This is a genomic window from Polyangium sp. 15x6, from assembly GCF_029960785.1.
In the GTDB taxonomy this organism is placed as follows: domain Bacteria; phylum Myxococcota_A; class Polyangia; order Polyangiales; family Polyangiaceae; genus Polyangium.
This window is the reverse complement of the sequence record NZ_JASBQE010000032.1, coordinates 1-115,343: the sequence shown is the minus strand read 5'-3', so window position 1 is coordinate 115,343 and position 115,343 is coordinate 1. Positions and strand designations below refer to the sequence as shown.

General features: G+C 68.9%; 91 protein-coding genes (1 of these 91 running past the window's edge). 53 read left to right on the top strand and 38 right to left on the bottom strand.

Translation table 11 applies throughout. From position 1 onward, the window contains the following. The 8 genes from QHF83_RS23980 to QHF83_RS23945 all read left to right on the top strand — a co-directional run. Positions 1 to 285, top strand: the 3' portion of a protein-coding gene (locus QHF83_RS23980) for a hypothetical protein (protein ID WP_153817484.1). Its footprint begins 33 nt before the window's first position; only the last 285 of its 318 coding nucleotides appear in the window; the start codon falls outside the window, past its left edge; it ends in the stop codon at positions 283 to 285. Between the two features lie 37 nt (positions 286 to 322). Then, entirely contained in the window at positions 323 to 1,384 is a 1,062-nt protein-coding gene (locus QHF83_RS23975; protein ID WP_282420243.1) for an NAD-dependent epimerase/dehydratase family protein, read from the top strand. Between the two features lie 20 nt (positions 1,385 to 1,404). Then, positions 1,405 to 2,283 (top strand): YicC/YloC family endoribonuclease, encoded by an 879-nt coding sequence (locus tag QHF83_RS23970; RefSeq protein WP_282420242.1) that lies wholly within the window; start codon positions 1,405 to 1,407, stop codon positions 2,281 to 2,283. A 47-nt stretch (positions 2,284 to 2,330) separates the two neighbouring features. After that, entirely contained in the window at positions 2,331 to 2,960 is a 630-nt protein-coding gene (gene gmk / locus QHF83_RS23965; protein ID WP_282420241.1) for a guanylate kinase, read from the top strand. Then, on the top strand, positions 2,957 to 3,835 hold the full coding sequence (mtnP, locus tag QHF83_RS23960; protein WP_282420240.1) for an S-methyl-5'-thioadenosine phosphorylase: 879 nt from the start codon (positions 2,957 to 2,959) through the stop codon (positions 3,833 to 3,835). Before gmk ends, mtnP begins: the two co-directional genes overlap by 4 nt. An 11-nt stretch (positions 3,836 to 3,846) precedes the next feature. Beyond that, positions 3,847 to 4,773, top strand: a complete 927-nt coding sequence (locus QHF83_RS23955; RefSeq protein WP_282420239.1) for a PfkB family carbohydrate kinase — start codon at positions 3,847 to 3,849, stop codon at positions 4,771 to 4,773. 78 nt (positions 4,774 to 4,851) lie between these two features. After that, positions 4,852 to 5,829 carry a hypothetical protein gene (locus QHF83_RS23950; protein ID WP_282420238.1) on the top strand — a complete coding sequence of 326 codons (978 nt, stop codon included), beginning with the start codon at positions 4,852 to 4,854 and terminating at the stop codon, positions 5,827 to 5,829. 129 nt (positions 5,830 to 5,958) lie between these two features. Then, positions 5,959 to 10,137 carry a hypothetical protein gene (locus QHF83_RS23945; protein ID WP_282420237.1) on the top strand — a complete coding sequence of 1,393 codons (4,179 nt, stop codon included), beginning with the start codon at positions 5,959 to 5,961 and terminating at the stop codon, positions 10,135 to 10,137. 52 nt (positions 10,138 to 10,189) lie between these two features. Here QHF83_RS23945 and QHF83_RS23940 read toward each other — a convergent pair whose 3' ends face one another. From QHF83_RS23940 to QHF83_RS23930, 3 genes are all read right to left on the bottom strand, one after another. Next, on the bottom strand, positions 10,190 to 10,450 hold the full coding sequence (locus QHF83_RS23940; protein WP_282420236.1) for a hypothetical protein: 261 nt from the start codon (positions 10,448 to 10,450) through the stop codon (positions 10,190 to 10,192). 189 nt (positions 10,451 to 10,639) lie between these two features. Beyond that, positions 10,640 to 11,821 carry a hypothetical protein gene (locus QHF83_RS23935; RefSeq protein ID WP_282420235.1) on the bottom strand — a complete coding sequence of 394 codons (1,182 nt, stop codon included), beginning with the start codon at positions 11,819 to 11,821 and terminating at the stop codon, positions 10,640 to 10,642. Positions 11,822 to 11,922: 101 nt separating this feature from the next. Beyond that, positions 11,923 to 13,464, bottom strand: a complete 1,542-nt coding sequence (locus QHF83_RS23930; protein WP_282420234.1) for a hypothetical protein — start codon at positions 13,462 to 13,464, stop codon at positions 11,923 to 11,925. 231 nt (positions 13,465 to 13,695) lie between these two features. Here QHF83_RS23930 and QHF83_RS23925 point away from each other — a divergent pair, with 231 nt between their 5' ends. From QHF83_RS23925 to QHF83_RS23890, 8 genes are all read left to right on the top strand, one after another. Then, the gene (locus QHF83_RS23925) at positions 13,696 to 15,552 is read left to right on the top strand and encodes a L,D-transpeptidase (RefSeq protein WP_282420249.1); all 1,857 of its coding nucleotides are present in this window, start codon (positions 13,696 to 13,698) and stop codon (positions 15,550 to 15,552) included. Positions 15,553 to 15,744: 192 nt separating this feature from the next. After that, positions 15,745 to 16,761 (top strand): tetratricopeptide repeat protein, encoded by a 1,017-nt coding sequence (locus QHF83_RS23920; RefSeq protein WP_282420233.1) that lies wholly within the window; start codon positions 15,745 to 15,747, stop codon positions 16,759 to 16,761. A 19-nt stretch (positions 16,762 to 16,780) separates the two neighbouring features. Then, positions 16,781 to 17,272 carry a hypothetical protein gene (locus QHF83_RS23915; protein ID WP_282420232.1) on the top strand — a complete coding sequence of 164 codons (492 nt, stop codon included), beginning with the start codon at positions 16,781 to 16,783 and terminating at the stop codon, positions 17,270 to 17,272. Between the two features lie 18 nt (positions 17,273 to 17,290). After that, entirely contained in the window at positions 17,291 to 19,543 is a 2,253-nt protein-coding gene (locus QHF83_RS23910) for a DEAD/DEAH box helicase (RefSeq protein ID WP_282420231.1), read from the top strand. 119 nt (positions 19,544 to 19,662) lie between these two features. Then, entirely contained in the window at positions 19,663 to 20,340 is a 678-nt protein-coding gene (locus QHF83_RS23905) for a tetratricopeptide repeat protein (RefSeq protein ID WP_348980464.1), read from the top strand. A 60-nt stretch (positions 20,341 to 20,400) separates the two neighbouring features. After that, positions 20,401 to 21,885 carry a TolC family protein gene (locus QHF83_RS23900; RefSeq protein ID WP_282420229.1) on the top strand — a complete coding sequence of 495 codons (1,485 nt, stop codon included), beginning with the start codon at positions 20,401 to 20,403 and terminating at the stop codon, positions 21,883 to 21,885. 142 nt (positions 21,886 to 22,027) lie between these two features. After that, entirely contained in the window at positions 22,028 to 22,948 is a 921-nt protein-coding gene (locus QHF83_RS23895) for a hypothetical protein (RefSeq protein WP_282420228.1), read from the top strand. Positions 22,949 to 23,029: 81 nt separating this feature from the next. Further along, on the top strand, positions 23,030 to 24,589 hold the full coding sequence (locus tag QHF83_RS23890) for a 3,4-dehydroadipyl-CoA semialdehyde dehydrogenase (protein ID WP_282420227.1): 1,560 nt from the start codon (positions 23,030 to 23,032) through the stop codon (positions 24,587 to 24,589). 30 nt (positions 24,590 to 24,619) lie between these two features. Here QHF83_RS23890 and QHF83_RS23885 read toward each other — a convergent pair whose 3' ends face one another. Next, positions 24,620 to 25,135 (bottom strand): CAP domain-containing protein, encoded by a 516-nt coding sequence (locus QHF83_RS23885; protein ID WP_282420226.1) that lies wholly within the window; start codon positions 25,133 to 25,135, stop codon positions 24,620 to 24,622. Between the two features lie 92 nt (positions 25,136 to 25,227). Here QHF83_RS23885 and QHF83_RS23880 point away from each other — a divergent pair, with 92 nt between their 5' ends. The 7 genes from QHF83_RS23880 to QHF83_RS23850 all read left to right on the top strand — a co-directional run bounded on the left by QHF83_RS23880 (position 25,228) and on the right by QHF83_RS23850 (position 34,865). Further along, the gene (locus tag QHF83_RS23880; protein WP_282420225.1) at positions 25,228 to 26,697 is read left to right on the top strand and encodes a protein kinase; all 1,470 of its coding nucleotides are present in this window, start codon (positions 25,228 to 25,230) and stop codon (positions 26,695 to 26,697) included. 28 nt (positions 26,698 to 26,725) lie between these two features. After that, positions 26,726 to 27,316 (top strand): malonic semialdehyde reductase, encoded by a 591-nt coding sequence (locus QHF83_RS23875; protein ID WP_282420224.1) that lies wholly within the window; start codon positions 26,726 to 26,728, stop codon positions 27,314 to 27,316. 372 nt (positions 27,317 to 27,688) lie between these two features. Then, positions 27,689 to 29,182: a circularly permuted type 2 ATP-grasp protein gene (locus QHF83_RS23870; protein WP_282420223.1), complete on the top strand. Its 1,494-nt coding sequence runs from the start codon at positions 27,689 to 27,691 to the stop codon at positions 29,180 to 29,182. Then, entirely contained in the window at positions 29,179 to 30,195 is a 1,017-nt protein-coding gene (locus QHF83_RS23865; RefSeq protein WP_282420222.1) for an alpha-E domain-containing protein, read from the top strand. The genes QHF83_RS23870 and QHF83_RS23865 overlap by 4 nt, the downstream gene beginning before the upstream one ends. Positions 30,196 to 30,245: 50 nt before the next feature. Beyond that, positions 30,246 to 31,562, top strand: a complete 1,317-nt coding sequence (locus QHF83_RS23860; protein ID WP_282420221.1) for a hypothetical protein — start codon at positions 30,246 to 30,248, stop codon at positions 31,560 to 31,562. Further along, positions 31,559 to 33,106, top strand: coding sequence for a tetratricopeptide repeat protein (locus tag QHF83_RS23855; RefSeq protein ID WP_282420220.1), 1,548 nt, complete (start codon positions 31,559 to 31,561; stop codon positions 33,104 to 33,106). Before QHF83_RS23860 ends, QHF83_RS23855 begins: the two co-directional genes overlap by 4 nt. A gap of 37 nt (positions 33,107 to 33,143) precedes the next feature. Next, the gene (locus QHF83_RS23850) at positions 33,144 to 34,865 is read left to right on the top strand and encodes a class II glutamine amidotransferase (protein WP_282420219.1); all 1,722 of its coding nucleotides are present in this window, start codon (positions 33,144 to 33,146) and stop codon (positions 34,863 to 34,865) included. Positions 34,866 to 35,000: 135 nt separating this feature from the next. On the opposite strand, the gene QHF83_RS23845 is transcribed toward QHF83_RS23850, so the two are convergent. The 4 genes from QHF83_RS23845 to trpS all read right to left on the bottom strand — a co-directional run bounded on the left by QHF83_RS23845 (position 35,001) and on the right by trpS (position 39,728). Further along, entirely contained in the window at positions 35,001 to 36,776 is a 1,776-nt protein-coding gene (locus tag QHF83_RS23845) for a PAS domain-containing sensor histidine kinase (RefSeq protein WP_282420218.1), read from the bottom strand. A 194-nt stretch (positions 36,777 to 36,970) separates the two neighbouring features. Next, positions 36,971 to 37,528 (bottom strand): LOG family protein, encoded by a 558-nt coding sequence (locus tag QHF83_RS23840; RefSeq protein ID WP_282420217.1) that lies wholly within the window; start codon positions 37,526 to 37,528, stop codon positions 36,971 to 36,973. 606 nt (positions 37,529 to 38,134) lie between these two features. After that, positions 38,135 to 38,674 carry a GrpB family protein gene (locus QHF83_RS23835; protein WP_282420216.1) on the bottom strand — a complete coding sequence of 180 codons (540 nt, stop codon included), beginning with the start codon at positions 38,672 to 38,674 and terminating at the stop codon, positions 38,135 to 38,137. A 19-nt stretch (positions 38,675 to 38,693) separates the two neighbouring features. Beyond that, complete coding sequence (trpS, locus tag QHF83_RS23830) at positions 38,694 to 39,728, bottom strand: tryptophan--tRNA ligase (RefSeq protein ID WP_282420215.1); 1,035 nt, start codon at positions 39,726 to 39,728, stop codon at positions 38,694 to 38,696. Positions 39,729 to 39,843: 115 nt separating this feature from the next. Here trpS and QHF83_RS53500 point away from each other — a divergent pair, with 115 nt between their 5' ends. Genes QHF83_RS53500 through QHF83_RS23820 form a run of 3 tightly spaced genes read left to right on the top strand, consistent with a single transcriptional unit; the run spans position 39,844 to position 42,057 of the window. Continuing rightward, complete coding sequence (locus tag QHF83_RS53500) at positions 39,844 to 40,614, top strand: RNA-binding domain-containing protein (protein WP_348980462.1); 771 nt, start codon at positions 39,844 to 39,846, stop codon at positions 40,612 to 40,614. Positions 40,615 to 40,624: 10 nt separating this feature from the next. Beyond that, a complete protein-coding gene (locus QHF83_RS23825; RefSeq protein WP_282420214.1) occupies positions 40,625 to 41,053 on the top strand; it encodes an ATP-binding protein in 429 nt (142 codons plus the stop codon). After that, positions 41,050 to 42,057, top strand: coding sequence for a ParA family protein (locus QHF83_RS23820; RefSeq protein ID WP_282420213.1), 1,008 nt, complete (start codon positions 41,050 to 41,052; stop codon positions 42,055 to 42,057). Before QHF83_RS23825 ends, QHF83_RS23820 begins: the two co-directional genes overlap by 4 nt. 53 nt (positions 42,058 to 42,110) lie before the next feature. Here the strand turns inward: QHF83_RS23820 and QHF83_RS23815 are convergent, their stop codons facing one another. Together QHF83_RS23815 and QHF83_RS23810 are read right to left on the bottom strand one after the other, a co-directional pair. Further along, the gene (locus QHF83_RS23815) at positions 42,111 to 45,356 is read right to left on the bottom strand and encodes an FG-GAP-like repeat-containing protein (protein ID WP_282420212.1); all 3,246 of its coding nucleotides are present in this window, start codon (positions 45,354 to 45,356) and stop codon (positions 42,111 to 42,113) included. Between the two features lie 78 nt (positions 45,357 to 45,434). Continuing rightward, positions 45,435 to 47,726, bottom strand: coding sequence for a glycoside hydrolase domain-containing protein (locus QHF83_RS23810; protein WP_282420211.1), 2,292 nt, complete (start codon positions 47,724 to 47,726; stop codon positions 45,435 to 45,437). A gap of 141 nt (positions 47,727 to 47,867) precedes the next feature. Here QHF83_RS23810 and QHF83_RS23805 point away from each other — a divergent pair, with 141 nt between their 5' ends. Both QHF83_RS23805 and QHF83_RS23800 read left to right on the top strand, forming a co-directional pair. Beyond that, the gene (locus tag QHF83_RS23805) at positions 47,868 to 49,577 is read left to right on the top strand and encodes a hypothetical protein (RefSeq protein WP_282420210.1); all 1,710 of its coding nucleotides are present in this window, start codon (positions 47,868 to 47,870) and stop codon (positions 49,575 to 49,577) included. 48 nt (positions 49,578 to 49,625) lie between these two features. Next, positions 49,626 to 51,173: a hypothetical protein gene (locus QHF83_RS23800; RefSeq protein WP_282420209.1), complete on the top strand. Its 1,548-nt coding sequence runs from the start codon at positions 49,626 to 49,628 to the stop codon at positions 51,171 to 51,173. Positions 51,174 to 51,541: 368 nt separating this feature from the next. On the opposite strand, the gene QHF83_RS23795 is transcribed toward QHF83_RS23800, so the two are convergent. Both QHF83_RS23795 and QHF83_RS23790 read right to left on the bottom strand, forming a co-directional pair. After that, on the bottom strand, positions 51,542 to 54,217 hold the full coding sequence (locus tag QHF83_RS23795) for a transglycosylase SLT domain-containing protein (RefSeq protein WP_282420208.1): 2,676 nt from the start codon (positions 54,215 to 54,217) through the stop codon (positions 51,542 to 51,544). Between the two features lie 83 nt (positions 54,218 to 54,300). Continuing rightward, a complete protein-coding gene (locus QHF83_RS23790) occupies positions 54,301 to 55,032 on the bottom strand; it encodes a cell envelope integrity protein TolA (protein ID WP_282420207.1) in 732 nt (243 codons plus the stop codon). Between the two features lie 304 nt (positions 55,033 to 55,336). On the opposite strand from QHF83_RS23790, the gene QHF83_RS23785 reads away from it, so the two are divergent. The 3 genes from QHF83_RS23785 (at position 55,337) to QHF83_RS23775 (ending at position 56,658) form a co-directional block, all read left to right on the top strand. Next, on the top strand, positions 55,337 to 55,468 hold the full coding sequence (locus QHF83_RS23785) for a hypothetical protein (RefSeq protein ID WP_282420206.1): 132 nt from the start codon (positions 55,337 to 55,339) through the stop codon (positions 55,466 to 55,468). A 68-nt stretch (positions 55,469 to 55,536) separates the two neighbouring features. Then, on the top strand, positions 55,537 to 55,866 hold the full coding sequence (locus tag QHF83_RS23780; protein WP_282420205.1) for a four helix bundle protein: 330 nt from the start codon (positions 55,537 to 55,539) through the stop codon (positions 55,864 to 55,866). 252 nt (positions 55,867 to 56,118) lie between these two features. Next, a complete protein-coding gene (locus tag QHF83_RS23775; RefSeq protein ID WP_282420204.1) occupies positions 56,119 to 56,658 on the top strand; it encodes an RNA polymerase sigma factor in 540 nt (179 codons plus the stop codon). Between the two features lie 30 nt (positions 56,659 to 56,688). Here the strand turns inward: QHF83_RS23775 and QHF83_RS23770 are convergent, their stop codons facing one another. From QHF83_RS23770 to QHF83_RS23755, 4 genes are all read right to left on the bottom strand, one after another. Beyond that, a complete protein-coding gene (locus QHF83_RS23770; RefSeq protein WP_282420203.1) occupies positions 56,689 to 57,840 on the bottom strand; it encodes a hypothetical protein in 1,152 nt (383 codons plus the stop codon). Further along, positions 57,837 to 59,564: a hypothetical protein gene (locus QHF83_RS23765; RefSeq protein WP_282420248.1), complete on the bottom strand. Its 1,728-nt coding sequence runs from the start codon at positions 59,562 to 59,564 to the stop codon at positions 57,837 to 57,839. Before QHF83_RS23765 ends, QHF83_RS23770 begins: the two co-directional genes overlap by 4 nt. A gap of 49 nt (positions 59,565 to 59,613) precedes the next feature. Beyond that, positions 59,614 to 61,458 (bottom strand): hypothetical protein, encoded by a 1,845-nt coding sequence (locus QHF83_RS23760; protein ID WP_282420202.1) that lies wholly within the window; start codon positions 61,456 to 61,458, stop codon positions 59,614 to 59,616. A 453-nt stretch (positions 61,459 to 61,911) separates the two neighbouring features. Beyond that, positions 61,912 to 62,592, bottom strand: coding sequence for a hemolysin III family protein (locus QHF83_RS23755; protein WP_282420201.1), 681 nt, complete (start codon positions 62,590 to 62,592; stop codon positions 61,912 to 61,914). Between the two features lie 220 nt (positions 62,593 to 62,812). Between QHF83_RS23755 and QHF83_RS23750 the strand changes: the two genes are divergently transcribed. Next, positions 62,813 to 63,649: a GNAT family N-acetyltransferase gene (locus QHF83_RS23750; RefSeq protein ID WP_282420200.1), complete on the top strand. Its 837-nt coding sequence runs from the start codon at positions 62,813 to 62,815 to the stop codon at positions 63,647 to 63,649. Positions 63,650 to 63,749: 100 nt separating this feature from the next. Here QHF83_RS23750 and QHF83_RS23745 read toward each other — a convergent pair whose 3' ends face one another. The 3 genes from QHF83_RS23745 to QHF83_RS23735 all read right to left on the bottom strand — a co-directional run bounded on the left by QHF83_RS23745 (position 63,750) and on the right by QHF83_RS23735 (position 66,218). Next, positions 63,750 to 64,622 (bottom strand): MYXO-CTERM sorting domain-containing protein, encoded by an 873-nt coding sequence (locus tag QHF83_RS23745; protein ID WP_282420199.1) that lies wholly within the window; start codon positions 64,620 to 64,622, stop codon positions 63,750 to 63,752. An 86-nt stretch (positions 64,623 to 64,708) separates the two neighbouring features. Further along, a complete protein-coding gene (locus QHF83_RS23740) occupies positions 64,709 to 65,971 on the bottom strand; it encodes a hypothetical protein (protein WP_282420198.1) in 1,263 nt (420 codons plus the stop codon). A gap of 58 nt (positions 65,972 to 66,029) precedes the next feature. After that, positions 66,030 to 66,218, bottom strand: a complete 189-nt coding sequence (locus QHF83_RS23735; protein ID WP_282420197.1) for a hypothetical protein — start codon at positions 66,216 to 66,218, stop codon at positions 66,030 to 66,032. A gap of 234 nt (positions 66,219 to 66,452) precedes the next feature. Here QHF83_RS23735 and QHF83_RS23730 point away from each other — a divergent pair, with 234 nt between their 5' ends. Beyond that, the gene (locus QHF83_RS23730; protein WP_282420196.1) at positions 66,453 to 66,983 is read left to right on the top strand and encodes a hypothetical protein; all 531 of its coding nucleotides are present in this window, start codon (positions 66,453 to 66,455) and stop codon (positions 66,981 to 66,983) included. A gap of 4 nt (positions 66,984 to 66,987) precedes the next feature. Here the strand turns inward: QHF83_RS23730 and QHF83_RS23725 are convergent, their stop codons facing one another. Continuing rightward, on the bottom strand, positions 66,988 to 67,371 hold the full coding sequence (locus QHF83_RS23725; RefSeq protein WP_282420195.1) for a hypothetical protein: 384 nt from the start codon (positions 67,369 to 67,371) through the stop codon (positions 66,988 to 66,990). A gap of 99 nt (positions 67,372 to 67,470) precedes the next feature. Between QHF83_RS23725 and QHF83_RS23720 the strand changes: the two genes are divergently transcribed. From QHF83_RS23720 to folD, 4 genes are all read left to right on the top strand, one after another. Then, positions 67,471 to 67,956 carry a hypothetical protein gene (locus QHF83_RS23720; protein WP_282420194.1) on the top strand — a complete coding sequence of 162 codons (486 nt, stop codon included), beginning with the start codon at positions 67,471 to 67,473 and terminating at the stop codon, positions 67,954 to 67,956. Between the two features lie 70 nt (positions 67,957 to 68,026). Continuing rightward, positions 68,027 to 68,908, top strand: coding sequence for a hypothetical protein (locus QHF83_RS23715; RefSeq protein ID WP_282420193.1), 882 nt, complete (start codon positions 68,027 to 68,029; stop codon positions 68,906 to 68,908). A gap of 81 nt (positions 68,909 to 68,989) precedes the next feature. After that, complete coding sequence (gene trxA, locus QHF83_RS23710; RefSeq protein ID WP_282420192.1) at positions 68,990 to 69,445, top strand: thioredoxin; 456 nt, start codon at positions 68,990 to 68,992, stop codon at positions 69,443 to 69,445. Between the two features lie 27 nt (positions 69,446 to 69,472). Next, entirely contained in the window at positions 69,473 to 70,339 is an 867-nt protein-coding gene (gene folD, locus QHF83_RS23705) for a bifunctional methylenetetrahydrofolate dehydrogenase/methenyltetrahydrofolate cyclohydrolase FolD (protein WP_282420191.1), read from the top strand. A 368-nt stretch (positions 70,340 to 70,707) separates the two neighbouring features. On the opposite strand, the gene QHF83_RS23700 is transcribed toward folD, so the two are convergent. The 5 genes from QHF83_RS23700 to lspA (QHF83_RS23680) all read right to left on the bottom strand — a co-directional run bounded on the left by QHF83_RS23700 (position 70,708) and on the right by lspA (QHF83_RS23680) (position 74,814). Beyond that, positions 70,708 to 71,388 (bottom strand): XRE family transcriptional regulator, encoded by a 681-nt coding sequence (locus tag QHF83_RS23700; protein ID WP_282420190.1) that lies wholly within the window; start codon positions 71,386 to 71,388, stop codon positions 70,708 to 70,710. A gap of 48 nt (positions 71,389 to 71,436) precedes the next feature. After that, positions 71,437 to 72,267, bottom strand: a complete 831-nt coding sequence (locus tag QHF83_RS23695) for a hypothetical protein (protein WP_282420189.1) — start codon at positions 72,265 to 72,267, stop codon at positions 71,437 to 71,439. A gap of 73 nt (positions 72,268 to 72,340) precedes the next feature. Continuing rightward, positions 72,341 to 73,369, bottom strand: coding sequence for a prolipoprotein diacylglyceryl transferase (locus QHF83_RS23690; protein ID WP_282420188.1), 1,029 nt, complete (start codon positions 73,367 to 73,369; stop codon positions 72,341 to 72,343). A 7-nt stretch (positions 73,370 to 73,376) separates the two neighbouring features. Beyond that, positions 73,377 to 74,066, bottom strand: a complete 690-nt coding sequence (gene lspA / locus QHF83_RS23685) for a signal peptidase II (RefSeq protein WP_282420187.1) — start codon at positions 74,064 to 74,066, stop codon at positions 73,377 to 73,379. A 97-nt stretch (positions 74,067 to 74,163) separates the two neighbouring features. Next, positions 74,164 to 74,814: a signal peptidase II gene (gene lspA / locus QHF83_RS23680; RefSeq protein WP_282420186.1), complete on the bottom strand. Its 651-nt coding sequence runs from the start codon at positions 74,812 to 74,814 to the stop codon at positions 74,164 to 74,166. 111 nt (positions 74,815 to 74,925) lie between these two features. On the opposite strand from lspA (QHF83_RS23680), the gene QHF83_RS23675 reads away from it, so the two are divergent. Continuing rightward, positions 74,926 to 77,265, top strand: a complete 2,340-nt coding sequence (locus QHF83_RS23675; RefSeq protein ID WP_348980463.1) for a DEAD/DEAH box helicase — start codon at positions 74,926 to 74,928, stop codon at positions 77,263 to 77,265. 1 nt (position 77,266) lies between these two features. On the opposite strand, the gene QHF83_RS23670 is transcribed toward QHF83_RS23675, so the two are convergent. Continuing rightward, a complete protein-coding gene (locus QHF83_RS23670; protein ID WP_282420184.1) occupies positions 77,267 to 77,779 on the bottom strand; it encodes a hypothetical protein in 513 nt (170 codons plus the stop codon). Between the two features lie 19 nt (positions 77,780 to 77,798). Further along, positions 77,799 to 79,208: a sulfatase gene (locus QHF83_RS23665; RefSeq protein ID WP_282420183.1), complete on the bottom strand. Its 1,410-nt coding sequence runs from the start codon at positions 79,206 to 79,208 to the stop codon at positions 77,799 to 77,801. Between the two features lie 217 nt (positions 79,209 to 79,425). Between QHF83_RS23665 and QHF83_RS23660 the strand changes: the two genes are divergently transcribed. Beyond that, positions 79,426 to 81,444: a DUF4139 domain-containing protein gene (locus QHF83_RS23660; RefSeq protein ID WP_282420182.1), complete on the top strand. Its 2,019-nt coding sequence runs from the start codon at positions 79,426 to 79,428 to the stop codon at positions 81,442 to 81,444. A gap of 352 nt (positions 81,445 to 81,796) precedes the next feature. Here QHF83_RS23660 and QHF83_RS23655 read toward each other — a convergent pair whose 3' ends face one another. Beyond that, complete coding sequence (locus tag QHF83_RS23655) at positions 81,797 to 83,623, bottom strand: aconitase family protein (RefSeq protein ID WP_282420181.1); 1,827 nt, start codon at positions 83,621 to 83,623, stop codon at positions 81,797 to 81,799. A gap of 370 nt (positions 83,624 to 83,993) precedes the next feature. Here QHF83_RS23655 and QHF83_RS23650 point away from each other — a divergent pair, with 370 nt between their 5' ends. The 6 genes from QHF83_RS23650 to meaB all read left to right on the top strand — a co-directional run bounded on the left by QHF83_RS23650 (position 83,994) and on the right by meaB (position 91,691). Further along, the gene (locus tag QHF83_RS23650) at positions 83,994 to 84,350 is read left to right on the top strand and encodes a hypothetical protein (protein ID WP_136934686.1); all 357 of its coding nucleotides are present in this window, start codon (positions 83,994 to 83,996) and stop codon (positions 84,348 to 84,350) included. Then, entirely contained in the window at positions 84,347 to 84,808 is a 462-nt protein-coding gene (aroQ, locus tag QHF83_RS23645) for a type II 3-dehydroquinate dehydratase (protein ID WP_282420180.1), read from the top strand. Before QHF83_RS23650 ends, aroQ begins: the two co-directional genes overlap by 4 nt. Positions 84,809 to 84,935: 127 nt before the next feature. After that, positions 84,936 to 85,394 carry an acetyl-CoA carboxylase biotin carboxyl carrier protein gene (accB, locus tag QHF83_RS23640; RefSeq protein ID WP_282420179.1) on the top strand — a complete coding sequence of 153 codons (459 nt, stop codon included), beginning with the start codon at positions 84,936 to 84,938 and terminating at the stop codon, positions 85,392 to 85,394. A 31-nt stretch (positions 85,395 to 85,425) separates the two neighbouring features. Then, on the top strand, positions 85,426 to 86,763 hold the full coding sequence (gene accC / locus QHF83_RS23635; RefSeq protein WP_282420178.1) for an acetyl-CoA carboxylase biotin carboxylase subunit: 1,338 nt from the start codon (positions 85,426 to 85,428) through the stop codon (positions 86,761 to 86,763). Positions 86,764 to 86,881: 118 nt separating this feature from the next. Beyond that, positions 86,882 to 90,661, top strand: coding sequence for an FAD-dependent oxidoreductase (locus tag QHF83_RS23630; protein WP_282420177.1), 3,780 nt, complete (start codon positions 86,882 to 86,884; stop codon positions 90,659 to 90,661). A 13-nt stretch (positions 90,662 to 90,674) separates the two neighbouring features. After that, entirely contained in the window at positions 90,675 to 91,691 is a 1,017-nt protein-coding gene (meaB, locus tag QHF83_RS23625) for a methylmalonyl Co-A mutase-associated GTPase MeaB (RefSeq protein WP_282420176.1), read from the top strand. Here meaB and nth read toward each other — a convergent pair. The 3 genes from nth to QHF83_RS23610 all read right to left on the bottom strand — a co-directional run bounded on the left by nth (position 91,688) and on the right by QHF83_RS23610 (position 100,071). After that, positions 91,688 to 92,548 (bottom strand): endonuclease III, encoded by an 861-nt coding sequence (nth, locus tag QHF83_RS23620; protein WP_282420175.1) that lies wholly within the window; start codon positions 92,546 to 92,548, stop codon positions 91,688 to 91,690. The two genes, meaB and nth, sit on opposite strands and share 4 nt — an antisense overlap. 105 nt (positions 92,549 to 92,653) lie before the next feature. After that, the gene (locus QHF83_RS23615) at positions 92,654 to 94,408 is read right to left on the bottom strand and encodes a Fic family protein (protein ID WP_282420174.1); all 1,755 of its coding nucleotides are present in this window, start codon (positions 94,406 to 94,408) and stop codon (positions 92,654 to 92,656) included. Positions 94,409 to 94,734: 326 nt separating this feature from the next. Beyond that, positions 94,735 to 100,071: a serine/threonine-protein kinase gene (locus QHF83_RS23610; protein ID WP_282420173.1), complete on the bottom strand. Its 5,337-nt coding sequence runs from the start codon at positions 100,069 to 100,071 to the stop codon at positions 94,735 to 94,737. Positions 100,072 to 100,278: 207 nt separating this feature from the next. Here QHF83_RS23610 and QHF83_RS23605 point away from each other — a divergent pair, with 207 nt between their 5' ends. From QHF83_RS23605 to QHF83_RS23595, 3 genes are read left to right on the top strand one after another with little or no spacing between them, the layout of a single operon-like run. Then, a complete protein-coding gene (locus QHF83_RS23605) occupies positions 100,279 to 100,578 on the top strand; it encodes a septum formation initiator family protein (RefSeq protein ID WP_272423016.1) in 300 nt (99 codons plus the stop codon). A 40-nt stretch (positions 100,579 to 100,618) separates the two neighbouring features. After that, positions 100,619 to 102,277 carry a hypothetical protein gene (locus QHF83_RS23600; protein WP_282420172.1) on the top strand — a complete coding sequence of 553 codons (1,659 nt, stop codon included), beginning with the start codon at positions 100,619 to 100,621 and terminating at the stop codon, positions 102,275 to 102,277. A gap of 19 nt (positions 102,278 to 102,296) precedes the next feature. Beyond that, positions 102,297 to 103,979, top strand: a complete 1,683-nt coding sequence (locus tag QHF83_RS23595; RefSeq protein WP_282420171.1) for a methylmalonyl-CoA mutase family protein — start codon at positions 102,297 to 102,299, stop codon at positions 103,977 to 103,979. A 132-nt stretch (positions 103,980 to 104,111) separates the two neighbouring features. On the opposite strand, the gene QHF83_RS23590 is transcribed toward QHF83_RS23595, so the two are convergent. Genes QHF83_RS23590 through QHF83_RS23570 form a run of 5 tightly spaced genes read right to left on the bottom strand, consistent with a single transcriptional unit; the run spans position 104,112 to position 108,995 of the window. After that, positions 104,112 to 105,479 (bottom strand): sigma 54-interacting transcriptional regulator, encoded by a 1,368-nt coding sequence (locus tag QHF83_RS23590; RefSeq protein WP_282420170.1) that lies wholly within the window; start codon positions 105,477 to 105,479, stop codon positions 104,112 to 104,114. Positions 105,480 to 105,519: 40 nt separating this feature from the next. After that, complete coding sequence (locus tag QHF83_RS23585; RefSeq protein ID WP_282420169.1) at positions 105,520 to 106,869, bottom strand: serine/threonine-protein kinase; 1,350 nt, start codon at positions 106,867 to 106,869, stop codon at positions 105,520 to 105,522. Positions 106,870 to 106,921: 52 nt separating this feature from the next. After that, positions 106,922 to 107,932, bottom strand: a complete 1,011-nt coding sequence (locus QHF83_RS23580) for a hypothetical protein (RefSeq protein ID WP_282420168.1) — start codon at positions 107,930 to 107,932, stop codon at positions 106,922 to 106,924. Next, the gene (locus QHF83_RS23575) at positions 107,929 to 108,324 is read right to left on the bottom strand and encodes a hypothetical protein (protein ID WP_282420167.1); all 396 of its coding nucleotides are present in this window, start codon (positions 108,322 to 108,324) and stop codon (positions 107,929 to 107,931) included. The genes QHF83_RS23580 and QHF83_RS23575 overlap by 4 nt, the downstream gene beginning before the upstream one ends. After that, the gene (locus QHF83_RS23570; protein ID WP_282420166.1) at positions 108,321 to 108,995 is read right to left on the bottom strand and encodes a hypothetical protein; all 675 of its coding nucleotides are present in this window, start codon (positions 108,993 to 108,995) and stop codon (positions 108,321 to 108,323) included. The genes QHF83_RS23575 and QHF83_RS23570 overlap by 4 nt, the downstream gene beginning before the upstream one ends. 233 nt (positions 108,996 to 109,228) lie before the next feature. On the opposite strand from QHF83_RS23570, the gene QHF83_RS23565 reads away from it, so the two are divergent. After that, a complete protein-coding gene (locus QHF83_RS23565; RefSeq protein ID WP_282420165.1) occupies positions 109,229 to 109,675 on the top strand; it encodes a hypothetical protein in 447 nt (148 codons plus the stop codon). Between the two features lie 10 nt (positions 109,676 to 109,685). Here the strand turns inward: QHF83_RS23565 and mutY are convergent, their stop codons facing one another. Next, the gene (gene mutY, locus QHF83_RS23560) at positions 109,686 to 110,822 is read right to left on the bottom strand and encodes an A/G-specific adenine glycosylase (protein WP_282420164.1); all 1,137 of its coding nucleotides are present in this window, start codon (positions 110,820 to 110,822) and stop codon (positions 109,686 to 109,688) included. After that, positions 110,819 to 112,120 carry an aminopeptidase P N-terminal domain-containing protein gene (locus QHF83_RS23555; RefSeq protein WP_282420163.1) on the bottom strand — a complete coding sequence of 434 codons (1,302 nt, stop codon included), beginning with the start codon at positions 112,118 to 112,120 and terminating at the stop codon, positions 110,819 to 110,821. The genes mutY and QHF83_RS23555 overlap by 4 nt, the downstream gene beginning before the upstream one ends. A 180-nt stretch (positions 112,121 to 112,300) precedes the next feature. On the opposite strand from QHF83_RS23555, the gene QHF83_RS23550 reads away from it, so the two are divergent. The 4 genes from QHF83_RS23550 to QHF83_RS23535 all read left to right on the top strand — a co-directional run bounded on the left by QHF83_RS23550 (position 112,301) and on the right by QHF83_RS23535 (position 115,210). Continuing rightward, a complete protein-coding gene (locus QHF83_RS23550) occupies positions 112,301 to 112,843 on the top strand; it encodes a hypothetical protein (protein ID WP_282420162.1) in 543 nt (180 codons plus the stop codon). 33 nt (positions 112,844 to 112,876) lie between these two features. Further along, positions 112,877 to 113,437, top strand: a complete 561-nt coding sequence (locus tag QHF83_RS23545) for a hypothetical protein (protein ID WP_282420161.1) — start codon at positions 112,877 to 112,879, stop codon at positions 113,435 to 113,437. Continuing rightward, on the top strand, positions 113,434 to 113,922 hold the full coding sequence (locus tag QHF83_RS23540) for a hypothetical protein (RefSeq protein WP_282420160.1): 489 nt from the start codon (positions 113,434 to 113,436) through the stop codon (positions 113,920 to 113,922). The genes QHF83_RS23545 and QHF83_RS23540 overlap by 4 nt, the downstream gene beginning before the upstream one ends. A 61-nt stretch (positions 113,923 to 113,983) precedes the next feature. Continuing rightward, entirely contained in the window at positions 113,984 to 115,210 is a 1,227-nt protein-coding gene (locus QHF83_RS23535; protein WP_282420159.1) for a phosphodiester glycosidase family protein, read from the top strand. The last annotated feature ends 133 nt before the right edge of the window (positions 115,211 to 115,343 follow it).

The window sequence follows — 115,343 nt, the reverse complement described above, 5'->3', positions numbered from 1 at the left end:
CACTTCTGCCACAAGTGCAAGAACGAGCTCGTCTTCGAGGTGAAGCTCCAGCGCGCCGACACGTGCCCACACTGCGGCGTCGACATGCACTGCTGCAAGAACTGCGAGTACTGGGATCCGTCCGCGCACAACCAGTGCAAGGAGCGGATCGCCGAGTACATCCCCGACCGGGAAAAGGCGAACTTCTGCACGTTCTTCACGTTCAAGAACGGCGTCCCGGAAGATACGTCCGCGCAGATCGCCAAGTCGAAGGCCCGCCTCGACGATCTGTTCAAGAAGAAGTAAGTCGCGAGCGCCTGCGCGTTCGAGCATCGAAACGGGCATGTCCACGCCTCGTTACCTGGTCACCGGCGGCGCCGGTTTCATCGGCAGCAACATCGTCGCGGCGCTCGTCGCCGCGGGCGAACGCGTACGCGTCCTCGACAACCTCGCCACGGGGATGTGGGAGAACCTCGACGGGATCTCCCCTTCCTCCGCGGTCGAGCGCATCGAGGGCGACATCCGCGACCCCGAGGCCGTCGCCAAGGCCGCCGCGGGCGTCGAGGTCGTCTTTCACGAAGCCGCGCTCGGGTCCGTGCCGCGCAGCGTCGAAGACCCGGTCACGAGCGACGCCGTCAACGTCGGCGGCACCGTCACCGTGCTCGACGTGTCGCGCCGCGTCGGCGTGCGTCGCGTCGTGTTCGCCGCGTCGTCCTCGGCGTATGGCGAGACGCCCGTCCTGCCGAAGCGCGAGGACATGCCGCCGATGCCGCTCTCGCCGTACGCCGCGACGAAGCTCGCGTGCGAGAGTTATTGCCGCGTCTTCTCCTCGATCCACGGCCTGGAGACGATGTGCCTGCGGTACTTCAACGTCTTCGGTCCGCACCAGACGCCCGAGGGGCCGTACGCAGCGGCGATCCCGCGCTTCGTCGACGCCGCGCTCGCGGGGAGGCCGATCCGGATCTTCGGCGACGGCGAACAGACGCGCGACTTCTGCTTCGTCGACAACGCGGTGCGGGCGAACTTGCTCGCCGCTGCGTCGCCGCGGAAGCTCGCGGGCGAGGTCGTCAACATCGCGGGCGGACGGCGCGTGTCCTTGAACGCGCTCTGCGTCGAGATCGGCCGCGTCCTCGGGCGGACGCTCGCGGTCGAGCACGGCCCGGCCCGCCCGGGTGACGTGCGGCATTCGCTCGCGGACGTGAGCCTCGCGGGGGAAATTCTGGGGTACGAACCTTCCGTGCGGTGGGAGGACGGCATCGCCCCGACGATCGCGTACCTGGAGGCGCTCCGGGCGCAGGGGCCGGCCGAAGCCGCCCGGCGGGCGGCCGAGCGACGCGTGCAAAGTCCGCGGGAGAGCGCAATTTTTGCGGGTGCGACAACCAACGTTGTTGCACTCTTTCGGTGAGCGACGTATCCGGCAGAGCCATGCGGAGCATGACGGGGTTCGGGATCGGCGAGGTGACCCTCGGAGAGGGCCGCGTGCTCGCCGAGATCCGTTCCGTCAACCAGCGGTTCCTCGACGTTCGAACGCGGCTGCCGCGGGAGCTCGCCGAGATCGCGCTCTTCGCGGAGCAGGTGGTGCGCGAGCGGCTGCGTCGCGGACGTGTCGAGCTCGTCGTGCGCACGGAGGGTCCGGTGCTGACGGCGGCGACGCTCGACGTGGCGCGCGCGCGCTCGGCGTTCCGCCAGCTCCTCGCGCTGCGGGACGAACTCGCGCCGGGCGCGGAGCTGCCGCTCGCGTTGCTCTCGGCCGTGCCGGATCTGTTCATCCCGCCGGCGGGGCCGGAGCTCGCCGCGGTGCGCGACGCGGTCAGGCGCGCGATCGAGGCTGCGATCTCGGGGATGGACGCGATGTGCCGCGCGGAGGGCGAGGCGCTGCACGCAGATCTGTCGGGGCGGTGCCAGGCTCTCCGGCGCCTCATCGAGGCGATCGCTTTGCAGGCGGACGGTTTGCGCGAAGCGGCGCAGCGGCGGCTGCACGAGCGGCTCGAACGGCTGCTCGCGAGCGCGGAGCTCACGGTGGATCGGGGCAGGCTCGAGCTCGAGCTCGCGATCCTCGTGGACAAGAGTGATTTCACCGAGGAGCTCACGCGCCTGCGGAGCCACCTCGATCAGCTCGAAGGCGTGCTCGCGTCGAGCGGGGGCGAGCCCGTGGGGAGGCGGCTCGACTTCCTTCTGCAGGAAATGGTACGCGAGGCCAACACGCTCGGCGCGAAGGCCCAGGACGCCTCGGTCAGCCAGCTCGTCGTCGGCATCAAGGTCGAGCTCGAGCGGCTCCGCGAGCAGGTGCAGAACGTCGAGTGACGCGGACGCGTCCGAAGGCCCAGAACCCCAGCACGAGACCGACACGAATGGTGAGCGACTTCCTCCTCCTCATCGTCTCCTCCCCTTCCGGGGCGGGCAAGACGACGCTCTGCAACCGGCTGCGCGCGGAGTTCCCGGACCTGCGCTTCTCGGTCTCGCACACGACGCGCAAGCCTCGCCCGAACGAAGCGGACGGGCGCGAGTACCACTTCATCGACAAGGACTCGTTCGATCGGATGATCGGCGAGCACGCGTTCGCGGAGTGGGCGCCGGTGCACGGCAACTACTACGGCACGAGCGTCGCCGAGATCGAGATCGCGAAGCGCGAGGCGCGCGGCGTGTTGTTCGACATCGACTACCAGGGCGCGCGGCAGATCAAGGCACGCATGCCCGAGGCCGCCTCCGTGTTCATCCTGCCGCCCTCGCTCACCGAGCTCGAGCGCAGGCTGCGCGGCCGCGGGACCGAGGACGAGCCGACCACGCTGCGCCGCCTCCAGGCCGCGAAGAGCGAGATCGAGCATTACGGATTCTTCGACTACGTGATCGTGAACGACGATCTCGATCGGGCGTACGATCAGCTCCGTTCGGTGGTGTTCGCCGAGCGTTGTCGTCGCGGCCGGCACGCGTTGCTCTGCGAGCGGATGCTCGCCGAGGGGAAGGTCGGAGCTTCCACATGAGCCACGTCCTCGGGGTGATCGGCGGCAGCGGTGTGTACGCGCTCGAGGATCTCGACGACGTCGAGGAGGTCGACGTCGAGACGCCGTACGGCCCGCCGAGCGACGTCGTGTTCCGCGGTCGCGATCGCGACTCGGGGACGACGCTCCTGTTCTTGCCGCGCCACGGCCGAGGGCATCGCCTCTCGCCGACGGAGATCAACTACCGGGCGAACGTGTGCGCGCTGAAGAAGCTCGGCGCCACGCACCTCGTCAGCGTGAGCGCGGTGGGATCGATGCGCGAGGACATCGCGCCCGGGGATCTCGTGATCGTCGATCAGTTCATCGACCTCACGAAGCGCCGCACGAGCACGTTCTTCGAAGGTGGCGTCGTGGGGCACGTGGCCTTCGCCGATCCGGTCTGCCCGCATCTCTCCACGGCGCTTGCTGCGGCGGCCATGCGGCAGGTCGACGGCACGCAGAAGAGGGTCCACAAGGGCGGCACGTACGTGTGCATGGAGGGGCCGCAGTTCTCGACACGCGCGGAAAGCAATCTCTATCGGAGCTGGGGCGTGCACGTGATCGGCATGACGGCGATGCCCGAGGCGAAGCTCGCGCGCGAGGCGGAGCTTCCTTATGCGCTGCTCGCGATGTCCACGGACTACGACTGCTGGCACGCGACCGAGGAGTCGGTGACGGTCGAGGCCGTGATCGCGGTGCTTCGGGAGAACGTGGTGTACGCGCGGCGCACGCTCCGTGATCTCAGCCGCGGCATGCCTGATCCCAAGACGAGCCCGGCGCACGGCGCGCTCGCGAACGCGATCATGACCCGACGTGATCTCGTACCCGAGCAGACGCGGGCGCGGCTGTCGTGGCTTTTGCCGGATCTCTCGTGCTAGAAGGGGCCGCCGTGAGCACGTCCTCTCCGATTCTCATCGTTGGATCCATGGCCTTCGACGATCTCGACCTGCCCTCGGGCAAGGCGCGCGACGTCGTGGGCGGCTCGGCCACGTACGCGGCCATGACCGCGTCGGTCTTCGCGCCGGTGCGTGTCGTCGCCGTCGTCGGGGACGATTTTCCGGAGCACGTGCTCATCGCCATGCAGGCACGCGGCATCGACACGCGCGGCATCGAGCGGGCGAATGGCAAAACGTTCCGCTGGGCGGGCCGGTACGATCAGGATCTCGTCCACCGCACCACGCTCGACACGCAGCTCAACGTCTTCGCCGATTTCCGCCCGCGCCTGCCCGAGGCCTACCGCGACACGCCGTTCCTCCTGCTCGGCAACATTCATCCGGGGCTTCAGCTCGACGTGCTCGAGCAGGTGCGCGCCCCTCGCCTCGTCGTGGCCGACACGATGAACTTCTGGATCACGGGCGAGCCCACGCTGCTCGCGTCGATGCTGAAGCGCATCGACGTGCTCATCGTGAACGACGAGGAGGCGCGGCAGCTCTCGGGCATCCACAACATCCGGCGCGCGGCGCGTGACATCCTCGCGCGCGGCCCGAAGCGCCTCGTCATCAAGCGCGGCGAGCACGGCGCGCTGCTCTTCGACGAGGAGGGCGTGTTCGCGGCCCATGGCTTCCCGCTCGAGGACGAAGTGGATCCGACGGGCGCGGGCGACTCGTTCGCGGGCGGCTTCCTCGGCTACCTCGCGACGCAGTCCGACATCACGCCGCTCGCGCTGCGGCGCGCAATGGTGCACGCGACGGCGACGGCGTCGTTTTGCGTCGAGGCGGTAGGTACGGGCAAGGTCGGCGTGCTCGTGCGCGACGACGTCACCGCGCGCGTCACCGAGATCCAGAAGCTCTACGAGTTCGGCGCCAGCACGATGTGATCTCCCCGCTCCGCCCCGCGCGGAGCGGGCGCCGTCCGTGATAGTCTTCGCGCTCCTTTTTGCGTGGAGGAAACACGGATGCGCTTTTCGAACGTGGCCGCGTCGCTCGCGGCCTTCGGGCTTTTGTCTCTCGGGGTCTTCGGCAGCGGCTGCGGCGGTGAGGATACGCCGCCGTCCCAGCCGCCTCCTTCGGGCGCGAACTGCGCTCTCACGGCCGAGTGCGTCACGACCGATCCCACGTGTATCGCGCTCGTCGACAACGCGGGTCAGACGGAGTTCGGCCTGCGCATGTCGCAGATCATCATCAGCAAGCCCGCGACGCTCGCGGCCGCGAGCTTCATCGGCAAGACCGTCGCGAGCGGCGTCGCGCTGAAAGACTTGAAGTGCAACCTGGACGGCTCGGGCACGTTCTCGTGGTTGCTCCACTTCGACACGACGACGAACACCGTCTGCACGGGCGGCGCGAAGCCCGTCGCGAGCCCCGCGGACGGTTATACGTTCGTGAACGAAATGGTCGGCGGCTTCAACATCACGCCGATCAAGTTCACGAGTGATCTGTCCCAGGGCTCGTTCGAGGTCATGGAGGGTCAGGACATCATCGTCCCCGTGTACACGGCCGAGGGAGGTGAGCCCATCCTCTTGCCGCTCAAGAAGGCGCGGATCCTGGATGGGAAGCTCTCGTCCAACAACAACTGCGTGGGCAGCTACAACGCCGAGGGCCTCGATCCGCTGAACCTCTGCAAGCCGTACCCCGAAGAGAATCAGTTCACGTTCAACAACGCGGGCAAGATCGAGGGGTACATCACGCTCGAGGACGCGGATGCCGTCGAGGTCGATCTCGCGAAGAAGTCGCTCTGCGCGCTCCTGACGGGCAAGGACGACGGCGCCACGCCGATCGCGAAGTGCGCGCGCGATGCGAACGGAAAAATCGATTACAAGGGCGACTGGTGCGACGCCACGAACGCGGCTGCGGACGGGACGTGCGCGGACGCGGTGCAGCTCGGCGCGGAGTTCGCGGCGAGCGCGGTGAAGATCAACGGCGGCTGCCCGCTCTGACGCGGAGACGCCCCGTCCGTCACGCTTGCGGCGTGCGCCGTAGGACGCGTACGATCGCGCAAATCCGGTGAAAAACGGCCTCTGGCGTGTGCGAGAGGCCGCATCGGTGGCGCTTCGGAGGTCTTCGCCATGCCTCGCTTTCTCAGACATCTCATCGGGATCATGGTCGTGATCCTCATCGCCGGTTGTGCCGGCGGTGGTTGCTCGAGCGGATGCTCGGGCTGTGGCATGACACCCTTGCCCGGCGGCTTCGATCCACAGGCTCGGATCGAGAACGCCGGCTCGGTGCGGCTCACGCAATCCGGGCTCACGTTCCTCGAGCAGAACCTCGGGCCTCTGGCCAAGAGCCTCCTCGGGGGCAACGGCAGCGGCGGCGTCGTCACGTTCCCCATCCCCTCGACGAGCGGTTCGACCGCGGGCATCGGGTACGACGTTTGCCCCGACGGCCCCAACGAGGGCTCGAACCCGCCGAAGTGTGTCGCGGAGATCGACGTCGGTAACGCCCAGCTCAACATCGACACGTCGACGCCGCACAACATCAAGATCACGGGCCCGCTGCCGCTCCGGCTCCAGGACCTGCCGATCGACATCTCGTACTTCGGCATCCCTGACAGCGCCACGGCGCGCCTGACGGGCAACGGCTGCACCACGCCGTCCACGTTCGCGAACATCGATCTGAACGTCGACATCTCGATCGAGGTCGACACGAACCCGGCGCACTCGCGGCACGGCTACTCGCGCGTCAAGGTCGGCACGCTCTCGGTCAACGAGACCCAGCTCCAGGACTCGCTCGAGTTCTGCGGTGGCGGGTTCTCGAACTTCGTGCTCAACGCGATGAAGGGCATCGTCTTCGATCTGCTCGTCGGCGAGCTCATCGGCACGCTCTCCGAGACGATCGAGGAGCAGCTCTGCCAGCAGGCGAACCCGGATCTGAACCCCTCCTGCCCGCTCGGCACGAACGACGTGGGCGGCGTTTGTCGTTATGGAACGGCCGAAGGCGACGAGTGCGCCTCGATCATCCTCGGCACCGACGGCAACGTGAACCTCGGCAGCCTGCTCGCGAGCGTCTCGCCGGGCACGAAGGGTGGCCTCGACATCCTCTTCGCGGTCGGCGGCGCCGGCCAGCGGACCGACAACAGCGGCTACGCGTGGGGTGATCTCAACCCGATCGATGGCGGCGCGACGCTCGGCATGTACGGCGGCGCGGAGCCCACGCCCATCTCGCAGTGCGTGAAGTTCTCGGAGATGCAGCTGCCCACGGGCATCCCGATCCCGGACGAGATCCAGGCCAACACGGTCTCGAACTGGCCCGCGGGGCTCGACGGCCCGCACGTCGGTGTCGCGGTCTCCGAGCGGTTCGCGAACTACGCGCTGAACGGCATGTACAACAGCGGCTTCCTCTGCCTCGGCATCTCCACCGAGACGGTGCCGCAGCTCGCCTCGGGCACGCTCTCGCTGCTCGCGAACTCGCTCAGGGATCTCGGCATCCAGCGCGAGGCGCAGCAAGTCGCGCTCGTCGTCCGGCCGGGCCGCCCGCCGACGGCGACGTTCGGCAACGGCACGGACATCAACGCCGATCCGCTCATCCGCGTGAAGCTCGAGCAGGCCTCGTTCGACTTCTACATCTGGTCGACGGACCGCTTCATCCGCTTCATGACGGCGACCTTCGATCTCGACGTCCCCGTGAACCTCACGGTCACGCCGGACGGCTTGCTCCCCGTGCTCGACAAGATCGGCGTGTCGAACGGCGTGGTCACGAACTCCGAGCTCCTCAAGGAGGATCCGGCGATCATCGCGAGCGCGCTCCAGGGCCTCCTCGGCAGCCTCGGCTCGCAGTTCCTCGGCGGGATCAACGCGATCGACCTCGCGGACGCGCTCAGCTCGGTGGGCCTCACGCTCACGATCCCCGAGACCGTCGAAGGCCAGGGCTCTGCCGGTCTGCGCAAGCTCTCGAAGGGCAGCGACAACTATCTCGGCATCTTCGCGACGCTCGGCGTCGGCCAGGCGTCGCCCGTCGCGCCGAACCCGGGGTCGGCTGCGAAGGCGGAGCCGATCGAGACGACGGCGCGCGTGATCGAGAAGAAGCTCGATCGCACGGGCTTCCGCCTCGGCACGGTGGACGAGGAGAACGCGCCGGTCGTGACGCTGCAGATGTCGTCGCCGAGCGACATGGGCGCGGTGCCCGTCGAGTACTCGTACCGCGTCGATCACGGCATGTGGAAGCCGTTCACGCGTGAGCGCACCGTCGACGTGCGCGACGAGTGGCTGCGTCTGCAGGGCAAGCACACGGTGAGCGTGCGTTCGCGCGTCGTGGGCAAGCCCGAGACGCTCGACGAGACCCCGGCCGAGATCGAGGTCGTGATCGACGCCGAGCCGCCCGTGATCGCGGTCGGCGAGGTGCAGGAAGGCAACCGCGTGTCCATCGACGTGCGTGATTTCGTGGGCGGCGGCGGCGAGTCCCGCGTGCGCTACCGGCTCGACGGCGGCGCGTGGTCCGGGTGGAAGCCCGCCACCGAGCTCGGGATGGTCGACGTGGGCGAGGCGGCCGAGATCGACATCGAGGCCGAGGACGCCGAGGGCAACGTGGCGGAGGCTTCGCAGGCGCTCATCCGTGGTCGCGCGCTCATCACGGGCGAGGGCTGCGGCTGCGCCGTCGTCGGCGACGATCGCACGCAGGGCAAGCCCATGTGGATCGTCGGCCTCGCGCTGCTCGGCGCGGTGATCCGGTTCGGCCGTCGCCGTTCGCCGAAGGCCGTGGCTGCGAAGCCTGCACAGGCTCCCGCTCCCGCGCGTCGCGCTTCGTCGCGCCGCACGATCCGCGCGCTCTCCGGGCTCGCGATCATCGGCGCGGCGGGCTCGTTCGCCGGCTGCAACTGCGGTGGTGAGGACAGCGCGATCGCCGCGGGGTACAGCTGCGTCGCGCCAGGCTGCACCACGCTCGACCCCGGGCTCATCGGCGCGTACACGTCGGTCGCGGTCTCCAGCAAGGGGATCTGGATCGCCGGGTACGTCGAGGCGGACTGGGCAAACGAAAATAGCTGGGGTGATCTCGTCGTCGGCACGTGGAACGGCACGAGCGTCGGCTGGACCGCGATCGACGGCGTCCCGGCCGAGCCCGCGGTCGATCCGACGAAGTACAACAAGAACGGCTTCCGCGGCGGCCAGCTCGATCCGGGCGACGACGTCGGCACGTGGACGAGCATCGCCGTGGGCAGCGACGGCAACCCCGCCGTCGCCTACTACGACCGGACGAACAGGGCCCTCAAGTTCGCCCAGCGCGTGGGCGGCGCCTGGAACATCGTCACGGTCGAGAAGAAGGCGCAGTCCGACATCGGGCGGTACGCGAAGCTTCTCATGGCGGGCGGCGACAAACCCACCATCGCGTACCTCTCGATCGAGCCCGGCAAGGACGGCGCGGTCATCTCGAAGGTCCGCCTCGCGGCGGCGACGACCGCGACGCCGGGGGACACGGACTGGACGTTCGAGGACGTGGCCGTCGACGAAGCCACGCCGTGCCGCGCGTACAACTGCGCGCTCGGTGACGTGTGCGTGCAGGAGACCGGTCGCTGCCAGGAGAAACTCACGGCGTGCGATCCCAAGTGCGGATCGGGCTCGGCGTGCGTGGACATCGGCGGCGCGACGCAGTGCGCGGACACGATCGACGCCGCGAAGCTCGACACCTACCCCGAGGCCATCGGTGACTACATCTCGCTCGCGCAGGATCCCGCGGGCGGGCTCGGCCTCGCGTTCTACGATCGCATCCGGGGCAACCTCGTGATCGCCTCGAAGAACGCGGGCATGTGGCAGACGACGATCGTCGACGGGCAAGCCGCCGACGGCACGGACACCGGTGACATGGGCATCGGCTCTTCGCTCTTCATCGACGAGAAGGGCGACTGGCACCTCTCCTACGTCGACGGTTTGTCCGAAGGCCTCCGTTATGCGCAGGTCACGAAGGGCACGACCGTGAAGGTCACGGGCATCGTCGACGACGGCCTCACCGTCGACGGGACGACGAAGTTCGACGACGGCCAGCACTTGGTCGGCGACGACTCGGCGATCTACGTCGGCGCGAGCGGCGAGATCCACGTCACCTACCAGGACGCGACGGCCGGCCAGCTGCGGTATGCCGTGGGTACGCCGACCGGTGATCAGATCACCTGGAAGGTGCGCGCCGTCGAGCAGGACGGCTTCGCCGGCGCGTTCTCGCGCCCGATCGAGGTCGAGGGCAAGCTGATGCTCGTCAACTGGTGGCGCCACCTCGGCGAGGCGGGGCCGCGCGGCGACGTCGCGATCGTCTCGCCCTGATCCACGACGAGGGCGCGCTCTTCGGGGCGCGCCCTTCCCTTCCCCATCCGCGTTACGCCGCGGCGATCTCCGCGGCCGTCTCCAGCAGCATCTCACGCGTCGCCGGGCCGTTCACCCGCGCGCGCTCCGAGGCGACGAGCTCGAGCAGCTCCTGCTTCGTGGCGACGCCGGAGTCGAGCAGCGCCCGCATGTATCCGTCGACCGCGCCCTGCGCCTTGGCGAGCTTGGTGTAGCTCTCGCCCGCGCTCTGCGCGCGGAGGGCCTCGTTCAACATCTGCTTGAGCTCCGCCAGCATCTCGCTCTTGCGTCGCATGAGACACCTCTCCCGATCCGGCAGGCTGCCGCCTCGGCCGCGCACCACGCGCGTACGCCTCTGGGGTCGGTCCTCGCCCACCCGGCTGCGCCACGCGCGCCGGATCGCCGGTACACGACGTCCCCTATCCGAGGCGCGCGCGTCGGGCCAAATTCTCGATCGTTTTTCCGAGAGGCGCTTTTGCCGCCGTCAGGACGAGCTGCTCTGGAGCAGGCGGCCGAGCGCGCTGTCCGCGAGCGTCGGGTCGAGGCGACCGAGCGCGACCGTCGGGCCCTTCTGCGGCACGAGGACCACGCGGCAGCGACCTCGCGAGGCGGGCATCAGGTTCGTCAGGGCGAAGTCGATCGCGATGGAGACGGCCACGAGCAGCGCGCCCATGCCGAGCAGATCCGGCGAGCCCGCGCGCGCGCCGTCGACGAAGAGCGAGATGCCCACGTAGCTGCCGATCGCCAGCGCGAAGAGCCCCGCGTACATCGCGAGCCGCGGATAGCGCACCTCGCGGGCCACGCGCGTCAGGCCCTCGACCGGGAAGACCATCTCCCGCTCGCGCACCGTCCGTCCGAGCAGCTCCGTCTTCGCGAGCACCGTGATCGAGCGCGGCGAGACCCGCATCTCCGCGGGGCAACGGTACCGGAGCACGAAACGCCCGATCAGGCGGGCGATCGGCATCACGAAGAGCAGGCCCGTCACGGCGAGCAGCACGAGCGCCACGGGACCACGAGGCGGCGGGACGAGCTCCCCGGCGGCCGCGGCGGCGCCGGGGCTCCGCGCGTCCTGGAGGAGCGCGCGCACCACGGGATCACGCGCCTCGGCGGCGAGCGTCCGCGCGTCGCCCCGCGCAGCCGACGACGAGCTCGCGCCGAGCGCCGCGGCCACCACGAGCGCTCCGGCGCGCCCCACGAGCGGCGCGGCTCCTTCGTCCGCCCTGCGCACGAGCGCTGCGGCTTCCCGCCAGAGCCCGTCTGCCTTCTGCCCGAGCGCGGCGTCGATCGCGGAGAGCGCATCGAGCGGCGTGTGCGCGGCGACCCACGCGAGCGCCTCGACCACGCGCCGCTCGGCTTCTACGCCTTCCGGCGGGGCGAGCGCGATGCCGCGGGCGAGCAGCGCCGACAGGAGCGCGCGTGTCGCGGGCCCTGTGGGCTCGTTCGGGCTCCGTTCGAGCGCGGCGAGCACGTTGCCGAAGGGGGTCTCGGCGTCCTCGCTCGAGAGCCCGAGCCTGGAGGCGGCGTCGCGGGCCCCGTCGGGCAGCGAGGTCCTTCGCTCGTCGGCGCAGGCGAACGCGATGGCGTGAACGAGACGGGCCAGATCGTCGCCGCGCGGATGACCGGCGAGCTCGGCGAGGACTTCGTGAGGCGTTTGATCGGCGGGCATGGCTCTGTCGCGCGTCGCGCGCGGGTCGACTTAACCGAACGCGCGCGCCCTGGCTAGTCTTCCGGGCTTTTTCGAAGGCCCGGCTGTGGGCCGAGCGTGCGTCAGGGCGCCTTTTTCCCGGCCTCTTCCGCGGCTTTCGCTTGTTTCGCGAGCTGCTGCTCGACCGCGCTCATGATGTATTTGAGCTGCTTGTTCGTCACGTGCGTGGTGGCGCGGACCAGGTCCCCCTCCGCGACGAACGGCGTCGGCCCGAGGACCTCGAACCGGCCGAGGAAGGGAATCTCGACCTTCCGGAACCCCTCGACGATCGGCCCGAGCTCCCCGGCGTGCTTCTGGGCCAGGTCCGCGTCCTTGTCTTGCGCCTCGAGCAGCACATCCGCGCCGCCGTCGTCCGTCGGCGTCACGGACAGCCGCATCCACTTGAACGTGTCGGGGATCTCGAACGGCAGACCCTTGAACGCCCGGTGCGGCGTGACCATCGAGAGCGCGATCCCGACGCCGCTCGACTTGTTGAAGCCCTTCGTCGACTTCACCTTGGCGAGCTCGCCCTTCGCGTCGGCGGGCAGGACCACGAGGATCCGTTTGCCCGGGACGAGCGCGAAGATGCGCTCGCCCTTGTCGGCCTTGGCGATCGCGGCGGGCACGGGCGCATCTTCGAGCCATCGCCCCGGCGGATCGCTGCGCTTGACGATGGCCTCGATCGCGCCGCGGATCTTCGTCTCGGGCACGTTGAAGTCCATCACGGCGACGACCTTGCGCGAGTCGCGGAACTGCGGGCCGGCGATGAGCAGGTGATCGAGGTCGCGGATGGGATCGATGGGCGTGTCCTTGAAGAAGGACTGCCACTGCGGGATGCCAACCAGGATCCGGCTGAACCACGTCCCGAGCTCGTGCTTGCGGATCCGGTCGCCGGCGATGAGCACCTGTACGTTCGGGTTTTTCGAGGCGATCTCCGCGGCCGAACCCGCGGCCGCGAGCGGATCCTTGAGCTTCGGGCCTCCGGCGTCCGCGCCTGCGTCGGGCAGCTCCGCGACGGGCGCCGGGGCGGCAGCATCCGGCCCCGCATCCAGCTCTGCTTTCGCGACCGCCTCCGCATCGGCGCCTGCGTCCGGCAGCTCCGCGATCGGCGCGCCTGCATCGGGCGCCTGCGTGCCGCCATCCATATCGAGAGGCGTTGCATCGGGGACCCCCGCGTCCTCCGGCCCCGCGTCGCTTGCGCCTGCGTCCTCGGCTTCCGCGTCCGGACCTGCGTCCGGTGCCTCGGCATCCGGGCCTGCGTCGGCCGGCTCTGCCCTCTTCTTGGGCTTCGGCTCGGCTTGCTTCGTGGGTTCGGCGGCGGGATCGGGCTCCGCGGCGACGGGCTCGGACTCCGGCGCGGGTGCCGGCGCTGCGGTTTCTCCGGGCACGAGATCGAGATCGATGGGGATCACGACCTCGCCCTCCATGTCGACCATCGACATCTCTTCGCCGAACAAGAGGGAGAGCCAAGCGAACAGACGCGTCGGCAGCAGCGGCAGATGCAGGAGGAGCGCGATCGTCAGGGCAACCACGAAGGCGCGTGGAGCGGCCGCGCGGATTCGCCCGAGAGGCGTGACCGGCTCGTTCGTGTCTTTCCGGCCACGGGGCCGCGTCCGCTGCTCCACGGACCCTACGGTAGCAGCGCATGGCCGGGCGTCATCGGGGCCGAGCGCTCCGTGGCACGTTCCTTTCAGGGGGCTTTCTCATCCCTTTTGCAGAGAACTGGATCGACGATGCAGGAACGGGTACGAAGACCCCCGAGCCCGTCTGGTCGAGAAGACGAGGCGCATTTTTCGGCGATGGGAAGCTCTCCAGTGGATCGGCCTCGGCGTGAACAAGATCGACCCCGCGTGGCGATGAACTCCCGCGTGCCTGCGGGTCGCGAGCCCGCGCCGCCTCCTCCTCCCGAGGGGAAGGCGCCCTCCACGCTCGCGGCGAGTGCGCTCGGCTTCGCGGTTGCCGCGGGCCTTGCAGGCGCGGTCGCGTGGGCGAGCGGTTGCCACGGGGATGCGCCGCCTGGCGCCTCCGTCGACAAGCCCACGCGCACGAGCCAGCTCCCCGCCCCTCCCCCCACGACGCCCCCGGCCCCGAAGGGTTCTGCGCGAGTCGCGACGGCGACGCCGGCTGACTCCCGAGATGCGGGCGCCGACGCTGCCGTCGACGCGAGCGCCGAGGTCGCCGAGGCCGAGAAGCCGTACACCGGCCCGCTGCTCGGTGGGCTGGCGGTGCAGACGCCGGTCTATCCGACGATGGAGTCGAGCAAGAAGCGGCTTGGCTACATCCGGCTCGGCGGCAAGGTCCCGGTCGATCCGAACCCGACGAAGAACGCCTCGTGCCAGCAGGGCTGGTATCGCCTGCTCGACGGCGGCTACGTCTGCGGCAAGTACGCGACGACGGATCTGTCGAACCCCCAGGTTCGCATGGGCATCACCGCGCCGAACCTCGAGGAGGTGCTGCCTTATCGCTACGCCTACAACACGGCGCATGGCACGCCGCTCTACCGATCGGTCCCCTCGAAGGAGGACATGATCAAGTACGAGCCGTACCTCGAGATGGCGAAGAAGGCGCGCAAGAAGAAGAAGGCCGAAGAAGAGGCCGAGAGCGCAGCCAAGGAAGAGGCGGCGAAGGATCAAACGGCGTCGGCCGCGGCGACGCCCTCGGCGAGCACCTCTGCGGCGGCCGACACCACGGCGGCTCCGGCGGGCCAGGAAGGCGCTCCGAGCGCGCCTGCGCCGATGCCTTCGGCCGAGGTCGCGGCGATGCTCGACGCGGGGCCTGCGGTCGAGGAGCCGCCGAAGCCCTGGTGGCAACAGATCGAGCCGGGCAAGCCCGTCAACGTCACGCTGAAGGAACTCGAGTCGGACGCCGACGGCACCGTCGCCAAGCGCATGGTGAAGGGCTTCTTCGTCGCGGTGGACAAGACGTTCTCGTGGAACAGCCGGACTTGGTACAAGACCACGGCGGGCCTCGTCGCGCCGAGCGACCGCATGTACATCGTCAAGCCCCCGACCTCGCAGGGCATCGACGTGCCCGAGGGCGTCAAGCAGGTCGGCTTCATCCTCGCGACGAAGTCGTCGAAGTTCGAGATCGACGACGAGCACAAGAACGTGAAGGTGAAGGGCCCGGCGCCTCGGTTCACCGCGGTCGGGCTCACGGGCGTGACGGCGACGGTGAAGTCGGTCGTGTACCGGCAGACCACCGAGGGCTGGTGGATGAAGGGCGTTGACGCCACGTACACCGAGCCCGGCCCTCCGCCGGCGGATCTCGCGCCGGGCGAGAAGTGGATCGACGTGAACATCACGCGGAAGACGATCCTCGCGATCGAGGGCGACAAGCCCGTGTACGCGGCGCTCGTGTCGCCGGGGCGGAGGTCGACGAACAAGGCGAAGGATCACTCGACGATCAAGGGCACGTTCCGGATCCGCGAGAAGCACATCGCCGTGACCATGGATGGCGACGGGACCGTCGCGGGCGACCTGCCCTACAGCATCGAGGACGTCCCGTACGTCGCGTACTTCGAGGGTTCGTACGCGCTGCACGGCGCGTTCTGGCACTCGAACTTCGGCCGCGAGATGAGCCACGGGTGCGTCAACCTGTCTCCCCTCGACGCGAAGAAGATCTTCTTCTGGGCCGAGCCTCGCCTCCCCCGCGGCTGGCACGCCGTCTGGTCCACGCCCGAGAACCGCGGCACGCTCGTGGTCGTCCACGAGTAATCCTCCACAAAACCAGAAACCCAGGCCTCCCTGGTCCGCCTGGACGTATCTGCCGAGCCAGCAGCCCCGAACGCCGGGTAGGCCCGAACGAAGCGAAGCGGAGTTGAGGGCCGTAGGGTGTGGGCCATCGAGCCCACACCCTCCTTAACAACTTGACTTGGGGCGGAGTGTCGAACAGTTGTTGAGGCCGTCATGGACCAGTTCTCGGCCCACCTCGATCGCGGGTGGGATCTCGTTCAGCGTGGGGATACCCGCGGCGCCGAGGCTTCGGCGCGCCGAGCGCTGGAGCTCGATCCCAACTCCCCCGAGGCCCACAACCTCCTCGGTTACGTCGCGGCCCTCGAAGGGGACGGCGAGGAGGCGATCGAGAATTACCGGCAGGCCATCGCCCTCGACGACACGTACCTGGAGGCGATGCTCAACGCCGCCGAGGTCTACATCCACCCGCTCGGCGAGTACGACCAGGCGATCGAGATGTGCGACCAGGCGCTCGATCTCGCCGAGGTCGACGAGGAGATCATCGACGCGCTCCTCCTCAAGTTCGATGCCCTGCTCGCGAAGGGGGACACGGAAGAGGCGGCACGGGTGGTCGAGCGGATTCCGAGCGGACCCTACGACAACCCGAATCACACGTTCCTCGTCGGGCGCGCGCTCTACGAGATCGGGCAGACAGAGCGGGCCGCGCGGCTCGTGGAAGAGGCGGCGATGAAGGATCCGCGGCACGTCGAGGCGTACTACTACCTCGGGCTCGTTCGCGACGAACGAGGCGACATGCGCGGCGCGACGCAGGCCTTCCTGCATGCGCGCGAGCTCGACATCGAGATGGGGCTGCCCCCGTGGGCGCCGGGTCGCGAGGCGTTTGCCGGCCTCGCACAGAAGGCGATCGCCGGGTTGAATCCCGTCTTGCGCCGGTATGTCGACGGGGCTGACGTGTACGTCTCCGACGTCCCGGGCATGGAGCTCGTCGCCGAGGGCGTCGATCCGCGGGCGCTCGTCCTGCTCGATGGTCTCGTCTCCGACGAGCTCTCGCGTAGCGGACGCAATGATGCGCCTTGTGCGCGGATCTTCGTGTATGCCATCAACGTCGCCCGGCTCGCGGGCAGCGTCGAGGGCATCGAGCGGGAGATCAGCTTGGCGCTCGAACGCGAGATCACCGCGACGTTCCTCGAGGCCGAGCAGGCCGAACGCCCGGAGAGCGAGCTCAACTGACGGGCCGGGACCGTTCGCCATGGAACCCGACCCCGAGAGGCCCGCGAAGCCCGTATCCGCCCGAAGACGCGGCCGCACGGTCGCCGGGGCGATCTATTACGGCACCATCGGCGCCGTCTGCCTCGCGGGCACCATCCAGATCTCCGTCCAGGTGTTCTTCACGGCGCACCCCCCTTCCCCGTACGGCGGCTGCCACGAGGGGCTCCGGGCCCTCATCGGGGCCGTCGATCGGGCGCGGGCGGCCGCCCCGGGTACGGACGGCGAAGACGGGGCGATCGCGCGCTTTCGGGCGGCGCTCGAGCCCGAGTGGAAGTACTTCGAGGGTGTCGCGACCACGTGCAAGGGGTCGGCGAAGGACGAGGGCGCTCTCGACGCCATCGAGCGGCTCCGCTATGCGGAGGAACATGCAGCGCGGCGGGAGGCTTCGGACCTGGCCCCGCTGCGGCGCCAGGTGCAGGAGATCGTGAACACCGATCTCGCGAAAGCCAGCGCACCCCCCAAAGGCCCCTGAACTCCAGAGCGGCGACGAATGACAGACCAGAATCCCACCTCCCAGGGCGCGAACGCCTCCGAGGCTCGCACGAGTGATCCCGCAGCGGCCGGCCAGGCAGCCGCGACCGCGCCGACCTTCGACGTCCTGCCTCTCTCGGCCGAGCTGCGCGAGACGCTGGCCGAGATCGGTTACGTGAACCCCACGCCGGTGCAGGTCGCCGTGTGGGAGCCCGCGACGCGCGGGCGCGACGCCGTGGTGCAAGCGCGCACCGGCACCGGCAAGACGGCGGCCTTCGGGCTGCCGATCGTCGATCACATCGTCAAGCGCTCGGCTGCGAACGTGCAGGTCCTGGCGCTCTGCCCGACGCGCGAGCTCGCGCTGCAAGTGACGGCCGAGATCGAGCGGCTCGGCAAGCGCAAGGGCGTGCGCATCGTGCCCGTGTACGGCGGCGCGCCGATGCCGCGGCAGATCGATGCGATCGCCGCGGGCGCGCAGGTCATCGTGGGCACGCCCGGCCGCGTGCTCGATCACCTGCGCCGCGGCACGCTCGATCCGAAGAACATCCGCCTGCTCGTGCTGGACGAGTGCGACGAGATGCTCTCGATGGGCTTCGAGCGCGAGCTCAGCGCGATCCTCGAGCGTTTGCCCGAGAACCGCCAGACGCTCCTCTTCTCGGCCACCTTGCCGCCCGACATCGAGCGGATGGCGAAGAGCAAGCTCAAGAACCCCGAGTTCGTCACGCTCTCGGGCGATCACATCGGCGCGCTCTCCATCGATCACTTCGTGTACATGGTCGCGGGCGACAAGCTCGGCGCGCTCATCCGCGTGATCGAGGTCGAGAACCCGGAGAGCGCGGTCGTCTTCTGCAACACGCGCGACGAGACCGAGCGCGTGGCGAACGCGCTGCAGCGCCAGGGCTTCGATGCGGACTGGCTCAACGGCGATCTGCCGCAGTCCGATCGCGAGAAGGTCATGAGCGCGACGCGCGAGGGCCGGCTCCGGTTCCTCGTGGCGACGGACGTGGCCGCGCGCGGGATCGACATCTCGCTCCTCACGCACGTCATCAACTACGACTTCCCGCAGGACGCCGAGGCGTACGTCCACCGCACGGGCCGCACCGGGCGCGCAGGCCGTACGGGCACCGCGATCTCGCTCATCGCGCCGCAGGACATCGGCGGGCTCTACCTCGTCCGTCTCACGTACAAGATCCGCCCGATCGAGCGGCAGATCCCGACCGAGGGCGAGCTCAAGACGCGCGCCGAGGCGGACCTCGTGAACATGCTCGCCGAGGCGTTCGCTCCGAAAGGTACGCACCCGGACGATCTCTCCCTCGCGCGGCGCATTCTCTCGCACGACGCGAGCGAGCGGATTCTCGCGGGGCTCTTGCGTGATCATCTGGGCGCGCGGCCGACGGTCAAGGATGAAGCGGCGGCTGCGCGGCGCGCCGGTCCTGCGCCCAAGCGCGTCGAGGCGACCCCTGCCCCGGCGAAGGCCGAGGCCAAGCCCGCGCGTGAGCCGCGCGAAGAGAGGCCGCGCCGCGAGGAGCGCGAGGCGCGTGAAGAGAAGCCGCGCCGCGAGGAGCGCGAGGAGCGCGCTGCCGGCGAGGCGCGTGCTCGCCGCGAGGACCGCGAGGAGCGGCCGCGTCGAGAGGAGCGCGAGGAGCGCGCCTCGGGCGAGGAGCGCGAGCCGCGGGAGTCGGGGCGCCGTACACGTGGTCGTCGGGAAGCTCGGCCCGAGATGCCGCGACCGAGCCGCGCGCGCGGCGGGGAGGAAGTTGCGCCGACGCCCGTCAGCGCGGCCGATCCCTTGCCGCCGCCGAAGGCGCGCGCCGCTGCGCCGGTGCGTCACGCCGACTTCACGAGCTGGCAGCCGCCGGAGGAGGAGGGCGACGACGAGCCGATCCTCGGCGACGCGGCGCTCTCGGGCCCGCGCGAGGTCACGCGTGAGGTGGGCCCGGACGACACGGATCCGGGGCGCCCGCAGGAGGGTTCGTCCGGGGACTACGCCGAGGTCTTCGTCAGCGTGGGCCGCCGCGACGGCGTCCGCGCGGCCGACCTCCAGTCGCTCCTGCTCGACCAGATCGGCCTCGACAAGGCCGATGTCAAGCGGATCCGCGTCCGCGAGCGCAATGCGTTCGTCAGCGTCCGGCGCACCGAGCTCACGCGTGCCGTGGCCGGGTTGTCGGGGGCGACGCTTGCCGGTCGCACCGTGATGGCCGAGCCGGCGCGGGAGCGCGGCGGCGCGGGCGGCGAAATCGACGCGGACACTGCGGGCGTCGTCGAGCCCTGAGCCAAATTCCCGGCGATCTCCGCCCTTGGTCGATACTCGGGACGCCGGATCACCTCCGGCGTCCTGCTCTCCAAATACCCCGCTGGCGGAGAATGCGCGAAGGTCGTATCCCCTTGGATATGGCGCGGCGCGGATGGGTGGACGAGGTCGGGAGGCTCCGGCAAGAGGTCGACGGCGCGATCGCGGCGGGCCTCAGCGTCGAGGACATCCTGCCTCTGCTCGCGCGCATCACCCGCATCGCCGAGCCGGGCAGCGAGCCTTGGGTCGCGGCGCATCGGCAGCTCGCCGAGCTCGGCGTCGAGCACGACCCTTGGCGCGCCGCGCTCTTCGCGCGCAAGGTCCTCGCGCACGACGGCCAGGATGATGGCGCGTGGGCCGTCATGGGCCTCGCGCAGTCGCTCCTGCGAAACTTCCGGTATGCGGCGCGCGCCTACGAGCGGGCCCTCGCGCTCTCGCCGAACAACCCCTGGTACGCGCACAACCTCGGCCACCTTTATGACGTGGCCCTGGGTCGCCCGCACGACGCGCTCCCCTTGCTCGCCAAGGCCAGCGAGGCGCAGCCCGAGGAGGCGGACATCGCCGCGAGTTATGCGCACGCCCTCGCGCGCTCCGGCAAGCTCGTTCTCGCCAAGCGCGTGCTCAAGCGCGCCATCCGGCGCGGGGCCACGGCCGATCAGATGGCGCTCTGGCGCTGGCTCGACGCGGGCGCGCCGGAGAGCGTGGAAGCCTCGGGGCGTGAGCGGCGCGCCAAACCGAAGAAGCAGCGGGCGCGCCAGCGTCCTTCCGCGCGCGACTAACTGCTGCTTTCGATCCGCTTCCTGCTTGTCGCCGCCCGCGCGGTGCTACATCGAAGCGCCATGCTCCGTCCTCGCTGGGTCCGAGCCTCGCTCGCTACGCCGCTCCTCTCCTTCGCGTTGCTCGTTTCCGCGCCGCTCGCCGCGCAGCCCGCCGCGCCGCAGCCCGCGCAGCCGGCGCCGGCGCCGGCCGCCCCCGCAGTGCCGCCGACGATCGCCGTGGACGATCCGCTCCTCGCGCCGGTCCCCACCGCGCCGAAGACGCTCGCGACCTGGCGCGAGGCGGTCACGATCGTCGAGACGCGCGCGCCCGATCTGCGTATCGCGGAGGCGGAGGTCGCGCGCGCGGAGGGGCTCAGCACCCAGGCTCTCGGGCGCGCGCTGCCCACGGTCACCGCCACGGGCTCGGTCAACCACAACATGATCCTGTCGGACGGCAGGTTTCTCTTCTGCCCCGTCGGCCCGGCGCTCCCCACCAACGACGCGAGGACGCAGGGCACCTGCGTCATCGACAACACGCCGGCGCAGTACATCCCGCTGCCGTACACGCCCATCCTTCGCGGCGACGTCACGGCGCGCGTGCCGATCCTCTCGCTGCGCAACTGGTACGCGATTGGCACGGCGAACAAGAACGTCGACGCAGCGCGCGCCAGCGCCTCGGACAGGCGGCGGCAGCTCCTCGCGAACCTGGCGGCGGCGATCGTCAACGTCGTCACCACGGAGCGCACGAGCGAAATCAATCGCAGCGGCCTGCGCACCTCGCTGGAGCGCCTCGAGCTCACGAAACGAAGGGCGCGGCTCGGCACGGGCACGCAGCTCGACGTCGTCCGCGCCGAGCAGGACACGAACCTCGCCCGCACGCAGATCGTGCAGAGCGACGAGTCGCTGCGCCGCGCGCGGGAGGCGCTCGGCCTCGCGCTCGGCGAGAACGTGGCGTACGGCGTGCCGCCCTCGATCTCGCTCGACGACATGAAGCACAGCATCGAGAGCACGTGCTCTGCGGGCAAACCCGAGGATCGGCCCGACGTCGTGGCGGCGCGCCAGCAGCTCGAGGTGGCCAAGCGCCAGGCCCGGGAGACGCGGCTCGGCTTCCTGCCCACGGCGGAGGCGACCACGACGCTCACGGCCATGAACCTCGGGCAGGGCAACCTCAAGAATTACACGTGGACGATCGGCGCGGTCCTCACGATCCCCATCTACGAGGGCAGCCGCTACGGCGAGGTCCGGACGGCGCGCGCGGCCGTCGAGCAGCAGGAGGCGCGGCTCGAGGCGGCCGAGCGGCAGGCGCGGCTCGACACGCAGCAGACCATGCGCGGCGTCGAGGTCGCGGAGCAGGCGCTCGTCATCTCGGAGAAGGCGCGGGATCTGGCGCGCGAGACGGCGCGGCTCACGCAGATCGCGTACGAGGCCGGCACGGCCACGAGCTTCGAGCTCGTCACTTCCGCGCAGAGCCTCCGCCAGGCCGAGCTCGATCTCGCGGTGCGGGAGCTCGAGCTCGTCCGCGCGAGAATCGCCGCGCTGCTCGCGGCGGCCGTCTGTGACGGCTGACAGAGCTCGCCGCGGTTTTCCCTCTTTGCCCGAGACAGCCGCTTCGGATCGCTCCTATCATCGCCGCGCACGCTCGTTTTCGTGGGGGTGCGCGCTCGCGTGACGCGGCGCGACGACGTCTCGTATCGAAGGAGAATCCGCCATGGCCAACATGCCGCCCCCGGGTGGGGGGTATCCCCCGGGAGGTCCGCCCGGCTATCCGCCGCAAGGCTATCCGCAGCAGCCGCAGCCCGGGTACGGCCCGCCGCAGCAGCCGCAGGCGGGGTATGGCCCGCCGCAGCAAGGCTACGGCCCGCAACCGGGAATGGGTGGTCCTCCGATGGGCGGGGATCCGCAGCAGGGCTATGGTGGCCAGCCCGGGATGGGGTACGGCCCGCAGCCCGGGATGCCGATGGGCGCGCCTCCGATGGGCGCGCCGCCGATGGGCGTTCCGATGGGCGCGCCCATGCCGCAGCAGGCGCAGGGCGGCGGCTTCAACATGCTCAAGGTCGTGGGCATCGGCGTCGCTGTGGTCCTGGGCGTCGCCGGGATCGGCGGGTTCGTGTGGTACGGCTATACGCACCCGTCGGTCCGCATCGTCAACGTCACGGGCAAGGACGGCGTCAGCGTCACGCTCGACGGCCAAGAGCTCGCCAAGGACCTGAAGAACGCGGCCACGGAGAACGCGGCGGTCGTCGTCACGAAGAACGTCGCGAGCGGCGCGCACAAGCTCGAAGCGAAGGACGCGAGCGGCAAGGTGCTCGAGAGCTTCACCTTCGAGTTCAAGTCGGGCACGAACGGCTACGTCTACGCCCCTGGCCGCGCGGCCGACTCGAAGACCTGCTTCATCGTCCAGACGGACGAGTACAAGACCATCAGCGTCGGGCTCGGCAACACGGACCGCTTCAAGACCCTCGACCCGACGAAGAACCTCTGGGAGCTGCCCACCACGATCGAGTTCTGGTTCCAGGACACGCCCGAGAGCGTCGAGATCAAGACCAAGAAGGGCGACTCCTCGAACAAGACCGTCACGAAGCGCGCGCTGCGTCAGGCCCCCTGCGACGATCCCGACTTCATGGATTGATCAGGAGGGAGGCCGGGTTCGCTCGGCCCGCACGCTCCCGGGTTCCGCGAGGCGCGTGTCCGCGGTATAGAGCGCGGACCGATGGAACGACTCGCTAGCTACGTATCAGGTGCCTGGGTTCACGGCTCTGGCAAGGCGTCCGTGCTCGTCAATCCGACGACCGAGGAGCCGATCGCGGAGGCCAGCACCGAGGGGCTCGACTTCGCCGGCGCCCTCGCCCACGCGCGCGACGTCGGCGGCCCTGCGCTCCGCGCCCTTTCCTTCGCGCAGCGCGGCGAGCTGCTCCTCGCGTTGTCTCGCGCCATCCACGCGAACCGCGACGCCCTGATCGAGGTCGCCATCCAGAACGGCGGCAACACCCGCAGCGACGCGAAGTTCGACATCGACGGCGCCTCCGGCACGCTCGCGTATTACGCCGAGCTCGGCAAACAGCTCGGCGACGCGCGCTTCCTCGTCGACGGCGAGGGCGAGAAGCTCGGCCGCAGCCCGCGCTTCTTCGGCTACCACGTCCTCGTCCCTCGCGCGGGCGTCGCCGTGCACATCAACGCCTTCAACTTCCCCGCCTGGGGCCTCGCCGAGAAGGCCGCCTGTGCTCTGCTCGCCGGCATGCCCGTCGTCTCCAAGCCCGCGACGAGCACGGCCCTGCTCGCGTATCGGATCGCGCGCCTGTTCGTCGAGGCGAACATCCTCCCCGCGGGCGCCTTTTCCTTCATCGCGGGCGCGCCCGGCGACATGCTCGATCATCTCGGCGGCCAGGACGTCCTCGCCTTCACCGGCTCGGCCGACACCGGCGCGCGCCTCCGCGCCTTGCCTGCTGTCGTGCACGGCTCGGTGCGCCTCAACATCGAGGCGGACAGCCTCAACACGGCCGTCCTCGGGCCCGACGTCACCTCGGGCTCCGACACGTACCGCATGTTCTTGCGCGAGGTCAGCCGCGACATCACGCAGAAGGCCGGGCAGAAGTGCACCGCCATCCGCCGCATCCTCGTCCCCGCGGCGATCGAGGGCGAGATCAAGGACGAGCTCACGAGCATTCTGCGCGACATCAAGGTCGGCGACCCTGCGCTCGAAGGCGTGACCGTCGGCCCGCTCGCCACGGCCGCGCAGCTCCGTGACATCCGCGCCGGCATCCAGAAGCTCTCGGCCGAGGCCTCGATCGTCCTCGGTGACGGCTCCTTCGAGCGCGTCGGCGCGCAGGACGGCAAGGGCTACTTCGTCCCGCCCACGCTCCTCCACTGCAAGGATCCCGATGCGGCGCGTGACGTCCACCAGCACGAGGTCTTCGGCCCCTGCGCCACGATCGTCCCTTACGACGGGTCCTCTGCCCGCGCGACGGACCTCGTCCGCCGCGGCGGCGGCATGCTCGTCGGCTCGGTGTACAGCGACGATCGCGCCTTCGTCACGGACATGATCTTCGGTTTGTCCCCGTACCATGGCCGCCTCTACTTCGGCAGCGAGAAGATCGCCGATCAGACGCCTGGCCCTGGCACGGTCCTCCCGCAGAGCGTGCACGGCGGCCCTGGCCGCGCGGGCGGCGGCGAGGAGCTCGGTGGACGCCGCGGCCTCGCGTTCTACTCGCATCGCGCGGCGATCCAGGGCGCGCGGCCCATCCTCGAAGCCGCGCTCGATCTGAAGAGCTGAGCCGGGGCGCGCCCCATGGCGCGCTCCCTCCTAAAGATCGCCGCAGCTCGGATCGTCGGCGGCTGCGAGATCGAGCGTCCAGATCGCCGCTTCCCCGCCCATCGACCGACCCACGCCGAGCGTCAAAAAATCACCGTTCACGAGCACCGGCTGCGTCGTCGTGTCCGTGGCCCACTGCTCCAGCGTCTGCGCGGCGCCGGCGTATCCCTTCGCCAGAAGCTCGGCCATCCCCACGGTCCCGTCGCAGGCGACGGAAAATCCCGCCTCGCAAGCGCGCGTCACCGACGTGGATCCGTCCAGCCCGACGTCCTTCAGGTACCCCTTGTCCCGCATGTCGTCGCTGTGCGCGGATGCTGACTGGTTCAGCGTCGCGCAGACCTTCAGCACGGACACGCCGGCGTTCGTGCGCATCTGGTTCAGCTGGACGACGAGCTCACTCTCGACGGCGTCCAGCGGATTTGCCTGGCTCACACGATCGGCGTACTCGACCGTCGAGCAGCCGACGGTCCATGGGGTGAGGCCGAGCGCGCCGAGGACGGGGAGCATGGGCCAAACGGACCCGCGAGACGACGCCGAGCGGCACATTTTCACCATATGGGACATCTTATCGCGTTAGGCTGCCGGATGTTCCCGTTCGTATGAGCACCGCCGCGGCCCTCATCGGAAGCACCCTGGCAGGTCGATTCCGGATCACCTCGTTCCTTGGGGAGGGAGCGATGGCGACCGTGTACCGCGGCGTGCAGGACGCCGACCCGCGCGAGGTCGCGGTCAAGGTCATGCATCCGGAGCTCGCGCGCGACACCACCTTCGCCAAGCGCTTCCGCCGCGAGGCCAAGGCCGCCTCGCGCCTCAACCACAGGAACACCGTCCAGATCATCGACTACGGCGTCGACGGAAACGTCGCGTACATCGCGATGGAGCTGCTCCAGGGCCGGGATCTCTTCGAGATCCTCTCGGTCGAGCGGCGCCTGTCCGAGGCGCGGGCCGCGCGCATCTTGATGGAGGTCTGCGAGGTCCTCACGACCGCGCACGAGCAGGGCGTCGTGCACCGCGACCTCAAGCCCGAGAACATCATGATCCTCGGCCAGCCCGACGCGGCCGGCCGCGAGCGCATCAAGGTCCTCGACTTCGGCATCGCGAAGATCCTCGACAAGGAGCAGCCGCAGAAGGAAGGTGGCGAAGGCGGGGATGGGGCGCCGATCAGCGCGGCGCCGAGCTCCGCGATCACCACGGTCGGCGTCATCGTCGGCACGCCCGAGTACATGTCCCCCGAGCAATGCCGCGGCGAGGCCGTGGATCCGCGCAGCGACATCTACGCGTGCGGCGTGCTCCTCTACCAGCTCGTCACCGGCCAGATCCCCTTCAGCGGCGACTCCATCATCGACATCGCCCTCAAGCACATCCGCCAGCAGCCACCGCGGCCGAGCCACGCCACGCCCTTCATGCACAAAGGGCTCGAAGCGATCATCCTGACCGCGCTCGAAAAATGGCCCGCGCAGCGGCAGCAGAACGCCGCCGAGCTCAAGGCCGCCCTCGAAAAGATCCTGCCCGAGCTCCGCACCACCCCGCATCGGCTCGGCGGCACCTCGCGCGACGAAGCGCCGACGTCCGCTGCGCGCCGCAACATCGCCGAGGTCCCGGTCGAGTCGGTCCGCGTCGCGCACGCCGCGATCCCCGAGCAGTCGACGCTCCCGTCCGAGGAGCTCACGATCAAGCGCAAGGGCATCAAGCCGATCGACGCCGAGCACGACACCGATCCCGAGGGCGGAAAAACCTCGAAGGACGGCGTCATCATCCGCGTCCCGGCCGGCGCCGAGCCCGTCCTCGGCTCCTCGCCGACCATCCCCGCGGCGCCGTCGGTCACCGACACGCTCGCCACGGGCCGCGAGCCTCCGCCGGGCCTGAAGAAGCCCGCGTCGCCGAAGCCGCCGATCGTCGTGACCGTGCCTTCCGAGGCGCGCAAGGCCGCGGCTTCGCTGGCCACGGACAAACCTCGCGCGGCGTCGCGCAAGACGAAGAAGGGCGGCACGAGCTTCTGGCTCCTCGTCCCGATCGCGGTCCTCGTGGGGATCACGGTGGGCGCCCTCGTGTTTTTCCTGACGCAATGAACGGGTCTACAAAGAGGTGACGGATCGCATGGCGAATCGGCTCGACGACGAAGCGCTCGATCAACTCTTCCGCAAGGCGCGCACCCACAACGGGTGGCTCGAGCGCCCGGTCGAGGACGACGTGCTGCGCGAGATCTACGACCTCGCGAAGATGCCCCCCACGAGCGCGAACTGCTCGCCGATGCGGGTGGTCTTCGTGAAGAGCCCCGAGGCGAAGGCGCGCCTGCTCGCCGTGGTCTCCGCGGGCAACCAGGAGAAGACGCGCACCGCGCCGGTCACGGCGATCATCGCGAACGACCGCCGCTTCTACGACGAGCTGCCCAAGCTCTTCCCGCACGCCGACGCGCGCTCCTGGTTCGTGGGCAACGAGGCCCTCGCCGAGAAGACCATGTTCCGCAACGGCACGCTCCAGGGCGCCTACCTCATGATGGCCGCCCGTGCGCTCGGCCTCGACTGCGGCCCCATGTCCGGCTTCGACAACGACAAACTCGACCGCGAGTTCTTCCCCGACGGCCGCTACGCCTCGAACTTCCTCGTGAACCTCGGCTACGGCGACGCCACGAAGCTCTTCCCGCGCAGCCCTCGCTTCAGCTTCGACGAGGCCTGCACGATTCTCTGAGAGCGTAGCGCCGGGGTTTCACCCCGGACCCGAGCAGGGGCTATCCGCCCCTGCACCCGGACCAGGGCAAGCCCTGGACGCGGGGCGACAGCGCGCGATGCGCGCTGTCGACAGGGAAAACATCGCCACCAGGAACGACCGCGCTGCTGCCTCGGCTGGCGAGTCGGCTCGTGGTCTTGCCATGGCCCGTTCGATGAACTGCGCATCGCGCAGTTCATCGACCCCGAGTCCAGCGCTTGCGCTGGTCCGGGGTGAAGGGGGCGGACAGCCCCCTTCTGGGGTGCGGGGCAACGCCCCGCTCTGCGCATCCCTGCGGAACACCCACTGACGCGTTCTTTACGCGCTGCGTTCTTCCTGGATAGACTGGAGGAAGTGGCTGAAGAACCGCTTCCGTCGAGCCTCTTCTCCGGGTATCCGAGCGCGCCCGGCACGTATGACGAGCTCCTCGACCCGGGCGGGCACCTGCGCCTCCCCTTTCGACGCGCGCTCGCTCCCCTCGCCTCTGCCTCGCCCGACGCGATCACGCGCTGGCAGGCCCTCGCCGAGCGCGCCCTCCTCAACCAGGGCGTGACCTTCTCCGTCTACGCGGACTCGCGCGGCACCGAGAAGATCTTTCCCTTTTGCTTGGTCCCGCGCCTCGTCTCCGCCGAGGACTTTTCCCACGTCGAGCGTGGCCTCGAGCAACGCGTACGCGCGCTCGGCATGTTCCTCGACGACGTCTACGGCGAGCAGCGCATCCTCGCGGAAGACCCGCTCCTCCGCGAGCTCGTCCTCGGCGCCAAGCATCACCTGCCCATGCTGCGGGGCCTTCGCCCCTCGGGCGGCGTGCGCATCCACGTCGCGGGCATCGACCTCGTGCGTGGCCCTGACGGCGTCTTCCGCGTCCTCGAGGACAACCTCCGCACGCCCTCGGGCGTCTCGTACGTCCTCGAAAACCGCATCGTCTCGAAGCGCGTCTTGCCCAAGGTCTTCGAAGAAGCCCGCGTGCATCCGGTCGAGCACTACCCCGCGCGCCTCTCCGAGGTCTTGCGCTCGATCTCCCCTGCCCCGCACGACGATACGCACGCCGTCGTGCTCACGCCCGGCCCTTACAACTCCGCGTACTTCGAGCACAGCTTCCTCGCCCGCACGATGGGCCTCGAGCTCGTCCAGCCCGCGGACCTCTACGTCGACGACGACCGCGTCTTCCTCCGCACCACGCGCGGCCCGCGCCGCGTGCACGTCATCTATCGCCGCATCGACGACGCCTTCCTCGACCCCGAGGCCTTCCGTCCGGACAGCCTCCTCGGCATCCGGGGCCTCGTCCGCGCCTACGCGAAGGGCAACGTCGCGCTCGCGAACGCCCTCGGCAACGGCGTCGCCGACGACAAGGCCGTCTACGCCTTCGTGCCCCAGATGATCCGCTTCTACCTCGCCGAGGAGCCCATCCTCGCCCAGGTGCACACCTTCGTCTGTGCCCGCGACGAGGACCTCCGCTACGTCCGCGACCACCTCGATCGGTTGGTGGTCAAATCGGTCGACGAGGCCGGCGGCTACGGCATGCTCATGGGCCCCACGGCCTCGGCCGCCGAGCGTGACTCCTTCCGCCGCCGCATCGAGGCCGAGCCGCGCCGCTTCGTCGCGCAGGAGCGCCTCGAGCTCAGCACCTGCCCCACCTGGGACGGCGCCGCGGGCGCGCTCGTCCCTCGCCGCGTCGACCTCCGCCCCTACATCCTCACCTCGCCCGCGGGCTCGTGGGTCTTGCCCGGCGGCCTCTCGCGGGTCGCGCTCGTGCCCGGCTCGTACGTCGTCAATTCGAGCCAGGGTGGCGGCTCCAAGGATACGTGGGTGCTCAAACCGAACGATTTGGGGAGGAACGATCCGTGATCGCCCGCGTCGCCGACCACTGCTTCTGGCTCGGTCGTTACCTCGAACGTGTCGACTGCACCGCGCGTGTCCTGCACGTCACGCTGCACCTCTCGCTCGACGCTGAGCTCGGCCCCCGCCAGTGCTGGCTGCCCGTCGTCATCGTCTCCGGCGAGCGCGAAGCCTTCTTCGCCAAGCACGGCGAGGCCGCGGCGGGCGACGGCGAGCTCGTCCAGAGCTACATGACCTGGGACGAGACGAACTTCGTCTCGCTCGTCCGCTCGATCGCCGCGGCCCGCGACAACGCCCGCTCGATCCGCGAGGTCGTGAGCCTCGAAGTCTGGGAGACGCTGAACGAGCTCTACCTCTGGTCCCAGAGCCCCGCCGCGCGCGACGAGTACACGACGAACCGCTACGCCTTCTACCGCACCATCCGCCGCGCCATCGAGCTCTGCCGGGGCCTCCTCCAGAGCACGATGCTCCACGACGACCCGCTCGACTTCCTCTTGCTCGGCCTCCTCCTCGAACGCGCCGGCCACTCGGCACGCATCGTCGACGTGCATCACCACGCGCTCAGCAAGGGCGAAACACGCCAGGAGGTCGTCGAGACGGGCGTGTGGCTCTCCATCCTGCGCTCGTGCTCCGGCAAGGAGCCCTTCATGAAGCGGCACCAGGGCCGCGTGACGGGCCCCGCGGTCGCCGCGTTCCTGATCCTCGAACCCCTCTTCCCGCGATCCGTCCGCCACGCCGTCGCCGAGGCCCACACGCGGCTCCTCTCGATCCGTCCGGCTGGCGCGAACGATCTCCCCGGCGAGCGCTCCCTCGCCCGCCTCGGCGCGCTCGACGCGTGGCTCGCGTCGCAGACCCCCGAGACGATCCTGCCGATCCACGACCTCGCGACGTACGTGGTCTCGGAGACGGCCGGCATCTGCGAGGAGATCGGCCGCGAGCTGCTGGGGTTTGGGGCGCAGGGCGCCGAAGGCGACCCGAAGCCCCAAGCGTCGAACGAGTACGGGGGCAGTTCTGCCGCTTGACGTGTGGGCGGGGGAGCGCGTGGGCCGTGCTACCCTGCGCGCCGAGATCCATGTCGACCCTCGTTTTCGGAACGCCACGAGCGCTCGCGCCTGCACGTACGCTGAGCGACGTCGTTCACAATTGCGACCAAGACGATCCCCTCCCGAGCGGTGATCCTCGGTGGCAGGATCTCTCGGCGGGGCGTGGCGACGCGGCGGCGGAGACACTCGTGCAGGATCTGCTGGCGCGGCAGCGGGAGCAGCTCATCCACGCGGCGTTCGTGAGCCATCGTGGCGCGGGCAAGAGCACGGAGCTCCGGCGCATTGCTGGCCTCGTCGGGGAGACGTACCACCCGCTCTACATCGAAGCGACCGTCGAGATGGATCCCATCCGGATCGAATCCGAGGATCTGCTCCTGAACATCGCGCTCGCGGTCGAAAAGGAGATGCGTCGGATCGGCAGGAGCCTGCCTGCGGATCTGCTCCGGCGTGTCGAGCAGTGGTTCGCCGACGCGATTCGCTCGACGAAGTGGGCGCAAGGCTACGACGCGAACGTCGCGGCGGGCATCGAGGGCAAGTTCGAGATCCCGTTCCTCGGCAGCATGTTCGCGCAGGCCAAGGCTCTCATGAAGCACGAGAGCGAGTACCGAACCGAGGTGAAGCAGGTCCTGAAGAAGTTCCCGGGCACGTTGATCCAGAACGTGAACGACTTCCTCGAGGCCGCGGAGCAAAAGCTCGATGGTCGCGCCCTCCTCCTGATGATCGACAACCTCGACCGCTACGATCCTTCGGTCATCGACGAGCTTCTCGTGATCGGCGCGGATCGGATCCGGAGCCTTCGCTGCAACCTGATCCTCACGCCACCGATCAGCCTCCTGCTTCAGCCTCGGTCGGCCCAGCTCGATGCGAGCTACGCCTGTTACGACATGTTCACGGTCAAGCTACGGACGCGGGAACAGCGGTACGACGAGTTCGACGGCCCTGGGCGCGACCTCCTCGAACTGGTCCTCGCCAAGCGTATCGACCTCGACGTGGTGATGCCCGACAAGGAGGTCCGCGATCGGCTTATCGCGGCGAGCGGCGGCGGGATTCGTGAGCTTCTGGATCTCGTCTCCTGGACGGCGAGGTTTGCCCGCCTTGGTGGGACGACCATCATGGAGCGTGACGTGGAGAAGGCGATCGCGCGGCGCAAGCAGCGGCTCCGCGACCAGATCAACGTGAACGGCTGGTGGGAGGCGCTCGGGCACATCGGGGAGACCAAGGAGGTCGGCGACGACGACAAGTCGCTCGCGGTCCTCTTCCATCGCCTTGCATTCAAGTACAACGGCGAAGGCTGGTACGACGTGCACCCGCTCGTGGACGAGCTGATGCGGGAGCGACGCCGGTGAGCTTCGAGCCCGAGGCCCTGCTCGGCGAGGACGATGGCCTCGTGCTGCGCCGGTTTTTCGAGTGGGGCGTGGGGCACGGGTTCGACCTGGCGATCGTGCAGATCACGACGCCGTGGAAGCGGGACGCGCTGATCGCGTGGGCGAAGGCGAACGTGCAGGGCGTCGCAGTGATCGATCTGCGGGAGGTTGGCCCCGACAAGCGCAGGCTATGGGACGTTCTCGGGGAAGCGACGGCGCCGGAGAAGGGCACGACGTCGCTGATCCTTCACGGGTTGGAGGAGGCCGAGGCGGAGGAGCGGATCGTCGCGCAGCTCAACGTGGAGCGAGACGAGCTCGCGCGGGGATTTCCGCTGCCGTGGCTGTTGATCGTGCACCCCACCGCGGCGCAGGTGCTGGAGCGGAAGGCGCCGGACTTCGTGGACTTTGCCGGCGCGTGGATGTGGGAGGAGAAGCCCGAGCCGCTGCGGATGGAGCTTGCGGCGATCGATGCGGCGTATGCGCCGCCGATGCCTGTGGGGGAGATGGGCGCAGGGAAGGAGCTGCTCGTCGAAGCGCAGAGGGCCATCCAGTTCGGTCGTCTCGACGAGGCATCGGATCTGCTGGCGCGATTCGATTTGAAGAACCCTGAGGCTCAGGAGGAGGATCCTGACCGGATTTCGCTCGAGGCATCTCGTCTTGCCGTGTGGGGGAGGCTCGACGAGGCACGCGCTGCATTTGACAGCGCGCTTCGGCGCTACGATGCAAGGAAGGATCGCCTGGGGCGCGCGGTGACAGCTCATCAACTCGCGTTGATCGATGAGCGAGCGGGGCGGTACGAGGCAGCGCGGGAGTGGCTCCGCGAGGCCATCGCGATCAACACGACGCTTGGGAACCGCCGATGGCACGCAGGATCGCTGCATGAGCTCGCCATTCTCGAGTGGAGGCAAGGTCTGCACGATGTGGCCAGAACGCTGCTGCGGGAAGCCCTCCATATCTTCAACGAGCTTGGCGATCGGGCTGGACGCGCGGCGTGCCTTCACCTGCTCGCCGTCATCGACGAGAGCCAAGGTCAGTACGAGGATGCACGGAGGCTGCTTGCCGAATCGATCGAGATAAATAAAGACCTCGGAAATGCAGTCGGGCGGGCAGCATCCCTGCTCCAACTCGGGATCATCGAGCTGAACCTGGGGAGGAATGACGAAGCGCTGCGGATGTTCGGCGAATCCTCTGCTCTTTCGAAGGTGACCGGGGATCGCTCGGCCTACGCGGCTGCGTTGCATCACCTCGCGATTGCCATGGTGAAGGCGGTCCGCTACGAGGAGGGGCGTAAGTTGCTCGCGGAATCGATGGCGATCCACGCTGACATCGGAGATCGCGTAGGCCTCGCCGCATCGCAACTCGTCGTCGGTCAGCTTGAAGTCGTCGAGGGACGCTTCACCGAAGGCCGCCAGCTCGTCCTTGCAGCCGTCAAGACTCTCGAATCGGTCGGGGCCCGCCAGGCTGAAGATGCCCGCGCCCTCCTCCGCGACATCGACGCCCTCCAGCACCCCCCGACCCCGTCCTAGCCGCGCGCCCTCTACTTCCGCAGTACACTCCTTCCCGATGCCGAACCTCCTCGCCATGTCGTTCGAGGGCGCGCTTGCGCCTTGCTTCGACCTGCGCTGCCTCCACCCGGGCTCGAAGCGCCCGCCTGATGGCTGGGGCCTCGGCTACTACCCTGGCGGCGAGCCCAGCGCCTCCGTCCTCAAGGAGCCCGCGCCGCCGCATGGATCCATCCGCAGCGAGCTCGTCAAGGCGTGGGAGCACCTCGCGGCCTCGCTCTTCGTCCTCCACATCCGCACCGCCACCTGGGGCGCGATCAGCGACGCCAACACCCAGCCCTTCTCGCGCAGCTACGCCGGCCGCGACTGGCTCTTCTCCCACAGCGGCAGCCTCCGCCATCGCCTCGAACGTTCGAACACCAAAGGCCTCTTCGAACCCACCGGCTCCACCGACAGCGAGCTCGTCTTCTGCGAGCTCCTCGCCCTCTTCGCGCAGAACGGCTGGCGCAGCATCGGCGACGCCGATCCCTCCGCCGTCCGCGCCTTCTTCGAGCGCATGGGCGCGCATGGCAACATGAGCTCCGTCCTCACCGACGGCCGTGATCTCCTCGCCTACGCCGACGTCCACGGCGAGGGACACCTCCACCTCGGCACCATCAACCCGCCTTACAAGAAGCTCGTCCTCGAAGACGTCGATCTCCACCTCGATTTCGGCCGTCGCGGCGTCGAGGCGCAGAAGGGCATCCTCGTCGCCTCGAACCCGCTCGAAGGCTCCGGCGCCACCTGGAAGGCCATGTCCCCGGGGCACCTCCTCGTCGTCCGGCAAGGCGCCATCATCGTTGACATGCCCCCCGGCCAGGCCACCGTGCAGCGCGCCGCCGGCCGCGATCTCCAGCGCCCCGCGCCTGCAGAGCCGCGCCGGTTGTCGATCGTCCACCGCACCTCGTATCGCTACGACAAGCCCGTCGAGCGCAGCTCGCACCTGCTCCGCCTCACGCCGATCCACGATCGCCTGCAGACGCTCCACGCCTGCGACATCACCCTCTCGGTCGACGGCAAGCAACGCGACTACGACGACGTCTTCGGCAACCGCGCGCGGAAAATCGTCATCGAGCAGAGCTACACCGAGCTCGTGATCGAGGCGCGCTCCGAGGTGAGCCTCCTCGACACCGAGCCCTTCGGCCTCCGCCCCTTCCACGCGCGGAGCACCATCCCGCTCGTGTGGATGCCCTGGCAAAGGCAGGTCTTGCAGCCCTACCTGCTCCCGCCCGAGCTACCCGAGAGCCAGCTCGAAGTGCTCGCCCGTTACGCGATGACCTTCGTCGAGCGCAACGACTACGACCTCGTCGACACGCTCTTCGACCTGAACCAGACGATCCACCGCGACTACCTCTACCAGAAGGGATCGACCAGCCTCTCGACCACGCCGTACGAGGTCTACACGCGGCGCACGGGCGTCTGTCAGGACTTCGCGAACCTCTTCATCTGCCTCGCCCGCCTGCTCAGCGTCCCGGCGCGGTACGTCTGCGGCTACCTTTATACGGGCCCGAAACAACCGAACCAGAGCATGGCCGAGGCCTCGCACGCGTGGGTGCAGGTCTACCTGCCCGAGGTCGGCTGGAAAGGCTTCGATCCGACGAGCGGCGTCGTCACGCAGACCGATCACGTGCGCCTCGCCGTCGGCCGCAGCTACGTCGACGCGACGCCCACCTCGGGCACGATCTACCTTGGCGGCGTCCGCGAGACGCTCGACGTCGCGGTCCACGTCACGCCGATCGAGTGATCCTCAGAAGTTGCATCGACCGCACCGCGGTCGATGCACCAGAGGTCCAGGGCTTGCCCTGGTCCGGGTGCAGGGGCGGATAGCCCCTGCTCGGGTCCGGGGTGAAACCCCGGCGCTACGCTGTGAAACACCCACTCATGGCGCGACCGGCAAAAAGAGCCGCAGCCGCGTCCCCTTCCCTGGCACGTTCTCCACGTCGATCCGCCCGCCGTACGCCGACACGAAGCTCTCGGAGCGCGAAAGCCCCGGCTCTCCGGCGTGATCTGCGCTGCGCCCGCTCCCGAACACCTCGACGGAGACCATCCCTCCGCTCGAGGGCGCGAGCACGACGCGCACCTCGTTCGCCTTCGGATCCCCCTCTGGCAGCGCGCGTGCCGTCCGCAGCAAGAGGTCCACGAGCAAGAGCGCGATCCCTGCCGGCTCACCTGCGACGAGCGGCACGTCGGCCACCTCGGACGAGAGCCGCGCGCGCACCGCGATCGCGCCGGTCGTGAGCATGAGCGCCGCCTCCACTGCGCGCTTCATGTTCGTCCGCGGCGGCGTCTCCCGTGACGCCTCGCCGAGGATCCGCATGTCCCGCACGAGCGACGCCATCCGCTTCGCGCCGAGCGCTGCCTCGTCGAGCGCCTTCGCCACCTCCTCGCTCTTCGACGCGCCGAGCGTCTCCGACACGAAGCCGATGTTGCCGATCAGAAACGAGAGCGGATTGTTGAGCTCGTGCGCGATGCCCGCGGAGAGCGCTGCCGCCGTGGCGAGCCGCGCCTCGGCCTCGCGTCGCCGATGCTCCGTGATGTCGCGCAGGATCGACACGAGCAGCCGCTCCTCCTTGCGCACCGCGAGCAGCGCCCGCTTCTCGACGAGCACCCGCTGCGATCCATCCGGCGCCTTGATCGTCACCTCGCGCTCGTCCGCCGTCTGCGGCCACCGATCCGGCCCTTTGCCCTTCGGCGCGGGCTTGAGCGCATCCGCTGACTGCCCGAGGACCTCCTCGCGTGATCGCCCGAGGAGCGCGCAAAACGCGCGGTTCGCGATCGTGAGCCGCCCCGTGTCGTCCTCGACCGACAGAGGATCCGGGATCGCGTCGATCACGGCGAGCCTTGCCTCGGCCTCGATCTTCTCCTGCTCGGCGTGGATCATCGCCGTGATGTCGCGCGAGACGGTGACGAACTCCTCGATCACGTCGGTGCGAGGATCCCGCACGGGCCGGCTGATCGTCTCGAGCCACGCATACTCGCCGTCCTTGCGCTGCAGCCGGATGATCGCGCCCGCGACCTGCGCGCCCGCGTCGAGCGCGCCGAGCGCCTCGAGGAGCTTCGAAACATCCGACGGATGCAGGATGTCGAGGATGCTCGACCCGAGCAGCTCATCGGGCTCGTACCCGAGGACGGTGCGGCAAGCGGGCGAGATGTAGAGCCGTACGCCGCCGGGCGAGAAGCGCGCGAGGATCTCGGTCGAGCTCTCGGCGAGATGGCGAAACCGCTGCTCGCTGCGCTCGGCATGCCGGAGCGCATCCCCGAGCATGGCCGCGCGCACGGCATCCTTCTTCCGCTGCGCCACGCGCCGAAACAGGAGCCCCACGCGCGACGCGACGAGACGCTCGTCGTTCGGCCAGAGCATGAAGTCATCGACGCCCTCGTCGCAGAGCGACTCCACGTGCTCGGGCGTGGTCGCCATCGTGAGGATGACGGGTCCGCCGTCCGGGGCGCTCCGGAGCGTGCGACAAGCGGCGATGATCGAAGCAAAGTCCTGCTCGTCGTCGGACGACAGGAGCACGGCGATCCCGGTCCCCGCGCTCGACGCCGCCGCGAGCTCCAAGGCAGGCACGACGGCCACGTCACTGCACTGATCCCGAAGCAACCGCTCGATCGGTTGTGGATCGGCCTTGGAAGAAGCGACGAGCAAAGCCTTCATACGCAAAAACCCAGCCCATCCTACGACACTTTTGGGGAGGGTGTCGCCCCCGATGGGGGCGACACCCTACGGCCTGAACGAAGCTGCGTTTCGTTCGGGCCTACCCGGCGGTATGGCTGCTGGCTCGCTGGGCGAGGTTGCGCGGGGGCTTGGGGGCGCTTTGCCGTGGGGGGGGTTGGGCGCGTTTTTCGGGTCTAGCCCCCGGCGGTTTGGCGGCTGGCTCGCTCGGCGAGCGCCGCGACGACCTGGCGGATCGCGTCCGTGCCGCTGGTGGCGGGGATCACGTAATCGTCGGTGGTGTCGGGGAATCGTTGCCTGTCGTCGATTCGGAGACCGGCGAGCTCGCCGCTCCAGCCTGCGATCTCCAGGGCCACGACGATTCGATCGTGGATCCAGGCCATGGCCATTTCCGACAGCGTCCCCGCGCCTCCGCCGACGGCGACGATGGCATCCGCATGCGCGACGAGCGCATTCCGCAAATGCCCGAGCCCGGTTGGAATCGCGATATCGACGTACGTATTGGCGGCCCGCGGGTCGTGCCCCGGAAGCAGCCCCACGGTATCCCCTTCCTTGTACCGCTGCGACGCACGCGCGCCGCGACAAGCCGCCTCCATGACACCGCCGAGGCCGCCGGTGAGGACACGAAAGCCAACTTCCACGGCCGCACGACCTGCCTCGAAAGCAGCTTCGTACGCGGGAGATCCAGGGAGAGCGGTGCCGTCACCGATGATGGCGAGCAGGGGGCGGGGCATGGTCGAAACCCGTGCTTGTGGAGGTAGCAGCCGCACATCAAGGAAAAGGGCGCGTCCGGCTGCGCAAAGCCACGCAAGAGTGAGAGCTCCTCGCTCGTCAGCGTCTTGCAGCCAGACTCTATCATCCCGTCCTCGATGGCGTCGACGATCTCGAGCAGCGACGGGAGCCGCCGGATGCGCGCGAGATCCATGGTTTCAGGCCTCAGGCCGCATTTGGGATTGTCCGGAGTCCCGCCCTCCTCACACCGGATCCAACGTACGCAGGGTGCAAGCGGAGGTCCGAACGACCGGAAGAGCGTCCTCTCCAGGTGCAAACGCAGGTCCAGACATCCGGAACGCTGTCTGCAACCGTTGCAAACGCCGATCGGAACGCTCCGAACGCCGCCTGCAAGCGTTGCAAGCACCGATCAGACCGATCGGAACGCCGTCTGCAAGCGTTGCAAGCACCGATCAGATCGATCGGAACGCCGTCTGCAAGCGTTGCAAGCACCGATCAGACCCTCGAAACCCCGCCTGCAAGCGTTGCAAGCACCACTCGGATCGATCGGATCGCCCTCTGCACCCGTTGCACGCGCCCCCCGGCGCGCCCGAACCCCGCTCGACCGTCTACCCAGCGGCCCGCCCCGCCGCCCAGGCCAGCGCCCGCTCCCGCAGCCCCCGCACGAACGCGTCCTTCGCCTGCGAATACGACGAAAACATCGTCGCCCCGCGCGCCACGGCCTCCTCTTTGTGCCGCGCGTACGCCTCGACCTCCGCCGGATGGCTCCGCAGATAATCCCGCACCGCGAGATTCGCGACCCAGAACGGCCCCCCGTGCTCCGTCACGGCCACGTTGAAATGCGGCGGCGTCCCGCGTTTTCGCAGGTAAATCCGCTCGGCAATGAAGATCTGACCAAAGTCCTCGTACCCGAGCGCCACGAGCCCCGCGACGTGCGGCTTCGCCTCCTCGAGATCGGCCACGCCGACCAGGATGTCGATGATCGGCTTCGACACGAGCCCCGGCACCGCCGAGCTCCCAAACGGCTCGATCGCCAGCACCAGAGGCCCGAGCGCCGCCCGCACACGCGCCGACTCCGCCGCGTATTCGAGGGGCCAGCGCGCGTCGTACTCGACGATCGAAATCGGCTCGTCGACGTCCCCGCGCATGGCCCCTCCCCCTCCCCGGCTACCCCTTCGCCGGCGGCGCCGCCGGCACGAGCCCGACCTTCTTGTACACCTTCGACAGCGTCTTCCACGCCCGCGCCCGCGCCTTCTCGGCGCCCCGCGCGAGGATCTGCTCGAGCCCGGCCTTGTCGGCCATGACCTCTTCATACCGCTTCTGGAACGGCTCGAGCGTCGCCACCACCACCTCCGCGACCTCCGACTTCAGATCGCCGTACCCCTTCCCCGCGAAATGCGACTCCACCGCCTCCATCGATTGGTTCGTCAGCGCCGCGTGAATGGTCAAGAGGTTCGACACCCCCGGCTTCTTCTCGACGTCGTAGCGGATCTCCGTCTCCGAGTCCGTCACCGCGCGCTTGAACTTCCGGCGGATCACGTCCGGCGTGTCGAGCACCGCGATGTAGTTGTCCGGGTTGGGGTCGCTCTTCGACATCTTCTTCGTCGGCTCCTGCAGAGCCATGATCCGCGCGCCCATCTTGGGCACGAAGATCTCCGGGGTCACGAAGGTCTCCGAGTATCGCTGGTTGAAGCGCTGCGCCACGTCCCGCGCGAGCTCGAGGTGCTGCTTCTGGTCGGCCCCGACCGGCACCAGGTTCGCCTGGTAGATCAGGATGTCCGCGGCCATCAGCACCGGGTACGTGAACAGACCCGAATTGATGTTGTCCTCGTGCCGCGCCGACTTGTCCTTGAATTGCGTCATGCGCGACAGCTCGCCCATGTACGTCATCGTCCCGAGCACCCACGCGAGCTCGGCGTGCTGCGGCACGTGGGATTGGAGCACGATCGTCGACGCGTCCGGATCGATCCCGCAGGCAATGTACTGCGCCGCGAACGACAGGCAGCGGTTGCGAAGCTCGGCTGGCACCTGCTTCACCGTCAGCGCGTGCAGATCGACGACCAGGAAGACGCAGTCGTACTGGTGCTGCAGCTCGACCCAGTTCTTCAGCGCGCCCACGTAGTTGCCGAGCGCAAGCTGCCCGCTCGGCTGGATCCCCGACAAGATGACTGGCTTCTTCTGCTGCTGGGTCGACTCGCTCACGCGTGCCCTCTATCGCCGGACGCCCTCCGCGTCAACCCGCTCTACCGCCCTCCCGTTCGTCCGTACTGCGTGCCGATGATCGGGGCGGTGCGCACATTGTCGCCAGCGGGGTGAGATGGGTGTACAAGGCTGGCGGACCAGGGAACGCGATGAGCTTGAGGAGATGCTGCGGGACCTCGAGTCCGACCGGGTGGAGCGCACGAGCTCGTGGAAAGATGCGGAGAAAATCGGCCAGGCCATCTGCGCCTTCGCGAACGATCTCCCCAACAACCGCAAGCCGGGCTACCTGTTCATTGGGGCGAACAATGACGGCTCGGCGTCCGGACTCCTGATCGAGGATCGACTTCTCCAGTCCCTCGCAGCATTTCGATCGGACGGCAACATCCAACCGATCCCGTCAATCAACGTCCAGAAGTGGTCGCTCGCCGGTGCGGAAATGGCGGTCGTGGAGGTGCTTCCTTCCGATTTACCGCCCGTTCGCTACAAGGGACTCGTCTGGATACGGATCGGGCCCCGAAAAGGTGTGGCTAGCGAGCAGGACGAGCGGGTCCTCTCGGAGCGACGTGCCATCCTCGCTCGTACGTGGGACGCGCGTCCCTGCCGAGAATCCTCGCTCGCAGATCTATCGCTCGATCTGTTCGCGCTCACCTATCGGACGTACGCGGTCGCCCCCGAAGTGATCGCGGAAAATCACCGATCGATCGAGCAGCAACTCGCCGCACTTCGATTCCTCGACACGCGCTCTTCCTGTCCCACGAACGCTGCTGTCCTCCTTCTTCGCCCAGGATCCGCTTTTCTTCGTTCCGGGAGCATACGTTCAGTACGTTCATTACGATGGCCCGACGCAGGCGGACATCGTCCTGCGCGAGCGCCGGCTCTTCGGTGACCTTCTCTCCGTGCTGCGTGGGCTCGACGAGCTCGCGGAGAGCATCGAGGGCGCGAGGCCGATCGCCCTCCCACAGGGCGGCGATCGGACCGTCTACGACTACCCTCGCCGCGCCATGCACGAGTTGCTCGTCAATGCAGTCATACATCGAAATTACGACGGCTCGACGACGCCCGTCATGATCAACCATTTTTCGGATCGTATCGAGATCATGAGCCCAGGAGGGCTCTACCCCGACCTCACTCCGGAGGAGTTCCCTGCCGGGACCTCGTACAGGAATCCCGTGCTCGCGGAGTCGGCCAAGGTGCTGGGGTTCGTCAACCGCTTCGGCCGAGGGATCGCCCTTGCGCAGGGCGAGCTTGCGCGGAACGGCTCTTCGCCCGCCGTGTTCGAGCCAGGCTACAATCGCTTCCTCGTCACGGTTTGGAGGCGACCGTGAAGACGATCGCGTTCTTCAACAACAAGGGCGGCGTGGGAAAGACTTCGCTCGTGTACCACCTCGCCTGGATGTTTCGGCTGCTCGGCAGGAGCGTCGTGGCGGTGGATCTCGATCCGCAGTCGAACCTGACCACGGCGTTTCTGCCGCAGGTGCGGCTCGAGCAGCTCTGGGGGAATGGCCAAAGCGGCCTCACGGTGCTCGCGGCCGTTCAGCCGCTCATGGAAAGGCTCGGGGATCTCCGGTCTCCCCATGTCGAGGAGATCGCGGCGGACATGTTCAGCTCGCTGTCTCTCGTCCCGGGAGACCTCGGCCTGAGTATGTTCGAGGATCGGCTCGCGGCTGCGTGGAAAGACTGCATGGACGACAATCCCGCAGAGGCAGGTGATGCCTTCCGGGTCATGAGCTCGTTCCACAGGATCATGGAGCGTGCCACCTCATCGTCGGCCGCTGAGGTGGTGCTGATCGACGTGGGGCCCAACCTCGGGGCGCTGAACCGCGCTGCCCTCGTCGCTGCCGATTACGTCGTCGTTCCTCTGGGGGCCGACGTGTTCTCCTTGCAGGGGCTCCGAAATCTGGGGCCGACATTATCCCGATGGCGAAGTGGCTGGCGGAATCGACTCGCCAACGAGGCTCGTCCGCCCAACATCTCCCTGCCGAAGGGAGAGATGTGGCCGATCGGCTACGTCATCATGCAGCACTCCGCCCGTGAGGAGCGCCCCGTGCAGGCATATCAACGCTGGATCGATCGGATTCCGGATCTCTACCACGAGCTCTTGCTCGGCGAGGCGCCTCCTGCGCCGTCCCCCGATGAGCACATGCTCGCCACGATCCGGCACTACCGCAGCCTCATGCCGTTGGCACAGGAGGCGAGGAAGCCCATGTTTCTCTTGCGACCCGCCGATGGGGCAATTGGCAGCCACGCCGCCGCAGTGCAGAGGTGTTACCGCGACTTCGAGCAGCTCGCGCGTCGCATCGCCCAGCGGGCCGGCATAGATGCTTCCTGATCACTGCATAGGAAGGCGGGGCCCGCCGGGCGCAGGCCCCCGTGAATGTTGGATCACTTGATCCCGCAAACCACCTTGCCGTTCGCCTCGTCCTTGTTGTTTCCGTCGTTGCACTCTTGCACCGTGTTTTGCGGGTCGACCACGGCGTAGACGAGCACGAGCAGGTTGGGCGGGAAGTTCGACATCTTCGACGTCAACATCACGCTTTGCCCTGGATCCAGCGGGCCTGCGATTGTCTCCTCGTGGATGGGCGTGCCGCCCTGGTTGGGATCACCTGCGTAGAAGCGCACGAGGATGTTGCTCGCGGGCGCCGAGCCCTCGTTGTAGACCGTCGCCGACACCGTCGGCGCCGGGCAGGAGCCGTCCGTGGCTGCGCCCACGTCGATGCGCAGATCCGGCTGCACCTCGCCCGGGGACACCATTGCTTCGAGTGTGTTGTTGTCCTCGATGCATTCGCGCTCCTGGTTGGCGTCGTCCACGACCACGCGCACCTTCTCTGGCAGCGTCCCCGGCGAATTGTTCGTCGCGTCGTAGCTCACCGTCACCAGGATGGATTGCCCCGGCTCCAGGCTCGTCCCTAGCACTGCCGTCAGCGGCGTCTGCGCGGCGTCGGCGTAAAGTGGCTCGCTCGGCATCCCGTTCGCCCATTCGCCGTAGAATGCGACCACCACGCCCGGGCCCACGCGCACGTCGCCGTCGTTGCGGATCTCGACCGTGATGTCGAGCTTCTTCGAAAGCTGTCCGCAGGCTGCGTCCGGCGACGACATCTGGATGCCCGGCACCCGGAGATCCGGCGCGACGCCGAACGAGCGCGGGTTCGAGCGGTACGTGTTGTACTCGCGGCCGTTGTAGAGCTTCCAGCTCTCCGGCTCGAGCGCCGGGATTGCGCCGCTCTCGAGCACGTTCGTCACGTGATAGGCGTGCTGGTTCCAGATGCGCCGCGCCGGCACCCACGTATCGCTCGTGTCGCCCCAGACGGCGATGCCGTTTGGATAGTTGAAGCCCGCCGAGCACGAGCTCGAATCGTTGTTCGAGCAGAACACGATCTCCGCGTTGCCGTCGTTGTCGACGTCGGCGATCACCGGGTTTTCCGTGCGCGTCCGGCTCGGCGAGTGCTCCTTGAAGAGCACTGCCGACGTCGTGCCGTCGTAGATGCGGAACCAGCACTCGTCGTTGTAGATGACCTCGGCCGCGCCGTCGCCGTTGAAATCGAAGACGCTGGAGGCCGTCACGCGGCTCGAGTCGTCCTCCGTGATGCGCAGCCAGCCGTTGTGCAGGCACACGCACGAGCCCTTCGCCGTGTTGCACACCGCGCCCGCGCTGCATTCGGCGTCGGTCGTGCAGGCCGCGCCGGGCGCGCGGGCTGGATTCATGTTCGCGGCGGCGTCGCTGATCGCGGTCGGCCACGCCGGGCAGCTCGCCGACGTCGTTTGCAGATCGATCATCATGTACCGCGTACCGAATGCGGTGCCGATCTCCGGGTACCCGTCGCCGTCGAAATCGTCGACGTTCGGCGCGCCGCCGTTGTCGCCTGCGTTCAGGTTCGTGAAGCGCTGCTGCGTGCCGGTCTCGCCGTTGTAGATCGCGAGGTAGCCGCGCGAGATCAGGATGACCTCGGGCTTGCCGTCGGGCTCGTTGCCCGGGCCTGGTGCGGCCGCCTCGTCCGCGCCGAGGATATCGGCGACGGCGCAGAAGCCCTCGCGTTGCGTGGCCGGCACCTTCGCGACCCCATTGACGGCCTGCGCGTCCCAGACGACCTCGAGCTGGCCGAGGCAAAATGCGCTCATGTCGCCCGCCGCGCAATCGGCGCGCTTCGTCACGCCGGCCGGCGGCGTGGGGAATTTGTAGACCGTGCTGCCCGCCACGATCTCCTGCTTGTTGTCACCGACGAGGTTCGCCACACAGGAAATCGCGCCCTGCCCGTTGTTGCCATTGACCGTGAGCGTACCGGCGAACCGGTCGACGAACACGAGCTTGTTCGTCACGGGATCCTTGGCGAGCGTGAAGACGAACCGGCCGACGACGATCTCGGCAAACCCCTTGCCGTCCACGTTCGCGAGCGTGATCGCGGGGACGTTGTAGCCCGCCGAGGGCAATTGATTGACGGCCGTCTGCGCGATGATGTCGCCCTTGTTGTCGAGGATGGCGACGCCGCCGGTCGACACGCCCGCCACGACCTCCGTGGGCATCACGATCTCGGGCACACCGTCGTTGTCGAGATCGCCCGCCGCGAGCGAGCCCGTCGAGTTGGCGATACCTTGCGTGTTCACCCACGCCTGGTTCAGCGGATCGCCCTCGTGCCAGACGTTCGTCCCGGCGTTGGCGAAATAATCCTTGCCCTTGTTCGGGCCGCCGCCGTGGATTGCGCGGACCACGCCGTTCTCGTCCGCCGAGGTCCCGTGGTACGTGGTGAACACGATCTCCGGGAAATCGAGCTCGTTGATGAGGCCGTCGCCGTTGTCGTCGTCGAGGTTCACGACGAGCGGCGTCATGCTCACCTGCGCCGAGCCCGCGAAGGGCGCATTGACGGCCGTGTTGTTCGGCGCGACGCCGGTCCCGCCCCACTGGATCTCCTTCTTTGGCAGGACCTCCGAGAAAGGAACGGGCGGCAGCGTGCAGGTCGCGGGCTTGCCCGTGCCGACGCATCGACCGACCTCGCAGGCCGTGTTCGGCGGGCAATCCCAGTCGTCCTCGCAGGGGCACGACGCGTCGCCCATGCCGGAATCCGTGCACATGCTCATGTAATAGGACGTGCTGCCGCAGGTGAACTGCGCGGTCGTCCCGCTGCCGTTCGCCTGGCAGGCATAGAGCTCGTTGCCCATGCAGGCCGTCGTGCCGGGGACGCATGCGTCGTCGACGCAGATCGTGCCATTGCAATACTGGCTCGCCGGGCACTCCACGTCCTTGGTGCAGGAGATGTCCTTGCAGATCGCGCCGCCGCCGGGCGTGACCTCGCAGATCTCGGTGGGCGTGCAGTTCAGCATGCCGCAGTCGTTGTTCACGCAGCCGGGCATTCCATCGGGCAGCACCTCGCAGTGCTGATCGGGCGCGCATTGGATGCCGACGCACAGATCACCGCCGCCGCCCTGGCCGCCCTCGCCGCCGGCGCCGCCGGGGCCGACGAGAATGATTCCGCCGTCGCCGCCGTCGCCGCCCGAGCCGCCGAGGCCGCCTTGGCCGCCGCTACCGGACTGGGTCCCCGAAGAGGTTGGCTGCTGGGCCTCGCCGCCGCCACATGCGGCGGACAGCAAGGCGAGCAGCGGGAGCGCTGTCAGGAGAAAGGAGCTCGATCGTCGCATGACCGAGCAGGATATCGGAACGTTGCGCTCGCGGAAATCGAGAAAAGGCTGCGTAAAGCGTGACGCGGCGCCCGCGCTTCACGGGACCGGCACGATGCTCATCCAGTTCAGCATGGTGTATTCGTCCTGTTGCCCGGCCTCCATCGTGACGTTGCCGTCGTTCACCTCGACGACCACCGACGCGACCCGGTAGGGCTCGGCGGGCGTCGTGGCGACGGAGTCGAAGAGCGGCTGCCCCTCGATGACGACACGATGCTTCTCGTAGGTCCCGTCGTACCAGCCGATGGAGACCGTGACCTCGTACTTGCCCTTTTCGATATCCCAGTTGAACGTGTCGGTGCGCCCGTAATCGTTGTAGATCACGCTCTTCTGGAGCTCGGAGACGGGGGCGTCCGCGAGGTATTTGTACAGCATGATCCCCGGATCGCCGATGTGCGGCCCGGACCAGCCGTAGCCTTTCTTCGCCTCGTAGGCCTCCCAGCCGATCTTGATCCATTCGTGGCCGTCCACCACGAGCGGATTCGCGGCGGGCTGTCCGTTCGGGTCCTGGAAGTTGATGTAATAGGCGGCGCGCGGGTGGGCGCCTTCCGGCGTGAAGTCGAGCGTGGGGCAGCCGTTGACCTTGCCTTCGAGGTAGCGCCCGAGCTCGTCGCGCAGGTGCGCGAGCGCGGAGGCGTCGCGCGTGAAGGAGGTCGGCGACGAGACCGCGCTCGCGGCCGAGAGGTCGCAGCCCGCGGCTTCCTCCGGCGTCGCGGGCATCGAGCCGCCGGCCGCGCGGAGCAGGTATTCGAAGTCCTCGGCGCCTTCGCGCAAAAGCTCCCAGCGAATGCTGCTCACGAGCGCGCCGTCCTCGGGTGGATACAGGAGAAACCCGTCCCCGTTCTGGTTCGTGCCCTGCGGCCGCGGATTCTGGTACGGATCACTCCCCCAGCCCGTGACGGAGTAATAAGCGAACCCGCGGATCCGGTACTTCCAGGCGGCCCAGTGGGCGATACGCGTCTCGATGCCGGGGTGGTCGATCGTGATGGGGTTGAAATGCGGAGGGAGGTCGCCGTAGAGGAAATACCACCACACGGTCTCGCCGAGCGCCTGGCGCGCTTTGGCGTAGTCGGGATCGAAGTGCGAGAGGTCGGCCCACCAGAGATCGTAATGGCCGGCCCCGATCGAGGCGTGCTCGGCGATCTCGGGCTTTGGCTCCTCGCTGATCGCGATCCGCAGGTTCGGCGCGGCCTGCTTGGCCAGGTTCGCGAGGAACGCGGCGACGTCGTAGTCCTCCGGCCCCTGCGGCTCGTTCTGCACGTAGTAATACCCCTTGTCCTGCCAGCCCTTCGCAACGAGGTATGCGTCGATCGCGGCGAGCAGCTTCTGCCACTCGGCGTTGTACTCGGGCGTGCCGAAAGCGTCGCTCCCGCGGTCCTTTCCGCAGAACGTCTGCGGCCGCGGCGTCGAGTTGTCGACGAACTGCATGATCTGGAACGAGGGAAACCCGACCCCGTTCCACCCGTCGCCGTCGATGTACGCGGGGCCGAGCTCGGAGAAGTCGTAGGGATTGTTCTCCTCCACGAACGATCCCGTCGCGCAATCGTAATTGATGCCGCCGTTGTAATTGAGCCCCGCCGGCCAGGCGACGCTGGTCGGCACGAGGCGGTGCTCGTAGAAGAAGTTTTTCAGCTCGCGGACCTTCTCGAGGCTCTCGCTGCCGCCGAGGGCCTCGAAGCTCGTGTTCCAGTTGCCATCGAAGCCGAGCTTGTCCGGCAACTCGAAATCGTAGACGTGGAGCGTGACGGGGATGTCCTGCGCGGCGCCGGCGGTCGTGACGGTGAGCGTCGCCGTGTAATCGCCGGCGGCGGCCCCGGGCGGGACGCGGACGGTGATCCAGAACGGCTGGTTTTCTCCCGCGGCGAGGTCGTGCGAGGCGCCGAAGGTCGTCGGGTGGAGCGGGTCCGGGACGAACGGGCTCACGATCGCCGAGGGATCCGAGGGCTCCGTGATGCGGACGTAGCCGACGCGGTGGATGCGGACGTCGTCGAGCGTGCCCGGGCCGGTGAAGGGCGTGAGGGTGATCGAGGTTTTCCCGGCGGCGTCGGGGCGGACGACGATCTGAAACGGTTCGAGCTCGTTCTTGGCCGCGGAGATGCGGATGGCGTCGCCGGCGCGGGAGGGCGGCGTGGCCTCGCGGAGGATCTTGTCCATGGGCGTCGCGGTCCAGAGCGTCGCGCCCGCGGGCGAGGGCAGGACGAAGGAGCGATCGCCGGACGGCGTGCAATCGGTGCAAGGCGGGAGCGGCGGCTTCCCATTGCCAGGCGGGCCGTCGGGAGAGCCGCAGGCGAGGAGCGAAAGCGCGAGCAAGGCGAAGCGAAGGCGGGGCATCGGGACCTCCGCCCCCGATGGTAAGGCGGATCCGCGGGAAAACGCGAGGGATCGGCGCTCGCCCCCCCGAGCGCATTCCGCCCCCCGCGCGACTCTGCTATCACCCTGCCCGCTCGCCCTGCCCGTTCCCTCCGGAGCGTCGTGCGTTTCACCTGGAAAAACCTTTCTCCCCTGGCGATCGCCGCGGCGCTCGCCGCTTGCGGCGATCCCGCCTCGGCGCCTGCAGACGCCGTTGCCGCGCGCCCTGCCGAGCCGCTCCCTCCCCTGCCCTCGCTGCCCGACGGCCTCACCGTGCGGCTCACGCCGCGGCCGGATCGCAGCGCGCTCGACGTGGAGGTCCATCTCGTCGGCCCCGCGGCCGCGCGCGCGAAGGAGCTCGCCATCGCCCGCGCGTGGGCCGGCATCGACGGCATGGCCGCGCTCCGCGGGATCCGCGTCCGCGACGGCGAGGGCGTGATCCCCACGCAGCCAGGCCCGGAGGATGGCCCCGATCGCACGCTCGTGCTCGGTCGCGTTGCGACGTCACACCTCGCGATCACGTACGGCGTCGCCTCCGCGCCCCGCGACGCCGCGCGCTTCGCGTTGCACCTCGATCGCGAGCGCCTCTCCGGCGTCGGCCACACGTTCCTGCTCTTGCCCCGCACGAGCGAGCCGCTCGCCGTGCACGTGCAAATCCGCCCCGGCGCGCTCGCCCCCGGCGCCTCGGGCGCGAGCTCGTTCGGCGTGGGCGACGACGTCGAGGATCACGCGACGCCCGCCGATGTCGCGAATGCCGTCTACCTCGCGGGCAGGCTCCGCACGCTCGATTCGGGCGAAGACGAGCGGCTCGTCCTCCTCGGGCGTCCGGCCTTCGAACCCGAGGCCACGCGCACGACCATTTCACGCGCCCACGCCGCGCTCGCGCGCCTCTTCGGCGGCGCCCCGCGATCCGGAGCAGCGAACGACGAGGATTTTTCGTACCTGCTCGTCGCCGAACCCGGGCTCGGAAAAGGCCACGACGGCGCGCTCCTCGGGCGCTCGTTCGGGCTGTGGATCGGCGACGATCGGCCCTTCGACGCCGCCGTCACGATCGCCGCGGCCCACGAGCTCTCGCACCGCTGGATCGGCGGCGCCGTCCGTCTCGTCGCCGAGGGCCGCGAGCAGCTCTGGTTCTCGGAAGGGTTCGCCGTGCATTACGCCCGGAAGATCGCGCTCGCGGAGAAGCTCATCGGCGCGCGTGATTTCGCGGCGGATCTCGAGCGCACGCTGGTGAGCGCGGAGGCGGATCTGCCCGCGCACGCGCGCTCGCGAAAGGACTATCAGCGCGGCGCGCGGTACGCCGCGGCCCTCGACGCCGCGCTGCGGAAGGCTTCGGGCGGAGAGCGATCGCTCGATGATCTCGTGCGCGCCCTGCTCGAGCGCGCCGCGGCCGAAAAGAACTCGGATCTCCCGGTCTCTGCGCTCGGGGACCTCGTCGCGCGTGAGCTCGGCGCGGCGCGCGGCGAGGAGCTCGACTGGGTGATGGTGCGCGGCCACGGCGAAATCACCCTGGACGAAGGCGCGTTCGGCCCGTGTTTCCACCGCGCGCGTACGAAATCGAAGGTGTACGAGCTCGGCTTCGACGAGGCGAGCCTGCGCCGTACGCCCGCGATGATCCGGGGCCTGGTCCCGGGCTCGGCCGCCGCGCGCGCGGGCCTCGAAGAAGGCGCGCTCGTGCTCTCGTCGAAGGTGCCGGCCGGGCGCGACGAGGACACGGCCGAGCCGGTGGAGATCGTGGTCGCCGACCGCGGCCGCGGTCGCAAGATACGGTTTCTGCCCGTGGCCGAGCGCCTGGTCGTCCGCTGGGCAGAAAAACCGCGCTGCCGCGATTGAAGCGCCCATCGACGGCGAGGGCGGACCGGGCGTACCATCTGGCCCGTCATGACAAACCCTGCTCCCGATGCTCCGCCCCCGGAGGCGAACGCGTATGCTCCCCCCACGGCGCCGCTGCGCGAGCCGCCGCCCGAGCGCGCGCCGCACGAGGTGACGCCCGCTCAGCGTATTGCCGGCGGCTTGCTCATCGTGAACGCGGTGCTCGTGCTCATCGAGGCGGCAGTCCTGCCGCCCGATCCGAACCCGACGCCTCTCACGTCGCCGGGACGGAGCTTCCTGCCCGCGATCATCGACATCGTGATCGGGGTCTCTTTGGTCTCCAAGAATCGAAAGTTCTTGCCGTGGGCGGTCGTGCGCGTCGCGTTCGGGCTCGTCGTGCTGACGGCGCTGCTCGCGTTCAAGGATCCGTTCCTCGCGGTGATGCAGGTGGTGGTGAGCGGCTCGTTCCTGCTGCTGCTCGTCGGGGACGCCGGCAAACCGCGCATGGCCGTGGGCGGCGCGCTCTTCGGCATCTACGCGCTCATCAACGTGCTCGGGCTGTCGGCGACGCTCACCGGTTCGAACCCGATCGCCGCGCTCGTCTGGACCGCCCGCGGTGACGTCGAGAGCACGCCGGCAGGCGTGGTGACGGGCGACGCGTCCCATTATCGCCTGCGCGCGCCGTCGGATCGCTGGCGGCTGCGCAAGCCCGAGGCGGCGAAGAAGGACAACCCGCTCGCCGATCGCTGGATCTCGCGGCCCGATCTCGACGCGCACGTGCTCGTCATCGCCGAGAAGGCGCCAGGCATGCTGGTGCTCCCGGAGGCGCTCGCGGACGCCGTGATCCAGAACGGCAAGACCACGGCGACGGCCTTCGAGCTCGTGGGCCGCGAGCCCTTGCGGACGCACCCGGAGAACGGGCGGCTGATCCACACGCGGTCGACGACGAGTGGGATCGAGATCGAGTCGCTGACGGGCGTGGTGGCGATGTACGAGCGCGGCTACCAGATCCTCGCGTTCGCGCCGAAGAAGGCGTTCGCAGAAGCCGAGCCCGAGCTTCGCGCATTCGTGGAGTCGTTCGAGCTGCCGACAGACGAGAAGCCAGGCCTTCCAGCCGGTGCCGAGTCCCTGCCGCCCGGGAAGCTCGAGGGCGTAGCCACGAACTACAAGCTGGCGCCGCCGAGCGATGCATGGGCCCTGCGCAAGCCCGAGGTGGCGCAGAAGGACAATCCGCTCGCGGATCGCTGGATCGTTCGTCCAGACAAGGACGCGCACGTGTTCGTGGTGGCCGAGCACGCGCCGGGCTCCGTGGTGGATCTCGAGAAGTACGCGGACGCGGTGGCAAACACGATCCTCGAGCGCATGCACGGGACGATCGAGTCACGCGAGCCGCTCCGCACGGACCCGAAGAACGCGCGCCTACTCCGCGTCCGCGCCGAGGCAGAAGGCATGAAGCTCGAGTATTACTACGGCCTCTTCGCGCGGGGCGATCGGGCCTTTCAGGTGATCGCGTTCGCCCGGAGCGAGGTCTTTCCAAGCGTGAAGGACGAGCTCATGAAGGCCGTCGAGTCGTTCGAGATGCCGCCGGAGAACGCGGCCGCAAGCACGAAGCGTTGAACGCGCGTGCGCGGGGCGGGGCGTTGCCCCGCACCCCAGCAGGGGGCTGTCCGCCCCCTGCACCCCGGACCAGGCACGGCCTGGACCGAGGGCGGAAAAACCGCGCGATGCGCGGTTTTTCCGACGGGCCCGTGGCAAGACCCGAGGCCGCGTTGCCAGCTAAGACGGCAGCGCTGCCCTTCCCTCGAGGCAACACGTCAACCCTGCGGTTTTGACTGGCAACGTCGTCGCCGGTCTTGCCTCGGTCCGTTCGATGAACTGCGCATCGCGCAGTTCATCGACCCCGGGTCCAGCGCTTGCGCTGGTCCGGGTCCAGGGGCGGACAGCCCCTGGTCGGGTCCGGGGTGAAACCCCGGCGCTACGCTTCCTCACTTGGGCGCTGTCGTCACCACGACGCGGTGCCCACGCGCGAGTGTCTTGCGCAGGGCAGCGCGCATCGTCTGCACGCTCATCTTGTCGAGCTCCTCGATCAGCGCCTCGGCGGCGCCTGGTGCGAGGGCCTCGCGGATGCGCGCGCTGTTCGCGAACTTCGGTGCGTTCTCCACGACCGGACCGCGCTGGCTCGCGATCTCCTTTTTGAGACCCGCCTTCAGGTGCGCGACCGCGTAGGCGATCTCCACGGTCGTCGGACCTGCCTGGACGAAGGCGTCGATCTCCGCGTCGAGCCGTGGCTCCACCGCCGTGAGATCGTGCGGCACTGCGGGCACGAGCTCGACCACGGCCACGCTCGCGCGGCTGCCTGCGTCGAGCATCGCGCGCACCTCGGAGGCGTATCCCTTCTCGACGAGCGCGCGATCGAGCCGCCCACCCTTCGAGCTCGAGAGGATCCACATCGCCACGCGCATCGCGGCGTGTTCTTTCACGTCCTGCTCGCCTGGCGCGATCCAGCCGTAGAGCGCTCGCGTCGCGGGGACGTTTTGCTCCACGGTGAGCCGCTCCTCGCGCGGATGCGGGCCGATCGGCAGTGCGTCTGGAGCCGTGGGCAGCGTGGCGAACACGCGCTTTGCGAGATCCTCGATCCGCGCGCGTGTCACGTCGCCGATCACCGTGACCGACGCGCGCGTCGGGCTGCGCTCGGAGGCCATGGACTCCGCGAGGAGCAGATCTCGCGCCACGGCTGCGTCCTCGCGGGCGCCGAGCACGTAGCCTTCGAGCGGGTGACCGGCCGGGAAGAGCGCGTCACCGAGTGCGAGCCATGCCGGGCCGTACGCTTGCGACTCGAGCAGGCGCCGCCGCGGCAGCGCCGAGAAGCGCCGCAGGCTCGCGAGCTGCGCGCCCGAGGACTCGCCGAGCAGGAGCCGGAGACGCCCCGCCGCGAGCTCCAGGCCGAGATCGAGATCGCGCTTGCCCACCGTGATCGTGTGCCGCGTCTCGCCTGCGCCTGCCTCGCCTGCAGGTTCGCTCGTGCCCGCGATCTTCCCTTCATCGGGCGCGATGCGGATGGTGATCGCGATGCGCGGCGCCGAGGCGTCTTCGCGCACGCGCATGGCCACGCCGTTCGGGAGGACGAACCGCTGGAAGGGATCCGGCGGCGGCTCGATTCGCGTGGGCGGCGGGATGAAGCCGAGCTGTTTTTCGAGGGCCGCGCCGCCGACGCCCTTGGCGGATGTGGCCTGCGAGCGGCGCGCCTCGGAGGCGAAGACCGAGAGCGGATCGTCCGGACGATTCGGCTGCCAGCCGACGCCGCCGCCGATCGAGACGTACGGCAATTTCGCGCCCATCGGGCCGAGGCTCGCCATGCTCAGCGTGGCCGGGCCCTGGCCCGGAAGGACGAAATCCGGCAAGCGATTTTTCCCGATCGGCGACGGGCGCGGCGGCAACGGGCCGTCGTCGTCGTCGCCCTCGTCCACGCCCGGGATCGTGGGCGCGCGCATCGCGGTTGCCTGCTCGGTGGCGGGATCGGCGCCCGGATCGTCGACGCGCTCGTGCTCGAGGTACGCCGGGAACGCCGCGAGCGTCTGCTGCACGCGCTCGGCGGGCAGGTGGATGATGTAATCGCCGCCGAAGGGCGGTGTCCGATCGCGCAGGAGCTCGGGGTTGTACTCGCGGAGCAGGCGCGTGGGGATGCCGGCCGAGCGCGCGATCGTGCGCAGGCGCGTGCCCTCGGGCACGGCGATCTCGCCCATTTCCATCGAGGGATCGGCGTGGAAGGCATCGAGCCCGAAGCGCGCGCGGTTGTTCGCGACGATCGCGAAGGCCACGATCTGCGGCACGTAATTCGCCGTCTCTTCCGGCAAGAGCTTCTGCTGCGCGAGCTCGGCGAAGCCGATGGGCGTCTGCGGGGCGCCGGGCGGGCGCGTCTCGGCGACGCGCGCCATGCCCCGGAGCACGGCCTCGATCCCCGCGTTGTACGCGGCGAGCGCGAGATCCCAGCGGCCGAAGCGCTCGTAGAGGTCACGCAGGTGCGCGACGGCAGCGACGGTGGAGCGCCGGAGGCTCCGGCGCTCGTCGACCCACTGCGATTGATCGAGGCCGTAGAGCGCGCCCGTCTCGGGCATGAACTGGAAGAGCCCGGCCGCGCCCGCAGGCGAGACGGCGCGCGGGTCGAAGCCACTCTCGACCGCCGCGAGCCACACGAGATCCTCGGGCAAGCCCGCCTCGCGCAGGCTGTGTTCGATCATCGGGCGGTAGCGCCCGCTCCGCTGGTATCGATCCCCGAAGAGCGCCCGGCCGCCGTCGGTCTTCGCGAAGAACCGGACGAAGCGCATGGTGCGGCGAGTGACGGGGATCTTCAGATCCGGCATCGCCAGCGTGGCGAGCGCCGTGCCCTCGGGATCGTCGAGGTCGCCGTCGTTCGCCTTCTCGAAGTCCTTGGCGATGGCCGCGTCGAGGAGGCGGCTCTCCTCCTCGCCCGGCATGCGTCGGGGCGCGGGCGTCTCGGGATCTTCGGTCGCGGGCTTGTCGAGGAGCGTGGGGTCGCGGAAGGCGCGGTATCCCGCAGAGAGGGAGGCGCGCATCGAGGGCGAGGCGAGCGCGCCGAGGATCCCGGCGACGCCGAGGAGGGCCCCGGAGAGCAAGAGCGCTCGCCTGACGCGCGGCTTCATCGGCGCCATTCTTCGCCAACTCCGGGCGTGAGGGAAGCCCCGTTTGGTGGAGGTGGCCTGGTCACTCGCGTGATCCGTTCGGATCACCCCCGTTCGAGCTCGGCCTCCAGCTCCTTCACGCGCTTCGCCCTCTCCGCGGCGTCCTTGCGCGCGGCGTCGAGCGCGGCGCGCTTCTCCTCCCTCGACTGCTTGCGCGCGGCCTCGGCGTTTTCTTTGTCGAGGGCCGCCTGGTGCTGTTGCTTCAGGGCGGCGAGCTCGGTCTCCAGGGCGTCGATGCGCTCGCCGAGTTCTTTGGCGGTCGCGTCCTCACTGCCGCGGCGGCGCGGGGGGAAGAACCAATCGGCGAAATCGCTCGGGAGGGCCTCGGCGGTGAGCTTGTGCGGCATTTCGAGGAGCTTGCCGAGGGAGGCCTTGCGGAGCGCATTGAACGCGTCGGTGAAGGCTTTGCGCTCGCCGACGGTGCGGAAGTTCTTGATGTTTTCGAGGGCCGTGTTGCGGGCATTCTGCGCGTCGGTGGCCACGGCGAGGCGCGCTTGGAGCTCCGGGAGCAAGGCGACGACGTCAGGGAAGCCTTGATAGGCGGCCCCGGAGAGGATCTCGGGCCATTTGAGCATGGTCGCGAGCTGGCCGCCGAGGACAGGGCGCTTGAGCTCGTGGGGGCGCTTGGAGAAGATGGCCGTATACCGCGCGTCGGTGGTGTCCTTGTTGACGGCGAGGAGGAGCGCGGCATTGAGGCGATCCACGAATGCGTCGAGGCGCATGTCCGCGTACCAGACGCGGGCCTCGGCGTGGATGATCCCACGGAGGAGCTGCATTTCCTGGGCCTGGAGGGGGACCCAGGTGCCCTCGAAGAGGGCCGTGAAGTCGCCTGCGAAGGCGGTTGTGAGGGGGTGGACGAGGAGGCGGGCTTCGTTGCGGAGGAGCTCTTCGCCTTGCGCGAAGAAGGCGGTGTCGGGGTCGATGGTGGGGGCTGCCGTGGGGTGAGAGCATCCGGGAGGCGGGCGAGCGGGTTCAAGTTTTTGGGGCGGGGGCGGAGGCGGAGGCGGAGGTGGAGGCGGAGGCGGAGGCGGAGGCGCAAGCGCAAGCGCAAGCGCAAGCGCAAGCGCAAGGGGGACGGGTATGCAGGGGATCCCGCTCGGGGACGGCGATCGTACCGTCGTGCTCGACCTCTTCAAGGCCAAGCCGTCCTCGCCGTCCTCGCAGCACTACGTGCTGCTCCGGGCGGCTCCGGGCGGTGCTGCGCAGCCTTGAAGAGGTCTCCGCGCGACGGTGTGGGACGAGGGTCCCGGCGAAAGGGTCGTCGGGCGGAGGGTTTCGTCATGCTCAGGATCTATGAGGTCGTTTTGGCGATGGCAGGGGATGCGGGGCGAATTGCGGAGCGGATCGAACGCAAGGACAGGGATCTGGCCCGGCAATTGCGGCGGGCCGCGCAAAGCGTGGCGCTGAATGTGGCCGAAGGCATGGGCAGCCTCTCCGGACACAAACGGCAGCGCTACTCCACGGCCCTCGGATCGGCCAGGGAGGTGCTGGCCTGCGTGCAGGTCGCCCAGGCCATGCGCTATATCGAATCGGTCAATCCAACCGTGCTCGACCGAATGGACCACGTCATCGCCACCCTCGGCCGCCTCGTCTACCGCCGCGCCTCGTAGGAGAGCCTCCCTCGCCCTCTCCCGGGACGGGAGAGGGGCGAGGGAATTTCAGCTCGGGATCGCGGCTCCCATTCCAACACCCCTCCCCCCATTCAGGGTGGATCGTGGGTTTTTCCCGCGACGAACCAATCCGCTCTTTCGCGATTGCCTTGCGCCCCAATTCATGAGACAAAGCAAGCGACGCCAGCCGGCGCTCTCAACACCGACCGGCGTCTGACCCGCAAACCCCAACTCGACTGGAGTTCACGAGCTGTGAGCAAGGTAGACGTCTGCCCTGAATCCGCCAAGAAACCTGTACCCCTTCCCTCCCCGGAGGCCACCTTCGCGTGGTTTTACCGGGAATACCGAGGCTTCGTCCGTTCGGTCTTGCTGAAGCATGGCCGGGTCGAGGAGCGCGAGGTGGACGACCTCGTCCAGGAGGTCTTTCTCGTCGCCTGGCGCCGCCGTGTTGGCTTCGCGTGGGGCGAACAGGTGCGCCCCTGGCTCTGCACGATCGCTCTTTACGTCGCGGCGAACCATCGCAGGCTCGCGCGGAATCGCCGCGAGACGCTCCCGGGCGAGCTGCCGGAGCTTTGGGTGCATCCGCGAACGACGCAGGCCATGGACGCGGCCCGCCTGCTCTGGAAGGCCCTTCGGAAACTCAGCAGAAAGCTCGCGGCCGTGTTCGTGGCCTACGAAATCGAAGGCCGCTCGATGCCGGAGATTGCCCGCGCGCTCCAGATCTGCCTGAACACCGCCTACGCCCGCCTGCAACTGGCCCGCAACCGCCTGGCGCTCCGCCCCACCCGCTAACGCACGCGCACGCGCCTCCGCCTCCGCCCCCTACGTCCGAATCCCGAGCAGAAGCAGCGCATCCGCCCAGAGTTGCCAGAGCGTGCGATAGGGATGCGTCGCGAGGAGGATGCCTCCATTCGGGAGCCTGCGAACGTGGTAGGGGGCGTGCTGCTCGATGAAGCGGATGTGATGCCCGGTGTTCGTCTGAACTTCGAGCGTCGGCGCGCCCGCCTTGTGGGCGTCAATCAGTTCGAGCGCGAGCGGTTCAATGTTGCGCCATTCATCGTCGGGGAGCGCGGCGGCCTCGAGGGCTTCGATAAGCGTGGTAGGCGCGGTCTCCAGCACCGCGAGGACCTGCTCGCGGGTCAATTCGGCGTCCGTCGGAAGAATGGCGCGGGGCCCTTTCCTCGCGAGGTCGGGGCGTGGTGGGCGCTGGTCTCGAACGTTCCTTGCTTCTGCGTCGAGGCCCAGGTGATGGTTTCGCCGCTGCACATCGGGCGCAACGCCCACGCGGCTCCCTCGTGGGGCTGCGTCGACGCGCGCCGCGAGCGCTTCGAGCGAGAGACCCGCGGTGCAGTTGACGACGTCACCATCGTAAAGATGGATCCATGATAGCGCGATATCCCGGGCGATCTCGCGAGCGAACGCGTGGTACGTGCCGCTCAGCTCGACAGGCGCGTGCCAATCACCAGCGGAGAGCGCTCCAGTTGTTACACGTTTGCTCTCCTCGGGTGTGCAGAGGCGGAGCAAGACGTCCTCCGTGTCGGTTTGCACGAGGATGGTGTGGATTGCGGCTTCAGCGACGATGGAACGGCCTCCGGGCGGGAAGACGACATCCAGACGCTTGCCGTAAATATCGTCCTCGTCGCCGCGTCCCTCGAGAGGGCCGCAGGTCGGATACCGTTGCGTGAAGGCATCGCCATAGCAGTCGAAGTAAAACGCGGTTCGGCCGCCCGAGGGGAGCTCGACGCCGCAGACCGCAAAGACCTGGGTTCCCGAGTCGAAGTTGGCACGCGCAAGCGTGATGATCTCCTCGACGGAAATGTCCCGGCGCCACATTTCGCCCGGCCGCAACACCGAATGAATGGTCAGTTCCTTGCGGTACTTGGGATCGGCGAGTGCGGACAGGGCCGCTGTGAATGCGTCGACCCTCTCCGCCTCGCCGGACCATGCGTAAAACCAAGGCCCCGGATCACTCACAGCTCGATCACCCTGATCAAGTTGCCGTAGCCATCGAGAGTGACGCGCTTGTTGCTCTCGCCTGGCTTTACCAAATAGCCGTTCAAGTTGGCAAAGTCCCCTTTAAGCTTCGCGCGCTTCGGAATGATGATCTCGACGCGTTCCACGTCCCCTGCAAGGTTGAGGTCATCCAGTTTTCGCATCGCGTTCGACAACTGCGTGCGCGCATAGCCGACATCGATTCCGCTGTTGCTACCAGCTTTGAGCCGTTTGACTTCACTCAGCGCCAGCTTGTTGCCCTTCGTCACGGAGAGGAAGTCCGGCGCCCTCGACAGGTCATCACCCAGCCCCCGCTCAATTCCGAGCACCTCCCGCACCCCATCATCTCCGACCCCGATCATCGCCCGCCCCTCATCCTTCATCAAGTACAGCCCCGCCCTACCCTCGAACTCGTTCGCGATCGGCCCGACTGCCCCCTTCATTGCCCCGTTGAGGGTCTTGTACCGCATCCTCCGGCTCCCCTGCAACGCCTCGAGGAACTCATCGCTGTACCCGAGCACCCCCGCCGCGACAATCTTCGCCCCCGGCTTCACGCCGACCGCCTTGATCCCCGCCCAGGCCTTCGTGATCTTCCCGAACCCGAACCCCACTCCCGAGAAAATCCGCTCCTCCGTGGACAGATCCTTCCCCCCGGGCAAACACAGGAGCTTCCCCGTCACCGCCTCGCAGAGGTCGAGCGCTGGCCCCGCATACGGCACGAACCCGATCGCAATGCGCGACGACGCATGCACCAGCGTCTGCATCACCTCCGCATAGGCCCCAAAGTGGTCTCCAGCGACCGAGATCGCCGCCCCGAACGCCCGCACCGTCTCGAAGAACTGCGAATGCTCCGGCCCGAGCGCGATCGCCTCCAGGACGTTGAGGCTCTCCTTCATCTGATCCGCCATCTCGGCGAAAGCATTCTTCAAGACGCCATCCACCTGCGCGCGGACATCCGCGGGGACCGGCGAATCGAGGAACCAATCCGACGCATCCATGTACTGCCGCACGTAGTTCGTGACCTTGATCTGCGCCTGCAAGAACGCACTCGTCTCCGCCTGGGAAACACTCACCCGCGCAGCCAGCGCCTTCTCGATCGCCGCCGTATTCGACCGCCACGCCCGCACGTTGGTGACGAAGTCCCCGCGCAGGATCACCTTCCCGCCCTGCACGTCCTGCGAAAGCGCTTCGATCACGGCATCCGCATACGCCGCATAAGGATCCTTCCCCGGCTCGAACGCCCCCGCCGCGCCCGACACGTCGGGCACCTCGACCCACGGCACCTCCGACGACGTCAGCGAATACTCGAATGGATCATCCGGCGAAAACCCCGCCGCCCGCGCCTCCCCCGTTACGAGATCCGCCACCGCGTCCGCCTGCGCACCGAAATGGTCGAGCAAGCTCGCGAGCTCGTCCTTCAAATCCTGCACGCTCTTCTTCAAATCCGCGAGGAGCTGCTTCAGCGCTTCCCGCGTGGCCTCGTCGACCACGTCACCATACCGCTCCAAGATCGCGTCGAGGTCCACCTCGCTGATCTCGTCGAGCGGCCGGGACACGAGATCATGCAGCTCCGTATCGAGCTGCTGGAGCAGATCGAGCCGCTCGGCGAGGTTCGCGGCCTTCGACGCGTTCTCGATGAGCCATTTCCTCTCCGCCGCGATCTCGACCTCCAGATTCGCGATGTCCCGCGCGAGCGGCGGATTCATCTCCGAAAGCGAGAGCCCGACCTGCGTGCTGCCACTGTACGCCGTCCCGTCACGCCGGACGTTGAAGAGCGGCTTTGTGATCCCGAGCGGGATCGAGACGAGCGTCACGAAGTTCTGCGCGTGAACGCAGGTATCGTTGCCCGTGGCGTTCTGGATGCCGAACGCGAATTCGTTCGTGCCCATGCGCAGCAGAACCGAGTCGAACGGAGCTTCCGCCACGTTGCTCTTCAGGCCGTTCGGGATCGAAACGTATGCGCCCGGAACCTCGAAGGTCGCGAGCGGCATCCGGTTCGCGTGGAAATATGCACCGCCGGGGACGTTGAGCCGGGCATCCTCGCAAGAATTGCTCTCCTGGAGCATCTCCCAGTGCACGCTGTACGGCGTCCCTGCCCGCGCATGCGCAGGCACGAGAAGCGCGAACACCACGATCCAGCAAACAAGCAAGCGATTCATGTCCCCTCCGCGCCGCGCACGCGGCATCATGCAAAACGGCAGCCCCTTTCACATCGCCCGCGGCGAGCTTCGCCGCCGCAGCGTCGAGCAGCATGCCGCCCACCCCTTGCGCCTTCATCGTCGAAAGCCCCGTCTGGATGAGCCCCGGCAATGTCGTCGCGCGATACATCGCCGCCGTCTTGAAATGCGGTCGCATCGCCGCGCAGCCGGCCTCGCGCCACGACGCCGAAGGTAACTCGCAGAGCGGGCGCATCTGCAAGAAGGCCGTGACCTCGTCGTATCGCTTCGCGAGGTACGGGATCGAGAGCTTCACGCCCAGGGGCGGCGCCTCCTCGAACGCGAGCACCTGCGCCTCCGCGCTCTCGTGAAACGTCGCCTCCGCCTTCGCGATCTTCGCCTCCGCGACCGTGTCCCGCACGGCTTGGCTCTCGCCCAGCAATTGCAGCGCCTGCCTGCGCATCGCGATCCCGAAAAGGAGCGCCATGGCTGCCCGATCGCTTCGGCGAATGCGCCGCTCGATGTACCCGAGCATCGCGTGGATCGAGCGCTGCGCCTCGGAGGTCATGTCCGGATTCGCCGCGCCATGCGTGGTCATGAAGTCCGCATGCGGAGCAAGCGCCTCCTGCGATGTGACCTCGAATTGGATGATCTCCGCCGAGAGCTTCATCGCCCGCAGCAGCATCTCTTGCGGCCCTGCGCTCGCGTCGTGGGCCGCTTCGAGGATCGTTGCCTCGATCGCGTTGAGCTCGGTCACGGTCGCCATCGACGCCTTCGCCGCGAGCTTCGTATACGTAGCCATCTCCGCAGCCGCCTCGGTCTTCCGATACGCCGCGAAGTCCGCCGCGAGCTCCGCATAGGCCATCGAGAGCGGCCCGACATCGAGCGTCACCTGGTCGAGGACCCCCTGCACGGCGCCCATGGAGAGCTTGTCCGCGGCAATCTCCGCGACGAGTGGGTCCTTCTCGGCTGCGCCCTTCGACGTGAGGGCCTCCTTGAACCTCCCCACCGCGTCGATCGGCTCTTGCACGAGGATTTCATGTTGCCACCTCCGGGCCGACACGAGCCTCTCCCGCACCCGGCCCGCCATGCTCGCCTTGTAGGACTCGGCGCATCGCTCGTCCTCACGCACATATCGGAGCGTTTCGTCCATCTCCCCGAGCCAGCGCTCCATGTCGCCAGGGCTCGTCACGAGCGCGTCGAGCATCATCCCCTCCGGCCGCTCGGCCCACATCTCGATGGGCCTCGATCCCCGCGCCGCCGCCTGGCTCCACGCGCTCGCGGGCCCTTCGCCCGACGAGACGCAAGACGCGCCTCCCTCCACCGGCGCCGCGCAAATACGGCCCTGCCCTTCGTCCTCCCCGAACGACCACAAACATCCAGGCAACACGACGCCCGGCGCCGCGACGACGAGCGCCGCGACGAGAAGATCCCCTCGCCTCATCTGGAAACCCCTCCTGCGATGAGCTCGGGCCTATCTATCCGGAGGACGAACGGGTCGGGCAAGACAAAACACGAGGCGCGCGGACGTTGTCTGTCAGGGCGCGGCCGCCGAACGCCTCCATCCCCCGCCGCCGCCCCCGTTCCGGCCCCGCAAACCGCCTCCGCTCCCCGCCGCCGCCCCGTTCCCCGCCGCAAAACGTGCCCGTCGGCCGCTCGCGCCCCCGCTCCCCCGTCCAGAACCGCTTCGTCGACGCCCCGTGTCCCCCTTCCGCCGCTGCAAAACTCGATCGTCGGCGACCGACGCCCCTATTCCGCGATCGCAAAACGACCCCGTCGGCCGCCCCCGCTCCTCACTCCCGGCGCAGAACCGGGCCGCGTTCGGGAGACCGATCCGTTCCACCGTCCACGAAGGCCCCGTGCGTCCCACCGCCGCGCGCCTCTTGCTGCGGGGCGCCTACGCCCCTCGAACGATCTTCACGACGGCCGCGAAATGCATCGCGGCGGCGACGACGGTGCAGGCGTGGAAGACCTCGTGGTAGCCGAAGACGCCGACCACGGGGTTCGGGCGCCTCGATGCGTAGGCCAGGGCGCCGACGGTGTAGACGACGCCCCCGCCGAAGAGCAGGAAGAGCTGCGTGGAATCGAGCGCGCGCCCCACGGCGCTCAGAAAAGGCACGATGCACCAGCCGGCGGCGACGGCCAGGGCAGCGGTGACCCATTTCGGTGATCCCGACCAGAAAATCGACTTGATGATGCCGACGGCTGCACACGTCCACGCCAGCGCGCAGAGCCTCGTCCCGTCTCCGGAGCCCAGGGCGATCAGGGCGACGGGCGTGTACGTGCCCGCAATGAGTACGAAGATGGCCGCGTGGTCGAGGCGACGCATTCGCAGGCGTGCCCTCGGCCCCCAGTTGATTCGGTGGTACGTTGCGCTGACCGAGAAGAGGGTGAGCAGGCTGAGGCTGTAGACCGCGGCGGCCACCGAACGGCGGATCTCGGCGGTGATGCATACGAGCGCCACGCCCGCGACGAACGCGACCACCGCGGCCCACTGGTGGATGACGCCGCGGAGCCGGGGCTTCTCGGAGTGCGGTTCGAAGCCGTTTGCAGGCTGTGCAAGCAAGTCGTCGTTCATGCGGGGGTCCTCTCAGGGGCAGCGACTGCGCGTTACCTGCGGTAGCGTAGATACGCTCGGGTAGGCAGGAGGTCAAACGGCCAGGCGATGTCGTACCGATCGTGCGCGTGGATGGGCCTCCGTCACCTTCCCAAGCGTCCGACGAGCATCCGAAAGCGGTCGGGTTGATGGCTCGGGACGTGCGGTACTCCGTCGTGTCCGCTAGGATGCTCGAACGTTCATGCTCTTCGCCAGCACCAACCTTGCTGCCCGCATCGAGGAGGCCGAATGCGGCCTCCTTGCCGACAGCGTCGACGTGGCTCTGCGCCGGCACCCCGAAACGCGCCCCTTTGCGATCCCGCTGGCGGGCGGCATCGCGACGTTCAGCGCTCCGAACTCTCCGCTCAACAAGGTCGCGGGCCTTGGCTTCGCCGGCCCGCTCGACGAGGCCGCCCTCGTAGCGGTCGAGCAGGCCTTCGCGGAGCGTGGGTCGCCGGTGCAGGTGGAGATCGCGAACCTCGCGGATCCCTCGATTGCCCGCGAGCTCACCCTGCGCGGCTACGTGCTTCAGGGATTCGAAAACGTGCTCGGCCGGAGTTTACCGGCCTCGCCCGAAGCGCCGCGGGCGCCTGTCGTCGACGTCCAGCCGAGCCCCCTCTCGGAGCTCTCCGCGTGGACCGACGTGGTGGTGACGGGCTTCGCGAGCCCTGACACCCAGGGCGTAGCCTCCCACGAGTCCTTCCCGCGCGAGCTGCTCGAGAACGTCATGCTCGACATGGCGTCGGCCAGCGGGTTCTCCCGCTACCTGGCACGGCGCGACGGCGTGGTCGCGGGCGCCGCCAGCCTGCGGCTCGCAAAGGGCGTGGCCCAGCTCTGCGGCGCGGCGACTTTGCCCGAGCATCGGCGGCGCGGGGTGCAGAGCGCGCTCCTCGCTGCGCGGCTCGAGATCGCCGCCAAGGCCGGATGCGACGTGGCCGTCGTGACCACGCAACCGGGATCCAAATCGCAGGAAAACGTGCAGCGACAGGGATTCGAGCTCCTCTACACGCGCGCCGTCCTCGTGCGGAGTCCGAAGTGAATGGGCACGGTCGGTCGGCGTGTCGCCGTCCGTGGCACGAATACGAATAGAGGATGGGGCGGCGCAAGCGCACACGTGCCGCCCCTATGTGGTTGTCGCCTTACGCCCTTGGCCGTCGTCGCAGAAGGAGCAACGCTGCGAGCACCAGCCACCCCGCGTGGCCCGTGGGCGAGCCGCTCGTGCCGCAGCCGCCGGCCGGGGGTTCTCCGCCTTCGTCGCCGGCTCCGCCGTCCCCCCCACCGCTGCCTCCGCCACCATTCCCCAGGCACACGCCCGCCTGGCAAGTCCCCAGGCTGCAAGGCGTCCCGTCGGGCTTGGGTGCGCTCCCGCAGCCCATTTTCGGGTCGCACGCGCTGGCTTCGTGGCATTCGTCGGGCGCCACGCAGATCAGGGGACTCCCGGTGCACAGGCCGCTCTGGCAAGCATCCGCCTGCGTACAGACATTGTCGTCGTCGCACGTGGTGCCGTCCGGCGCCGCTCCGTCGGCCGGGCAGGCGCCGACGTCGCCGGAGCAGACCTCGGGCGCGTCGCAAGTGCCCGTGGCCGCGCGGCATTCGGTTCCAGCCGAAAGCAGGGTGCATTGGCCGAGGGCGCCGGGGACGTTGCAGGCCTGGCAATCGTCGGTCGCCCCGTCGCCGCACGCACTGTCACAGCAATAGCCGTCGACGCAGAACCCCGTCGGACAATGGTCCGCCGAGGCACACGCGGAAGGCGCGGGGCCCGTGTAGAGCAAGGTATCCACGCCCACCCCTGAACCGCCGCCCGCCACGAGCACGCGGCCGTCTTGTAAGAGCGTGGCCGTTTGTCGGTATCGCGGGACGGACATGGAGACCGTGCCCATGAAATCATCGAGGTGGAGGCTGTAGAGCTCAGCGGTCGCCAAAGCCGCGTTCGAGGCTCCCGCGCCGCCCACGAAGAGGATGTATCCCGTCGGCAGGAGCGTCGCCGTGTGTTGTGCCCGTGCGGCCAGCATGGGTTTGAGGGTCGACCCTTTGCTGGTCGTCCGGTCGAAAACCTCGGCGGTCTTGAGCGGGACGGTGCCGGTGCCATATCCCCGGGCTAGTGAAGCACCTCCGGCGCCGCCACGAACAGCACCCCGAATCCGATCAGGAGCACGCCGCTCACGAGCTTCAATCCCTTCGCGGCACACGCGCTGAAGTTCACCCGGTGCAGCGTGAGCCCGACGACGAGCACCACGGCGGCGAGTGGCACGACATACGCCAGGTTGTACAGCGCCAAGAGGCCGTACCGCTCCGCAAGGGTGAGCTCCGTTTGCAGGCTCAGGATGCGCGTGAAGACCGCCGGGAGCCCCAGGGTGCACCCGAGCTCGACGAGGTTGACGACGAAGGCGAGCACCGCGACGCCCGCGAGCGCGGCGGGCAGGGTCGCGGCGCTCGCCACGCCCCGCATGCGGCGAAAGAGGCCCGGCTTGGCCTTTTTCGGGATCATCAGCGAGACGCCCTTCTTGAACCACGCCAGCTCTTTCAGGTTGACGAGCCCCATCACCACCAGCGCCACCCCGAGCAGGACGGTGATCCCCCGCGCGAGGCCGGTGAGCGCGAAGAGGTTGAGCCACGCCGTCATGAATACGAAATAGACGACGCCCGACATCACCACGAAGGTCCCCCCGAAGAGGAAGACGCGCCTGCGGGAGCGGACGTGGAGCAGAATGCCCAGCATGGCGACGAGCACGTACATCGCGCACGGGTTGATGCCGTCCACGAGCCCCACGATCAGCGCGAGCGCCGTGAGCGAATGAGCGCCGGGCTCGATCTTGCCGATCCACGGGAGATCGATGCTCGCGACATCCTCCGCGGCCGACGCCGGTTTCCCCGCGGCCGCGTCGCGGATCATCGCCCGGATCTGCTCCTCGGTGACGCCTTCGCGGAATCCCATCACATGACGGTCCCTGAGCACGAAGAGCGGAATGCCCGGCGCCGAGAGACCGAGGCGCTTCACCTCTGCGAGAAATCGCTCACGACCCGCGGCGTCCCTGCGGATCTCCACGAGCTCGACCACGAGCCCGCCGCCTCGCTCCAGGGAGCGGACGAAGGGCATTGCGCTCTCGCAATGGGGACAGCCGACGCCCCAGTAAACCACGAGCCGGGGGAGCTCGATTTTCTGCTCGCCCGGTGATGGGGCCGCTCCCCCCGCCACGCCCGCGTCCCCTCCGGTCGGCCCACAATCGCCCGTGCCGAGGGGGGCACATACGCCGTCGCCGGCCGGCGGAGCTTGCGCGGCAGCGGGGCGCGGCGCCGTGAGCAGCCGCGCGCACGTCAGGGCGAACCACAGGACGGCGTGAAGAGCACGTGATCCGCGCATTCGCGCGGCCCGCCTTTCGTGATCGGCTCGCCCGGCGCGCGCTCGGCGAAGGAGCGCGTCAGAACCCCGAAGCTTTCCGGGGCTGCTGCTCGGGCGCCCCCTCGACGCCGAGGTTGTGCATTTCCTTGCCGCAGCAGATGTCCGCGTGGGTCTTCGGATCGCGCTCCGGGCAGGAACAGGCTTTCGTATACACGATCTCCGCTCCGCAATCCTCGCAGCGAAGTCGCTCGCCGACTTGATGGGGCACGGGGAACCTCCTCTGTGGCAGTGCATCACGTCCGCACGGTGAACGCGCGCGCCCCGGAGGTCACTGCAACGGCCATGCCCCCTGGGTCTCGTCCGTGACGATCCGCGCGTTTTCTGCCGCAAAACGCCCTGGTCGGCTGCTCCCCTCGCCTCTTCGTCGACGCGCTTGCCCGGGTTGCGACGCGGCGCGGCGGGAGTACAGATTCCCTCGTCACGCGTCACGTCGGAGGGGGGCATGGCGTACCGGATGGAGGACCTGATCCGCGGGTCCATGCGTGGTGGGCTCATTTTCGGGTATGTCCCCGCGTCGCCGGAGCATGCGTCTCCAGCGATGTACAAGTCGGCCCTCATCGCCGAGCTCGACCGCATGAGGGCTGCGGGGCTCGCGGCCGAGGCGTGCGTTTCGAGCGAGCTCGAGGAGCTCGACGAGGCGCGCCTCTCGCTTGGCATCACGCTCTGCGGCCTCGTCCCGGATCGCGTCGGGCCCCAGGACCTCGAGCGGATCCTGCGCTGCGTGAAGAGCGACGACCGTCCCTTCTTCTCGAAGCGCTTCCGCGCTGATCCCGCAAAACACCGGAAAAAGCCGCCCTCGCTCGCTCCGCAACAACGGTCGAGCCTGTTCGAGCTCTTCACCGAGGTGCACCAGGATTTCGTCCTGTTCATCTCGCACGAGCCACGCGTGGCCGACATCTTGCGGCTCTCCGCGCATGCGAGCTCACCGCTATTCGATTACCGACACCACTACCGGATCATCGATCTGCCCTGAGCATTCAGCGGATCATGCACATCTCGTCCGCGGCGATGCAGGTGCCGGGCTGCGCTCCGCTCCCGCCGCAACAGTTGCCGGTCAAACAATCGTCATAGGTGAGGCAGCCGGAGCCCTTGGGGCACTTGAACCCGAGCATGCCGCAGGTCGGTCCGCCGCAATCGACGCCGGTCTCGTCCCCGTTGGCAAGACCGTCCATGCAATCGGGCGTCACGCCGCCGCCGGTGCCGCTCGTGCTTCCGCCGCCGCCGGTGCCGCCGCCGCCTCCGCTTCCGCTTCCGCTCGCGCTTCCGCCTCCGCCTCCGCTACCGGTGTCATCTCCGTCCGCCGTGCATGCGGCCGCGGTGACGAGGAGCGCTGCGAGGCCCCACCCGAACGCCTTGCCCATTTCCAAACCTCTCCAGTACCGATCGCCGCGGACGGAAGCGCGCCGAGCAGCCTATCACGGGGCTCTATGCGCGGGCCGTTTCCATGAGAGAATCGGGCGATGGATGAAACGTTCCGCCTGCACGTCCGCGCCATCGCGGCGGAAGGCAAGGGCGAGCCTCTCGGAGGGCGCACCTTCCTCCCGCTCGTGACGCTCGACTCGGGCGCGCGTGTGGGCATCGACGGCGAAGGGACGTTCGTGCTCGCGAGCGCCGAAGGCGACACGATCACTCCGTACAGCACGGAAGATGCGCATGTTTTCCACGAGGTGCTGGAGTGGAAACGCGACGCCTTCGATGACAAGCTCGAAGAAGCCGGACGCGCGCTGGGGTTGCCGGAGCACTCGGCTTCCTTCGCCTTCCCCGCGTTCGGCATCGTCCGCGCCGTGCTCGCGAAGAACATGCACTACACGACCCGTCTGGCGCTCGGGTGGCTCCTGCCGTCCGAGCTCCGCCAGATGCAGGACGACATCCGCCGCGTGGCCGAGGACAGACAGTTGCCCACGACCCTGCGGGATTTCGCGCGCCGACTCTTGGTATCGTCCTGACGAACTTTTCGTTCCGGGAAGAGCCCGACCGCGCTACACAGGTTCAGCGTTCGTGAAGGAAAGGAACCCCATGCCCGAGCCGTCTACGCCCCCGCCTTCGGGCCTGATCAGCGAGCAGGACGTCGAGCAGGAAATCCAGCGCTTGTTCCTCGCCCAGGCCGGATCGGGCCTCGTCATCCGCGTCTACGGCGAGGAGGGCGGGACGGCCGAGAACCTCGAAGCCTTCCGCGAGATGCTCACGTCGCTCCGCATGTACGACTACGGCTCCGCCGCCGGCGACGTACTCGTGGATGCGCCGAACCGTCAGATCCTGGCGCGCGCTCTCTCCGTCCTCGCTCGCGAGCAACACCAGAAGCGCATCCTCGATCACGTCCTCACGACGTTCGGTCGGCACCTCATCGATCCTCTCGCCCTGATCCTCGACACGACACCCGAAGGCACGCTCATCTCGCGCCTCAGCGTGCTCCGGGACGTGTTCCTCGCGCAGATCGCAGAGCTCAAGCTGACGCAGGAGTCGCAGAGCATGCTCTCCGAGGACCTCCGTAAGCTCCTGACGGACGAGTACCTGTCGATGGTCGCCGAGCACGAGGAGCGGGTGCAAAGGCCGCGCGTGCGGCGCCTGGCGCAGCAAAGTTTGCGCCTGGTCGGCTCGACGTTCCACAAGGCGCTCCGCGGCTGGCCCGAGCACGCCGAGCGCATCGCCTCGATGGTCGCGCGCCGCATCCACGGCAAGGTGCAGCTCCGCGAGGTGCCCACGCTGATCCGCGATCAGATTTGCAACGCGATCGAGGAGTTTTTGTGGGTCGAGACGGCGAACGAGATCGAGGGCGCGCTGACCTCGCTGTTCTCCGAGCACCGCGGCGTGATGAGCGAGCCGCTCCGCGAGCTCGATCGATCGCTCTACCAAGAGTTCGCCCAAGCCTGCTGGGAGATCATCGCGGAGTACTGTTAGACATCGGCACGGCCTTCGCATGGCGCGGGGCAACGAGCGTGTTGTCGGTGCGCGCCCGCCCGCTCGACGTCGAGGTATCCCGTGATCCGCACTTGTCCGTCTTGCCAGACGAAGAATCGAATCCCCCCGGAGCGTCTGAGCGACACCGGTCGCTGCGGCGCCTGCAAATCCCCTCTCCCGCCGCTCGCCGAGGCCCTGGAGGTCGATGCCCGGGAGTTCGGGGACATCGTCCGCACCGCGAAGGTGCCCGTCCTCGTGGATTTCTGGGCCCCCTGGTGCGGTCCCTGCCGGATGGCGACCCCCGAGGTCGCCCGCGCCGCCGCCCACCGAGCCGGCAAGGCGATCGTGCTGAAGGTGAACACGGACGAGCATCCTGAGCTCGCCAGTCGCTACGGTGTCCGTGGCATCCCGCATTTCGTGGTGCTGCGCGGCGGCGAGCCGGTCGTGTCGCAAGCCGGGCTCGTCCGGGCCGCGCAGCTCATCGACTGGATCGACCGCGCAGCCGGGACCCATCCCCGGCGCGCGCACGTGGCCTAGCCCAGATTTCTGCCTAGACTCCGCCGCATGAGTGGAGCCCTCCTCGACGGGAAAGCCCTGGCGCAAAAGGTGCGTGACGAGGTGCGCGCAGACGTCGCGCGCTTCGTCGAAAAGCACGGTCGTCCGCCCGGCCTCGACGTGATCCTCGTGGGTGAAGACCCGGCAAGCGTGGTCTACACGCGCAACAAGGAAAAAGCCTCGAACGAGGTGGGGATGCGCGGAAGGCTGCATCGGCTGCCCGCCGAGACGAGCGAGGCCGAGCTGCTCGATCGAATCGCAGCGCTGAACGCAGACGAGTCCGTCGACGGCATCCTCGTGCAGCTCCCGCTGCCGAAGCACATCCGCGAGGATCGCGTGATCGACGCCGTGTCGCCAGCCAAGGACGTGGACGGCTTCCACCCGATCAACGCAGGGCACCTGGCCACGGGCAAGGCCGCGCTGGTGCCATGCACGCCGACAGGCTGCATGAGGCTGATCGCGGAGTCGGGTCGTTCGCTCGAAGGAGCACGCGCCGTGGTCGTGGGGCGGAGCAACATCGTGGGCAAACCGATGGCGATGCTGCTGCTCGGGGCAAACGCAACGGTGACGATGGCGCACTCACGCACGAAGGATCTGCCCGCCGTATGCCGCGAGGCCGACGTGCTGGTCGTCGCCGTGGGGCGCGCGCGGATGGTAAAACGCGACTGGATCAAGGAAGGCGCCGTCGTGATCGACGTGGGCATGAACCGCGACGAAGCCGGCAAGCTCTGCGGCGACGTGGACACGGACGGCGCCCGAGAACGCGCCTCGTTCATCACACCCGTGCCAGGCGGCGTCGGGCCGATGACCATCGCGTGTCTGTTGCAGAACACGGCGCGCGCAGCATGGGCGCGGAAGGCGGCAGCAGCAGGCTGAGGGCATGGCCGCCGGGGTTTCACCCCGGACCCCGAGCAGGGGGCTGTCCGCCCCCTGCACCCCGGACCAGGCACGGCCTGGACCGAAGGCCGAGAAACCGCGCGATGCGCGGTTTCTCGGACGGGCCCGGGGCAAGACCACGAGCGGCGTTGCCTGCTGAGACAGCAGCGTTGCCCCCTCGTCGAGCGGACACGTCAACGCTGCGGTTTTGGCTGGCAACATCGTCGCCGGTCTTGCCACGGCCTGTTCGATGAACTGCGCGAAGCGCAGTTCATCGACCCCGGGTCCAGCGCTTGCGCTGGTCCGGGTCCAGGGGTGGACAACCCCTGGTCGGGTCCGGGGTGAAACCCCGGCGATCAGCCTGCCAGCTAGAGCCGCTGCGCGTAGGTCATGACGAGGTACATGATCGTCTCGACCGCGTCTGGGTTTCGGTACACGTGCGGCACGTCGGCTTCGAAGACGATGGCGTCGCCTGTCCCGAGCATTCGTTTTTCTGCGCCGATCGTCATCTCGCAGCGGCCTGCGTTGACCACGAGGTTCTCGACCGTCCCGGGCGGGTGCGGATCTGCGCGTTCTTCGGCGTGGGGGGCGAGGCGTAGCTCGTAGAACTCCACGCTGCGTGGCCGGTCCATCGGGAAGAGCGCGCGCGACTGGAACGTGCCGTCGATGCTGCGCAGCACGCGGGCGCGTGCGGCGGGCAGGACCATCGCGCCGGGGCCGGATTCGGGGTTGATGAGCGCGGAGAACGGCACGTCGAGGGCGCGCGCGATCTTCCAGAGCACGCTGATCGTCGGCGTGCTCTGACCGAGCTCGATTTGCCCGAGCATGGCGCGGCTCACGCCCGAGGCGCGGGCGAGCTTCTCCAGGGAGAGCCCGCGCTCCGTGCGCAGACGCTTGAGATTGCCGCTGACCACGGGCGCGATGTCGGCTGCGGTCTCGCCTGGCGGCGGGGCTGCGCCCTCTTCGGGCGCCTCCTCGGCCGGCCTTGCGGGCGCCTCGTCGGGGATGACGTCTTCCGCTGGCCGCGCCTTGCCCTTCGTCGCTTTCATCTGGGGCGCGTACTTTCGAGGATGGCCCTGATCCCGTCAAGGACAGGTCTACAACGTGAACGCCGCGACCGTCGCTGCGCCCGCCTGGATCGGCAGCTGGATCATGAAGCCCTGCTGGGCTGCGTCCGTCAGCGTGAACGTGCGTTGCTCGGCTGTCTGGGGCGCATCGACGTCGAAGGCGAGGATCACGCCTGCCGTGCCTGTGAGGTTCGTCTGGTTCGAGTAGAGCCCGACACCCGTGTCGTAGGCGATTTCTGCGCCCGGCAGCGGCGTCGTGAGCGTCACTCCGGAGAGCGGTTGACCGTTGCGTGAGACCTTGATGATGAGGTGCGCGCGCGTCGTGTCGATGACGAGCGGCGCGGGCAAGGTCGAGGCGATCGACGAAAGCACGTTCCGATCGACGACGGGCAAGGTCACGGGGCCCGAGGAGGGCACGCGCACGGCCGAGTGCGTGGACAGGATGCCCGTGGCCCCGATGGTCTCATCGCGCACGAAGATCCAGGGCGTCCCGCTGATCACGGAGGGCAAGCTGAAGCTCGTGACCATGTCGCCGTAGGGCGCTTCGAGCGGCATGCCCGTGCTCGACGTGGCGAAGATCGTCGCGGCGCCGGCGTAGGGGCCGATCTGCGCGAAGCTCGGCTCGTTCAGCACGCCCACGTTGCCGGTCACGTCGCTCGAGAGCGCCCCGCCCTCGCCTCCCTGCCCGCCTCCGCCGCCGCTCGCGGTGGAACCGCCGCTCGGGTTCACACAGCCCGGACCGGTGCACGGAGGCCGCGGGTCGAGATCGGTCTCCGCGGACCCACACGCCGCCGCGACGAACACGAGGCTCCCGAACACGAAGGCACGAAGGAGAGGCGAAAGCGAAGAGGACATCGTCATGCCGCAAGGATAAGCGCTTCCCGCGTGCGGCAAAATGCCTCGCGGGGGACGCGCATCGATCCTGCGCGGACGGTCAGCTTGCCGTTGCGGTTTTTGCGCTCGGGGATGCCGGGGGCGTGGCCGAGGAGCTGCGGGTGCGGAGCTTGTGGAGGGCGAAGGCGAGGCCGCAGATCGCGAGGCCGATGAGCTGGGAGGTGGAGAGGCCGAGGAGGCCACCACGATCGTCGGCGCGGAGGAACTCGAGCAGGAAACGGCCGATGGCGTAGAGCGCGAGGAAGGCGACGAAGACCTGGCCGTCGTAGCGCTTCCTGCCGTGCACGTAGAGCAGGCAGAAGGCCGCGATCGCGAACGAGACGGCCGACTCGTAGATCTGCGTGGGGTGCACGGGGTGCGAGACGTGGTTCATGCCGGGCAGCTCGTGGAGCTTCCACTGCGCCTCGCTCGCGGGGCTGTTCGCGGGGAACGCGAGCCCAAGCGGCCCGTCCGTGCGCACGCCGAAGCAGCAACCCGCGAGCAGGCACCCCATGCGCCCGAACCCGAGCCCGAGCGGCACGGCGAAACCGGCCATGTCCGCCGCTTTCCAGAAGGGAAACCGATCACGCCTGAGCAGGTAGACCGCCATCAGTGACGAGCCGATGAACCCGCCGTAATACGCGAGCCCGCCCTGCCAGAACTTCGCCCACGCGAAGCAATCCTGCGCCGGCGGATGGCAGACCCCGCGCGCCGCGTCCCAGACGCCGCGCGCGACCCGTTCTTCCTGGCCGAACGGGTACCAGCCGAAGAGGTTGAACCCCGAGCCGCGCGGGACGAGCTGCCCGCACTGGGCCTCGTTGTAGGGCCAGTCGACCTTCGTGGGGTCGATGCAGAGGTTCACGTAGTCCCAGAAGTAGCCGTCCGCGACGACGTGGAGCAGGCGCCCGCCGACGACGCCCATGAGCAGACACGCGAGCCCGAGATCGACGATGACATCGGGGTCCTGCCCGATTCGCCGCGCCCACATGGATCCGAGCGCCGTGGCGAACAGGAAGCCCGTGAGGAGCAGCCCGAAATAGGCCGGGAACCCGATGTCGAGGTAGAAGACGCGGAAGAGCTCGGGTCGCATGGCTCCTTCAGGAAGAGGCTTCTTCGGCCTTCTTCGGCGGCGCGCTCTTCTTGCGCGACGTGAACATGTCGACGCCCATCAGGATCACGCCGGCCACGATCGCGATGTCGGCGATGTTGTAGGTCGGCCAGTGGTACTCGCGCATCGGGCCCGAGATCTTCTCGACGAGCTTGTCGAGGCCGGTGCCGTTGCCGATGTACATGTCGATGAAGTCGATCACGTGCCCGTAGCGGATGCGATCGACGAGGTTGCCGAGCGCGCCGCCGAGCACGAGCGGCAGGCCCCACCGGAGCGCCGTCTGGTTCGGGGCGAGCTTGCGGTAGAGCGAGACGATGAAGGCGATCGCCACGATCGACACGAGCACGAAGAACGGCCGGCGCACGTTCTCACTCTCGTTCTGGAGCAGGCCCCAGGCGCCGCCGCGGTTGTGCGCGAGCGCGAGCGAGAGGTAGCCCTTGATCAGGTCGACGCGGGCGAACGGCTTGTCGAGGTTCTGGACCGCCCACCACTTGCTGCCGAGATCGAGCGCCAGCGTGATGATCGCGACCACGGCGAGGAAGACGTACGAGGCGCGGTACGGCGGCGCGGCCTTCGCGGCCTCGCTCGCCCCGGCCTCGGGGGCCTCCGCGCTCGGCTCGTTCGACCCCTCGCCCGCTGCGCCGGCGGCCTCTTGCTCCTCGGATTTCTCTTCCGTCATGATCTTCGCGATGGTGCGCCCGGCGGGCGCGCCAAATCTTTCCGTAGCGTGTTCGGCGGTACCCCGAGGCGTGTCGGCTGTCCAGTGTCGAATTGCCTCACGCCTCTCCCGGAGGCAGAGGCGAAGGCGGCGCGGGGCTCGCGGTCAAGGGCTCGGCAGGCGGCGCCGCGGGCTCGCCCGAGCCGCCGCGCGTCTTGCGGGACAGGAACGTGTCGAGGGCCATCAGCAGGACGCCGGCGACGATGGCGATGTCGGCGACGTTGAACGTGGGCCAGTGGATCTCGCGGCCGTTCCGGACGACGTAGAAGTCGATGAAGTCGATGACCGAGCCGTAACGGATGCGGTCGACGAGGTTGCCGACCGCGCCGCCGAGCGCGAGGGGCAGGCCCCAGCGCATGGCCCACTGATCGCGGTGGATGCGGCGGTAGACCGAGACGATGAAGACGATGGCGGCCGAGGAGACGAAGAGGAAAAACGGGCGCCGGAGGTTCTCGGGCAAGCTCCGGAGGAAGCTCCAGGCCCCGCCCGGGTTCAGCGTGTAGATGAAGTCGAAGTGATCCTTGATCACCTCGATGCTCTTCGCGCGGCCCTTGTCTGCCCCGGACAACGCGGCCTTCGCCCAGCCCTTCGAGGCGAGATCGGCCGCGGCGGACACGACCGTGACCACGGCGAGGAAGAGCAGGGACGGGCGGTAGGCGTCGTTCGGGGGCGCCTCCGCGCGCGTTTCCTCGGCGTCTTGTCCGGTCATGGGTCGACCATGTGTACGCGATGGGCCATGGACCTGCAAAGCGGCCCAGAGGCCTCCTTGTTCCCCGGGGCATGGTGGCGCACCGCGGTACATCCGTTTAGTATGCGCGCCATGCCGCTGCCGCCGTGGAAGCAGCCCGTGGGCGTCGATGCCGTGATCGAAGGCTGGCTCGCCTCCGGGTACGTGCGCCCTTGCCTCACCGCCGATCGGGCCCTGCCCGCATCCGAGGGGGACTACCGCGACATCCCCGCCGATCTGCCCGACGCGCTGCGCCGCGCGCTCGCGTCACGCGGGATCACGCGGCTCTACGCGCACCAGGCCGAGGCGCTCGCGGCCGCGAAGGAACGCAGGCACGTGGTCGTCGCGACGCCGACGGCGAGCGGCAAGAGCATGTGCTTCCACCTGCCCGTGCTCTCGTCGCTCATGGCCGATCCCGACGCGAGCGCGATCTACCTCTATCCAACGAAGGCGCTCTCCCGGGACCAGGAGGCCGGGGTGCAGAAGCTCATCCGCGACGCGGGGCTCGCGATCCCGGCCATCGTCTACGACGGGGACACGCCGGGCGACGCGCGGCGCGCGGCCCGCGAGCGGAGCCCGATCGTCATGACGAACCCCGACATGCTGCACGCGGGGATCCTGCCGCATCACGCGCACTGGGCGCGCACGTTCCAGCGGCTCAAGTACGTGGTGCTCGACGAGCTGCACACGTACCGCGGCGTCTTCGGCTCGCACGTGGCGCACGTGCTCGCGCGGGTGCGGCGCGTGGCGCAGTTCCACGGGTCGGATCCGATCTTCCTGTGCGCGACGGCGACGATCGGGAACCCGGGCGAGCACGCGTCGCGGCTGCTCGGCGTGCCGGAGGATCGGATCCGCGTGCTCGGCGAGTCGGGCGCGCCGCGCGGGTCGCGTCGGCTCTTCGTCTACAACCCGCCCGTCGTGAACGCCGAGCTCGGCGTGCGCGCGAGCACGCTCAAGGCGTCGGTGCACCTCGCGGTGGATCTCATCCGGGCGCGCGTGCCGACGATCGTGTTCGGGCAGTCGCGCAACTCGGTGGAGATCATGCTGAAGTACCTGCGTGATCGCGTGGGCGACGAGGTCGGGCCCGACGCGATCATGGCGTACCGCGGCGGGTATCTGCCGGAGACGCGGCGGCGCGTGGAGCACGGGCTACGCGAGGGAGAGATTCTTTGCGTCGTGGCCACGAACGCGCTCGAGCTCGGAATCGACATCGGCGAGCTCGACGCGGTCGTCTGCGCGGGTTACCCGGGCAGCATCGCGGCGACGTGGCAGCGCTTCGGGCGCGCGGGAAGGCGCGGCGGCACGAGCATCGCGGTCATGGTCGCGAACTCGACGGCGCTCGATCAGTACCTCGCGACGAACCCCGAGTACCTCCTGCGCGGCGAGATCGAGCAGGCGCGGATCGATCCGGAGAACACCGAGATCCTGATCCAGCACCTCAAGTGCGCGGCGTTCGAGATGCCGTTTTTGCGCGGCGAGGACTACCGCGGCATGGATCCCGAGAACACGGAGGCGGCGCTGCGTTTCCTCGCCGGGCACGGCGTGGTGCACGAGTCCGAGGATCGGTTCCACTGGTCGACGGACGCGTACCCGGCGAACCACGTGAGCCTACGGACCGTGGGCTGGGACAACTTCGTCATCATCGATCGGGCCCAGGGCAAGGTCCTCGCCGAGCTCGACTTCCGCTCGACGCACACGATGCTGCACGAGCAGGCCATCTACCAGCACGACGGCGAGCAGTACCAGGTGGAGAAACTCGACTACGAGAACCACAAGGCGTTCGTCACGAAGGTCGAGCCGGACTACTTCACGACGGCGATGACGAAGCGCAAGGTCGCTGTCATCGAGGAGAGCGCGCGCGCGCCGCTCGGCCGGGCCATGTCGGGCTGGGGCGAGGTGAGCGTCGTGGAGAAGATCGTCGGGTACAAGAAGATCAAGTTCCACACGCACGAGAACACGGGCTACGGCGACGTGCGGCTGCCCGACATGCAGATGCACACGACGAGCTTCTGGCTGACGGTGCCGGAGGAGGTGTGCATGGAGCTCGGGCTCGGCCGCGCCGCGGCGATCGAGGGGATGCGCGGGATCGCGGTCGCGCTGGAGACGGTCTCGACGCTCGCGCTGATGTGCGATCCGCGGGACATCGGGCAGACGCTCGGCGACGGCGGCGACGACGAGAACCAGCCGCCGCAGGCGTCGGGCGGTCCGCACGCCGGGTTCGATCCGACGATCTTCCTCTTCGACAACGTGCCCGGCGGCGTGGGTTTGGCCGAGCGGATCTACGAGTCGGCGCACGAGCTCGTGGCGCGTACGCGGCAGCTCGTCTCACGCTGCACGTGTCAGGCCGGGTGCCCGATGTGCGTGGGCGCGACGAGCGGAGACGGGATCCGGAAGAAGGCGGCGCTCGGGCTCCTCGCCTCCATCTTTCACTGAGTCAATCGTCGCGGCCGGCCGCGTCGTCGTCGTCGTCTCCGATGTCGGCGACGCGCGAGTGATCCTTCGTGAGGGGCGGGTAGAGGTTGTCCACGAAGGCCTCCGAGACGATGCCGGCGATCCGCGTGTCCATCTCGCACAGATGGGCGCGTAGCTCCGCGATGGCGAGCTCCAGCGCGGCTTTCAGCGTGCGCTGTCGCGGCAGCGACTCACGCTCCATCGCGGCCGTCGCCTCGCCGAGGCGGTCGCCCTTGGAGGCGCGCACCTCGAAGGTCGCCGCGCGGATCGCGCCGCGGTAGCGCACGCGCTCGCGCTCCAGGAAATCGCGGTACCCCTTCACGGCGCCGGAGAGCTCCTGGATGCAGTTGTCGAGCCGCCCGAGCTCCTTGCGCAGCGCCTTCTTCGGCTCGGCGTCGAGCCCGCTGTGCTCCACGTGGGCGGCCAAGGTCGCGTAGATCTCCCGCGCCCACCGTAGGTGACGGAGCCCCGACGCGCCTCGCGTGAGTTTGTCCACGGCTCGTCGCTCCCTTCCTTCAGCAGGGCTTCTTCTTGTTCTTGCCCTTGAGCTTCTCGCGCATCTTCGGACAAACGTCCTTGATCGTGCCGCTCTTTTCCTTGTACGCGGCCTTGATCTTCTCGAACTCGTCCGCGTTCTTCTTCTTGAGATCCACCTTCTCGGCCGGATCGTCCTTCAGGTTGAAGAAGCGGTAGCCCGCGTCGTCGCCCTCGGCGATGAGCTTGAAGTCGCCGCGCACGAAGGCCCGGCGGCGATCGTTGTCGCTCGTGCGCGGCAGGTCCTGGATCACGTCGCGCTTCTCGGGATCCTTGCCGTAGAGCTCGGGCACGAGGCTCGTGCCCTGCATGGCCGGATCCTTCGGCTGACCGAACATCTCGAGGATCGTGGGCGCGAGATCCACGCCGCTGCGCGGCTCGTCGATCTGGCGAGGCACGATGCCCGGGGCGCGGATGATGAGCGGCACGTGCGTGAGCACGTCCCAGAGCTCGAAGCCGTGGCGGTACATGCCGTGCTCGCCGAACGCGTCGCCGTGATCACTCGACACGATGATCGCCGTGCGCTTGCCCCACTCCTGCGAATCGACGAACTCGAAGAGCTTGCCGAGGTGCTGATCGGTGAACGTGACCTCGGCGTCGTACTTGTCGCGCGTCGACTTGCCGTACGGGCCGATGCCGTCGTGCGGCATGTACTGATCGTGCGGATCGAGGAAGTGGAACCAGGCGAAGAAGCGGCCGCCCGTGTTCGCCTTCTCCGAGAGGATCTTCTTCGCGAGATCGACGTGCTGCGGGCTCGTGACGTTCTTGTCGGTGGTGTTGTCGACCGAGAGGCCCGGGATGATCTCGTAGACGTCGAACCCCTGGCGGAAGCCGGCCTTTTGATCGAAGTAGAAGTGCGCGTGCGCGGTCAACGTGCGCACGCCGGCCTTCTGCAGAAGCTCCGGGAACATGAGCACGCTGTCGGGATAGTTCCCGAAGAAGTAGCCGCTCCGCTCGAGCTCGCTCGGATACCGGCCCGAGAGGAAGCCGCCGAGGCTCATCGCCGTGTACGAGGAGACGGCGTAGAACCGCGAGTACGAGACCGCGGTCTTCGCGAACTTCGTGAGCACCGGCGCGATGTCGCGCGGGTAGCCGAGCCAGGGCATGTCGGCCCGCAGGCTATCGACCGTCACCACGAGGACGTTGAGGTCCTTGGGGAGCCCCGTCCCCTTCGCGTCGGCCGGCGCGTCCTTCGGAGCCTCGGCGGCGGTCGCGGCGGCCGGAGCTGCGCTCGCGGCGGGCGCGGTCGAGGTGGCGGGCGCGGCGGCGCTCGTGGTCTCGGCGGCCGGGGTGGCGGCGGGCTTCGGCGGCTGGGATTCGCCGTTCTGGGTGCAGGCAGCGGAGGCCCCGACGAGGGCCAGGAACGCGGTACAGCGCAGAGCAGAGGGCATGGCGCCGGCTATCTACCCCCGTTCGTGCCGGACGGCCGCGAAAACAACACACTTTGGTGTAAGGCCACGTATCCTCGCGCGTTCGAGGCAACGAATGAGCCGCTTTTCTCACTTTCGACTGGGCGCTGTGGGTGGGTTTCTCCTTCTGGCCTCCGCACTCCCCCTCGCGGGATGTGCGCGGGGACCGGACGTCGCCAGCGGTCTCGCGCTCCGGCGCGTGGTCATCTACCGCAACGGCGTCGGGTACTACGAGCGCGCGGGGCATGTGGACGAGGCCGAGGTCGCGTTCAAGGTGCGGACCGAGCGCATCGGCGACTTCCTCGCCACGCTCGCGGTGATGGAGCAAGGCGGGAGCAGCGTGCGCAGCGCGTCGTTCCCGGTGGAGCTCGACAAGGACAAGGACGAAGGCGACGGCGAAGAGGAGGATGAGGACAGCGAGGCCGAGCCGCCCGCGCCCGAGCCTCGGTACGGCATGCCGATGCCGCCGCCGCAGCCGCCGAAGCCGCCCAAGAAGAAGAAGGGCGACGGCCGCGAGACGGTGCGGCTGACGCTCGACGGCGAGGAGCACGATCTCGTGGTCGGGTACGTCGCGGAGACGCCGGTCTGGCGGCCCTCGTATCGCCTGGTGATCGGCAAGGCCGAGAGCGCCGGCACGGGGAAGGCAGACCTGCAGGCCTGGGGCATCGTGCAGAACCAGTCGGGCGAGGACTGGAAGGGCGTACGGCTTTCGCTCGTCGCAGGCGCGCCGCTCGCGTTCCAGGCGACCCTCGACAAACCCGTGGTGCCGCCGCGCCCGGTGGTGACGGATCAAGGCGAGGTGATCGCGTCGGTGCCCGTGGGCGAGACGAGCCTGCCCACGATGGCGCCTGCGGCTCCTCCGCCTCCCCCGGCCATGCCGATGGACGCGTCGCGGACCGAAGAGGGCGGCGAGAGCCTCGATGGTCTGCTCGCCGAGGCCGAGGCCACGAAGGACGAGGCGGCAGACGGCGATTTCAGCGGTGAGGGCCGCGGAAGGGAGGCGACGCGCTCGTCGGCGACGCGCTCGGCGCCCGCGAAGAAGGGCCGCGTCGCGGCAAACTACGGCGGCGGATATCCGGCCACCGGCGCCGCGGCCGCACCCGCGCCGTATCCAAGGGAGATGCCGCCCCCGGTGACGCCGTCGAACCCGCGCAACGTGAACGCGCTCGCGGCCGTCGCGATGGAAGGCGGCACGACGCGTTACGATCTCCCCTTCGCCGTCGATATCCCGAACAAGAGCGCGACGATGGTGCTCTTGCTCGCGCAAAGCGTGCCAGGCGAGGCGATCTTCCTGTTCTCGCCGGACGGCGGCGTGCGCGACTCGTTCTCGCATCCGTTCCGCGTCGCGCGCTTCACGAACAACACGAAGGGCATCCTCGAAAAAGGGCCGATCGCGGTGTTCGACGGCGGCGCGTTCCTCGGGCAAGGCATGGTCGATCCGCTGCCGCCCGGGGCCGTGGCGACGGTGCCGTTCGCCCTCGAACGAGGTCTCGCCGTGACCACGGATCGCACCGAGGACGAGCTCAGCGCGCGTCTCGCGAAGATCGAGGCGGGGCAGCTCTACATCGAGCGCGACTGGGTCTACCACACGAAGTACACGATCAAGAACGGCACGGACTCCGACGCGAAGACGCTCGTGAAGCACGCCCGGATGCCCGGTACGCGGCTCGAGAATCCGCCCAAGGGCACCGAAGACAACGTGGGCACGGGCAGCGCGCTCGTCCCGCAGACGACGCCGAAGCGCGGGACGAACGTGCTCGACGTGGAGGAGCGCCGCAGCTTCACGCGCCAGGTCGACGCGCTGTCGCAGCTCGCCGACGACGCAGTGAAGGCCTACATGAACGATGCGCGCGCCGACAAGGTCGTGGTGGCGGAGCTGAAGAAGGCGTGGGACGCGCGCGGGAAGCTGCGGACGGCGCTCGACGAGCGAAACAAGCTGCAGTCCGAGCAGAACACGCTGGAGCGCGAGAGCGAGCAGCTCCGGAGGAACCTGAAGGCGATCGAGAAGATCAAGGACGACCCGCGGGACACGGTGTCGCGGCAGAACACCGAAAAGATGCGGCAGGACTTCACGGATCGTCTCGGCAAGGCGTCGACGCGCCTCGGCGAGATCACGAAGCGGCTGACGATCCTCGAGATCGAGGTGAACGAGCAGTCGGTGCGGCTGCGAGATATGCTCGCCTCGATCAAGCTGGAGAAGGCGCTGCCAACCCCGTGACGTGAGATGCGCGGGGCGTTGCCCCGCACCCCAGCAGGGGGCTGTCCGCCCCCTGCACCCCGGACCAGGCACGGCCTGGACCGAGGGCGGAAAAACCGCGCGATGCGCGGTTTTTCCGAAGGGCCCGGGGCAAGACCACGAGCGGCGTTGCCAGCTGAAACCCAGCCTTGAGCAGGCACGTCGTCGCCGCTGTCTCGACAGGCAAGGTCGTCACCGGTCTTGCCACGGCCCGTTCGATGAACTGCGCATCGCGCAGTTCATCGACCCCGGGTCCAGCGCTTGCGCTGGTCCGGGTCCAGGGGTGGACAACCCCTGGTCGGGGTCCGGGGTGAAACCCCGGCGCTACGCTGCCTCAGGCCTTCGAGGCCTTCGAAGACCCTGGCGAACGCGACGTGCCCGCGTGCGTCCACGTCCGCTCCGCGCCGAGTGCGAGCCAGGTCATCTCGATCGTTTGCTCTCCAACGACTGCGCCGACCTTGTCGCCCCACGCTGCGGGCTCGGGCAAGGAGAGGCTCTTTTGCCCCTTCAAGCCGTCGAGCGACGTGGGTGGCACCTCGAACGTCGCGATGCCTTCGCTCGCGAGCGCTCCTACCGCGGTGCTTGGGACGAATGGCGCGACGACGGCGCGGAGCGCGGGCAGATCGATCGTCTTCTCCACGACGGCGCGGACCTCGTCGAGCGAGCGCAGCACGACCACGACGCCGCCCGCGATGGGCGGACCCCCGGGCGTCGGTTGCGCCTCCGTGGATTTGCCGTTCGAGCCTGGCCGCGACGCGCCTTCGACCAGAGCGAGCACGAGCGGACCCTTCCACGACGCTGGCGGCGGCAACGCGGGCGACTTGCCTGCGGCCGTGCCCTCGCCCTTCTTGTCGCGCAGCACGAGCACGTCGTCGGTGGGCAGCGCGCGCGGCACGGTCACGCGCACGGGGCGCTTGAACGAGCGCGGATCGCCGACGGTCCCCGTGGCCACTGCGTACGCGAGCGTCTCGGCCGAGGCCACGACGAACGACGGCACGCCTGGCACGCGCGGCGCTGGCTCCGCCGTGCGGAGCGAGATCGTCCCCGCCGGCGGCGGATAGAGCTCCCCCGTCACGACGCGCCGATCGGGCTCGATGATGCGCGCGCCCGTGGCCACGAGATCCACGAGCGCGCCCGACTGCGCGAGGACCTCGAGCACCTGGCGCGACGGCGGCGCGACGAGCAGGTCGAGCCGGGAAGGAACACGCTTCGACTTGAGGAGGAGCGCGGCCGCGAGCATGTCGCGCAGGGTCACGCCGGAGTCGCCGCCGAGCACGACCTGGCCCACGGGTTTGCCTGCGAGATCCCGCACGGGTCGCACGACGCCCGCCTCGTCCATGAGCAGCGGATCCACCGTGCTGAGATCGAGCGAGACGACCTCTTCGCACGGCGCGCCCGGATCGGGGACGAGGGCGCGGTGCGCCTTGGATCGGCGCTGATCTCGAAGGAAGACCTCCGTCTTCTCGTCGCTCACGAACAGGGCCGCGGCGGCGCCGACCTGGGGCGCGATGCCGCAGAGCACCGCGCGCTCCGCGACCGAGAGCAGGCGCGCGCTCGGCCCCGCGAACTCGAGCACGACGGGGGCGTGATGCTCGGCCTCGATGCGCCGCACGATCTCGTCGATGCCCCGGCGCAGGAGCTCGAGCGCCACGTCGCGCGCGCACACGAACGGGCGCACGCGGCCCGAGAGGTGGATCTGCACGCTGCGTGGTGGGCGCACCCAGGTCGAGCCTGTCGCGAGGGCCTGGCCGAGCTGGCTCGGGGAGACCACGAGGGTCAGCATCCCGACTCCGCCGACGGGGGCGAGGCGCGCGTCGTCCGTGAGCGCGAGCCTCGCTGGCGCGGCGAAGCGCTCGAGGTGCACGGGCGCGGGAAAGCCGATGCCGCCGCGGGCGATGGGCACGTTGTACGCAGGCAGCTCCGGCGAGACGGCTTGCGGCGCGCCGGCGGCCACGTCGGCGAGGGCGCGCGCGTCGGTCACGCAGGTGCCGTCGTAGGCCACGGCCATCTCGACCGGGGTCTTCTTCATCCCGGCGGAGAGCGCCTCACCGAGGGCCCGGTTGGGCGATCGCGACAGGATGATCTGATCGACCTTGACCTGGACCAGATCTCCTCGGAGCTGCGGATCGGCGGCGCGTCCCGCGAGGATCTTCTGGGGCATCGTGCGGGGCGGATCCCCGGCTCGTGCGCGCATTTCTTTGGGCCGTCCTTCTCGTTCGGATACGTGTGGACAAACCAGGTGCCACCGCGATGGGACGGTGGGCACGTAGCCGCGACGCACGTTAGCCGCTTGACGGGACGAGGGTCAAGCGCCGGTTAGGGCGGGCCCGTAGGTGCGGGAATGGCCCGGTTGGCATCGGGATGCAAGAGGCAAAAGTGGCTCCCTGGAGACTGCCCGGACGATCGGAGGACGGAAAGCGCGCCTGGCCGGACGGACGTCCTGGGGTGCCAGGCCGCAAATCCGAGGCTCTTCGAACGAACCTCCCCTTTCTTTTTCCCGTCCGCCTCGGGTTTCGCTAAGGTTTCAGCCCATGTTCCAGAGCGTCCTCAAGGAGGTCGTCGAAGGCACCGAGGGTGGCATCGCCAGCCTCCTGATGGATTTCGAGGGCATCCCGGTCGACAGCTACTCGAAGCCCGACGCCCCCTTCGACATCAACACGATCGGCGCGGAGTTCAGCGTCGTCATCAAGTCGATCCAGCGTGCGGCCCAGATGCTCGAGGCCGGCGATACCGCCGAGATCGCCATCGAGGCTGCGAAGGTGACGACGGTCATCCGCGTGCTGAACGAACGACACTTCGTCGCAGTCTCCGTACGGCCCGACGGTAACGTCGGCAAGGCACGGTACATGCTGCGCGTCAAAGCGCCGGTCCTGCTGAAGGACATGTGAGCACCTCGCCGAAACGCATCCTCGTCATCTCGGGGCCGAACCTCGACAGGCTCGGCAAGCGCGAGCCTTCCATCTACGGCACGACCACCCTCGACGACATCCACAAGGCCGTCGAGGAGGTCGCGCGGAGCGAAGGCGTTCTCGTGTCGTTCCTGCAGTCGAACCACGAGGGCGAGCTCGTGACGGCCATCGGACGCGCCGCGGACGAAGGCTTCCACGGCATCGTCATGAACGGCGCCGGGCTCACCCACACCTCGGTCGTGCTGCACGACGCCATCCGCGCGAGCGGCCTGCCCGTGGTCGAGGTGCACATCACGAACACCGCGGCGCGCGAGCCTTTCCGTCACCACTCGATCACGGCCGGCGCGTGCCTCGGCACCGTCGCCGGCTTCGGTCCCGCGTCGTACGTGCTCGGCTTGCTCGGCCTCGTCTATCACCTGCAGCAGCGTGAAAGTTGACGTCCAGCGTCACAGCGCCGACACCCTCGAATCCCCTTCCTTTTTGCCATCCTTCCGCTAGAAAGCACCCCGACTCCGGCGGGTCGCTTCCTGGAGAGCGGCCCCCACCGCGCGGGAACGGATTGGCATGAACATCGACCTCAAGCAGCTCCGGACGCTGCTTCGCGTCCTCGAGAAGCGCAACGTCACCGAGTTCGAGTTCGAGGACGAACACGTGCGCATCAGGCTCGCGCGCGGCGTGGGTGGTGGCGCGCGCGTCGTCGCCTACGAAGAACGCCCCGAGGTCGCCCCCGGCGCTCCTCCGCCCCGTCCCGTCGAGGCCACGAGGGCCGAGAGCGACGAGAAGTGCGACTTCGTCACCTCGCCGTTCGTCGGCACCTTCTACCGCTCCCCCTCCCCCGACGCGCCGCCCTTCGTCGAGGTCGGGAGCGCGATTCGAAAAGGCCAGGCGCTCTGCATCATCGAGGCGATGAAGCTGATGAACGAGATCGAGTCCGACAGCGACGGCACGCTCGTCGAGATCCTCGCCGAGAACGGCAAACCCGTCGAGTTCGGTCAGAAGCTCTTCAAGATCCGGAAGGCCTGAGCGCCGCACCGGCAGAGAGGAGGTAGGCGTCTTGTTCGGCAAGATCCTCATCGCGAACCGCGGCGAGATCGCGATGCGCATCCTCCGGGCGTGCCGCACGCTCGGGATCCGCGCGGTCGCCATCCACTCGGACGTCGACGCGAGCGCGCCGCACGTGCGCTTCGCCGACGAGGCTGTGTGCGTGGGCCCGGCCGATCCGCGGCGGAGCTACCTGAACATCCCGCAGATCATCGCCGCCGCCGAGATCACGGGCGCCGACGCGGTCCACCCGGGCTACGGCTTCCTGTCGGAGAACGCCGAGTTCGCCGATCTCTGCCGGCGCTGCGGCCTGACCTTCATCGGCCCCACGCCCGAGGCGATGCGCCTCTGGGGCGACAAGGTCCGCGCGCGGGAAGCCGCGAAGAGGTTCGGCTTGCCGCTCCTGCCGGGCACCACGGTGCTCCGCGACGGCGACGACGCCGCGGCGCAAGCGGCGCTCGTCGGCTACCCCGTGATCCTCAAGGCCGCGGGCGGCGGCGGCGGTCGCGGCATGCGTGTCGTGCGCGAAGAGAGCGAGATCCGCCGCGCCTTCGAGACCGCGACGAGCGAGGCGCTGGCGGGCTTCAAGAACCCCGACGTCTACCTGGAGAAGTTCGTCGAGGAGCCGCGGCACATCGAGCTGCAGGTGCTCGGCGACAACCACGGGCACATCTTCACGTTCGGCGAGCGCGAGTGCTCCTTGCAGCGCCGGCACCAGAAGATCATCGAGGAAGCGCCGAGCCCGGCCATGACGCCGGACAAACGGGCCGAGCTCTCCGCGGCGTGCACGCGCGCGCTCATCGAGACCGGCTACACCTCGCTCGGGACGCTCGAGTTCCTGATGGATGAGCAGGGGAATCTCTACTTCATGGAGATGAACACCCGCGTCCAGGTCGAGCATCCGGTCACGGAGATGGTGACGGGCATCGATCTCGTGGAGAACCAGATCCGCGCCGCCGTGGGGGAATCGCTCAACCTCCCGAGCGGGCGCGCGCTCGGCTTGCGCGGACACGCGATGGAGTGCCGGATCAACGCGGAAGATCCACGCACGTTCGTCCCCTGGCCGGGCCTCATCACCGAGTACCTGCCGCCGGGCGGCGGCGGCGTGCGCGTCGACTCGGGCGTCTACGGGGGCTTCCGCGTGCCCAACAACTACGACCCCATGCTCGCGAAGGTGATCACGCACGGCGCGACCCGCGCCGAAGCGATCGCCCGCATGCGGTCGGCCCTCGACGAGTTCATCATCGGCGGCATCCGCACGAACATCCCGCTCCACCAGGCTCTCCTCAGGGATCCGGATGTGGTCGCCGGCAAGATGTCTACCCGCACGATCGAGCGACTGCGATTCTAGGAAAAGTACGAACGAGCCGGACAGGCGTGAGCGAATCTCGACGAGTCCCCTTCAATCGTCGGGGTGGCTTCCCCATATTTCATCGCTAAAGACAGCTGTCACGACAGGAACGCTGGTGATGCAAGACGGTCTGCAAGTCGACTTCTCCTCCTGGGTGAACGCCACCTCCGAACCCTCCGAGCTTGTCCTCGGCGAGCCCGGGTTCGTGTACGCCGATCTCTTCGACGCCGGTCGCCTGGCCGAGCTCACGGGGCGGTTTTACGCGTACTTCGAGGCTGCGGATCCCACGGGGTACGAGCGGTTCTCGAAGTACCGCGCGTGCCAGGGGAACGGCATGACCGCCGAGGAGATCTCGGAGGCCTTGCTGGCCGGCGCGCCGCACCTCTCCCGCTTCGTCGTGCGCCTCTTCGGCGTGGAGCGCGAGGCGGAGGCGCTCGCCGCGGGGGCCGAGGAGCGCTCGCCGCTCTGGGCCTTCAAGAAGGATTTCGCGAAGAAGCGCCTCTTCAAGACGGGCGCGGGCAAGGCATGGAAAGGCACGGCCGTCGAGGCCGCGCACGCGGCGCGGCGCGCGCTCGCGGCGGTCGGCGCGGACGCGAGCCGGCTGGAATGCGGATCCGAAGCGGAAGAGCTCGCGGTCGCGTCGGCGACGCTCGTGCTCCTCACGATCGACGATGTCGCGCGCAAGGCCGCGAAGGCGGGCGGCGCCGCGTGGACGCCCGAGCTCCACGAGAAGGCCGCGAAGGTGCGGGCCGTGATCGCCGCGGATCCGATGCTCACGCAGGTCGCCGCGGGCGCGGTGGCCGTCGCGGGGGATACGCCCACGGACGCGGAGGACGCCGTGATCGTCGCGTTCGCCCTCGACGCGGTGGAGGCGTGGCTCGCGGCGCGGCGCGTCGATCACCACGATCCTGCGCGTCGCTGGTCCTCGCTCAAGGCCCCGGCGACGCTCGACCACAACCAGCTCGTCCAGCTCCGCCGCGCGGACGACAAACTGCCCGAGCTCTTCGTCGGGCCCGAGCACGAGCGGCGTCACCGCGACGGCTTCGCGCTCACCGATCGGCGCGGGACCGCGCGCGAGGTCGAGAGCGAGGTCGACTACTGCCTCTACTGCCACGATCGCGACAAGGACTCGTGCTCGAAGGGCCTGCGCGACAACAAGACCGGCGCGATCAAGCCGAACCCGCTCGGCGTGACGCTGAACGGCTGCCCGCTGCACGAGAAGATCAGCGAGATGCACGTGATGCGGCGGAGCGGCGACTCCATCGCGTCGCTCGCGCTCGTCTGCATCGACAACCCGATGCTGCCCGGCACTGGTCACCGCATCTGCAACGACTGCATGAAGGCGTGCGTCTACCAGAAGCAGGAGCCGGTCAACATCCCGCAGATCGAGACGAGCGTGCTCACGGACGTGCTCGGTTTGCCCTGGGGCTTCGAGATCTACGGCCTGCTCTCGCGCTGGAACCCGCTCAACGTGAAGCGGCCGCATCCGCGCCCGTACATCGGCAAGAACGTGCTCGTCGTCGGCCTCGGGCCCGCGGGCTACACGCTCTCGCATCACCTCGCGCTCGAAGGTTTTGCGGTGGCGGCGGTGGACGGCCTCAAGATCGAGCCGCTCCCGGTCGAGCTGACGGGTGATGCCACGCGTCCTCCGCGGCCGGTGAAAGAGTACAAAAAACTCTACACGGAGCTCGACGAGCGCATCCTGCTCGGGTTCGGCGGCGTGAGCGAGTACGGCATCACGGTTCGTTGGGACAAGAACTTCCTGACGGTCCTCTACGTCACGCTCGCGCGTCACCAGAACTTCCGCGCCTACGGCGGCGTGCGGTTCGGCGGGACGCTCGATCTCGACGATGCGTGGAAGCTCGGCTTCGACCACGTCGCGATCGCGGCGGGCGCGGGCCGGCCGACGATCATCCCGCTCAAGAACAACGTCGCGCGCGGCATCCGCAAGGCGAGCGACTTCCTCATGGCCCTGCAGCTCACGGGGGCTTACAAGCGCTCGTCGCTCGCGAACCTGCAGGTGCGCCTGCCCGCGATCGTGATCGGCGGCGGCCTCACGGCGATCGACACCGCGACCGAGCTCATCGCCTACTACATGATCCAGGCGGAGAAGACGGACGCGCGCGTGGCGAAGCTCATCGCCGAGCGCGGCGAGGCCGCCACGATGGCCTCCTTCGACGAGGAGGAGCGCGAGTTCGTCCAGGAGCAACGCGCGCACGCGGCGCAGATCCGCGAGGAGCGCGAGAAGGCGCAGCGCGAGGGCCGCGCGCCGAACCTGCAGAAGCTGCTCGACGCGTGGGGCGGCGTCTCGCTCGTCTACCGCAAGCGCGTGATCGACTCGCCGGCGTACCGCCTGAACCACGAAGAGGTCGCGAAGTCGCTCGAGGAGGGCGTGCGGTACATCGAGAACATGGCGCCGGTCGAGGCGGTCCTCGACGAGCGCGGGCACGTGCGCGGCATGATCTTCGAGCGCCAGAAGGTCGACGAGGCCGGCAAGTGGACCTCGAGCGGCGAGATGATCGAGCTCTCGGCGCGCAGCGTGTGCGTCGCGGCGGGCACGAGCCCGAACGTGATGTACGAGAAGGAAAAACCCGGCACGTTCGCGTTCGACAAGAAGAAGCAGTACTTCCAGCCGCACAAGGCGTTCGTCGACGAGGCGGGAAAGCTCCACGTCGAGTCCGTGGCGGATCCGCGCGAGGGCTTCTTCACGAGCTACAGCGACGGCGCGCACGCGGTGAGCTTCTACGGCGACAACCACCCGTACTACGCCGGCAGCGTGGTCAAGGCGATGGCGAGCGCGAAGGACGCGTATCCGCACGTGGTCTCGCTCTTCGCGAACGACATCGCGCGCCTCGGCGAGGAGCCGCAGGCCGCGCGCGACGAGCGGCGGCGCGCGCTCTACGCGAAGCTCGACGACGACTTCAAGGCCGTCGTCGTGAAGGTCGAGCGCCTCACGCCGACGATCATCGACGTCGTCGTGCGCGCGCCCGCCGCGGCGCGGAAGTTCGAGCCCGGCCAGTTCTACCGGCTGCAGAACTACGAGGCCTTCTCGAAGGTCGTCGAAGACACGCGCCTCGCCATGGAGGGCATCGCGCTCACGGGCGCGTGGGTCGACAAGGAGAAGGGCCTGCTCTCGCTCATCGCGCTGGAGATGGGCACGTCGACGCGCCTGCTCTCCTCGCTTCGCGTGGGCGAGGAGGTCGTGGTCATGGGCCCGACCGGCACGCCGACCGAGATCCCCACGGGCGAGACGGTGCTGCTCGCGGGCGGCGGCCTCGGCAACGCGGTGCTCTTCTCGATCGCGAAGGCGCTCAAGGCGAGCGGCGCGAACGTCGTGTACTTCGCGGGCTACAAGAACGGCGAGGATCTCTTCAAGCAGGAGGAGATCGAGGCCGCGACGGACCAGGTCGTGTGGTGCACGGACGCCGGCGCGGAGATCGCGCCGCGCAGGCCCGCGGATCGGCACTTCCGCGGCAACATCGTGCAGGCGATGAAGGCCTACGCGGAGGGCGCGTTCGGCGGCGAGATGTTCAAGCTCTCGCAGGTGAGCCGCATCATCGCGATCGGCTCCGATCGCATGATGAACGCGGTGCGCGAGGCGCGGCACGGCGTGCTCGCGCCGCACCTGAACCCGAAGCACGTGGGCATCGTGAGCATCAACTCGCCGATGCAGTGCATGATGAAGGAGGTCTGCGCGCAGTGCCTGCAGCGCTGGGTGGATCCGGAGACGGGCAAGGAGCAGTTCGTCTTCACCTGCTACAACCAGGATCAACCCATCGATCGCGTGGACTTCAAGAACCTGTCGGCACGCCTCCGCGCGAACAGCGCGCAGGAGAAGCTCACGAACATGTGGCTGGATCGGCTCCTCGCGAAGAAGCCCGATCTCAGGCGGATCTAGGAGCAAGCGCGCCGTGCACCCGCTCGCCGAGAAGGTGCTCGCCCGGGACATGCGTGGCACGGCCCGGGCCTGCCGTTTGGCCGACGATCGCACCGGGGACTATCTTACGGTCCTGAAGGATCTGTTCCCGCACACGGGCCGCGCCTGGACCATCGGCGTGACGGGCAACCCCGGCGCGGGCAAGAGCACGCTGACGGATCGGCTGATCGCGGTCTTCCGCAAGCAAGGCAAGCGCGTCGCCGTGGTGGCGATCGATCCGACGAGCCCGTTCTCCGGCGGCGCGATCCTCGGCGATCGCATCCGAATGCAGGCGCATTTCAGCGATCCCGAGGTGTTCATCCGATCGCTCGCGACGCGCGGCGCGCTCGGCGGTTTGTCGAGGTCGGCCGCGGACGTGATCCGCGTGCTCGACGCGTGGGGCGCCGACGTGATCCTCGTGGAGACGGTCGGGGTCGGTCAGGACGAACTGGAGATCACGCGCACCGCCGACACGACGCTCGTCGTGATGGCGCCGGGGCTCGGCGACGACGTGCAGGCGATCAAGGCAGGCCTGCTCGAATGCGCGGACGTGTTCGCCGTGAACAAGGCGGATCGCGAGGGCGCGGACACCGCGGTGCGGGACCTCGAGCTCATGATCGCGCTCGGCGGCGAGGTCGTGAAGGCGGGCGTGCACAGCCGCGGGCACGCGGCGGGGACGCTCGACATCCAGAAGCAGGTGGTGCGGCACGACGCGAACAAGTGGGTGCCGCCCGTGGCGCGGACCGTATCGACCCGCGACGAGGGCGTGGCCGCGCTGGTGACGCAGCTCGAAGCGCACCACGCATGGCTCACGGGCACGGAGTCAGGCGCGGCGCGGCGGTTCGAGCGGCTCCGCGAGGCGATGCGCACGCAGCTCCGCGAGGCGTTGCTCGATGCGGCGATGGGCGAGCTCGGCGGCGCGCTCGACGACGCCGCGCAAGCCGTGGCGCATCGGCAGACCGATCCGTACACGGCCGCCGAGCGGCTCGTGACCGCGTTTCGCGGCCGTTAAGCCCGTCCGCTCCCCTTCCCTTTCGCAGCCGCTTTCTTCGGCGCGATCCGCGTCGCTCCGCCCTTCTTCACGACGACCTTCTTCGCGGTCGCCTTCGTCGCCTGCTTCGCCACGGCCTTCTTCGTGGCCGCTTTCTTCGTGGCCTTTTTCGGCGCCGCCTCGATGACCACGGCCGGTCGCTTCCTCGGCGGCTTGCGCCCCACGTTCTCCGCCGCGAATGCGCTCGGGCACGCGTCGTTCACCCCGCACGCCGCGCACGCGGGCTTCTTCGCGAAGCAGACCCGCCGCCCGTGGAAGATCAGGACGAGCGACAGCATGTTCCAGTCCTCGGGCGGAAACAGCGCGCAGAGCGCCTTCTCGATGGTCTCGGGCTTCTGCTCCGTGGTCCAGCCGAGCCGCTGCGACAGCCGCTGCACGTGTGTATCCACCACGACGCCCTCGGGCCGGCCAAACGCGACGCCGAGCACCACGTTCGCGGTTTTTCGCCCGACGCCGGGCAACTCGACGAGCTGGGCGAGCGTGCGCGGCACCTCGCCGCGGTGCTTCTCCACGAGCTTCTTCGCGAGCCCGACGATGTTCTTGCCCTTCTGGTTGAACATCCCGAGCCGTTCGCGCAGGAGCGCCGCGACCTCGGCGACCGGCGCGTTCGCGAGCGAGGGCGCGTCGGGCCAGCGAGCGAACAGCTTCGGCGTGATCTGATTGACCAGCACGTCCGTCGTCTGGGCGCTCAGCACCGTGGCGACGAGGAGCTGGAACGGGTTCACATGGTCGAGCTCGCAATGCGCGTCCGGGTGGATCACGCGGAGGCGCCTGAATGTTTCCTGCGCGAGCGCGTGCGGCTGGTTCGTCGCGGTCATGCCTCGGGTTCCGGTAGAAATGGCCATCGCCCCGCGATCTCGCTCGGTACGAGCGACATCGGCGGGGCGATGGTTTTACCTTCTGGAACCCCGTTTGTCTCGGGATCAGCTCACGAACGCGCGCTTTCGCGTCTCGTACTCGTCGAGGAGCTTCTCCACGCTGGAGAGGGCGTTCTCGACGGCCTCCTGCACCATCTGGAGCACGGTCGTGGCCGAGCCCTTGAGCGCCTCGTAGTAGCGCTGGCGCTCGGTCGAGTGGATGATCGACGGCGGCAGGCCCGAGCGGATGAGCAAGAGGTTCATGAACAGCCGCGCGACCTTGCCGCTGTCCGACTGGAAGGGATAGACGCGCAGGAGATCGTAGTGGGCGCGGGCCGCGATGCGCAGGCCATTGCGGGTCTTGCGCGTCTCGGGATCGTTCAGCCAATCCACGATCTGCCGCACCTTGTAGGCGATCTTGTCCGGCGGCGCATACTCGTGGAAATACAGCCGGTGCTGCGGGATGTCCTTGCGGTACTTGACGGTCTTGATGTCTCCCTCTTCCGGATGGAGGATGAGGTAGATCTTCTTGATCACGTCGATCGTAATGGGCAGCTTCTTCTTGCCGTAATCGCGGACGAACTCGATCGCCTCCTTGTGGCGGCGAATGTCGTCGTAGGTCGGCTGAAGGTTCGTGTCCGAGACCGGCGGCGCATAACCGGAGAGCGCCGTGCGTAGCTCCTCGAACGTGTACACGACGCCTTCGAGCGCGCTGTCGTGGAAGATCCACGACATGTCGAAGCGGTCCGTGTAGTTCTTCTGGAACTCCTCGCTCTGCGAGGTCAAGCGCTTTTCGATGACCTCGGAGCGCTCCTCGATGGTCGCGCGGCGCTGCGGGGGAAGGAGCGGCAAGGGGAGCGCCACGACGCGCGGCGCAGGCTCGCGCACCGCGATGAGGCGGCCCTCGCGCGGCTTGTCGGCCTTGAGGAGCTTGCCCTCTTTGCCCTTCTTCTTGTCCTTCTTGTCCTTGCCGCCCTTTTCCTTGGCGACCGGCTCTCGCTCCTCGACCGGCCTCTCCTTGGCGGCCTTGCCCTTCTCCTTGAGCGGGAGGGCCTTGGCCTTTTCCTTCGGAGCCGGGGCCTTCTCGGCCTCCTTCTCCTTGCGGGCTTCCTTGTCCTTCTTCGCCGCCTTCGCCTTCCGGAGGGCTTCCTTGGCGGCGAGCCGCTCGGCCTCCTCCGCCTCGCGCGCGGCGCGGGCCTTGGCGGCGGCCTCGGACTTCCGGGCCTCCTTGGCCTCCTTGGCCTCCCTCGCCTCCCGGGCCTCGGCGGACTTCTTGCGGGCCTTCTCGACGGCGCGGACCTTCGCGGCCGGGCGAGCTGGGCGCTTCGGGCGGGCCGGCTTGGCGACGCGCTTTGCCGGGCGGGCCTTCGCGACCGGGCGGGCGGCGCGTTTGACCTTCGCGAGCGCGGCCTTCTTCTTGCGCGGGATCGCGCGCGCCTTCTGACGCTCCGCCGCGCGGGCGGGTTTGCGCGCGACCTTCTTCGACTTCTTCTTCGCGATGGCGCGCTTGACCCTCTTCTTCGCCGGGCTAAGCGCCTTGCGGACCGGCGCGCGTTTGGCCCGGACGACCGCTACCTTTTTCTTCGGCTTCGCCGCCTTTGCCTTCTTCGCGGCCGCGCGCTTTTTCACCACGGCCACGCGCTTCGTCGCGCGCGCGGCGGCGGCCTTGCGGACGGCCTTCTTGGCGGCTGGCTTCGCTCGCTTCGTGGCCTGCGCACGCGGCTTTTTCTTGAGCTTTGCCGCCGCGGTTTTTCGCGACGGGGCTGCGCGCCGACTCGCCTTGGCTCGGGTAGCTGCCTTCTTCTTGGTGTTCTTGGCCAATTTACGGGTCTTTTTAGCCGCCATGGAGCGTGATTCCAGCGGTCGCTCGGAGAACCCCCCGCGGCGACACGGCACGATGAGTCTGTCGGGCCCCTCGGGGCCCGTGCGACGGGGCGTGAGGGTAGCAACCAAGGATTTTGCCCGTCAACCGCTGTTCTTGCACGAACGGCGCTGACTCGTCGCCCCAATTCGTACCGCCCCGGCCCAGAAGCGCGCAAAAGGGCCGCTCGGTGCCCTGTTCGACGCTCGGGGCGCCGGGTCGCCTGACGGCGCCCTTCGCCCCAAACCCCGAGATCGGCCCTTTCGAGCTGGTCGAACGGAGACGATCAGGCGTCGATGTTGATGCCCAGCTTACGACGGATCGCGAAATAATCCTCGCCGACCGAGAACAGAACGAGCTCCTTCAGGCGCTCCTTCTGCGGCACGGCGCTCGCGGAGTCGTCGGCGGCCTTGATGATTTCCTGTGCAATCTCGAGGTCGTTCGCCACGACGAAGCCCGCGCGATCGGCCGTGAGGTCGACGCCCGCGACCCACTTCTTGAGGTCGATCGCGCCGGCCTGGAGGAGCTTCGTGACGGCGCTCGCGAGCTCGTCGCGCCGCGCGCCCGTGATCACTGCCTCGATGACCGCGAGGTTCTCCTTCACCGGACCCTCGATGTCCTTGGAGATCGGGAAGTTCGGGGAAATGAGCTTGATCGCCGCGAAGAGCCACGCCCGGAGCCCCGTGCCCGTGGGGACGAGGTAGCGGAGGTACATGCCGGGCCGGTAGTACGTGAGGTGGCGGCTCGCGATGAACGCGCCCATCTGCGGAGGGACCTCCGTGGCGAGCGCGGCAGCGCCGAGCACGATCGCGGGGTTGTGGGCGTGGAGGAACGAGAGGCCTCCCGGATCCATGGGATTCTGGAAGCAGAGGGGCAACTCGAGGCCCAGCACGCCGGCCGCGAAGACGATCGTCTGCGAGAGCGGGTACGGGTGCCGCATGAGGTCGATGGCGTAGGCCATCTGGTAGCCGAGCGCCTCCAGAGGCTGGCCGTTCTTCATGATCACGGCCGGCTGGATGACCGCGAAGACGTTCGTCAACAGCGGGTCGGCGTCCGGGTGCGTGAGGTTCGTGAACCAGTCCTCCTCGCCGAGCGGGACCTGCGCCGCGGCCGCCGTGTCCGAGCGCATGCGCTTGAAGAAGCGCTCCTCGTCGGGCTCGGCGAAGCTCATCAGCGTGAGGGCCTGGCAGAGGCAGTACGCCGAGTCCGCTTTCTTCGACTCGGTGTAGAGCTTGCGCAGGAGCTTGTACGGCTCGGGGCGGTAGGGATTGCGACGGAGCAGGAGCGACTGCGCCGCCACGGCCTTGTCGAGGTACTGCGCGGGGTCGCTCGCGTAGAGCTTGGCGAGCAGCTCCTCGCGCTCGTGGTTCTCGGGATCGAGCGTCTGCGCGGCCTCGTACGCGTCGATCGCGTCGGCGATGGCGCCGAGCTTGTCCTTGTAGAGCGCGCCGAGCTTCTCCATCGTGGCGAGCACCTTCGCCGTGTCGTTGCGCTCGGTCGCTCGCTCGAGATCGACGCGCACGAGGCGCTCGACGCCCTCCCAGTCGCCCTTCTGCTCGCGGACCTCGATCGCCTCGGCGAGCGCCTTTTCGAGCGAGGGATCGAGCTCGAGGACCTGGTCGTAGTACTCGATCGCCTTGTCCGAGTCGCCGAGCTGACGCCAGCTCACGATCGCGGCGGTGTGCATGTACTTCGCCTTTTGCCGCTTGTCGTCGATCTTGCTCGCGAGCTTGAGCACGACCTCGATGAGCTTCGACCAGTCCTTCTCCTCGCTGTAGAGCTGCATCAGCTTGGTCAGGATCTTCCGATCGTCCGGGCGCTCGTCGAGCGCGGCGACGTAGCTCTTCGCCGCGCGGGTGCGATCGCCGAGCTGCGCGGCCATGATGTCGCCGACGTCGAGGAGCAGCGCGACGCGCTCGTCGCCGCTGACGACGTCGATGCGGCGCATCTTGAGGCGGATGACCTCCTCCCAGTCCTTCTTCGCCTCGTAGAGCCGCACGAGCGCCGCGATCGGCTCGGGCGCCTCGGGCATCAGGTCGGCCGCGTCGAGCAGCGGCGAGACCGCCTCCTCGACCTCGCCGAGCGAGAGGCGTGCCTGGCCGAGGTAGAGCATCGCCTCGGCGCGATCGACCGGATCGAGCTTGTCGCCGAAGCGGTTCGTGAGATCGACGTAGAGCGCGGCGCTCTCCTTGTACTGCTTGGCGTCGTAGCGGACCTTCGCCGCGCGGCGGATCGCCTGCGGGACGTCGGGCGCGAGCGCGAGCAGCGTCGGGAGAACCGAGACGGCCTTCTCGGTCGAGCCGATCTTGCTGAGCGCGTCGATGTAGTGGCTGACCACGTCGAGCGCGAGGTCCTTCGGCATCGCGTCGGAGCGGTTCGCCAGCGATTCGAAGTGCTTGGCCGCCTCGACGAAGCGAGATGCGTTGAAGGCGATCTCGCCCGAGACGTAGAGCGCCTTCATGTTCGTCGGATCGAGGTCGATCGCCTTCGTCGCGGCCGCCTGGGCGCGGTCGGTGTCCTTGAGCTTCTCGTGCAGGAGGAAGGCCATCTCGCCGTAGTGGCGCGCCTTCGCGAGGTTGCCCTCGGCGGCCTCGATCTCGCGGCCGAGGAGCTCGACGGCGCTCGTGGCGTCGCCGCGCGCGAGGTAGGCGGCGCGGAGCGCGGTGGAGGCCGCGACGTTGCCGGGCTGCGCGTCGAGGGCCTTCTTGTAGCGCTCGATCGCGCCGTCGCGATCGCCCTTGTCGTCGAGCAGCTTGGCGGCGCGGATCCAGAGATCGGCGCGCGTCTCGGGCGTCGTGGCCTTGACGGCGAGCGACTCGATCGCGGAGAGCGCGGCGAGCGCGTCGCCGGTCGCGGCGCGGACGTTCGCGAGCGACTCGAGGGCGCCGCCGTGCTGCGGATCGATCTCGATGACCTTCTCGTACGCCTTCGAGGCGCGCTCGGGCGAGCCGACCTGCTCGACGAGGACGCGGCCCATCGCGAGGAGCTGCTCGATGCGGCGCTTGTCGTCGGTGACGATGCGGAGGAGGCGCTCGTAGAGCGAGACGACGTCCTCCCAGCGCTCGAGCGCGCGGTAGTGCCGCATGAGCGCGGTGAGCGTTCCCTCGTGCGCCGGATCGATCTGGAGGATCGCCTCGTACGCCTCGGCGGCCTTGCCGTGATCGAGGAACTGCTCGTCGTGGATGCCGGCGAGCCGCTCGTAGAGGTTGATCTTCTGGCGCGGCGTCGCGCTGATCGCGATCTGCTTCTCGATGTTGCCGACGAGCTCCTTGTAGCGGCCCGTGCGGTTGTAGATGCGATCGAGCCCGCGCAGCGCGGTGAGGCCGTGCGGGTCGACGTCGAGCGCGGCCTCGTAGCGGCGCGTGGCCTCGCCGAGGTCGTTCAACTGATCCTCGTAGAGCTCGGCGACCTTGCAGATGGCCTCGACGCGGGCCTCGCCGCGGAGCGCGTCGGCGCGGCGCTCGAGGATCTTCGCGTAGCCGGCCCAGTCCTCCTGGCGGTGGTAGATGCGACCGAGCGCCTCGGCGGCTTTGTCGTTGCTCGGGTCTTCCTGGAAGATGTGCTCGAAGAGATCGCGGGCGCGCGAGGCGTCGTTGAGCCGCGTCTCGAGGACGTCGGCAGCCTCGGCGCGGATCTCGCGGGAGCGCTCCGGCGTCGCGGCGCGATCGGCGCGGGTCTGGAGGATCTGGCAGAGCTCCTGCCACTGCTGCGCGCGACGGTAGAGCTGCGCCATGCCGTCGAGCGCGCCGTCGTGCCCGGGCTCCGCCGAGAGCACGGCCTGGAAGCAAGGAAGGCCCATGTCGGGCCGCGCGATCTTCTCGGAGTACCAGCGCCCGAGCAGGTTGAAGAGCGCGATCTTGTCCTCGGTCGACATCTCCGCGCTGGTCGTCGCGGTGCTCAGGATCTGGAGCGCCTCGGCCCAGACCTTCATGTCGCTGCCGGCCGAGCGCTCGAGATCCTTCGCGTAGTCCTGGTTCTGCGGGAGGATGGAGAGCGCCTGCGCGAAGGCGAAGACGCCCTGCTCGACGTCCTCGAGCTCGCGCACGTAGAGGCGGCCGATCTCGTTCAGCGCGCGCGCCCGCGCCGGCGGATCCTGCGCCTTCTCGCTGCGCTCGAGGAGCATCTCGACGACCTCCTCGTACTTCTTGAGCTGCCTTCGGACGTCCTCGAGCGCGCTGAACGCGACGTCGTCGTCCTCGTCGAGCTCGACGATCTGCTGGAGCACGCCCTCGGCCTTCTCCAGATCCTTCGCGACGTTCTCGTACGTGCGGGCGGCGCGGAAGAGGAGCTGCTTCTTGGTCTCCGCGGCCTTGATCTTCTCGCCCGCGCTCTCGCCCTCGTCGACCTCGGAGGCCGCGATGACGAAGGCCTCGGCGACCTTGTGCGGATCCGCGCCGTCACGCGAGGCGCTCTCCAGCGCGAGGGCCGAGTCGTGATCCGTGGGATCGGCGAGGAGCAGATCGGCGAGGTCGTTGATCTCCTCGTCGGTGAAGGTCTTGCCCTTGGGCGCTTCCTCAGCGCTCTTGGCCGTGGGATCGACGAGGTCGAGCGCGCCGCTCACGCCCTTGGGGCGCGCGCTCGGGTTCTTGTCGAGCAGGCGCGCGATGATCTCGTCGAGCTCCTTGTTGACCCAGCCCTTCGGCGCGATCGAGGAAGTTGCCGGCGCCTCGCGGACGAGGTGCGCGGCGGCGACGTCGGCGCCGGTCTCGCCGTTGAACGGAGGCTTGCCCGCGAGGAGCTCGAAGAGCATGGCGCCGAAGCCGTAGATGTCGCTCTGCGCGTCGAGCGCGCCGGCGCGGATCTGCTCGGGCGAGAGAGCGCGGGCGAGCGTGGGGACACCGAAGGGACCGCCCACGCCGGCGCCGAGGCGATCGCAGCCCACGTCGACGAGGTACGCGCGGACCTTGCCGCCTTCGCCGCGGCCGACGAGCACGTTCTCGAGCTTGATGTTGCCGTGCACGACGCGCGCCTCGTGCAGCGCGGTCAGGGCCGAGAGGACGGAGCGGACGATCTCGCGCGCCTCGTTCATGTGCAGCGCGCCCGTGCGCGTCACGCGCGCGGCGAGCGGCTGTCCGTCGATGGGCGCGTATGCGACGTACGCGTGGCCCGAGACGACGCCGGCTTCGAGCGACGCGGGCAGGCCCTCGTGCTGCACCTTCGCGGCGAGACGAACGGCCGTGAGGAAACGCTGGAGAGCGCGCGGACCGGAGGCGGCGTCCTTGCGAAAGACCTTGAGGATCCGCTCCTCGGGCTTGTCCTCGCCCTCGACTTTCCGGGTCGCGGCGTAGACGACGGCGCGCGGGCCCTCGCCGATCTTGCGCGTGACGGTGAAGGCGCCGAACGCCTCGCCGGCTTTGATCTCGGTGTCGGCGCTCGTGCCCTTCTTCGCGAGCTCGCGCAGCTTCGCGTCGGCCTCGGGCCTCACGGCGAAGATCGCGTCGAGCAGCGCGCCTTCGGCGTCGTTCTCGAAGCAGCGATCCGTGAGAGCGCGCGCGAAGGATGCCTTCGAGACGGCGCCTCCAACCTGGGCCGGATCGAGCCCGAGCAGCTCGCTCGACAGCGCGGTCATTTCATCGAGCGAGAAGAGGCGCTCGAGCTCACCTCGGACGATATCGATCGACATGCAATCTCCTCGGATCCTTCGCGCGGGCGTCCTCGTCTGGTCATCGTTCGGTCCAGCCGAACCGACCAGGGCGTCCGCGGGCGGGCGTATGCTAGCCAAAGGTCCGGTCGTTCGCGAAGAACAACCGACGCAAAAGCACGGATCTTTACGAAGGACGCGAGCCCGGAAAGTTGACCGGGCGCCCGCGGCCGTGGCAGGGAGGAAGACGTGCGTCGACTCACCTTGGCGATCGAGCGGGTGCTGCCGGTCGGAATCCTCATCGTGGCGGTCATCGGGGTGCCGGTGATGATCCTCTCCCCGGAGGGTCTGCCGCGTCTGCGTGGGCTCGAACGGGAGCTCGAGCAGGTGGAAGAGGAGAGCGCGGAGATGCACCGCGAGATCGACGCGCTGCGTGGGCGGGTCGAGCGGCTGCGGGACGATCCGACGGCGGTCGAGCGCATCGCGCGGGACAACCTCGGGCTCGTGCGACAGACCGAGGTCGTCTTCCAGTTTCCAGCGTCGCGGTGAGGACCCCCTCGCCAACATAAAGAGTGATATCGTTCGCGCCGTGTCCGTGGAGTTGGGGCGACGCCTGATCGCGGCGAATCTGGTGACGCGGGAGAAGGTGCAGGCGGCGCTGCTCCTGTCGGTCGTGCGGGGAATTCCCTTCACGCGCGCGCTCGTGGATCGCGGAGCGATCACGGAGGCCGAGCTCGACGAGGAGATCGCGCGGTACGCAGGTCCCGGGCTTCGCCACGTGCAAGGCGCGCCGGACCTCGTGGCGAAGTTGCCGCGCGCGTTGTGCCGGAGGCTCTGCGCGCTGCCGACGCGGCTCGATCCGTTCACGGGGACCGTGGACGTGGCCGCGGCCGATCCGCTCGACACGCACATCGAGGCGGAGATGTCGTTCCACCTCGGCGCGCCGGTGCGCGTGCTGCGCGCGCCGATCGGCGCCGTGGAAGAGGCGATCCGGCGGATCGAGCTCACCGCCGCGCAACCCGAGGCTCCGAAGAAGCCACGAGGTCGCCGCATCACGCCGCCCTCGCCTTTCGGCGCGCCGCAGTCGTCGATCCCGCCGCCGCCCACGATCAGCACGCCGATCCCGCTCGTGAAACGCGTGCCGGAGGGCGGTGACGCAGATCCGACGAACGCAGCCACGCCGCCCACGCGGCGCGGCGCGCCGGGGACGTTGCGTGGAGCGGCGCCGCTCGAGCGGCCCGTTCGTTCCGCGTTGCCCGCGACGAAGGCCGCGGCAGCAGCTCCGGCGAGCGGAGACGATCCGCCGCGCGTGTCGTTTCCCTCGACGCCGCCGCCGGGCCCGGCGTCGGTTCCCTCGCCGCTCGCCGTGGCGCCTCCCGAGCTCACGGCGTGGCGCGGCGCGACGCGTCCGACCCTCGATCCATCGGTGTTCTCGCGTTCGCCGTCGAGCGACGGAGGCACGGCGCCGCGCGTCGTGGGCGACGCGGCGAGCGCGGAGAAGGCCGAGCGAGCGGCGGCGATGTGGACGACGCACGACGCGCCCGTCTCGCATGCGCTCGCGCCCGCGCTCGGGGCCCCGATCGCGGAGCCGCTTGCAGGGCCGAACTCGTTCGCGCCCGCGCCGTCGGCGCGTCGTGGTGGTGGTGTGTCGGTGCCGCCGCCCGCGATGTCGCTTCCGATGCCCGCGAAAGGCCAGGTGACCGCGCCTGCGCCGACGCTCGCCCCGGACTCCGAGGAGGAGCCGCAACGCCAGACGTTCGTCGGTCCGCCTCCCCTGCCCTTCCCGGATCCGAGCGCGATCCTCGGGGCGCTCGCGCGCGCCGCGACGCGCGACGAGATCGTCTCGCTCGCGCTCGGAGGCGCGGCGCTCTTCGCGCGACGCGTGGCGCTCTTCGCGGTCAAGCGCGACGGGTTCCACGGATGGACGTGCAACGAGGACTTCGGGGACGAAGAGGCGCTGCGAGCGCTCTCGATCCCGCACGACGTGCCGAGCGTGTTCGCGACGGCGACGGCGACGTCGATCTACCTCGGGCCCGTGCCCGAGACGGAGGCGCACGCGGGGCTGCTCGCGGTGATGGAGCGCGCGAGCTCGGACGTGGCCGTCGTGGCGGTGCGCGTCGCGGGGCGGCCGGCGGCGGTGCTCATGGTCGACGATCTCGGCGACACGCTCACCGGCACGCGCAGGATGGACGAGCTCGCCCGCGCCGTGGGCGAGGCGCTCGCGCGGCTCTTGTCGGCGCGAGGTTGAACGTCGAGGACGACGAACCATGAAGAGCGACGACCGAGCGGAAGGCCAGGCGAAGGAAGAGTTCGAGAAGCGGCTCGCGAAGGCGCGCAAGGCGGCGAGGCCACGCGCGCCGCTGCTCTCGGGGCCGCCCGGATCGGTTGGCGAAGGCGCGGACGATCTCTACGACGAGGAGACGCTCGAGCGCCTCGGCTTCGAGCCCGCGCGTGATCTCGGCTTCCCGGGGATGCCGCCGTTCACGCGCGGCGTGCAGCCGAACATGTACCGCGGGCGCCTCTGGACGATGCGGCAGTACGCTGGCTTCGGCACCGCGGAGGAGTCGAACGCGCGTTACCACTACCTGCTCTCGCAGGGACAAACCGGGCTCTCGGTCGCGTTCGATCTGCCGACGCAGATGGGGCGCGACTCGGATCACGCGCTCGCGGCCGGCGAGGTGGGGCGCGTGGGCGTGGCGATCGACTCGCTCGGCGACATGCGGCGGCTGCTCGCGGGGCTTCCGCTCGACACGATCTCCACGTCGATGACGATCAACGCGACGGCGGCGACCCTGCTCTCGCTCTACATCGCGGTCGCGGACGAGGCCGGGGTCCCGAGGGACAAACTTCGCGGCACGATCCAGAACGACATCTTGAAGGAGTACGTGGCGCGCGGGACGTACATCTACCCGCCGCGGCCTTCGATCCGGCTCATCAGCGACATCTTCGCGTTCTGCTCGAAGGACGTGCCGCACTGGAACACGATCTCGATCAGCGGCTACCACATGCGCGAGGCGGGCTGCGACGCGGCGCAGGAGCTCGCGTTCACGCTGGCCGACGGGATCGCGTACGTAAAAGCCGCCGTCGAGGCCGGGCTCGACGTGGACGACTTCGGCGGGCAGCTCTCGTTCTTCTTCAACGGGCACAACAACGTGCTCGAGGAGATCGCGAAGTTCCGGGCGGCGCGCAGGCTCTGGTCGTCGATCATGCAGGAGCGGTTCGGCGCGAAGACGGACCGGGCGCGGGCGCTCAAGTTCCACTGCCAGACGGCGGGCATGACGCTGCTCGCGCAGCAGCCGATGGTCAACGTGGTGCGCGTGGCGATGCAGGCGCTCGCCGCGGTGCTCGGCGGTTGCCAAAGTTTGCACACCAACGGCTTCGACGAGGCGCTCGGTCTACCGACGGCAGAGGCGGCGACGCTGGCGCTCCGGACGCAGCAGGTGATCGGCTACGAGTCGGGCGTGACGGATTTCGTGGATCCGCTCGGCGGCAGCTACGTGGTCGAGGCGCTGACGACGCGGCTCGAACAGGCGGCGCGCGAGTACATCCGGCGGGTCGACGAGCTCGGCGGGATGGTCGCGGCGATCGAGCAGGGCTACGTGCAGCGCGAGATCCAGGCGGCGGCGTATCGCTACCAGCTCGAGATCGAGGAGAAGAAGCGGATCATCGTGGGCCTGAACGAGTTCGCCTCGGAGAGCCCGCCCGTGCCGGTGATGAAGATCGATCCGCGCATCGAGCGCGAGCAGGCCGAGCGGACGCGCGCGTGGCGTGCCGAGCACGAGGGGCCGAAGAAGAGCGAGGCGCTCGCCGTGATCGATCGCGCGGCACGCGGGACCGACAACCTCTTGCCGCCGATCCTCGCGGCGGTGAAGGCAGGCGCGACCGTAGGCGAGATCGGCGACGTGCTGCGCGCCGCCTGGGGTGAGCACACGGAAATCCTCACCATCTAACCCTCCGTCGTGCATCGACCGCACCGCGGTCGATGCATCAACGGTCCAGGGCTTGCCCTGGTTCAGGTCCAGGGGCGAACAGCCCCTGGTCGGGTCCGGGGTGAAACCCCGGCGCCACGCCGTGCGTGACAATCACGTATCGCCGGGATCGTACAACCCGCGCTTCTTCAGCAGCGCGCGCAGGTGGTTGCGCGCGACATCGGCCTGGCGCGAGGCCTTCGAGAGGTTGCCGCCGCAGCGACGGACGAGGGCGTCGAGGTAGGCGCGCTCGAAACGATCGATCGCGCGGGACTTGGCTTCGGCGAACGTTCCTTGGAGATCGAGCGGCTCGCGCTCGGCCTCGCTCCCGCGGAAACCGAAACCCTCGCCCGCGAGATCGTTCTCCGTGATCGTGCCGTCCTGGCAGAGCGCCGCCGCGCGCGCGATCACGTTGCGCAGCTCGCGCACGTTGCCCGGCCACTTGCGCAGCGTGAGGCTCCGCAGCGCCTCCTCCGTGATCGAGAGCGGGCGCTCCGACGTGGAGAGCTCCTCGAGGAAGTGACGCGCGAGCAGCGGGATGTCCGCCGGGCGCGCGCGGAGCGGCGGCAAGAAGACGCGCGCCTCGGCGAGGCGGAAGTAGAGGTCCTCGCGGAAGCGGTGCGCCTCGATCTCGGCGCGCAGATCGCGGTGCGTCGCGGCGATCAGCCGGAAGTCGACCGGGATGATCTCGTGCCCACCCACGCGGGAGAACGTGCGGCTCTCGAGGACACGCAAGAGCTTCGGCTGCAGGTCCATCGGCAGCTCGCCGATCTCGTCGATGAAGAGCGTGCCGCCGTGCGCGCGCTCGAACGTGCCGATGTGCCGCGCGTCGGCGCCGGTGAACGCGCCGCGCTCGTGGCCGAAGAGCACGCTCTCGGCGAGCGTCGGCGGGATCGTGGCCGCGTCGAGCACCACGAACGGGCCATCACGCCGCGGCGAGTGCTTGTGGATCGCGCGCGCGAGCTCCTCCTTGCCCGTGCCGGTCTCGCCTTGCGCGAGCACGGTGAGCTGGCTCGGCGCCACGCGCTCGAGGGTCGCGAAGAGCTCGCGCATCTCGGCCGAGACGCCGATGAGCCCGCCGAAGCGGCCACCTTCGCTGCCGCGCTCGGGCTCGGCGCGATCGTCGACCTCGACGCGGACGAGCGAGTCGCCGATCTTGAGCAGCGCGCCCGGGCCGAGCTCGGCCTCGTTGAGGCGGTGCGGGCCGAGCCATGTGCCGTTCGTCGTGCCGAGATCCCGCACGAGCACGCGTCCCTCGGGCCTGCGTTCGAGCTCGAGGTGCGTCGCGGAGATGCGCGGATCGGGGATGACGAGGTCGTTCGTCTGGTGCCGGCCCACGGTGGCGCGGGCGCGGGTGACGAGGAGCGTCTTGCCGGCACCCGGTCCCTGGGTGACGACGAGGCGCGCGACGCCGCCGCCCAGTTTGGCCTGGCGGGGCGCGATTTCGGTCGCGGGAAGCTTAGGGGAAGCGGTGTCGCTCACGGTCAACCCGGAGGGGTATCATGAACGGGCGCCGCGTACTCTAGAAACCAGCCTCGTTCACTTGCGTGAGGGGCTTGGTGCCGCCCCGCGTCGTCGTGACCGCTGGCCGCGTGGAAGGAACCGAGGCTGAAGAGGCCGCCGCGCTCGTTGCTTGCACCACCGGGCGCACGTCCGCCGCGGGAGACGTGGCGACCGGGGTTTGCGTGGGGCTCGACGCGGACTTCGTTCGATGATCGGGCTCTTCCGGGGTCGGCGCGGCGGCGCTCGTCGCCTTCGTGGGGGCGACCTGAGGGGTCGGGGCGGGATCTCGCGTCAAGAACGTGGCGATCGTCCCGCCAAGGAGGGCCACGCCGGCCATGAGGACGATGCCGGTGACGGCGCGGGATCGCTGCGGCGTAGGCGTCTCCGCGATCGACGCGGAGATGGGCGCGGGAGAAGGCTTCGGGGCCGCCGCGCTTGCGGGTTTTTTCGTCTCGGGGGGCGGCGGCTCGGCGGGCGTCGGGTCCGCCGCGGCCGAGCAGAGCGCGGTTTGCAGGGCTTCGGCCATCTCGCCGGCGTCCTTGAAGCGCTCGGCGCGATCGGTGAGAAGGCAACGATCGACGAGCTTCGCGAGCGCGCCGGGCACATCACGCGCGACCTCGGCGAGCGCGGGCGCGTCCTTGCGGCGGATCGCGGCGAGCACCGCGTTCGCGTTCGGCGCCTCGAACGGGCGCCTGCGCCCGAGCATCTCGTAGAGGATCACGCCGAGCGCCCACACGTCGCTGCGCGCGTCCACGTCCGGATCCCCGAGCGCCTGCTCGTAGCTCATGTACTGCGGCGTGCCGAGCACCTGCCCCGTCGCCGTCAGCGTCGCGCAGAGCTCGGGATCCGCCGCCGCCGCGCGCACCTTGCTGATGCCGAGATCGATGATCTTCGGCACCGTGCCGCCGTCCGCGCGATGCAGGACGATGTTGGCGGGCTTGAGATCACGATGGACGATCCCCGCGCGATGCAAGGCCGCGACGCCACGCGTGATCGCGAGCGAGATCGAGCCGGCTTCTTTCCAGTCGAGCGGCGGATCATGGGCGATGCGATCGGCGAGCGTCTCTCCGTCGAGCAGATCGAGGACGAGGTAGAGGAAGCCGTCCTCGGTCTCGCCCACGTCACGCACGCCGACGAGGTGCTCATGCTGGGCGAGCGCGAGCAGGCGCGCCTCTTTCATGAAGCGATCGCGCACCTCCGTGCGCCATCCGGCCGCGTCGAGCGAGATCGCCTTGATCGCGACCTCGCCTCCGGAGACGCGATCCTCCGCGACCCACACCGTGGCCATCGCTCCCTCCGCGAGGGGGCGGACCAGCGCGTAACGCTCGGCGAGGACGCGGCCGATCTCCACTCCCGCAAGGAGTAGCATACGAGGCTCGTTTCCGGGGAGACGCGCGCTCTGCCGGAATCGCGCCTCGGGTTCAGTCGGAGAGCGTCGGTGCGATGACGATGCGATCGTCCTCGGTGCTGTCGAGGGCCGCCTCCACGACGACGCGGATGCCGCCGCAGGCGAGCTCGAGGACCCTCGGCGCGCGGGTGCGCTTTCGGCACGCGGGATCGTCCGAGATCCGCGCGGAAAATTCGCGCCGCACGAGCTCCGTCGCGCGGGAGACGCCCGCGGCTCGTCCGCTCGGATCCCCGAGATCGATCGCCCGACCGCCCACCGTCTCTTCGAGCCGCACGAAGAGATCGGGCCCGCCGATCGTGACACTGCGCGGCCTGCCGCGCGCGTCCTCGACGACCACGACCTCGACGGTGGCTTGACGCTCCTCCGTGCCCTCCCCCTTCGTGACCTCGTACGGCAGCTCGAAAAGCTTTGCGCAGCGCATCTCTCCGCCGCGCGCCTCGTCGTTCCACGCGCACCGGGGCCACGGGAGCGAGAGGCTCCACGGGACGAGGAGCTCCGCTTTCGCCTCGGCGAGAGGGCGCGCGAAGGCGTCCGGATCGAGCCATGCGCGGAGCGACGTCAGGATCTGATCACGGGCGGCGCCGCGCTTGCCGGCGAGCCTCGCGAGGCGATCGTTCGTGCCCATGACGGTCCGATCGAAGCCGCCCTCCGTGCTCGGCCCCTTTTCGGCGAGTCGATCGAGCCTTTGCCGCGCCTCGGCGGCGTGCGGTCCGCGCGGGAGCGCCGCGAGGTAGAGGTGAAGGCCCGCGGCGGTGCCTCGGTGCTCCTCGAAGTAGAGCGGCTCGGCCATCGTGTAGAACGCGCGCACCTCCGTCGCGAACGTGCCGTCGGGGTACTGCGCGAGGTACCGCGCCGCCGCGACGATGCGCCCTTCGAGCGTCGGCGAGACGCGTGTCTTGCGGAACGCGCTGTACTCGGCCGTCGACGTCGCGACGGGGCGCAGCGCGGCGCAGCCCGAGGCGAGGGCGACGAGCGCTGCTGCGAGGATGATCCATCGGGCTTCGAGGCGCCGCGATCTCGTCACGGCTTCGCCTCCGGCGGACAGAAGTTGCACTCGGTCGAGATCGTCGAGCCCTGATCCGCCACGAAGCTCGCATACGTGTCGCACGAGGTCGCTTCGAGCGCGCGGAGACAAACCTCGCCGTCGTGCACGATGGGGTAGCAGCCCTCGGGGAACGATTGAGGTTGCTGCGTGGGATCACAGGCGCGCGCGCACGCCGCCGTGGAAAAACCGCACGCCTGGCAACGCGCGCAGTCGACCGCGGCCTTCTCGCGGAAGAACGCGGCGGCGTCGAGATCCGCGGGGGCTTCGCCGCAGCTGCCGATGTCGCCCACGGTCGGCGCGGCGACGACGAGGACGAGCATCGCGGCGAGGCGCACGATCTCCACGCGGCCGATCGCGCGAGCCCGCGTCATGGCAAGAACTCCACGTCGACGATCAGGCCGAGCGACGCGGACAGCACGGGATACGCCGGGTATTTCTTCTCCCACGTGCTCGCGCCGTAGAACAGGCTGCCTGCCACGTCGAGCACGAGCCCGAGCCCGCCCGTCACGAAGAACGCGCCGCCGCCAGCGACCGTGAGCCCCATGTTGATGTCTGGCGAGAGCAGGATCTCCGGGCCGGCTCGTCCATACGCGAGCAGCCGACCCGGTCCGCGGTACATCAGGACGTACCCAGGGGTGAGCACGGTTTGCCCGACGCCGCTCAATGCGAACGTGACCCCGAGCATCCCTCCATGCTGCAAGCCATCGGGCGGCCCGAACGCGAGCGCGCCCATGAGCGTCGTGAAGGGCGCCGTCGCGCTCGGCGACTCCGCCGACGCGCCGAGCTGCGTGGCGAGCCGATACGGATTGTTGAAGCGGAGCCCGCCGCCGAACGAGAGGCCGGCGAGCGTACGCACGTAACCCTTGGGCGGCGCTGACAGGGCCTCGTAGAGCGCGCGCCTCGCTTCGGCCGCGTCCTCTCCCTGATCGCGGGGGGCGTCTTCCGCGGCGATCGCGGTCCCTGCGCAGGCGAGGACGCACCCCGTGGTGAACGTCGTCACGAGGGCCGTCGAACGGCGGGGCCGCGGGCGTTTTTCGCGCATGCTGGGGCCCCTGGGTCTTACCGCGTAACGTGCGTTCTTCGCACGTCAAATCACGCGCGCGACTCTTGCATTCGGGGTAGCGCGTGAACAGCAACAAACCCCTCAAGCCGGCCCGAACCGGGGCGAAACACGCGCGGGCGGCCGCCCCGTCCACCCAGGCTCCGCCCCCCGCATCGAGCGTACGCAGCAGCGAACATCGCCGCCACGGCGACACCCACGCGCGGCGCCCGGGGATGTCGTTCGAGGAGAGGGCCCCGCGGCCCGTGCTCGAAGATCTCGACGAGTTCGCCGCGCCGCCTCTGCCCGGAAAGGTGCACCCGGCGGACGCGATGGACGAGCCCGTGCACACGCTCGACGACAGCGATCGTGTCTTCCGCCATCACCCGAACGATCAGGTGAGCGAGGGTTTTTCCTTCGATCCCGACAACGCCGACGCGGCCGCGGATCTCGCCGGCGATCTCGGGGCCGAGTTCCTCGAAGGCGCGACGCGTGGCCGCGACATGAGCGACGTCATCCTGTCGGACGAGGGGCAGGATCTCGAGACGCCGTTCCTCGTCGAGGAGATCGGCGCCGAAGCCGAGGACGTGTACTTTTCGGAGGAAGAGCGCGGAACGATGGAGGACGCAATGCGCGAGCGGAGCAAGCCCGCCTCGCGCAAGCGCGCAGGCCCCACGGAGTGAGCCGAGGGCGCTACGCGCGGGCCTTCTTCTTGCGCGCGGCGCCCTTCTTCTCGGGCTTCGCCGCCGCGAGGATCTTGCGCGCCAGCGTGGAGACGCCGACGCCCTCGGCGCTTCGCTCGAGCCACGCGAGCCGCTCGTAGGGCGCCGTCGTCGGCGTTTCGAGCGGCCAGGGCCGATCCGCGCGCGCGCGGAGCACGAGCACGTCGAGCTCTCGATGTGTGAGCACGTGCTCGACGCGCCCCACCTCCGTGAGCTTCGCCTCCGCCGCGACACCCGCGCCGCGGAGCGAGCTCTTCGCATCCTCGGCCGATCGCGCCTCGACCATCGGCGGCTCCCACAGCCCGCCGAACAGCCCTCCGTCTTTGCGCCGCGCGAACAGAAAGCGCCCCTCGTGCTCCACCACGACCGCGACCATCGCCACGCGCGGCGACGCCTTCTTCTCGCCCACGATCGGCAGCTCGCGTTCCCTGCCCTGCGCCCGCGCCGCGCACGCGTCGCGCACCGGGCAGATGAGGCATGCAGGGTTTTGCGGCGTGCAGATCGTCGCGCCGAGCTCCATCAGCGCCTGGTTCCACGCGCCGGGCTCCTCCTGGGGAACGAGCTTCTCCGCGACGCTCCAGATCCGCTTCAGGCCCGCGGTGCTCTTCACGTCATCCTCGATCACCTCGAGGCGCGCGAGCACCCGCGCGACGTTGCCGTCCACGAGCGCCGCGGGACGATCGAACGCGATGCTCGACACCGCTCCCGCGGTGTACGGGCCGATCCCGCGGAGCTTGCGCAGCTCCTCGGCCTCCGCGGGGAACACGCCGCCATGTATCGAAGCGACCTCTTGCGCGCAGCGATGAAGCTCTCGCGCGCGACGGTAGTAGCCGAGCCCGCTCCAGAGCGAGAGCACCTCGTCGAGCTCGGCGGACGCGAGCGCGCGAACGTCCGGAAACCGCTGCAAGAACCGCTCGTAGTACGGGATCACCGTCTCCACGCGCGTCTGCTGCAGCATCACCTCGGACAGCCAGATCGCGTACGGATCCCGCGTTCTGCGCCACGGCAGATCCCGCGCGCTCTTCCGGAACCAACCCTTGAGCAGGGCGGCGAGCGTCGCCTCGCGCGACGCCGATCCCGCCGCGCGGCCCTTCCTTGTTTGCTTCAAGCGTCTCGGCAGGCGCGCTCGACCTCGTCCGGCGCCTTCGGGATGTCGGCCGTCAGGTTCTCGTAGCCCGTGGCCGTGACCAGGATGTCGTCCTCGATGCGGATGCCGATCCCGCGGTATTCCGCCGGCGCCTTCTCGTCATCCGGCGCCACGTAGATCCCCGGCTCGATCGTGAACACCATCCCCGGCTCGAGCGGCCTCGCCTCGCCCTCGCGGTAGTAGTGCCCCACGTCGTGCACATCCATGCCGAGCCAGTGGCTCGTGCGGTGCGGGTAGAGCCGCTTGTACGTCTCTTTCTCGATGATCTCGTTCACGTCGCCCGAGAGCAGCCCCTCGCGGACGAACCCCTCGACCAGCGTTCGCACCGTGATGTCGTGCAGCGCGTCCACCGTCACGCCCGGCTTCACGGCCTCGATCGCCGCCATCTGCGCGGCGAGCACGATCTCGTAGAGCCGCCGCTGCACCGGCGAGAACGTCCCGTTCACGGGGAACGTCCGCGTCACGTCGGACGCGTAGTACTCGTACTCGCAGCCTGCATCGATGAGCAGGAGCTCTCCGCCTTCGAGCTTCTTCCGGTTCGCGTGGTAGTGCAGGATCGTCGCGTTCGGCCCTGCTCCCACGATGGGCGTGTACGCCGTGCGTTCGGCGCCGTTCCTCCGAAAGACCTCGCGGATGTGCGCCTCGACCTCGTACTCGTAGCGACCCGGCGCCGCGAGCCGCATCGCCCCGAGGTGCGCCTCGCGCGTGATCGCCGCGGCGCGGCGCATGAAGCCGAGCTCCACCTCCGACTTCACCGCGCGCATCTCGTGCAGCACGTCGCCCGGCTCCACGATCTCCGTCGGCCACGTCTTCTTGGTCCGCGTCCCCTTCAGCCGGAGGAGCTCCCGCGCGCGGAGCACGCGCTCGTCGAGCGCTCGGTTCGAGCCGAGCTTGTAGTAGAGCCTGTGGTTGCCCTGCAGGTAGTCGATGAGCTTGTCGTCGAGCTCGTCGATGGTGAACGCGGCGTCCGCGCCGTACTCTGCCTTCGCGCCCTCCACGCCCGCGCGGGCCCCGTCGTACTTCTCCCGCTCCGGATCCCGCTTGCGGACGAACAGAACCATCTTGTGCTCCGGGTGCTTCGGGGCCAGAAGGAGCACGGCGTCGGGCTCACCGAAGCCCGTGAGGTAGTGGAAGTCGGAGTCCTGGCGGTACTCGTGGTGGACGCTGTTGTTGCGGATGAGCTCCGGCGCCGCCGGAAGGACGAGCACGCCCGGAAGTCGCTCGAGCAATTGCTTGCGGCGTTCGGCGAAGATGTTCATCGGCCCGGGACTCTAGCGCAGAACCTTGGCCGGCCAAACCCACCACGTGCCCGCGCGCACCTCGTCCTGGCCGCGCTCGCAAGCCTCGCCCTGCTCGCCGGCTGCCGCGACCGCCCGCGCCCCTGGGAGCAAGCCGGCGGCGCCGCCTCCGCCCCCGACTCCCCGCCCCCGACCCCGCCCTTGCCCAAGCTCCCGCCCTCGATGCTCGGCGAGGCCCCGGCCGATGCCGACGGCGGCGTGGCCGAAGCAGGCCCGGCCGCGCACGAGGACCCGCTCGCCTCGCCCGTTCGCGTGGGCGGCCCATGGATTCGCTGTTACGGTAACTTTCGTCTGGAAGGCGATCTGCGGAAAGACCTCACGCGCCTGACCATGTTGTGTGGTCCGGAAAACGGGATGCGACGGCTCACGAAGGAGCCGGTCGAGGCGGAGGTCGCCGAGGGGGGCGCGCCGGTCCCGTTCCCGCTCGAAGCTAAAAAAGGCGAGTGTTATCGAATCTTTGCGATCGCCGAGCCCACGGTGTCGGATCTCGACGTCGTGGTCCGATCGAGCCGAGGCGCCTCGATCGCCGCGGATCACGGCGAGGATCGGTGGCCTATCGTCCAGCCCGACCGGCCGTTCTGTCCGCTGGAAGACGATACCCTGGCGGTGGAGCTTGCCGCCCGGCGCGGAAAGGGAAAGGTCGTCGCCGAGGTTTGGGCGCTCCGGGTGTCGATGTCCGATTGACGAAGGCCCCCTTCCTGACTAGTGAGCCGGCGGATGGGCGACATCGACGATCTTCCGAGCCGTGAAGAGCCGCCCGAGGGGGAGAAGCCGGAGACGGAGCGGCGGCGCACGTTCGACCGTGCCATTCCAGAGCTGCTCAAGCGCGCCGTCGAGCGCGCCGTCGAGACCGGCGTCGGGAAGCTGAGCGAAGGCCCCGACACCCTTCGGCATTTCGTGGGGGACATGAAGCTGCCGAAGGAGGTGTTGAACTACCTCTACCAGCAGATCGACGACACCAAGACCGGGCTGTACCGCGTCGTCGCGAAGGAGATTCGCGACGTCCTCGAGCACACGCAGTTCGCCGACGAGCTGACGAAGGTGCTCACGAAGCTCTCGTTCGAGATCAAGACGGAGATCCGCTTCGTCCCGAACGACGCGCGTCCCGCCGAGAAACCTGCAGCCGATGAGACGGACGGCGAGGAGTCGGAGGAGGGCGAGCCAGCGGCAGCGGAAGGCCAGAAGGGTCTGCCGAAGCCGTCCGTCTCCGCGCAGGTGACGGTCAAGGACCGAGGAAAAGAGACGCGGCGCGAGCGCAGAAGACGCGAGGGTACGTGATCACGAAGAAGCCGAAGACCGGTGGCGAGATCGATTCTTATTGCACGAAATGCAAGCTTGACCTGACTCACCGCATCATCGCCATGGTCGGCGACGAGGTGAAGAAGGTCGAGTGCAAGACGTGCGGCTCCCATCACCTCTACCGCCGCCCGAAGAGCGAGAAGCTCGCGCCGCTGGCGCCGAAGACGAAGGCCGCCTCCGCCACGAAGCGCGAGGGCGGCGAGGAACGCAAGACCGGAGGCGCTCGCGCGAGCGCCGCCGCGCAACGCGAGCGTGACCAGACGATCCAGTGGGAGCACGCGATCGCCGGCCAGCCCATGGGCGCCTTCAAGCCCTACCGCGTCACGCTCACGCTCGGCCCAGGCGAGCTCGTCCGTCACCCGAAGTTCGGCGACGGCGTCGTCGCCCGCGTGATCGATCGCGGCAAGGTCGAGATCCTGTTCAAGGACGGCCCGAAAACGATGGCCCACGGCCAGGTCGTTTGAAGCTCCGCACACACGCCTCTGCTTGGGTCCCCGGGTCGTCCTGGGGTACCCTCCCGGCCCCGTGACCGGCCCCGAGACAGACAAGAAGAAGAAGCCGCGGCGCTGGCGACGGCGCGCGGCCATCGGCCTCGGCGTCACGTTCGTCGCAGGGGGCGCGACGTGGTGGGCGATCCACAACGTCCCAGGCTTCGGCCCCGCGCTCGCCGACGGCGTGCGCGCGGTGCTCGGCCCCTCCGTGGTCGCATGGATCGAGGACACGGCCTACGGTCTCGCCGACCGCGTCAACGTCTGGCGCCACGGCGACGAGGCCCCCACGACGTTCTGGGAGGCCCCGGCCTCAGCCTCGGCCGCCCTGTCCGCCGCCCCCGCGCCGGAGGTCGTGCCCGCGAAGGTCGACGTGGCCGACGCCTCCGCGCCCGAGGCCCCGAGCTTTCCCCCGCCGCGCTTCGAGGCGCCCTTCACGAACGTCGCAGCAGCGGGCGACGGGACGTGGCTCGTGATGCAGGAGGGCAGCCGCGAAGGCGAGCCGCCCGTGATGGTCAAGGCCGTGGTCCACCCGGATCCGAAGCGAGGCTTCGCCGCGGTGGCCGTCGTGGCCATGGATCTCCAGCGCGTCGCAATCCGCCTCGTCGCCGGCACGACCGAGCCCGTGTCGCAAAACGTGCCGCTCTCCGAGCGCCCCGGTCTCGTCCCGGGAACGGAGCACGCGGCGCTGATCGCAGCCTTCAACGGAGGCTTCAAGGCGCTGCACGGGCAGTACGGGATGATGATCGAGGGCAAGACCTTCCTGCCCCCGCGCGACATCGCCTGCACCGTGGGCCTCTACCGCGACGGCGCGATCCGCATCGGGACGTGGCCGGCGCTCGCGCCGACGGAGTCCCAGATGGCAGCGTACCGGCAAACCCCCGCGTGTCTCGTCGAGGGCGGCGAGCTCAACACGAAGCTCACCGAGTACAACAAGAACTGGGGTGCGACGGTCAGCGGCGAGACCGTGATCCGACGCTCCGCGATCGGCATCGACGCCGCAGGGCGCACGCTCTTCTACGCGCTCGGCGAGGCCGTCACAGCGCAATCGCTGGCGCGCGCGATGAAGGCCGCCGGAGCGCGCGACGCAGCGCAACTCGACGTGAACTACGCCTACCCGCGCTTCCTGCTCTTCGATCACCCGCCCGCCGCAGAGCGTCGCGTCGCCTCGTCCCTCGTGCCGCACGTCGACTACCGCACGCACGATTACGTGAAGGATCCCTCCCCGCGCGATTTCTTCTACGTCACGCGCCGCGCGCAGTAGCGTAGCGCCGGGGTTTCACCCCGGACCCCGACCAGGGGTTGTCCACCCCTGGACCCGGACCAGCGCAAGCGCTGGACCCGGGGTCGATGAACTGCGCGATGCGCAGTTCATCGAACAGGCCGAGGCAAGACCG

Excerpts from the sequence above, each read along its gene's own strand:
- QHF83_RS23975 (WP_282420243.1), top strand. The coding sequence starts at position 323 with ATGTCCACGCCTCGTTACCTGGTCACCGGCGGCGCCGGTTTCATCGGC.
- QHF83_RS23970 (WP_282420242.1), top strand. The coding sequence starts at position 1,405 with ATGCGGAGCATGACGGGGTTCGGGATCGGCGAGGTGACCCTCGGAGAG.
- gmk (WP_282420241.1), top strand. The coding sequence starts at position 2,331 with ATGGTGAGCGACTTCCTCCTCCTCATCGTCTCCTCCCCTTCCGGGGCG.
- mtnP (WP_282420240.1), top strand. The coding sequence starts at position 2,957 with ATGAGCCACGTCCTCGGGGTGATCGGCGGCAGCGGTGTGTACGCGCTC.
- QHF83_RS23950 (WP_282420238.1), top strand. The coding sequence starts at position 4,852 with ATGCGCTTTTCGAACGTGGCCGCGTCGCTCGCGGCCTTCGGGCTTTTG.
- QHF83_RS23945 (WP_282420237.1), top strand. The coding sequence starts at position 5,959 with ATGCCTCGCTTTCTCAGACATCTCATCGGGATCATGGTCGTGATCCTC.
- QHF83_RS23940 (WP_282420236.1), bottom strand. The coding sequence starts at position 10,450 with ATGCGACGCAAGAGCGAGATGCTGGCGGAGCTCAAGCAGATGTTGAAC.
- QHF83_RS23935 (WP_282420235.1), bottom strand. The coding sequence starts at position 11,821 with ATGCCCGCCGATCAAACGCCTCACGAAGTCCTCGCCGAGCTCGCCGGT.
- QHF83_RS23925 (WP_282420249.1), top strand. The coding sequence starts at position 13,696 with ATGAACTCCCGCGTGCCTGCGGGTCGCGAGCCCGCGCCGCCTCCTCCT.
- QHF83_RS23920 (WP_282420233.1), top strand. The coding sequence starts at position 15,745 with ATGGACCAGTTCTCGGCCCACCTCGATCGCGGGTGGGATCTCGTTCAG.
- QHF83_RS23915 (WP_282420232.1), top strand. The coding sequence starts at position 16,781 with ATGGAACCCGACCCCGAGAGGCCCGCGAAGCCCGTATCCGCCCGAAGA.
- QHF83_RS23910 (WP_282420231.1), top strand. The coding sequence starts at position 17,291 with ATGACAGACCAGAATCCCACCTCCCAGGGCGCGAACGCCTCCGAGGCT.
- QHF83_RS23905 (WP_348980464.1), top strand. The coding sequence starts at position 19,663 with ATGGCGCGGCGCGGATGGGTGGACGAGGTCGGGAGGCTCCGGCAAGAG.
- QHF83_RS23900 (WP_282420229.1), top strand. The coding sequence starts at position 20,401 with ATGCTCCGTCCTCGCTGGGTCCGAGCCTCGCTCGCTACGCCGCTCCTC.
- QHF83_RS23895 (WP_282420228.1), top strand. The coding sequence starts at position 22,028 with ATGGCCAACATGCCGCCCCCGGGTGGGGGGTATCCCCCGGGAGGTCCG.
- QHF83_RS23890 (WP_282420227.1), top strand. The coding sequence starts at position 23,030 with ATGGAACGACTCGCTAGCTACGTATCAGGTGCCTGGGTTCACGGCTCT.
- QHF83_RS23885 (WP_282420226.1), bottom strand. The coding sequence starts at position 25,135 with ATGCTCCCCGTCCTCGGCGCGCTCGGCCTCACCCCATGGACCGTCGGC.
- QHF83_RS23880 (WP_282420225.1), top strand. The coding sequence starts at position 25,228 with ATGAGCACCGCCGCGGCCCTCATCGGAAGCACCCTGGCAGGTCGATTC.
- QHF83_RS23875 (WP_282420224.1), top strand. The coding sequence starts at position 26,726 with ATGGCGAATCGGCTCGACGACGAAGCGCTCGATCAACTCTTCCGCAAG.
- QHF83_RS23860 (WP_282420221.1), top strand. The coding sequence starts at position 30,246 with ATGTCGACCCTCGTTTTCGGAACGCCACGAGCGCTCGCGCCTGCACGT.
- QHF83_RS23850 (WP_282420219.1), top strand. The coding sequence starts at position 33,144 with ATGCCGAACCTCCTCGCCATGTCGTTCGAGGGCGCGCTTGCGCCTTGC.
- QHF83_RS23845 (WP_282420218.1), bottom strand. The coding sequence starts at position 36,776 with ATGAAGGCTTTGCTCGTCGCTTCTTCCAAGGCCGATCCACAACCGATC.
- QHF83_RS23840 (WP_282420217.1), bottom strand. The coding sequence starts at position 37,528 with ATGCCCCGCCCCCTGCTCGCCATCATCGGTGACGGCACCGCTCTCCCT.
- QHF83_RS23835 (WP_282420216.1), bottom strand. The coding sequence starts at position 38,674 with ATGCGCGGGGACGTCGACGAGCCGATTTCGATCGTCGAGTACGACGCG.
- QHF83_RS53500 (WP_348980462.1), top strand. The coding sequence starts at position 39,844 with ATGGGTGTACAAGGCTGGCGGACCAGGGAACGCGATGAGCTTGAGGAG.
- QHF83_RS23815 (WP_282420212.1), bottom strand. The coding sequence starts at position 45,356 with ATGCGACGATCGAGCTCCTTTCTCCTGACAGCGCTCCCGCTGCTCGCC.
- QHF83_RS23810 (WP_282420211.1), bottom strand. The coding sequence starts at position 47,726 with ATGCCCCGCCTTCGCTTCGCCTTGCTCGCGCTTTCGCTCCTCGCCTGC.
- QHF83_RS23800 (WP_282420209.1), top strand. The coding sequence starts at position 49,626 with ATGACAAACCCTGCTCCCGATGCTCCGCCCCCGGAGGCGAACGCGTAT.
- QHF83_RS23795 (WP_282420208.1), bottom strand. The coding sequence starts at position 54,217 with ATGAAGCCGCGCGTCAGGCGAGCGCTCTTGCTCTCCGGGGCCCTCCTC.
- QHF83_RS23790 (WP_282420207.1), bottom strand. The coding sequence starts at position 55,032 with ATGCAGCTCCTCCGTGGGATCATCCACGCCGAGGCCCGCGTCTGGTAC.
- QHF83_RS23785 (WP_282420206.1), top strand. The coding sequence starts at position 55,337 with ATGCAGGGGATCCCGCTCGGGGACGGCGATCGTACCGTCGTGCTCGAC.
- QHF83_RS23780 (WP_282420205.1), top strand. The coding sequence starts at position 55,537 with ATGCTCAGGATCTATGAGGTCGTTTTGGCGATGGCAGGGGATGCGGGG.
- QHF83_RS23765 (WP_282420248.1), bottom strand. The coding sequence starts at position 59,564 with ATGAATCCGCCGCTCGCGCGGGACATCGCGAATCTGGAGGTCGAGATC.
- QHF83_RS23760 (WP_282420202.1), bottom strand. The coding sequence starts at position 61,458 with ATGAGGCGAGGGGATCTTCTCGTCGCGGCGCTCGTCGTCGCGGCGCCG.
- QHF83_RS23755 (WP_282420201.1), bottom strand. The coding sequence starts at position 62,592 with ATGAACGACGACTTGCTTGCACAGCCTGCAAACGGCTTCGAACCGCAC.
- QHF83_RS23750 (WP_282420200.1), top strand. The coding sequence starts at position 62,813 with ATGCTCTTCGCCAGCACCAACCTTGCTGCCCGCATCGAGGAGGCCGAA.
- QHF83_RS23745 (WP_282420199.1), bottom strand. The coding sequence starts at position 64,622 with ATGCTGGCCGCACGGGCACAACACACGGCGACGCTCCTGCCGACGGGA.
- QHF83_RS23740 (WP_282420198.1), bottom strand. The coding sequence starts at position 65,971 with ATGCGCGGATCACGTGCTCTTCACGCCGTCCTGTGGTTCGCCCTGACG.
- QHF83_RS23730 (WP_282420196.1), top strand. The coding sequence starts at position 66,453 with ATGGCGTACCGGATGGAGGACCTGATCCGCGGGTCCATGCGTGGTGGG.
- QHF83_RS23725 (WP_282420195.1), bottom strand. The coding sequence starts at position 67,371 with ATGGGCAAGGCGTTCGGGTGGGGCCTCGCAGCGCTCCTCGTCACCGCG.
- QHF83_RS23720 (WP_282420194.1), top strand. The coding sequence starts at position 67,471 with ATGGATGAAACGTTCCGCCTGCACGTCCGCGCCATCGCGGCGGAAGGC.
- QHF83_RS23715 (WP_282420193.1), top strand. The coding sequence starts at position 68,027 with ATGCCCGAGCCGTCTACGCCCCCGCCTTCGGGCCTGATCAGCGAGCAG.
- folD (WP_282420191.1), top strand. The coding sequence starts at position 69,473 with ATGAGTGGAGCCCTCCTCGACGGGAAAGCCCTGGCGCAAAAGGTGCGT.
- QHF83_RS23700 (WP_282420190.1), bottom strand. The coding sequence starts at position 71,388 with ATGAAAGCGACGAAGGGCAAGGCGCGGCCAGCGGAAGACGTCATCCCC.
- QHF83_RS23695 (WP_282420189.1), bottom strand. The coding sequence starts at position 72,267 with ATGACGATGTCCTCTTCGCTTTCGCCTCTCCTTCGTGCCTTCGTGTTC.
- QHF83_RS23690 (WP_282420188.1), bottom strand. The coding sequence starts at position 73,369 with ATGCGACCCGAGCTCTTCCGCGTCTTCTACCTCGACATCGGGTTCCCG.
- lspA (WP_282420187.1), bottom strand. The coding sequence starts at position 74,066 with ATGACGGAAGAGAAATCCGAGGAGCAAGAGGCCGCCGGCGCAGCGGGC.
- lspA (WP_282420186.1), bottom strand. The coding sequence starts at position 74,814 with ATGACCGGACAAGACGCCGAGGAAACGCGCGCGGAGGCGCCCCCGAAC.
- QHF83_RS23675 (WP_348980463.1), top strand. The coding sequence starts at position 74,926 with ATGCCGCTGCCGCCGTGGAAGCAGCCCGTGGGCGTCGATGCCGTGATC.
- QHF83_RS23665 (WP_282420183.1), bottom strand. The coding sequence starts at position 79,208 with ATGCCCTCTGCTCTGCGCTGTACCGCGTTCCTGGCCCTCGTCGGGGCC.
- QHF83_RS23655 (WP_282420181.1), bottom strand. The coding sequence starts at position 83,623 with ATGCCCCAGAAGATCCTCGCGGGACGCGCCGCCGATCCGCAGCTCCGA.
- QHF83_RS23650 (WP_136934686.1), top strand. The coding sequence starts at position 83,994 with ATGTTCCAGAGCGTCCTCAAGGAGGTCGTCGAAGGCACCGAGGGTGGC.
- accB (WP_282420179.1), top strand. The coding sequence starts at position 84,936 with ATGAACATCGACCTCAAGCAGCTCCGGACGCTGCTTCGCGTCCTCGAG.
- QHF83_RS23630 (WP_282420177.1), top strand. The coding sequence starts at position 86,882 with ATGCAAGACGGTCTGCAAGTCGACTTCTCCTCCTGGGTGAACGCCACC.
- nth (WP_282420175.1), bottom strand. The coding sequence starts at position 92,548 with ATGACCGCGACGAACCAGCCGCACGCGCTCGCGCAGGAAACATTCAGG.
- QHF83_RS23610 (WP_282420173.1), bottom strand. The coding sequence starts at position 100,071 with ATGTCGATCGATATCGTCCGAGGTGAGCTCGAGCGCCTCTTCTCGCTC.
- QHF83_RS23595 (WP_282420171.1), top strand. The coding sequence starts at position 102,297 with ATGAAGAGCGACGACCGAGCGGAAGGCCAGGCGAAGGAAGAGTTCGAG.
- QHF83_RS23585 (WP_282420169.1), bottom strand. The coding sequence starts at position 106,869 with ATGCTACTCCTTGCGGGAGTGGAGATCGGCCGCGTCCTCGCCGAGCGT.
- QHF83_RS23575 (WP_282420167.1), bottom strand. The coding sequence starts at position 108,324 with ATGACGCGGGCTCGCGCGATCGGCCGCGTGGAGATCGTGCGCCTCGCC.
- QHF83_RS23570 (WP_282420166.1), bottom strand. The coding sequence starts at position 108,995 with ATGCGCGAAAAACGCCCGCGGCCCCGCCGTTCGACGGCCCTCGTGACG.
- QHF83_RS23565 (WP_282420165.1), top strand. The coding sequence starts at position 109,229 with ATGTCGTTCGAGGAGAGGGCCCCGCGGCCCGTGCTCGAAGATCTCGAC.
- QHF83_RS23555 (WP_282420163.1), bottom strand. The coding sequence starts at position 112,120 with ATGAACATCTTCGCCGAACGCCGCAAGCAATTGCTCGAGCGACTTCCG.
- QHF83_RS23545 (WP_282420161.1), top strand. The coding sequence starts at position 112,877 with ATGGGCGACATCGACGATCTTCCGAGCCGTGAAGAGCCGCCCGAGGGG.